The organism is Streptomyces sp. NPDC058579 (genome assembly GCF_042718575.1).
In the GTDB taxonomy this organism is placed as follows: domain Bacteria; phylum Actinomycetota; class Actinomycetes; order Streptomycetales; family Streptomycetaceae; genus Streptomyces.
Map to the genome: position 1 here is coordinate 446,888 of NZ_JBHXPI010000001.1, position 87,383 is coordinate 534,270.

The window sequence follows — 87,383 nt, forward strand, 5'->3', positions numbered from 1 at the left end:
GCCTGTTCCTTCTTCATTTGTGGTGGGGTGGGGGGTTGTGGCGCTTGTGGGGGGGGGGCGTCTGCGCCGGGGGGGGGGGGCCCCCCCCCCCCCCCCCGACTCCGCGTGCGCCCGCTCAGCGCCCCGAATCCCCGGGCGCCCACTCAGCGGGCCGCGTCCACCCCCGCCGCGTCGAGGGCGCGCAGGACGTCCGCGATCAGGTCCTCAGGGTCCTCCGCCCCCACGGAGAAGCGGATGAAGCCCTCCGGCACGGCGTCGCCACCCCACCTTCCGCGCCGCTCGGCCGTCGAGCGCACCCCGCCGAAGCTGGTCGCGTCGTCCACGATCCGCAGCCCGCCGAGGAACCGCTCGGCCCGGTCCTGATCGGGAAGCACGAAGGAGACCACGGGCCCGAAGCGCCGCATCTGCGCGGCCGCCACCGCGTGCGAAGGGTCGTCCGGCAGCCCGGGATACCGCAGCCCGGTGACCTCGTCCCGCTTGCCCAGGGCCTCGGCGAGCGCCAGCGCGGAGGCGCACTGGCGGTCGATGCGAAGCTGGAGCGTGGCGAGGGAGCGGTGGGCGAGCCAGGCCTCCATGGGGCCCGGGATCGCGCCGACGACCTTGCGCCAGCGCCGTACCTCCGCCGCGAGTCGTGGATCGCGGCAGCTGACATGGCCGAGGAGGATGTCGCCGTGTCCGGTCATCCCCTTGGTGTCGCTCGCGACGGAGAAGTCCGCGCCGAGTTCCAGGGGCCGCTGGCCGAGCGGGGTGGCGAGGGTGTTGTCGACGGCGACCAGCGCCCCGCCCTCGTGTGCCGCGCGCACTAGGCGGCGGATGTCGCAGACGTCGAGCCCGGGGTTGGAGGGCGTCTCGATCCACAGCAGCCGCGCTCCCTCCAGTACGGACAACTGGGCGTCGCCGCCGGTGGGCGCGGTGCGGACCTCGATCCCGTACGCCCTGAGCTGCTCGTGGAGCAGCGGCAGCGCCTGGTAGCCGTCCGCCGGCATGACGACCACGTCGCCGGTCTTCAACTGGGAGAAGAGGACGGCGGAGATGGCGGCCATGCCCGAGGCGAAGACGAGCGTCTCGACGCCCGGCTCCCCCGGCGCCTCCAGCTCGCCGATGGCGCGTTCCAGATGGGTCCAGGTGGGGTTCTCGTCCCGCCCGTACGTATAGGGGCCGGTGGGGTCGCCCGGCAGATGGAAGTGGGCGGCGAAGACCGGTCCCGGCAGGGTCGGTTCGTACTTCACCGGCTCGGGGAGCCCCGCCCGAACCACCCGTGTCCCGTCGCCGACGGCGCCGATGTCGCCCATGTCGCCGAGGTCCTCGGCGCCGTCATACGCGTCCGTGCTCATACCGCCCGCTCCTCCGCACTCTCCCGTACGGCGGCCAGCAGTCCTTCGCTCGCCGCCTCCACCATCTCCAGGCACTCCTCGAAGCCGTCCGTCCCGCCGTAGTACGGGTCCGGCACGTCGAGGTCGTCGGCCGCCGGGTCGTACGACCGCAGCAGCCGCACCTTCGCCGCGTCCTCGGGCGTCGGGGCGAGCCGCCGCAGTTCCCGCACATGCCCCTCGTCGAGGGCGATGACCAGGTCGAGCGCGGGGAACCACGAAGCGCGGAACTGGCGGGCGGTGTGCCCCGAGGCGTAGCCGTGGTCCTCCAGGACGGCGACGGTACGCGGGTCGGCGGCGTGGCCCTCGTGCCAGCCGCCGGTGCCCGCGCTGTCCACCTCGACGGTGTCCGCCAGGCCGGCCTCCTCCACGCGGGCGCGGAAGACGGACTCGGCCATCGGCGAGCGGCAGATGTTGCCCGTGCAGACAAAACAGACGCGGTAGGTCATCGTGCGCACTCAGTCCCCGTCGGGGAGCACGACGTTGAGCGCCCACGAGACGACGGAAATGATCAGGCCGCCGAGGACTGCGGTCCAGAAGCCGTCGACGTGGAAGTCCAGGCCGATCGTGTCGGCCAGCCAGGAGGTGAGCATCAGCATCAGCGCGTTGATGACCAGCGTGATCAGGCCGAGGGTGAGGATGAACAGCGGAAGCGAGATCAGCTTGACGATCGGCTTCACCAAGAAGTTCACCAGCCCGAAAACCAGGGCGACGAGTATCAGGGTCCAGGCCTTGTCGGGGGTGCTGTCACCGGTCAGGTCGATGTCCGGGACCAGCCAGACGGCCACTCCCAGGGCGCCCGCATTCGCGAGTGTCTTGACTACAAAATTCTTCATGTGTCTGATCGTGGCAGACATGATCGGGCCAATGGCAGGGGCGAACGCACGATGAAAGCATTCCGGCTGGACGAACTCGAGGCGGAGCGCGCCGCCAACGACGGCGCGTACCTCCAGTTCCTGCGCGAGCGGAACATGTCTGTCGGTCTGTACGCGCTCGACGCCGGCGCGCTCGACCCCCAACAGCCGCACAGTCAGGACGAGGTGTACTTCGTCGTGAGCGGGCGGGCCGCGATCACGGTGGGCATGGAGACGACGCAGGTCGCGCGGGGCAGTGTCGTCTACGTGCCGGCCGGGGTGGCCCACAAGTTCCACCACATCACCGAGGACCTGCGGGTCATGGTGGTCTTCTCGCCGCCGGAGGGCTGAATTCCCCCTAGGGGGTCGATCAGGGGAGAACAAGGGCTCCGAGGCCCCCGTGGCGCAGGTGCCGCACCTAGCATCGAAGGTGTCCGGCGCAGACTGCGCGGGACGGACTCTGCGGGAGATGAGGTAAGCACGATGGCGGTTCGAGAGATTCTCGCGGGGATGCCCTGGTGGGTGAAGTGGGTCGCCATACCCGTCATCGCCCTGTTCGTCTTCGGTGGCCTGATCATGAGCGTCGCGACGTTCGTGATCGGTCTGCTCTTCAAGGTGCTGGTCTTCGTCGCCCTGGTCGGTGGACTGATCTACGTCGTACGGAAGTTCATGTCCTCCTCGACCTCGCGCGAGGACTGGTAGCACGATCTACCTGCCGGTACGGGGCGTCGGCCGGGCGTTAGCCCGGCCGAGGGACGCGCCCCTGGAATCCGGGGTCAGGTCTTGGAGCTGCCATTAGGGTGGCAAATCTCTGCCGCCCCGGGGAAAACTGGCCAACTTCCGCGCTGATCCGCGGGTGTCCATGTGTCTCGGGCGGGTCCGTCACCGGACCCCACCGGTTCCCAGGCCGCGGCGGGCGCGCGGGGGCGGCCCCCGCGGGCGGGTGTACGGCACCCGTCGTCACGCCTGGGGGTGACCTTTGGCCACGGCTACGCAGTCCGCCGTTCCTACGCTGATCGGCTCGGTGCAGCGGGCGCTGAGACTCTTGGAGGCCGTGGGCTCCCACGAGGACGGGGCCCCTGCCAAGCAACTGGCGCGTGAGGCGGGACTCCCGCTGCCCACCGCGTACCACCTGCTCCGCACCCTGACGCACGAGGGCTATCTACGCCGCGAGAAGGGTGTGTTCGTCTTCGGCGACGCAGCAGGGCGTCTCGCCGGTGGCGGAGTTCTGCAGAATCGTCGCACCAAGATCGAAGACTCCCTCGCGCACTGGCGCGACGAGATCGGGGTCCCCATCTACTTCGCGATCTACCGCGAGGGCGAGATCGAGCTCGTCGCTGTCGCCGACACCCCCGCCGCGCCGGCCGTGGACGAGTGGGCCGACTTCCGCGAGACGGGGCACGCACACGCGATCGGGCAGTGCCTGCTCAGCCAACTGGATTTGAAGAGTCGTCAAGACCACCTCGACCGCCATCCGGTCGAAGCCATCACTCCGTACACGGTGCGTAACCAGAGTGCCCTTTTGGAGCGTTTGGGCGGTATGGGGCGAATGGAGCCCCTGGTGGAGCGTCAGGAATATGCGCTCGGCACAGTTTGTGCCGCGATCCCCATCACGGCGGGGTCCACGGCGGCCGCGATGGCCATTTCCCTCCCCCTTCACCAGGAAGAACGGTTGCTGCCCGCAGTCGATCGGCTACGCAATGAGATTGGAAGGCTCCTCAGTTCCTTCGCTTTCTCTATCAGTATCTGAAAAATCACTCCTTGTGATCTGCTAGCCCTTCCAGCACGATTGCGTCAAGAGGGCCATGGGGGATCATTCCTGGCCGTTTTGATAACAGCTTTCAGCAGCCGTGTTTACACAACTGCTCCATCGACTGCGGGGTACATGATGCGAGAGTCGGTCCAAGCCGAGGTCCTGATGAGCTTCCTCGTCTCCGAGGAGCTCTCCTTCAGGATCCCGGTGGAACTGCGGTACGAGACCCGGGATCCCTACGCGGTGCGGATGACGTTCCACCTTCCCGGAGACGCGCCCGTGACCTGGGCGTTCGGCCGGGAGCTGCTGCTCGACGGCATCAACCGACCGAGCGGCGACGGCGACGTGCACATCGCCCCGACCGACCCCGAGGCCCTTTCGGACGTCGCCATCAGGCTCCAGGTCGGCAGCGACCGGGCCCTGTTCCGGGCCAGCGCTCCGCCGCTCGTCGCCTTCCTCGACCGTACGGACAAGCTGGTCCCGCTCGGTCAGGAACGGACACTTGGCGACTTCGAGGACAACCTGGAGGCGGCGCTCGGCCGGATCCTCGCGGAGGAGAACGCCGGCTGACCGGTCACTTCGCGCGGCGGCGCCGCCCGCCCCTGGGGGGCTTGGATGAACGCTTCTCCAGCGAGCCCGGCGAGCCGGCGCCGCCCGTCCGGCCCGCCACGCCCGCCCCACCCGGCCGGTCCGCCGAGACCACGAGCGCGGCGAGAACGGTCGTGACCGGAACGGAGGCGACAAGACCGATCGAACCGACCAGCGTGCGGACGATCTCCTCCGCGACGAGTTCGCTGTTGGCCACTGTCCCCACGCTGCTCTGCGCGATGGAGAAGAGCAGCAGCAGGGGCAGGGCCGCGCCGGCGTACGCGAGGACCAGCGTGTTCACCACGGACGCGATGTGGTCGCGGCCGATCCTGATGCCCGCCCGGTAGAGACCGCGCGGGCCGAGACGGGGATCGGCCTGGTGCAGCTCCCACACCGCCGAGGTCTGCGTCACCGTCACATCGTCGAGGACACCGAGCGAACCGATGATGATGCCCGCGAGCAGCAGACCGGACATGTCGATGTCCGGGTAGAGGCCGTGGATCAGGCCGGTGTTGTCGTCCGTGTTGCCGCTCAGCGAGGCCCAGCTGATGAAGAACGAGCCGAGCAGTCCGATCAACAGCAGCGAGATCAGGGTCCCGAGCACCGCGACCGAGGTGCGGGCGGACAGGCCGTGGCACATGTAGAGCGCGATCAGCATGATCGCGCTCGATCCGACCACCGCCACCACCAGCGGATTCGAGCCCTGAAGGATCGCCGGCAGGATGAAGAAGGTCAGGATCATGAAGCTGATGGCGAGCGCGATCAGGGCCATCACCCCGCGCATCCGGCCGACCAGCACGACCGCCACGGCGAAGATCAGGCCGAGCACCGCCAGCGGGACCTTGCGGTTCACGTCCGTCACCGAGTACTGCAGGTCGCGCGGCGCGTCCGGCGCGTACGCCACCACCACGCCCTGCCCGTCGTCCAGTTGGCGCGGCGCGTCCGGCTGCACGATCTCGATGAACGTACGGCCCTTGTCCGGACCGCTCGTGACCTCGATCGTCGCCTTCTCGCACTGTCCCTGCTGGGCGTTGACCGCCTCGCGCCCCTCGGGGGTCGAGGTGTCGCCGGTCGGCGGGACCTGAGCGGCGTTCACGTCGCTGCAGTCGACCTGCTCCACCGAGACGACCTTGCCCTGGTACGTCTGCCGGTCGAAGCCGACACCGGTGCGCTCGTGTTCCGGTGCGCCGCCCGGCCACAGCACCACGAGCCCGACCACCACCGCCGTGGCGAACGGGATCAGGACAGCGGCGATGACCCTGCGCAGATGCCGGGAGACGGGTGCGGCCGGCCCATGGCTGTGCGAGTGGCCGTGCCCGTGGCCCGCGTCGCCAGGGGCGCCACGGCCGTCATGACCGTCGGGTTCTGGGGTCTGCTGCGAGGAAGTCACCGACCGATCATCGCAAGAACGGCGGGGGCCCACTGTTCAGCACGGCCGGATTGACGCTAGCGTGGTGACACCTTTGCACACGCGGGAGCTCGGAGCACCGGGCTGAGAGGGCGCTGATCACCGTACGCGCGTACTGGACGTACGTACGGGAGGAGGCTGCGCCGACCGCCGAACCTGTTACCGGGTAATGCCGGCGTAGGGAGATCGGTCTCATGACCATTCAGGATGCACGCACGCCTGCCACCAGCGAGAACGCCGGCCAGGACGAGCGCAAGCCGGGCTGGCACAAGGGGTACGTCGAGGGCTCGCGCCCCGACCTCCGGGTGCCCGTCCGGCAGGTGCACCTCACCAACGGCAAGGACGTGACGCTGTACGACACGTCCGGTCCGTACACCGACCCCACCATCGACACCGACGTACGGCGGGGCCTGCCGCCGCTGCGCGAGAACTGGATCATCGCGCGGGGTGACACCGAGGAGTACGCGGGCCGCCCGGTCCGTCCCGAGGACGACGGCATCAAGCACACCTCGCCGCGCGGCGGTGGGCTGAAGAACCTCGACGCCGTCTTCCCCGGCCGCCCGCGCCTGCCCCGCCGGGGTCGCGGCGGCGAGGCCGTGACTCAACTCGCGTACGCCCGCCGGGGCGAGATCACCCCGGAGATGGAGTACGTCGCGATCCGCGAGAACGTCTCTCCCGAGGTTGTACGGGAGGAGATCGCGGCGGGGCGTGCCGTACTCCCGGCCAACGTCAACCACCCGGAGATCGAGCCGATGATCATCGGCAAGCGGTTCCTGGTGAAGGTCAACGCCAACATCGGCAACTCCGCTGTCACCTCCTCCATCGAGGAGGAGGTGGACAAGATGACCTGGGCGACCAAGTGGGGCGCCGACACGGTCATGGACCTGTCCACCGGCCGCAACATCCACACCACGCGCGAGTGGGTGCTGCGCAACTCTCCCGTGCCGATCGGCACCGTGCCGCTCTACCAGGCCCTGGAGAAGGTCGACGGGAAGGCCGAGGAGCTGACCTGGGAGATCTACAAGGACACCGTCATCGAGCAGGCCGAGCAGGGCGTCGACTACATGACGGTCCACGCCGGCGTGCTGCTGCCGTACGTCCCGCTGACCGCCCGTCGCAAGACCGGTATCGTCTCGCGCGGCGGCTCGATCATGGCCGCCTGGTGCCTCGCGCACCACAAGGAGAACTTCCTCTACACGAACTTCGAGGAGCTCTGCGAGATCCTCGCGACGTACGACGTCACGTACTCGCTCGGCGACGGCCTGCGCCCGGGTTCGATCGCGGACGCCAACGACGAGGCGCAGTTCGCCGAGCTGCGCACGCTCGGCGAGCTGAACACGATCGCCAAGCGGCACAACGTGCAGACCATGATCGAGGGCCCCGGGCACGTCCCGATGCACAAGATCAAGGAGAACATCGACCTCCAGCAGGAGATCTGCGAGGAGGCGCCGTTCTACACGCTCGGCCCGCTGACCACGGACGTCGCGCCCGCGTACGACCACATCACCTCGGGCATCGGCGCCGCGATGATCGCCTGGTGGGGCACGGCGATGCTCTGCTACGTCACGCCCAAGGAGCACCTGGGCCTGCCGAACCGCGACGACGTGAAGACGGGCGTCATCACGTACAAGATCGCGGCGCACGCCGCGGACCTGGCCAAGGGGCACCCGGGGGCGCAGGAGTGGGACGACGCGCTGTCGGACGCGCGGTTCGAGTTCCGCTGGGAGGACCAGTTCAACCTGGCGCTCGACCCGGACACGGCCCGTGAGTTCCACGACGAGACGCTGCCGGCCGAGCCCGCGAAGACCGCGCACTTCTGCTCGATGTGCGGTCCGAAGTTCTGCTCGATGAAGATCTCGCAGGACATCCGCCGGGAGCACGGCGGCGACCTCAAGGCGGACGAGATCTCGGCCGGGATGGCGGAGAAGTCCAAGGAGTTCGCGGCGGCCGGCAACCGCGTCTACCTGCCGCTGGCGGAGCAGTAGCCGCAAGGGCCCGCGACCCACGGGGGGATCGCGGGCCCCTTCGCCCCGATCCGGGACTTCGTCCGTGTGAACCCGGTGGCCGTTCCCCTGCTCCGGCTCAGTCCGGTCGGCGTTCCGAAGGGCCGATCTCCGGGCCGGTGTAGTCGGGGCCGGTGAAGTCCGGGCTCGTGAAGTCGGGCCCGGTGAAGTTGGGGCTCGTGAAGGTGGGGCGCGTTCCGGACGCGCCTTCGTTCGGGCTGGAGAAGTCCGGTCCGCTGTAGCCGATCTTCGGTATGCGGTCGGTGCGCGGCGGCGGCACGGACGGTGGGTCGGGTGGTCCGGGGGCGGCCAGGGCCTCGCGCAGGAACGGCAGAATGCCCCGTTCCAGCAGGGCGCGGCGCCAGGCCTCCCTGGCCCGGGACAGCTCGTCGTCCGCTTCCGTACCGGGTGGGTCGCTCGCGGCCACTTCCGTGGAGCGGTTGCGCAGCGCCGTGACCAGCAGCCCGACGGCGGCGCAGAACAGGCCGGCGGCGGCGACGGCCCCGAAGAACCAGCCGGCCGTCAGCAGGGTGTCGGCGACGGTGAGCGTGGGTGCGAGCACCTTCAGCACGGCGCCGACCAGCAGGAATATCAGCGCGGCAGGTCCGGCGAGGACCGGCGCGAGGACGGTGACGATCGCGACGATGCCCGCTCCCGGGCCGCCGCTCGCCCCGTCGCCGTCCGCCGTCAGGACGGCGTCCATCACGCTCGTACCGCTCGGTGACCGGACCTCTTCGCGGACTTTCACGAAGTGGTCGTACTCGATCGCCGCCGCGGCGGTGATCAGGGCCGTCGCGCTCAGCGCCATCGTGCGCAGTTGGCCGGCCGTGAGCCGTTTCCCGATCTCGGCGAGATCTGGATGGTCGTACGCGTTGCGCAGTGCGTCGTCGAGGATGCGCTCGTACTCGGCACGGTCCTCGGTCAGCAGGTGCGGAGCCACGTTCATGTGCATCCCCCGATGCTCCGTAGGGCCGCGTTGACCGTGGGATTTACGGTCGGTTGGGCGGAAACGGAGGAGAGCCTGCTACGGATGATCCGATGGTATTGCGGTTATGGCACAGGGTGACAGGGGGTTTCCTGAAATCGACTTCCCCGGATGCGCAGCGTTATGCGTCAGCCATGCAGGGGGAGTTGGACGACCAGCAGCTTTCCGGCCATGGTCACACCGCCGTCCATGGCGATCGCCAGCCCGTCCGCGTACACGTGCGGACCGTCGACGCCTGGGCCCGAGCCGCCCTCGCCGTCCTCGGTGCCGACCTGGCCCAGGAGGTACGGGATGGGGCTGTGACCGTGCACGACGCGGCTGCCACCGTAGGTGGAGAGGAGCTCCTGGACGGCCTCGGGGCCGCCGTCGTCACGGAAGGCGAAGCGCTTGGTGAACTTGCGGAACAGGTCCCAGACCTCGTCCGCGTCGTTCCGGTTGATGGTCTCGTGGACGGTCTCGTTGACGTCCTCGATGGTGCTGCCGTAGTCCAGGTAGGCGGTGGTGTCGGAGTGCATGAGCAGATGCCCGTCCTCCTCCACCACGGCGTCGAGCCGGGACATCCACTGCATGTGGACGTCCTGGAGCCGGTCCATGTCGTGCTTCTGGCCGCCGTTGAGCAGCCAGGCGGCCTGGAAGGTGGCGGTGCCGGCACCGGAGTTGACGGGGGTGTCCCCGAAGCGCTTGGCGCCGATCAGCAGCAGCTCGTGGTTGCCCATCAGGGCCTTGCAGTAGCCACCGGCGGCGGCGGCCTCCGCGGACAGGCGCATGACGAGGTCGATGACGCCGATGCCGTCGGGACCGCGGTCGGTGAAGTCGCCGAGGAACCAGAGCCGGGCGTTGCCCGCGGACCAGGCGCCGGCCTCGTCGATGAGTCCCTGCTCGCGCAGGGCGGCGACGAGTTCGTCGAGGTAGCCGTGGACGTCGCCGACCACGTAGAGCGGGCCAGGGCCCTCGTCGGCGGCCGGGGCGGGCGCGGGGGACGGGACCGGGTCCACGCGGACCTGGACGGTGTCTCCCCGGTTGATCACCGGGAGGTCGCGCTCGGTGGGGGTGTAGCCCTCGGGGAACTCGTCGTCCGGGAAGGCGTTCCCGGGGTGGCCGGGAAGGGCCGCGGAGAGCGAGACCGGGGGCGTGAGGGGGGACCGGGCGGAGGTGCCGAGGCCGAGGTGGAGGGTGGGGTCGGCGACGGGCCGGACGATCTCGTCGGGTACGACGGGATGCCCCGCAGGGGGCTCCAGGCGTTGGCCCTGCACGGGCACGCGGGCGTACGGCGGTACGCGGAAGTCACGCAATGTCGCCGTGCGCACCACGGGTTCCTGCCCGGCCCCCTGAGTCATCGACCCCTCCACCACCGTCGCGATGCCCTGCACATCGCGGACCGGCCTGGTCGGGGTGGTCCACGATGTCGTGCGCCCATCATAGGAATGAGGGTCCGCCTGTGTGACGCACCAGGGGTGGTGAATCCGGGTCCACTCCGGGTTCACCGGTTGTTTCGCCCGAATTGAGAAGGTCTGGTCCAGGGTCGGAGCAGGGCCGGGCCGGAGTTTGTGCCCGGCACGGCCCCGGAGCCGACCCTCAGTCCTTCGCGGGAGACCGGGGCGGGCTGACCGTCGTTCGCGGCGAACGCCTCTGGGAGGACGTCCGGACGATGAGTTCGGTCGGTATCACCTGCTCGACCGGTCCGTCGATGTCGATCCCCTCGATGGCGTCGATGAGGAGTTGGACGACGGCCGTGCCGATCCGGCGGGGTTTGAGCGAGAGGGTCGTGATGGGCGGTTCGGTGTTGGCGTAGACGGTCGACTCGCTGCAGCAGACCAGCAGCAGATCGTCCGGTACGCGCAGTCCGTAGCGGCGGGCTGCCGCCAGCAGATCGGTTCCGTTCGGGTCGAAGAGTCCGTAGACGGCGTCGGGACGGTCGGGGCGGGCGAGCAGCCGGTCGGCCGCGACGGCGCCCGCGCACGGATCGTGCGCCGGATAGGCCTCGTAGACGGGGTCCTGGCCGACCCGCTCGCACCAGTTGAGGTACGCGGTGGTGGACAGGCGGGTGTAGGTGTCGGTGGTCGTGCCGGTGAGGAGGCCGATCCGGCGGGCGCCGGCGTCGGCGAGGTGGTCGAGGAGGTCGAGGACGGCGGCTTCGTGGTCGTTGTCGACCCAGGCGGTCACCGGGAGGGTGCCGGCGGGGCGTCCGTCGGAGACGACGGGCAGGCCCTGGCGGACGAGCTCGGTGACGACCGGGTCGTGGTCGGAGGGGTCGATGACGACGGTGCCGTCGAGGGCGACGTTCGACCAGACGTCATGGCGGGAGGTCGCGGGCAGGATGACCAGGGCGTAGCCCCGGGCGAGCGCGGCCGATGTGGCGGCTCTGGCCATCTCCGCGAAGTACGCGAATTCGGTGAAGGTGAAAGGTTCATCCCCGTATGTGGTCACGGTCAGGCCGATGAGGCCCGACTTGCCGGTGCGGAGCGTGCGGGCCGCCGCGGATGGGCGGTAGCCCAGCCGGTCTGCGACCTCGCGGACGTGGCGGCGGGTGGCGTCCGGGAGCCGGCCCTTGCCGTTGAGCGCGTCGGAGACAGTCGTGATGGAGACCCCGGCGGCGGCGGCCACATCCCGGATGCCCGCTCGCCCCTGCCGGCTTCCCCGGGTCTGTGCCCGGCTCACCTGGTGCTTCCCTGCTGCTGTCATGGCGAGCCGATAGTAGGGCGAGGGCGGGTGGTTGGGACGCTCGCATATTCACTCGTTGACAGGCACGTTTCTGCATGATCGAGAACCCTCAATTGCCTGCGAAGATAAGGGAGTTAAGGGGTCTCGCGTGTGATCTATGGTCGTCGACCCGTATGGGCCTACCAGGGGGTCCATGTCTCGAAGAGGTCTCAACTCACCTCTACGGGCGACGCGCGCCACGGCGCCCGCCACCAGCGCACGCCACCCGATCGCGCGCTCCCCCACTTGTCCACAGCTTCCGCCATCCGTTGTCCACAGCCCATTCGCAGCGGAGGCGAATCCTCATAAGGTGAGGAGTATTGGTGGTACGGACGGTCGAGGAGGACCACAGTGAGCGCAGTGAGCGACACCGCAGGAGTGGGCGGAGCCGGCGGTACGGGCGGGGCGGGCGAAGGCGGCCCGAAGCTGCGCTCCGTACTGGCCGGGATCCCCACCTACAAGCCGGGCAAGCCGGCCGCCGCGGGCGGTCCGGTCGCCTTCAAGCTGTCCTCCAACGAGAACCCCTATCCGCCCCTGCCGGGTGTGATGGAGAGCGCGGTGGCCGCTGCCGGTGCCTTCAACCGGTACCCGGACATGGCCTGCACCGGTCTGATGAACGAGCTCGCCGACCGCTTCGGGGTGCCGCTCACGCACCTGGCGACCGGCACGGGCTCGGTGGGCGTGGCCCAGTCGCTGATTCAGGCCACCTCGGGCCCGGGCGACGAGGTCATCTACGCCTGGCGGTCCTTCGAGGCGTACCCGATCATCACGCAGATCAGCGGGGCGACCTCGGTGCAGGTGCCGCTGACCGACGGCGAGGTGCACGACCTCGACGCGATGGCCGCGGCGATCACCGACCGCACCCGGCTGATCTTCGTGTGCAACCCGAACAACCCCACGGGCACCGCGGTCCGCAGGGCCGAGCTGGAGCGGTTCCTGGACCGGGTGCCCTCCGATGTCCTGGTGGTCATCGACGAGGCGTACCGCGAGTTCGTCCGTGACACGGAGATCCCGGACGGCATCGAGCTGTACCGCGACCGTCCGAACGTCGCGGTGCTGCGCACCTTCTCCAAGGCGTACGGCCTGGCGGGGCTGCGGGTCGGCTTCGCGATCGCCCATGAGCCGGTGGCGGCGGCGCTGCGCAAGACGGCGGTGCCGTTCGGCGTGAGTCAGCTGGCGCAGGACGCGGCGGTGGCCTCGCTGCGGGCCGAGGACGAACTGCTCGGACGGGTCGGCTCGTTGGTGGCCGAGCGCGCGCGGGTCCACGCGGGGCTCGTGGCCCAGGGCTGGACCGTGCCGGACACCCAGGCGAACTTCGTCTGGCTGCGGCTCGGCGAGCGGACGCTGGACTTCGCGGCGGAGTGCGAGCGGCACGGCGTGGTGGTGCGGCCGTTCGCGGGGGAGGGCGTGCGCGTCACGATCGGTGAGAGCGAGGCGAACGACCTGTTCCTGAAGACGGCGGAGGGCTTCCGCAGGGACGCCTGACCGCGGTCGGGGCGGAAGCGTGCCGGCTCGCGCCGGCCGGTCGGTGCGGTCAGGGCTCGGCGCGCTCGACGCGGATCGGGTCGCCGTCCCTGACGGTGGCCAGGACGCGGGGGTCGCCGTCGAGCGCGCCCAGCAGGTTGCACGGGCTCGCGAGCCGGCATTCGTCGCCCCGGGATATCGGGGTGGGGCCGTAGGGGAGCGCGAGGGCGTCGCCCTCGGTCCAGAAGGCGACCGTGCCCGGCTCCACCACCTGCCGCGCGCCGGCCTCGACGGCGGTGGAGACCGGAGTGTCGAAGTAGACCTCCTCGCCCCAGGTGTGGGCGGTGGAGACGATCGGGAGAGCCCCCGCGAGCGCCTTGCTCGTGGGGGTTTCTTGGAGGGTCGCCGTGGTGTGTCCGGCGGGCCAGGAGATGCGGATCCGAAGGGTCATGCCCCAGATTCAACAATATGTTGAAGGCCTGGGGAAGGGGTGACCCTCGAGTAGGGGTACCCCGGTCTTACGTACGGATTTCGTATGAGCCATAATGCTTGTGAATGTGAACGCGTTCACAAGCGTGTCTCTATTCCTCCCGTAATGGGTGGGATTAAAGGGGCAAACTGCCGTTGTGCCTACGGCGATGTAAGGAGAATGACGACGTGGACCTAGCTCTGGCGCCAGAGACTCTGGCGCGATGGCAGTTCGGCATCACCACCGTCTACCACTTTCTCTTCGTCCCCCTGACGATCTCTCTCGCCGCGCTCACCGCCGGTCTCCAGACCGCCTGGGTGCGGACGGAGAAGCAGAAGTACCTCAAGGCGACGAAGTTCTGGGGCAAGCTCTTCCTGATCAACATCGCGATGGGTGTCGTCACCGGCATCGTGCAGGAGTTCCAGTTCGGCATGAACTGGTCCGACTACTCGCGCTTCGTCGGAGACATCTTCGGTGCGCCGCTCGCCTTCGAGGCGCTGATCGCGTTCTTCTTCGAGTCCACGTTCATCGGCCTGTGGATCTTCGGCTGGGACAAGCTGCCGAAGAAGATCCACCTGGCCTGCATGTGGATGGTGTCGATCGGCACGATCCTCTCCGCGTACTTCATCCTCGCGGCCAACTCCTGGATGCAGCACCCGGTCGGCTACCGGATCAACGAGGAGCGCGGGCGGGCCGAGCTCACCGACTTCTGGCTGGTTCTGACGCAGAACACGGCGCTCACCCAGTTCTTCCACACCATGACGGCCGCGTTCCTGGTCGGTGGCGCGTTCATGGTGGGCATCTCCGCCTTCCACCTGGCCCGCAAGAAGCACGTCCCGGTCATGCGGACCTCGCTGCGGCTCGGCCTGATCACCCTGATCATCGCCGGACTCGGCACGGCCATCAGCGGCGACCTGCTCGGCAAGGTCATGTTCAAGCAGCAGCCGATGAAGATGGCCGCGGCTGAGGCGCTGTGGGACGGCGAAGCACCCGCTCCCTTCTCGATCTTCGCGTACGGCGATGTCGACAAGGGTCACAACACGGTGGCCATAGAGATTCCCGGGCTGCTGTCGTTCCTGGCGAACGACGACTTCACCTCGTACGTCCCGGGCATCAACGACATCAACAAGGCCGAGCAGGAGAAGTTCGGTCCCGGCGACTACCGGCCCAACATCCCCGTCGCGTACTGGGGCTTCCGCTGGATGATCGGCTTCGGCATGGCCTCGCTGGCCATCGGCCTGGTCGGCCTCTGGCTGACCAGGAAGAAGTTCATGCTGGCGCCGGGGATGCGGACCGGTGAGGACGAGGTGCCGAACCTCGTCCTGTTCAAGCGGAAGGCGCTTAGCCCGCGGTTCACCAAGTGGTACTGGATCGTCGCCCTCTGGACCATGGCCTTCCCGCTCATCGCCAACTCGTGGGGCTGGATCTTCACCGAGATGGGCCGACAGCCCTGGGTCGTCTACGGCGTGCTGCGCACCAGGGACGCCGTCTCCCCCGGTGTCTCGCAGGGCGAGGTCCTGACCTCCATGATCGTCTTCACCCTGCTCTACGCGGTGCTCGCCGTGATCGAGGTCAAGCTGTTGGTGAAGTACGTCAAGGCCGGACCGCCCGAGCTCACCGAGGCCGACCTCAACCCGCCCACCAAGATCGGCGGGGACCACCGTGACCCCGACCGGCCCATGGCCTTCTCGTACTGAGGCTCAGGAGATCGAGGCATGGAACTCCACAACGTCTGGTTCGTACTCATCGCCGTCCTCTGGATCGGCTACTTCTTCCTGGAGGGATTCGACTTCGGGGTCGGCGTCCTCACCAAGCTGCTCGCCCGCGGCCGCGCGGAGAAGCGGGTCCTGATCAACACCATCGGGCCCGTCTGGGACGGCAACGAGGTGTGGCTGCTGACCGCGGGCGGCGCGACCTTCGCCGCCTTCCCCGACTGGTACGCGACGCTCTTCTCCGGCTTCTACCTGCCGCTGCTGATCATCCTGGTCTGCCTGATCATCCGCGGTGTCGCCTTCGAGTACCGGGCGAAGCGTCCTGACGAGAACTGGCAGCGCAACTGGGAGGAGGCCATCTTCTGGACCTCCCTGATCCCCGCCGTGCTGTGGGGCGTCGCCTTCGCCAACATCGTGCGCGGCGTGAAGATCGACGCGGACATGGAGTACGTCGGCACCTTCGGGGACCTGCTCAACCCGTACGCGATCCTCGGCGGCCTGGTCACGCTCGCCCTCTTCACCTTCCACGGCACGGTCTTCGCCGCGCTCAAGACGGTGGGGGACATCCGGGTCCGGGCGCGGGCGCTCGCGCTGAAGCTGGGACTGGTCACGGCCGTCCTCGCGCTGGGCTTCCTGATCTGGACCCAGGTGGACAAGGGTGACGGCTGGAGCCTGGGTGTCATGCTCGTCGCCGTGGTGGCGCTGGTCGGCGCCATCGGGGCGATCAAGGTGGGGCGCGAGGGCTGGTCGTTCGCGCTCTCGGGCATCACGATCGCCGCGGCGGTGGCGATGCTCTTCTTCACCCTCTTTCCGAACGTCATGCCGTCTTCGCTCAACCCCGAGTGGAGTCTTACCGTGACGAACGCGTCGTCGAGCCCGTACACCCTGAAGATCATGACCTGGTGCGCCGCGATCGCCACCCCGCTGGTGCTGCTCTACCAGAGCTGGACGTACTGGGTGTTCCGCAAGCGGATCGGCACGCAGCACATCGCGCCTGACGCCGCTCACTAGTGGGGGATGTTTCACGTGAAACCGATCGATCCGCGTCTGCTCCGGTACGCCAGGGCCACCCGCTTCTTCCTCGGAGCGGTCGTGGCGCTCGGCCTGGCTGGGGCGGCGCTGGTCGTCGCCCAGGCGATGCTCATCGCCGAGGTGGTGGTGGGTGCCTTCCAGAAGGGCCTGTCGGTTTCCGACCTGACCACGCCTCTGCTGCTGCTCGCCGGAGTGGCGGCGGGGCGTGGTCTGGTCTCCTGGCTGACCGAGCTGGCCGCCCATCGGGCCAGCGCGGCGGTCAAGTCCGAACTGCGGGGCCGGCTGCTGGCCCGGGCGGCCGCGCTGGGGCCGGGATGGCTCAGCGGCCAGAAGGCCGGCTCGCTCGCCGCCCTCGCAACGCGCGGGGTCGACGCGCTCGACGACTACTTCTCGCGCTATCTCCCGCAGTTGGGGCTCGCGGTGGTCGTGCCCGTGGCGGTCCTGGCCCAGATCGTCACCGAGGACTGGATCTCGGCGGCGATCATCGTCGTCACCCTGCCGCTCATCCCGCTCTTCATGGTCCTCATCGGCTGGTACACCCAGGCCCGGATGGACCGGCAGTGGAAGCTGCTGTCACGCCTTTCGGGCCACTTCCTCGACGTGGTTGCCGGGCTCCCGACGCTCAAGGTGTTCGGCCGCGCCAAGGCGCAGGCCGAGTCGATCCGCGCCATCACGTCGGAGTACCGGCAGGCGACGATGAAGACGCTGCGCATCGCCTTCCTCTCCTCCTTCGCCCTGGAACTCCTCGCGACGCTCTCGGTGGCGCTGGTCGCGGTCACCATCGGCATGCGCCTAGTCCACGGTGAGCTGGACCTGTACACGGGACTGGTCATCCTGGTCCTGGCGCCCGAGGCATATCTGCCCATCCGCCAGGTGGGGGCGCAGTATCACGCGGCGGCGGAGGGGCTGGCCGCCGCCGAGGAGATCTTCGACGTACTGGAGGCCCCGGCGCCCGAGCACGGCACCGGCGCGGTGCCGTCCTCGACCCGTATCGAGCTGGAGAACGTGACTGTTCGTCACGCGGGACGCTCCGAGGCCTCGTTGGACCGGGCATCGCTGGTGGTGGAACCCGGTGAGACGGTCGCCCTCGTGGGGCCGAGCGGCGTCGGCAAGTCGACGCTCCTCGATGTGATGCTGGGCTTCGCCGCACCGGAGGCGGGCGGTTCGGTCCGTGTCGGGGGCGCGGAGCTCGGCTCGCTGGACGTGGAGGAGTGGCGGTCGCGGATCGCCTGGGTGCCGCAACGGCCGTATCTTTTCGCGGGCACCATCGCCGAGAACATCCGGCTGGCCCGCCCGGACGCCTCCGACGAGGCGGTACGGGAGGCCCTGCGGGACGCCGGTGCGGACGGGTTCGTCGGGTCTCTGCCGGAGGGCGTGGACACGCCGATCGGCGAGGACGGCGCGGGTCTCTCGGCCGGTCAGCGCCAACGCCTCGCTCTGGCCCGCGCGTTCCTGGCCGACCGGCCGTTGCTGCTCCTGGACGAGCCCACGGCGGCGCTGGACGGCGAGACCGAGGCGGCCGTGGTCGACGCGGTCCGCCGACTCGCGGCCGGCCGTACGGTCCTGCTGGTCGTACACCGCCCGGCGCTGCTCGCGGTCGCGGACCGGGTGGTCGAGCTTGGGTGGGTGGGGGGTCCGGACGAGGTGCTGGAGCCTGGCGGTGAGGGCGTGCCTGCTGCTGGTTCCGCCGGTCCCGCCGGTTCTGTCAGGTCTGTCGGTTCCGAAGTGTCCGTCGCAGGTGACCATGTCGACGGGGCGGGCGCGCGTTCGGTCTTTGGGCGGGTCCGCGCCATGGCCGGAGAGCTGCGCGGGCGGATGGGGCTCGCCCTGCTGCTCGCCAGTCTGGCGCTTGGCTCGGCCGTGGGGCTCATGGCGGTGTCCGGGTGGCTCATCTCCCGGGCCTCCGAACAGCCCCCGGTGCTCTATCTGATGATGGCCGTCACGGCGACGCGGGCGTTCGGCATCGGCAGGGCCGTGTTCCGGTACGCCGAGCGGATCGTGTCCCACGACGCCGTGCTGCGGATGCTCGCGGAGCTGCGGGTCGCCGTCTACCGGCGCCTGGAGCGCATCGCCCCCGCCGGGCTGCGCCGCAGCCGACGCGGTGACCTGCTGTCCCGGCTCGTCCAGGACGTCGACGCGCTCCAGGACTACTGGCTGCGCTGGCTGCTGCCCGCGGGCGCGGCCCTCGTCGTGGGTGTCGGTTCCGTCGGGTTCACCGCCTGGCTGCTGCCCGAGGCCGGGGCCGTCCTCGCCGTGGGTCTGCTCGCCGCCGGTGTGGCCGTACCGCTGCTGAGCGGGGCGATCGCCCGTCGCGCCGAGCGTCAGCTCGCCCCCGCCCGGGGCGCCCTCACCGTCACGGTCGTCGACCTGCTGCGCGGCTGCGCCGAACTGACGGTCGCCGGAGCGCTGAAGGGCCGTATCGACCGGGCCCGCGGGGCCGACCGTACGCTCACCTCCATCGCCTCCCGGCAGGCCGCCGCGACCGCGATCGGGGCCGGGCTCTCCGCGCTCGCCTGCGGTCTTACGGTGGCCGCTGCCGCGTTCGTCGGTGTCCAGGCGGTCCGCGAAGGCCGCCTCGACGGCGTGACGCTCGCCGTCGTCGTCCTGACCCCGCTCGCCGCCTTCGAAGCCGTCACCGGACTGCCGCTGGCCGTCCAGTACCGCCAGCGGGTCAAGCGCAGCGCCGAGCGGGTGTACGAGGTCCTGGATGCCCCCGTCCCCGTGCACGAGCCCGAGCGGCCCGCCGCAGCGCCGGCGAACCCCTTCCCGCTGGAGGTCAGCGGTCTCTCCGCGCGCCACGCGGGGCAGCGGACCGAGGCCCTCAGCGGCTTCGCCCTGACCCTGGAGGCCGGGCGGCGCGTCGCCGTCGTCGGGGCGTCCGGGTCGGGCAAGACCACGCTCGCGCAGGTGCTGCTCCGCTTCCTGGACGCCGAGTCGGGTTCGTACCGGATCGGCGGAGTGGAGGCGACCGAACTCGACGGGGACGACGTCCGCCGCCTCGTCGGTCTCTGCGCCCAGGACGCCCACATCTTCGACAGCTCCATCCGCGAGAACCTCCGGCTGGCCCGTACCGGCGCCAGCGATGAGGAGCTGCGCGGGGCCCTGGGCAGGGCGCGGCTCCTGGGCTGGGTGGAGGGCCTGCCGGACGGTCTCGACACGCTGGTCGGCGAGCACGGCTCGCGGCTCTCCGGCGGGCAGCGGCAGCGTCTCGCGCTCGCCCGCGCGCTCCTCGCCGACTTCCCGGTCCTCGTCCTGGACGAGCCGGCCGAGCACCTCGACCTGGCCACGGCGGACGCCCTCACCGACGACCTGTTGCGGGCCACCGAGGGCCGCACGACGGTCCTCATCACCCACCGGCTGCACGGCCTCGACGCGGTCGACGAGGTGGTCGTCCTGGACGAGGGCCGTACGGTGCAGCGCGGACCGTACGCGGAGTTGGCACGGGCCGAGGGGCCGCTGCGGCGGATGCTGGAGCAGGAGCGCGAGACGGACCTGCTGGTCGCGCCGGGAGGGCCGGTGGGACGGGCTCCGGGACAGACTCCGGGCCGGGCTTCGGGGGCTTTGGGACAGACGCCGGGGCAGGCGACGAGCGCGCCATCGGAGCGCCCGACTTTTCTCGCCAAATAGGACTTACTAGGCTCAAGCCCATGACCGCCGCCGTGCCTGATCTCCCGGACCCCCTGGAAGCCGCCACCCAGGCCACCCGCAGCCTCCAGGGGCTGTCCACAGAGCTCACCGCGCGCGTGCCGCAGCTCCTGGAGGCCATGCGCTCGGTCGGTACCGGGCTCGAACTGCACTCCACGCTCGACCGCATCTGCGAGACGGCGGCCGAACTCGCCGGCTCCCGCTACGCGGCGATCGGCGTCGTCGACGAGGAGGGCAAGGGCCTCTCCGACTTCGTCACCTTCGGTGTCGACGAGGAGGTCGCGCGCCGGATCGGGCGGCGCCCCGACGGGCACGCGGGGCTGCTGGGGGCGCTGATCCGTGACCCCCAGACGATCCGGCTCGCCGATCTGTCCACCGACCCCCGTTCCGCCGGGTTCCCGCCCGGCCACCCTCCGATGCGGACCTTCCTCGGGGTACCGATCCGGGTCCAGGGCGAGATCTTCGGCAATCTCTACCTGGCGGAGAAGACCGACGGCGGCGAGTTCAACGACTACGACGTCCACATGGTCCGGGTCCTGGCGACCGAGGCGGGCATCGCCATCGGCAACGCCCGGCTCTATGAGGCGGCACGGCAGCGCGAACGCTGGATCGACGGTTCCGTGGCCGTCACCACCGCCCTGCTCTCCGGCGGCGACGCGGACGACGCCCTGACGGTGGTCGCCGAGCAGGCCCGCAGGCTGGCGGACGCGGCGGCCGGGATCGTCCTGCTGCCGGCCGAGGACGGGGGCCTGGAGATCGTCGCCGTCTCCTCCGACGCGCCGACCAAGTCGTTGGGCGTGGTGATCCCGCCCGAGAGCGCCGTGGTGGACCGACTCCTGGAGGGCGAGGCGGTGTTCGTGGAGGACGCGTCCACCGACCCGCGCATGATCAGCCGCGTCGCCGCCGAGTACGGCCCCAGCATGCTGCTGCCCCTGCAGAGCGGCGGACGGGTGCTCGGCGCGCTCGCCACGCCACGCGCGCGTGGCGCCCGGCCGTTCACGGAGGCCGAGCGGACGCTCGGGACGCAGTTCGCCTCGCAGGCGGCGCTCGCCCTGATGATGGCCGAGGCCCAGCGCGACCGGGAGCGGCTCGCCGTCTACGAGGACCGCGACCGGATCGCCCGTGACCTGCACGATCTGGTCATCCAGCGGCTCTTCGCCACCGGGATGATGCTGGAGAGCGCCCAGCGGAAGTCGATCGTGCCCGCGGTGCGCGAGGGCGTCGGCAAGGCGGTCGACGAACTCGACGTGACCATCCAGGAGATCCGTACCGCCATCTTCGCCCTCCAGCAGGGCCCCGCCGAGGCGCCCTCCGGGCTGCGCACCCGCGTGCTGCGGGAGATCAACATGGCCGCCGTGCCGCTCGGCTTCAAGCCCGCGCACCGCTTCCTCGGCGTGATCGACTCGACGGTCGGCGAACTCACCGGCAAGAACCTCATCGCGGCCCTGCGCGAGGCCCTGTCCAACGCCTTCCGGCACGCGCAGGCCACCAGGATCGAGGTGGTGGTCGACTCGGGCGTCGAACTCCCGGACGGCACCGCCGGCGTCCGGCTCTCGGTCGCGGACGACGGCGTCGGCATCCCGGAGGGCGGGCGGCGCAGCGGACTGCGCAACCTGGCGCGGCGCGCGGAGTCGCTGGGAGGGTCGAGCTGGTGCGGACCGGGCCTCGGCGAGGACGGCGGCGGTACGACGGTGGTGTGGCAGGCGCCCCTGTAGGCGGCCGCTGAGCGGCTCTGGTGGCGGCTCCCGGGGCGGCCTCTGGTGGCGGCCTCTGTGGGTGCCGCTGTCAGAGGCCGCTGCTCGGCCGGGCAGGCCCCGCTCAGTCGTCGAGCGTGCCCGCGAGGATCCGCTCGATGACGGCGGCCACGCCGTCCTCGTTGTTGGCGACCGTACGGCCGGAGGCGGCTGCGATCACGTCCGGGTGCGCGTTGCCCATCGCGTACGAACGGCCCGCCCAGCTGAGCATCTCGATGTCGTTGGGCATGTCCCCGAAGGCGACGACCTCCTCGGCGGAGATGCCGCGCTCGGCGCAGCAGAGGGCCAGGGTGGAGGCCTTGGAGACGCCGGGGCCGCTGATCTCCAGGAGCGCCGTCGGGCTGGACCGGGTGAACGAGGCCAGCGTGCCCGCGGCCGCCCTGGCGGTGGCGAGGAAGACGTCGGGGTCGAGCTCCGGGTGCTGGGCGAGGAGCTTGATGACCGGGGCGGCGGCGCCCGGCTCCTCCTCGAAGAGCAGCTTCTCGGCGGAGGCGACGGAGGCACCCGGGTCGAGGAAGAACGGCGGGTACTGCGGCTCGTAGTGGATTCCGGTGGTCAGTTCGACGGCGAAGGAGGTGCCGGGGGCGGCGGCGCGCAGCGACGCCACGACGTCCAGCGCGATCTCCCGTGCCAGGGGGCGTACCTCCAGGAACGTGCCCCCTGAGTGCAGGTCGACGACGGCGGCGCCGTTGGCGCAGATCGCCATGCCGTGGCCGTGGACGTGGTCGCTGACGACGTCCATCCAGCGGGCCGGGCGCCCGGTGACGAAGAAGACCTCGATGCCGGCCCGCTCGGCGGCGGCGAGCGCGGCGATCGTGCGCTCCGACACGGACTTGTCGTCGCGCAGCAGCGTGCCGTCGAGATCGGTGGCGATGAGTCGGGGGGTCGGGGCGGCGCGGCGCGCGGAGTGGGGTGAGGTCACCGATCCATTGTTCCGCACTCTGTGCACGGGCGTGCGAAGGGGCGCACATCTGAGAGTGCCGGACCGGGCCCTCTCAGATGTGCGCAACGCGAGCGGCCGCTCGTCACACGAGTTGGGCGAGGGCCTCGGTGGCGATCTGCTCGAAGACGCGCTGGTCGGCGGCGAAGTCCGAGTCGGGGATCGGCCAGTGGACCACGATCTCGGTGACACCGAGCTCCTGGTGCCGTCCGGCGAAGTCCACGAAGGCGCCCAGGGACTCCAGCGGCCGGCCCCGGTCCGGGGTGAAGCCGGTGAGCAGGATCTTGTCCAGTTCGGCCACGTCCCGGCCGATCTCCGCGCACGCCTTGCCGAGCTTCTCGACCTGGCCCCGGACGGCCGCCACGGACTGCTCGGGCGTGCCCTCCGCGTACAGCTTCGGGTCACCGGTCGTCACCCAGGCCTGGCCGTACCGTGCGGCGAGCTTCAGGCCACGCGGCCCGGTCGCCGCGACGGCGAAGGGCAGGCGCGGGCGCTGGACGCAGCCGGGGATGTCACGGGCCTCGACGGCGGAGTAGTACTCGCCGCGCTCTGTCACGGCATCCTCGGTGAGCAGCCGGTCGAGCAGGGGCAGGAACTCGCCGAAGTGGTCGGCCCGCTCCTTCGGCGTCCACGCCTCCTGGCCGAGCACGGTCGCGTCGAATCCGTCGCCGCCGGCCCCGATGCCGAGTGTGACCCGGCCGTTCGAGATGTCGTCGAGGGAGATCAGCTCCTTGGCGAGCGTCACCGGGTGGCGGAAGTTGGGCGAGGTGACCAGGGTGCCGAGGCGGAGCCGCTCGGTGGCGGTCGCGGCGGCGGTGAGCGTGGGCAGGGCGCCGAACCAGGGGCCGTCGCGGAAGGTCCGCCAGGACAGGTGGTCGTAGGTGTAGCCGGCGTGGAAGCCGAGCTCCTCGGCACGCTGCCAGCGTTCGCGGCCGCCGTCGTGCCAGCGGTGGACGGGAAGGATCACGGTGCTCAGGCGCAAGGTCATGCCCACGAGCCTACGGCGGGGCCCGGGCACCGCGCAGGGCGGCGGAGGCGCTACCCGGGCGCCTAGGAGGCGGCGACGGAGGCGCGGCCTCGGCCCTCGGCCCCAGCCCCTCGTCAGCGGACCTGTCGACTCATCCAGGGGGTCAGCGTGCCGCGGAGGACGAGCTCCTTGTACGTCTCGTCGCCGGGGAGGGGCACGACCAGCCACCAGCCGGGCGGGAAGAACTTGCCCTTCACGTACGCGAGCCCGCGGTGGACGGAGCGTACGAAGGCGGGGACGGCGTCGCGGGGGACGTCCGCGAACTCCACGCCGTCGACATTGATCTTCGCGTCGTCCTCCGGGAAGAGCTGGACGGTCATCGCCGGGCTGCCGCCGAGCTCGACGAAGGCTTCGTGCGGGAGCGTGCCGTCCGCGTCGAGGACGGCGAAGGCGCCGGAGGAGATCCGGCGGGAGGTCTGGTCGGCACCGATGTCGTCGGTGACCGTCATCTCCAGGTTGAACTCGCGGGCGATCTCGCGGAGCGCGGTGACGGCCGATTCGGTGGTCGGCAGGTGCGGATGTGCCATGGGATCGATCATGCCCGAGGGGATCGCTTCCGGCTGAGTCGGCCGGGACGAGCCGGGGGTCGGCCGGGGAGCAGCCGGGGGTCGGCCGGGACCAGGCGGCGTCAGCCGGGATCAGCCGGGGGTCAGCCGGGGAAGCGGAGGAACTCCGGGGGTACGGCGTCGGTCAGCCAGACGCCGTTGGCGCTGACGTGGAAGACATGGCCGGCCCGGTGCATCGCGCCCGCGTCCACGCTGAGGACCACCGGGCGACCCCGGCGTGCCCCGACGCGGGTCGCGGTCTCCCGGTCGGGGGAGAGGTGGACGTGGTGGCGGGCCATGGGGCGCAGGCCCTGGGCTCGGATGGCGTCCAGACTGGCGGCGACCGTACCGTGGTAGAGGTACGCGGGCGGCTGCGCGGGCGGCAGGTCGAGGTCGACTTGGACGGTGTGGCCCTGGCTGGCCCTGATCCGGGTGCCGTCGATGGCGAAGCGCTTCTTGTCGTTGGCGGCGACGACGTGGTCCAGCTCGGCGCGGGTGATCGGGAAGCCGTGCTCGCGTGCCGCGTGCAGGAGGGCGTCGATCTCGGTCCAGCCGTTCGGATCGAGGACCAGGCCGATCCGTTCGGGTTGGTGCCGCAGGTGTTTCGAGAGGTACTTGGACACCTTCACGGTGCGTCTCTCGTCCATGGGTCCGTTCATGGCGCCAGCATGACGGAGCGCGGATCCGGCGACCATTGATTTCGGTTCGGATGATTTTGGCTCGGATGTTTGATCCACAGCCAACTTGAGTTATCCACAGGGGATTTGGCGATTCTGTGGACAACATCCTTGCGTTATCGGGTGACTTAGTCTATTTGGCTGACTTCAGAGTGATTTGACGCGAGAGCGTCCAATGTCCGAGTCTGTACCTCCCGTTCAGCAGCCGCGGCGACGAACGCCGCCACGTTCTCCGCGCCAACCAGCCGCTGCACGGCCCGAATCGTCCCGGACGGGAGCACCACCGGGCGGGGGTCGTCCTCGCGGAGAGGCGGGGGCTCGGGCGACAGGTGGTGCTGGAGGTGCCGGGTGGCGAACAGGCGCATCGCGCGCGCGAGTTCCGCGTCCACGGTCTGCTGGGCGAGCGGTCGAAGACGGCGCACCATCGCCGCCGCCTCGGAGGCATCGGCGTCCGTCGGCGGCCGGTGCTCCAGGTAGCGCGCGAAGACGTGCTCGGTCGTGAACTCCAGGAAGCGCGAGGCGATGTGCTCGACCTGGACGCGAAGTTCCCTCAGGTGCCCGGAGATCGCGGTCAGCGGGACACCCGCCTCGTACAACTCGGCGGCCACCGCGAGCTCTTGGGGGCTCGGCACCAGGAACTCGTCGTCCCGGTCCGGGATCCGCTCCAGGACGCCGAGCTCGATCGCCTCCCTGATCGCGTCCTCGTCGGGCTTGCCGCCGAACGTGGCGTCCAGCTCCGCGCGGGAGATCCGGTCGGCCTCCTCGTCCGTCCACGGCCCGTCGACCTCGGCGACCAGACCCAGGACGCCGCCGAGCCCGCGGCCCGCGTCCCAGGCCTCCAGCAGCTCCTTGATCGAAGCCAGGGTGTAGCCGCGGTCGAGCAGGTCGGCGATCTGCCGGAGCCGGGCCAGATGGGTGTCCCCGTACACATTGGACCTGCCCCGGCGCTCGGGGCGGGGGAGCAGACCGCGGTCCTGGTAGGCGCGGATCGTCCGGACCGTGGCCCCGCTGTGGTGGGCGAGGTCCTCGATCCGGTACTCCACCGGGGAGGCCTGCGCCGAAGGCGCCCCCTGTGCCGTCTGCTCCGTCACGCCCACGCCCACTCCCACCCGCTCGCTCCTGCCGCCCGATCGCGTTCTCGCACAGTCGGCCCCGCCGTCGTCACCCGGGGCCGCCCGCCAGGGATCGTACGGTCCCTACACCGCCCGTACGACCCTCACGCGGGCGGCTCGAGGCGGGCTATCGCGCGCAGGGCCCTGGGCGCGAGGCGGGACAGGACGTGGGCGCCACGTGCCTCGGGGGTGACGGGGACGACGGCCTCGTTACGCACCACCGCGCGCAGGATCGCGTCCGCGACCTTCTCCGGCGGGTAGTTGCGCAGCCCGTACAGCCGGGAGGCCTTCTTCTGGCGGCGGCTCTGCTCCTCCTCGCCGGCACCGGCGAACCGGGCCGTGGCCGTGATGTTGGTGTTCACGATCCCCGGGCAGATCGCCGAGACGCCGATGCCCTGGTCGGCCAGCTCGGCGCGCAGGCACTCGCTCAGCATGAGCACCGCCGCCTTGGACGTGCTGTACGCGGGCAGGGCGCGGGACGGCTGGAAGGCGGCGGCGGAGGCGGTGTTGACGATGTGGCCGCCCTGGCCGCGCTCGGCCATCTGACCGCCGAAGATCCGGCAGCCGTGGATGACGCCCCAGAGGTTGACGTCGAGGACCTTCTTCCAGTCCTCGCTGGTCGTCGCGAAGAACGAGCCCGAGAGGCCGATCCCCGCGTTGTTGACGAGGACGTCCACGATGCCGTACTCACTCGCGACCTTCGCCGCGAGCTTCTCCATGGCCTGCTCGTCGCTGACGTCGACGATCTCCCCCCAGGCCTCCGGGGCGCCGATCAGCCGGGCCATCTCGGCCGTGCGGGCCGCGCCCTCGCCGTCCCGGTCGACCGCGACGACCCGCGCGCCCGCCTCGGCGAAGGCGAAGGCGGTGGCCCGGCCGATGCCGCTTGCCGCTCCCGTGACCAGCACCAACTGGCCGCCGAACCGCTCGGCGTACACCGGGTCGGCCGTGCTCTTCGCGGCCGTGACAGGGGCCTTGGTCGCCGGGTCCTCGTTGGACCGGACGAACTCGCCGATCCAGGCGGCCAGCTGGTCGGGCCTGGTGCGCGGGACCCAGTGCTTGGCCGGCAGGGAGCGCCGGGTCAGCTCGGGGACCCAGGTGGCGAGGTCGTCGTAGAGCCGCTCGGACAGGAACGCGTCGCCGGTGGGCGTGATCAGCTGCACGGGCGCGTGGGCGTACGCGTCGGCGCGCGGCCGGCTCAGCCGCGGGCGGACGTTGTCCCGGTAGAGCCAGGCTCCGTGCGCGGCGTCGTTCGGCAGCGACGGCGTCGGATAGTCGCCGGCCGGGATCTTCTCGACCCGCTCCAGGAGCTTCGGCCACCGCTTGCCGAGCGGTCCGCGCCAGGCCAGCTCGGGCAGGACGGGGGTGTGCAGCATGTACACGTACCAGGACTTGGCGCCCTGGCCGAGGAGCTGGCCGACCCGGCGCGGGGTCGGCCTGGTCATGCGCTGCTTGATCCAGTGCCCGAAGTGGTCGAGGGAGGGGCCGGACATCGAGGTGAAGGAGGCGATGCGGCCCTCGGTGCGGGGGACGGTCACGAACTCCCAGGACTGCACCGAGCCCCAGTCGTGCCCGACCAGGTGCACCGGCCGGTCCGGGCTCACCGCGTCCGCGACGGCCAGGAAGTCGTCCGTCAGCTTCTCCAGCGTGAACCCGCCCCGCAGCGGCGTCGGCGCCGTGGACCGGCCGTGGCCCCGGACGTCGTACAGCACGACGTGGAAACGCTCCGCGAGCCGGTTGGCGACCTCGGACCAGACCTCCTTGGAGTCCGGGTACCCGTGCACGAGGAGGACCGTCGGCCGGTCGGCATCCCCCAGCTCGGCGACGCACAGCTCGATCCCGCCCGTACGGACCCAGCGCTCCCGCGCCCCCGTCAGTCCCGCGCTCATGCCGCCCCCTCCTCGTTCCAGCGCCGCACGTGCGGCAGGTCGTCGTCCAGCCAGAAAGCGCTCTGCTCCGGGTCCTTCGAGTCGGTGACCACGAGGATCTCCTCGAACTTCGCGCCCGTACCCCGGAACCCGAGGTGCGGCTCGACCGCCCAGAGCCCCGGCTGGGGCGGGTGGTCGGAGAACGTGTACGGCGACCAGAGCGGCGACCAGCCGTCGCGGTGGCCGTGGATCGCGTCGCTCGCCAGGCCCTTGAGCGACTGGGTGCCGAAGCCGAAGAGCGTGGGTGACCAGCGGCGCTCCTTGACCCGGTCGATCTTGTGGGCGATCACGCCGAAGGGATACGCGCGGTGCCGGTTGGCGTACCCCTGGCGGACCATGAGCCGGTCCACGTCCTCGTAGATCTCGCGCAGTGAGCGGCGCTCGCGGACCTCGGTCAGGATCAGCTCGCGGTGGGCCCGCAGATCGGAGAGCAGCTTGTCGTGGACCGGGTTGAGGCCCAGGCAGCCGGAGTAGCCGATGTCCGAGGTGTAGCCCTTGAAGACGGGCGCCATGTCGAGGATGAAGGGCATGCCCGCTTCGAGGCGCCGGTTCGTGGGGAAGAACTGCAGCGGGATCTTGAAGTCGACGAAGGCCGTGCGGTCGCCGAACCAGGCGAAGGGCCGGTGGAACCAGTCCCGCACACCCCGCTCGTACAGCCAGTCACGCTGCATCTTCGCGGCCTCGCGCTCGGTCACGCCCGGTCGCAACTGCGCCGCGACGGCTTCCGCGCACGCGTAGGAGAGGCGCTGCACTTCTCTGAACCCGCGCAGTTCCGCGGTCAGTTCGCTTGCCACTGCTGAGGTCATGCCACCCGTCCGTCCCGTGAACATCCGTGTGCGCTACGTGCCCGTAACGTGACACTGATGAATGTGACAATGCCTGGCGGCTGCGTCAAGGGGTGTGCATGGCCCCTGTGGAAAACTCGACGCACGGGGTCCGGCGAACAACTTTGGTCTCGACTCCCCTACGGGCTTGTACGTCTGGAGTCGGATACGGATCGAGCCGTTGGTCTGACGACTGCTGTGGCGCAGACCACTACCTTCGAACTGTGACTGTGATCGCTACCGAAAGCCTCAGCAAGCGGTTCCCCCGGGTGACCGCTCTTGACCGGCTCTCCCTGGACATCGGGCCCGGTGTGACCGGACTTGTGGGTGCCAACGGAGCCGGCAAGTCCACGATGATCAAGATCCTGCTCGGTCTGTCCCCCGCCACGGAGGGCCGCGCCGAGGTCCTGGGTCTCGACGTCGCCACGTCCGGCGCCCAGATCCGTGAGCGCGTCGGCTACATGCCCGAGCACGACTGCCTCCCGCCGGACGTCTCGGCCACCGAGTTCGTCGTCCACATGGCGCGGATGTCCGGCCTGCCCGCCGACGCCGCCCGCGAGCGGACCGCCGACACCCTGCGCCACGTCGGCCTGTACGAGGAGCGCTACCGCCCCATCGGCGGCTACTCGACGGGCATGAAGCAGCGGGTGAAGCTCGCCCAGGCGCTGGTCCACGACCCGCAGCTGGTCCTCCTCGACGAGCCGACCAACGGCCTCGACCCGGTGGGCCGCGACGAGATGCTCGGTCTGATCCGCCGGGTCTGGACCGACTTCGGCATCTCCGTCCTCGTCACCTCCCACCTCCTCGGCGAGCTGGAGCGGACCTGCGACCACGTCGTCGTCATCGACGGCGGGACCCTGCTGCGCTCCAGCTCCACCAGTGACTTCACGCAGATGACCACGACCCTGGCGGTCGAGGTCACCGACTCCGACACCCACCCCGACGGCACGGCCGCGCTCCGCACGGCCCTCGCCTCGGCGGGCGTCACGCTCCACGCGAGCGAGGAGGAGGGCCTGCCCGGTGCCGGCCACATCCTCCTTGTGGAGGCGGCCGGCGAGGAGACGTACGACCTGGTCCGGGACACCGTCGCCGACCTCGGCCTCGGTCTCGTCCGGATGGAACAGCGCCGCCACCACATCGCCGAGGTCTTCCGGCCCGACGCGCAGCCGCAGAAGCAGGAGGAGGTGTCGGCGCGATGAGCACCCCGGCCCCCGAGACCACACAGATCCACAACATCGGGTACCGCAACTACGACGGCCCCCGCTTCGGCCGCGCCTACGCGCGCCGGGCACTCTTCTCGCAGTCCCTGCGCGGCTCCTACGGCCTCGGCCGCAGCGCCAAGTCCAAGGTGCTGCCGATGATCCTCTTCACCGTGATGTGCGTCCCGGCGCTGATCATCGTCGCCGTCGCGGTCACCATGAAGGCCAAGGACCTGCCGGTCGACTACACCCGGTACGCGATCATCATGCAGGCGGTGATCGGGCTCTTCCTGGCCTCCCAGGCCCCCCAGTCCGTCTCCCGCGACCTGCGCTTCAAGACCGTCCCGCTGTACTTCTCGCGCCCCATCGAGCGCGTCGACTACGTCCTCGCCAAGTACGGCGCGATGGCCTCGGCGCTCTTCGTCCTGACCGCGATCCCGCTGCTGATCCTCTGGATCGGCTCCCTGCTCGCGAAGATGAACTTCGCCGATCAGACGGCGGAGTTCGGCCAGGGCCTTGTCTCCGTCGCCCTCCTCTCGGTGCTCTTCGGCGGCATCGGCCTGGTCATGGCCGCGCTCACCCCGCGCCGCGGCTTCGGCGTCGCCGCCGTCATCGCCACCCTCGTGATCTCCTACGGCGCGGTCTCGACCCTCCAGGGCATCGCGTACAGCACGGACAACGTCGACGCCATCCAGTGGCTGGGCCTGTTCTCCCCGATCACCCTGATCGACGGCGTGCAGACCGCGTTCCTCGGCGCCAGCACCGCCTTCCCCGGAGGGGAAGGAGTCGGACCGGGCGCCGGCGCCGGAGTCGTCTATCTGCTGGTCGTCCTCGCGCTCATCGCCGGCTCGTACGGAGTGCTGATGCGCCGCTACCGAAAGGTCGGGCTGTGACTGTCCTGAACATCGACCACACCTCTCGGTGGTTCGGCAACGTCGTCGCCGTCAACGACGTGACGATGACGATCGGCCCCGGCGTCACCGGACTCCTCGGCCCCAACGGCGCCGGAAAGTCCACCCTCATCAACATGATGGGCGGCTTCCTCGCCCCCTCCACGGGCACGGTCACCCTCGACGGGCAGCCGATCTGGAAGAACGAGTCCGTCTACACGCAGATCGGCGTCGTACCGGAGCGGGAAGCGATGTACGACTTCCTCACCGGCCGCGAATTCGTCATCGCCAACGCCGAGTTGCACGGCCTGGGCGCCAAGGAGGCCCAGCACGCGCTCGCCACGGTCGAGATGGAGTACGCGCAGGACCGGAAGATCTCCACGTACAGCAAGGGCATGCGGCAGCGCGTGAAGATGGCCTCGGCCCTCGTCCACGAGCCGTCCGTGCTGCTGCTCGACGAGCCGTTCAACGGCATGGACCCGCGCCAGCGCATGCAGCTGATGGATCTGCTGCGCCGGATGGGCTCGGCGGGACGCACGGTGCTGTTCTCCTCGCACATCCTGGAGGAGGTCGAGCAGCTGGCCTCGCACATCGAGGTGATCGTCGCCGGCCGGCACGCCGCCTCGGGTGACTTCCGCAAGATCCGCCGGCTGATGACGGACCGGCCGCACCGCTATCTCGTCCGCTCCAGCGACGACCGGGCGCTCGCGGCGGCCCTCATCGCCGACCCCTCCACGGCCGGCATCGAGGTCGACCTCGCCGAAGGCGCCCTGCGCGTCCAGGCGGTCGACTTCGGCCGGTTCACTGAGCTGCTGCCCCGGGTCGCCCGGGAGCAGGGCATCCGACTGCTGACGGTCTCGCCCTCGGACGAGTCCCTCGAGTCGGTCTTCTCGTACCTCGTAGCGGCGTGAAAGGAGCCTGACCGATGTACAACCCCACAGTCGCCCGGCTCACCTACCGGGCCCTCCTCGGCCGCCGGCGGGCGCTGATCCTCTTCGCGCTGCCCGCCCTGCTGCTGCTGATCGCCGCCGCGGTACGGCTGTTCAACGGAGCCGACGACCAGGTCGCGGCCGATGTCCTCGGCGGATTCGCGCTCGCCACGATGGTGCCGCTGATCGGTGTCATCGCCGGAACGGGCGCGATCGGACCGGAGATCGACGACGGTTCGATCGTCTATCTGCTGTCCAAGCCGGTGAAGCGGCCCTCGATCATCTTCACCAAGCTCATCGTGGCGATCGCCGTGACCATGGCCTTCTCGGCCGTGCCCACGTTCCTCGCCGGCATGATCCTCAACGGCAACGGCCAGCAGGTGGCGGTCGCGTACACGGTCGCGGCGCTGGTCGCCTCCATCGCGTACAGCGCGCTCTTCCTCCTGCTCGGCACCGTCAGCCGGCACGCGGTGGTCATCGGCCTTGTCTACGCGCTTGTCTGGGAGACCCTGTTCGGCTCCCTGATCGACGGGGCCAAGACGCTCAGCGTGCAGCAGTGGTCGCTCGCGGTCGCCCAGAAGGTCAGCGGCGAGGGGCTCGTCACCTCGGACGTCGGTCTTCCGCTGGCCGTGTCGCTCCTTGTCGGTGTGACGGTCCTGGCGACCTGGTACGCGGGCCAGAAGCTGCGGACGCTGAAGCTGGCGGGCGAGGAGTAGGAGCAGGAGCAGGGACGGTGGAGGGGCCTCGTGAAGGGGCCCCTCACGCCGTCACCCGGGGCTTCAGACCTTGCGGTCCCTGGCCGCGAGGAGCCCCACGCCCAGGGCCGCCGCGCAGACGCACAGCACCAGGACGATCGGCACCGTCCACGAACCGGTCGCCTGGTGGACCGCGCCGGCGGCCAGCGGTCCGGAGGCCGCCAGCAGGTAGCCGACGGTCTGGGCCATCCCCGAGAGCCGGGACGCGGTCACCGCGTCGCCCGCCCGGAGCACGATCAGAGTGAGGGCGAGGCCGACCGCCCCGCCCTGCCCGACGCCGAGGAGCGCGGACCACAGCCAGGCCCCCTGCACGGGCGCGGTGAGCAGGCCCGCGTACCCCGCCGCGACCAGCGTCGTGACGAGGACGACCAGCGGACGCTGGCTCCGCATCCGGCCGGCGAGCAGCGGCACCGCGAAGGCGCCTGCCACCTGGGTCAGGGTGTTGAAGGCGAAGATCACCCCGGCCGTCGAGCGGCTCATGCCGTGGTCCGTGAAGATCGTCGGCATCCAGGCGATCAGGACGTACGTCCAGAGGGACTGCATGCCCATGAAGAGGGTCACCTGCCAGGCCAGCGCCGACCGCCAGACGCTCCGCGTCCCGGGAGCCGACGGGACGGCGGAGGCCGGCCGAGCCGACGGCACGGCGGAGGCCCGCACCCCGTGTCCCGTACGACTCCCCTGTCGCGCACCGCCCTTGGCAAGCAGCACCTGCGGCAGCCAGGCCGTCGCCGCGAGCGCCGCGAGCAGCGACCAGAAGGCGAGCGACGCCTCCCAGCTCCCGCCGAACGCCTCCTCCAACGGCACCGAGGCCGCCGCGACGACCGTGGCGCCCGCGATCATCGCGCCCGTGTAGAGCGAGGTCATCGACGCGGCCCGGTCGGGGAAGTCCCGCTTGATCAGGCCCGGCATCAACACGTTGAGCAGGGCGATCGCCGTACCGACCAGGACACCGCCGCCGTACAGCGCGTACACCGACGGCAGGACCCGTACGAGGATGCCGGCGCCGAGCAGGACCAGCGCCCCCAGCAGCACCGCTTCGACGCCGAGGCGCCGCCCCAGCCACGGCGCGACGAGCGCGCCCGCGCCGAGGAAGAGGACCGGCACGGACGTCACCAGCGAACTCGCCGTCGACGACAGTCCGAACTCCGCCGCGATCTCCCCCACCAGGGGCGCCACGCTCGCCAGAGCCGCCCGCATGTTGAGCGAGGCCAGCACGATCGCGGCCATGAGCAGCAGCGGATGGGCGAACCACGCCCGCCGCCCGGCGGGCCGGGCCTCCGACGGGCGCACATCATCGAGGACCGGCGTGGGCTCGGTCCCAGGAGCAGCCCTCACCGCGACTCCCCCGTCAGTGCCGCCACCGTCTCCATCGGGACCCGCAGCAGCTCCCGCGCCCCCGCCTCCGCGGCCTCCGCGTCGCCCGACTCGATCGCCGCGACCAGCGCCTCGTGCGCGTCGATGTCGACCGGCGGCATCTCCCGGTCGCCGAGCGCGTCCACGAGCACCTCGTGCACCTGGGTGGAGAAGAAGCGGTACACCTCCATGAAGGCCGCGTTGTGCGTGGCGGAGACGACGGCCAGGTGGAAGGCGAGGTCGGCGTCCGCGTCCCGGTCGCCCTCCTCGCGCAGGGTGCTGAGCGCCGCTCGCAGCCGCAGCAGGTCGTGGGTGTCCCGCCGTACCGCCGCGAGCCGCGCCGCCTCCGCCTCCAGGGCCACCCGCAGCTCCAGGACGTCCCGCGCGCCCGCGTGGCGCATGCCGCGCAGCACGGCCGCGGGGTCGGCGGTCGACCGGACGAAGGTGCCGTTGCCCTGACGCGGCTCGAGAAGCCCCGCGTGCACCAGGACCCGGACCGCCTCGCGGACCGTGTTGCGGCCGACGCCCAGCTGCTCGGCGAGCTCGTGCTCGGTCGGGATGCGCTCGCCGACCGGCCACTCGCCCGCCGCGAGCTGCTCCCGCAGCTGCTCGACGACCGAGTCCACCAGCGAGGTCCGCCCCGCAGCCTTCAGCGCCGCCATCACCACTCCGTCCACTCATTCGCCCGATTGCCCGGTCATCCTACAACTGCCTGCAACTGACCCTCACCCGCCCCGCCTGCCTGTCCGCCTGCCCTCCCCGGTCCCCAGGGCCGCCCGAAGGGCGCCGGACTACTGTGGGCCCGTACGGGACACGAACACCCTCACCACCCTCGGGAGTCAGTCATGTCAGACCGCTTCGACGTCGTCGTACTCGGAGCTGGCCCCGGCGGCTACGTCGCCGCCATCCGCGCCGCCCAGCTGGGCAAGCGGGTCGCGGTCGTCGAAGAGAAGTACTGGGGCGGTGTCTGCCTGAACGTCGGCTGCATCCCCACCAAGGCGCTGCTGCGCAACGCCGAACTCGCCCACATCTTCAACCACGAGGCCAAGACCTTCGGCATCAAGGTCGACGGCACCGTCTCCTTCGACTACGGCGAGGCGTTCAACCGCAGCCGCACGGTCGCGGACGGCCGGGTCAAGGGCGTCCACTTCCTGATGAAGAAGAACAACATCACGGAGTTCGACGGCCGGGGCACCTTCCTCGACGCGAACACCCTGCAGGTGAACAAGGCCGACGGCACCGCGCAGACGATCACGTTCGACAACTGCATCATCGCCACCGGCGCCACTCCGCGTCTGCTGCCGGGCACCGCCCGCAGCGAGCGCGTGGTGACGTTCGAGGAGCAGATCCTCGCCGAGGACGTGCCGCAGTCGATCATCATCGCGGGCGCCGGCGCGATCGGCATCGAGTTCGCGTACGTGCTGCACAACTACGGCGTGAAGGTCACGATCGTCGAGTTCCTCGACCGGATCGCGCCGCTGGAGGACGCGGACGTCTCCAAGGAGCTGGCGAAGCAGTACCGCAAGCTCGGCATCGACGTCCTCACCTCGACCCGCGTCGAGGCGATCGACGAGTCCGGCCCGCAGGTCCGTGTCACGGTCACCGGCAAGGACGGCGCGCAGAAGGTCCTGGAGGCGGACAAGGTCCTGCAGGCCATCGGCTTTGCACCGAACGTCTCCGGCTACGGCCTGGAGAGCACCGGTGTGGCGCTCACCGAGCGCGGCGCCATCGAGGTCGACGGCCGCTGCCGCACCAACGTGCCGCACATCTACGCCATCGGTGACGTGACCGCGAAGCTGATGCTCGCGCACACCGCCGAGTCCATGGGTGTCGTCGCCGCCGAGACCATCGGGGACGCCGAGACCATGGAACTCGACTACCCGATGATCCCGCGCGCCACCTACTGCCAGCCGCAGATCGCCAGCTTCGGCTGGACCGAGGCGCAGGCGCGGGAGAAGGGGTACGACGTCAAGGTCGCCAAGTTCCCGTTCACCGCGAACGGCAAGGCGCACGGCCTGGGCGACTCGACCGGCTTCGTCAAGATCATCGCCGACGCGCAGTACGGCGAGATCATCGGCGCCCACCTGATCGGCCCCGATGTCACCGAGCTGCTGCCCGAGCTGACGCTGGCGCAGCAGTGGGACCTGACGGTCAACGAGGTAGCGCGGAACGTCCACGCGCACCCGACCCTGGGCGAGGCCGTGAAGGAAGCGATCCACGGTCTCGCGGGACACATGATCAACTTCTGATTGGTTTCTCCCAGCTCGGGGTGATAGGCACGGAATGTGCCGCGTGAACCCCTCCCCGCTGCCGTACCTGGTGGCGAGCCGGGTGGCGAACCGTCCCGACCGATCAGGTCGTGGGTGCGTTCGTCACCCGGTACGCATCTGTGGCTGCTCGTCATCGCGATCACCAGCCTGGTCATCGCGCTGTCCTCCGACGGCCTGGAGCACTACCTCCTCCACCGCAACAGCAGCAACCTCTACCAGCTCTCGCACCACCCGGTCCGGGCGCTGCTCGGCAGCGCGTTCTGGATCGCCGACCCGGCGGACTTCGCCCTGTACGCGGTGCTGTTCGAGGTCTTCCACGCGCCGGTCGAGCGCTGGCTCGGCACACTGCGCTGGTTCGTCGTGGTCGCCACCGCGCACATCGCGGCGACGCTCATCAGCCAGAAGGTCGTCCTGGAGGCGATCCAGGACCACGACGTGCCGCGCAGCATGGCGCACGTCGTCGACATCGGGGTCAGCTACGGGCTCGCGGCCTCGATCGGCATCCTGACGTACCGGATCCCGCGCCCCTGGCGGTGGCTCTACCTGGCGGGAGCGGTGGCCTTCTTCGCCGTACCGCTGTGCACGAGTCATACGTACACGGATCTCGGGCACGCGATCTCGCTGGCCATCGGTCTTGCCTTCTGGCCGCTGACGAGGGGCGTCGGCCCGCGCGGTAAATCATTGGCCTACGAAGCTCCGCCGCCCGCACACTAGTTGTGCGGGAGACACCCGCCACGAGACCGGGGAGGAGCACGACCATGACCGACACCAGTTCGAGCCGGAGTTCGAGTCCGTCGAGCTCCCTGCAGGGCGGCGCCCCCTAGCGCCGCCGGGGCGGCCGCTTCGAGCGCGCGGGTTCTCCGCGCGGGCCGCCCACCCGGAGGATTGGCCGAGTGGTAAGGCAGCGGCTTGCTAAGCCGTAGTCGGGGTCACCCCCGCGCGCGTTCGATCCGCGCATCCTCCGCGCAACCCTGAAGCCTGTACTAAGGATGGGCTCACCGCCCTACGCCGCGAGCAGGCGCTCCAGGACCACCGCGATGCCGTCGTCCTCGTTCGAGGTCGTCACCTCGTCGGCGACCGCCTTCAGTTCGTCGTGCGCGTTCGCCATCGCCACGCCCCGCGCCGCCCAGCCGAACATCGGGATGTCGTTGGGCATGTCGCCGAAGGCGATCGTGTCGGCCGCCTTCATGCCGAGACGGCGGGCGGCGAGCGAGAGGCCGGTGGCCTTGCTCAGACCCAGCGGGAGGATCTCCACGACGCCCGGGCCGGCCATGACCACGTCCACCAGGCTGCCGATCGTCCGCCGGGCGGCCCCCGCGAGCTCGTCGTCGGAGAGCGTGGGGTGCTGGATGTAGACCTTGTTCAGCGGGGCGGACCAGAGCTCCGCCGGGTCCTCGAACGGGACGTACGGCAGCGGCCCCTCCTGCACCCGGTACCCGGGGCTGACCAGCACCTCGCCGTCCAGGCCGTCGCGGCTCGCTGCCAGGGCCAGCGGGCCCACCTCGGCCTCGATCTTCGACAGCGCCAGGCCCGCCAGCTGCCGGTCCAGGGTCACCGAGGTCAGCAGCCGGTGCTCGCCCGCGTGGTAGACCTGCGCGCCCTGACCGCACACCGCGAGCCCCTCGTAGCCGAGGTCGTCGAGGATGTGCCGGGTCCAGGGGACGGACCGGCCGGTGACCACGATGTGCGCGGCCCCCGCCGCCACCACGGCGGCGAGGGCGTCACGCGTACGGTCCGAGACCGACTCGTCGGCGCGCAGCAGCGTGCCGTCGAGGTCCGTCGCGACGAGCTTGTACGGGAAGGGGCTCACTTGGAGATCGGCTCCAGGACCTCACGGCCGCCCAGGTACGGCCGGAGCACCTCCGGCACGCGCACGGAGCCGTCCGGGAGCTGGTGGTTCTCCAGGATCGCCACGATCGTGCGCGGTACGGCGCACAGGGTGCCGTTGAGCGTGGCCAGCGGCTGGACGACCTTCTTGCCGTTCCGCTCGTCGCGCATCCGCACGGACAGGCGGCGGGCCTGGAAGCCGTCGCAGTTCGACGCGGAGGTCAGCTCGCGGTACTTGCCCTGCGTGGGGATCCACGCCTCGCAGTCGAACTTGCGCGAGGCGGAGGAGCCGAGGTCGCCGGTGGCCACGTCGATGACCTGGAAGGGCAGTTCGAGGCTGGTCAGCCACTGCTTCTCCCAGTCCAGGAGCCGCTTGTGCTCGTTCTCGGCGTCCTCGGGAGCGACGTACGAGAACATCTCGACCTTGTCGAACTGGTGGACCCGGAAGATGCCCCGGGTGTCCTTGCCGTACGTGCCGGCCTCGCGGCGGAAGCACGGCGAGAAGCCGGCGTAGCGCAGCGGCAGCTTGTCGGCGTCGATGATCTCGTCCATGTGGTACGCCGCGAGGGGCACCTCGGACGTGCCGACGAGGTAGAAGTCGTCCTTCTCCAGGTGGTACACGTTCTCCGCGGCCTGGCCGAGGAAGCCGGTGCCCTCCATGGCGCGCGGGCGGACCAGCGCGGGGGTCAGCATGGGGATGAAGCCGGCCTCGGTCGCCTGCGCGATCGCCGCGTTGACGAGGGCCAGTTCCAGCAGGGCGCCGACGCCCGTGAGGTAGTAGAAGCGCGAGCCGGAGACCTTGGCGCCGCGCTCGACGTCGATGGCGCCCAGCGCCTCGCCCAGCTCCAGGTGGTCCTTGGGCTCGAAGCCCTCGGCCGCGAAGTCGCGGACGGTGCCGTGCGTCTCCAGGACGACGAAGTCCTCCTCGCCGCCGACCGGCACGTCCGTGTGGACGATGTTGCCGAGCTGGAGCAGGAGGGCGCGCGCGGTCTCGTCGGCCTCGTTCTGCTCGGCCTCTGCGGCCTTGACGTCGGTCTTGAGCTGCTCGGCCTTCTGCAGGAGCGCGGCGCGCTCCTCGGGGGAGGCCTTGGGGATCAGCTTGCCGAGCGCCTTCTGCTCGGAACGGAGTTCGTCGAAGCGGACGCCGGACGACCTGCGCCGCTCATCGGCGGAGAGCAGGGCGTCGACGAGTTCGACGTCCTCTCCACGGGCGCGCTGGGAGGCGCGAACACGGTCGGGGTCCTCACGGAGCAGGCGAAGGTCAATCACCCCACCAGGCTACCGGTGCGGGCTCGCGCCACCCCACCCGATATAGCCGCGCGTGTCACTTTGCCCGAATTGCCGGTATTGGGAAATGCTCGCCCTATTCGTCAATAAAGGGCACAAGGACCCCCGAAAAGGGGCGGATCGGTGTGCGTTCTTGACCGAACCGCCCTGTGGATCAAGGGACTTCTCTGGACTTCTCCACAGTGGGGGCGAGCCCCGTGAAGTTTTCCACAGGCTGTGCGGAACTTCTGTGGATGGTGAACGAATTCCTGGGCGTAATGATGATCAAACCTGCTGCGCACACTCGTCCGAGTGGGAATTCCTCGCTCTAAAGAGTTGATCAATGGAACGGGGGTGACGCGGGCTGATCTGCGCCCTGTGGGTGAACGGATGCCGACTGGGGCGATTTGTCGACCTTGGCGGAGCGCCGTATCGACTTGTCCCCAGGGCGGGCGAGGCGCCTGTGGATAACTCTGTGCGGGAGTCGAAAATATGCAGGTAGGACTAGCGGTCTGTGCCTGTGGACGACCGCCCCCGGCAGAGGGGGCGGTGGGGCACGATCGCTTCAGGCCCGACCGTCCTGGGCCCTCGCCAGCCAATCGGAGGCCGCCATGAACTCCGCGTCCGACGTCCCGCGCCGCAGCGCGGCCACATCGCCCCTCGCGACGCCCGCCCGCGGGTACGACCCGAGGAAGCGCACCTTCGGGCAGATCCGCTTGAGCCCCATCAGCGCCTCGCCCACGCGCCGGTCCGAGATATGGCCCTCGGCGTCCACGGCGAAGCAGTAGTTCCCGATGCCGGCGCCCGTCGGGCGGGACTGGATCAGCATCAGGTTCACCCCGCGCACCGCGAATTCCTGAAGCAGCTCGAGGAGGGCACCCGGATGGTCATCACCCAGCCACAGCACCACCGACGTCTTGTCCGCCCCGGTCGGCGCCGAGGGCCGGGCCGGCCGGCCCACCAGGACGAAGCGGGTCTCGGCGTTCTCCGCGTCGTGGATCTCCGTGACCAGGGCCTCGAGGCCGTAGGTCGTCGCCGCGAACTCGCCCGCGAAGGCCGCGTCGAACCGGCCCTCCTGCACCAGCCGGGCACCGTCCGCGTTCGAGGCCGCCGACTCCCACAGGGCCTCGGGCAGGTGGGCCCGCAGCCAGTTCCGTACCTGCGGCTGCGCCACCGGGTGACCGGTGACCGTCTTGATCTCGCCGAGCGTGGTCCCCGGCCGCACGAGCAGCGCGAAGGCGATCGGCAGGAGCACCTCGCGGTAGATCATCAGCGGTTCGCCCGAGGCCAGCTCGTCCAGGGTGGCGGTGACCCCGCCCTCCACCGAGTTCTCGATCGGTACGAGCGCGGCAGCAGCCTCTCCGTTGCGTACCGCGTCCAGGGCGGCCGGGACGGAGACCATGGGGACGAGTTCCCGGGTCGCGGCCTCGGGCAGCGTACGCAGCGCGGCCTCCGTGAACGTGCCTTCGGGGCCGAGATACGTATACCGGGTGGCTGACATACGGTCACCCTAATAGGCGCGGGCCCGCTCAGGACTCCAGAAGCCGCTGACCCACGTATTCGCCCTCGGCGGCCCCGCCCGGCACGGCGAACAGGCCGCTCGCCTCGTGCCGGACGAAGGGCGAGAGCGCGTCGCCCCGGTCGAGCTTGCGCTGCACGGGCACGAAGCCCCGGAGCGGATCGGCCTGCCAGCAGATGAAGAGCAGCCCCGCGTCGGGTGTGCCGTCCGTACCGATGCCGTCGTGGAAGGAGAAGGGACGCCGCAGCATGGCGGCTCCGCCGTTCTGTTCGGGGGCGGAGATCCGGGAGTGGGCGTTGTCCGGGATGACGAGCTTGCCGTCGGCGCCGGTCTTGTCGAGGTCGAGCTCGGTGGTCTCGGTCCCGCCGGTCAGGGGCGCGCCGTCGGACTTCCGCCGGCCGATCACCTTCTCCTGCTTGTCCAGCGGGAGCCGCTCCCAGTCGTCGAGCAGCATGCGGATCCGCCGGACGACGGCGTACGAGCCTCCGGCCATCCACTCCTGCGCCCCCGAGGCGCCCTGGGGGACGAAGATCCGCTGGTCGAAGTCGGGTTCGGAGGGCTTCGGGTTGCCGGTGCCGTCGACCTGGCCCATGAGGTTGCGGGCGGTCATCGGCTTGGCGGTGGCTCCCGCCGAGCGGTTGAAGCCGTTCATCTGCCAGCGGACCTTCGCGGCAGCGCCGGCGTCCTTCTGCAGGGCGCGCAGCGCGTGGAAGGCGACGAGGGCGTCGTCGGCGCCGATCTGCACCCAGAGATCGCCCTCGGACCGCTTCGGGTCGAGCGCGTCGGCGGAGAAGGCGGGCAGCGCGTCGAGCTGCTCGGGGCGGCGGGCCGTGAGTCCCGTACGTCCGAAGAAGGAGTAGCCGAAACCGAAGGTGACCGTGAGAGAGGAGGGACCGGCATCGAGGGCGATGCCGGTGTCGTCGGCCGAGGGCTCGCCCGCCATCAGGGCCTTGGCCGTCGTCGACCAGCGGCGCAGCAGCGCGGCGGCTTCCTTGCGGCCGGCGCCCGGCGCCAGGTCGAAGGCGATCAGATGACCGCGTGACTGGAGAGGAGTAGTGATCCCCGCCTGATGTTTCCCGTGAAACATCGCCTCCGTCGCACCGACCGCGGTCAGCGCGGTGGCACCGTGCGCGCCGGAGGCCGAGGAGCCGGAGTCGGCGGCGGCCGCGTACACCCCGGCGCCGCCTGCGGCGCCGAGCGCGAGACCGGCCGCGCCCGCCGCGCCGACCGTGCCGAGGAGCCGCCGTCGGGAGATCTCAAGGTTGTCGTCGTCGTTGCTCACGAAAGGTCAGCCGATCTTCACGTTCTTGTCGATGGTGGTCTGGTCGATGTCGGAGGTGCGCACCGTGACCTGGATCTGCCACTCGCCGGCCATCGGGATCTGCACCCCGCTGGCGCTCCAGTGACCGGCCTGGACGCGGTCGGGGACGACCGGCAGAGGACCGATGGCCTTCGCCTTCAGGGTGAAGGCGACCTTCAGCTCGGGAACGTCCAGCGGGCGGGAGTCGGGGCCGTCGACGAATACGTGCAGCGCGTTGGCGCCGGTCCGGCCCGGGTCGAGGCTGAGCCGTACGGTCCCCTTGCCGTTGACGCCCCCGGTGTCGAAGGGCAGCCGGATGTCCACGGGCCGCTCGGGCACGGCGGTCGAGCCCGAGGCGGACTGCGAGCGCCCGGCCTCTTCCTCCGTACGGCCGGGCTCGGTCGACGTCAGGACCGTGGTCACAGCGAGCAGGACCACGGCGACGACGGCCTCGGTCAGGACGGAGCGGCGCAGACCGGTCCGCTCGGGGTCGGCGTCGCGGTCCCGCTTGGTGCGCGCGGTGGCGACGGCGGCCCGCTGCCGGGCGAGCTGGGCCGCGCGTACGGGGTCGATGTCGTCGGGCCCGGTGGTGCCGGACGCCTGGTCCTTCTCGGAGTCCTTGCCTTCCCCGGACTCCTGGACGTCCTCGGCCGTCTCCTCGGCCCCGACCGTCTCCTCGGCCTCCGGCGATTCCTCCGCCTCGGCCGTCTCCTCCGTCCCCGCCTTCTGTGCCTCCGCCGGGGCTCCCAGGCGTTGGGTCCAGCGGCGGGATATCCAGGCGATGCCCAGCAGGACGGCCACGAGGCCGATCTTGACCAGGAGGAGCTGGCCGTACGCCGTGTCTGTCAGGGCGGACCAGGAGCCGACCTGTCGCCAGGACTGGTAGAGCCCGGTCGCCGCCAGGACGACGACCGAGCCGAAGGCGATCTTCGAGAAGCGCTCCACCGCGGCCCGCTCGATGCCGGGGGCCCGGTACAGCGCGACGAGCAGTGTGGTGAGGCCGCCCAGCCAAGCGGCCACCGCCAGCAGGTGCAGGAGGTCGACGGGCATCGCGATGCCCGGCTGGATGCCGGTGGAGGCGTGCTCGGCGAGGGCCCAGGTGCCCGCGATGCCGGCGGCCACCACGGTGCCGCCGATCGCGAGCCCGAAGGTGAGGTCCTTCTTCTCCTTCGGGTCCGTCCGCTTGGTGTACGCCCCGAAGAGCACGGCGACGAAGAGCGCGGCCGCCCCGAGCAGCATCAGCCGGGAGATGAGCGCGGCGCCGGTCTTCGTCTCCAGGACGGACTTGAGCCCGCCGAGGTCGAAGGCGTCGCCGAGCTCGCCGGAGCCGGTGTACGGGTTGCGCAGCAGCAGCATCACCAGGGTGGCCGCGGTGAGCGTGAGCCAGCCCCGGACGACCAGCCGCTGGATGGGCCGGACGCTCGCGCCGCGCGGCCAGCAGGCGAGGACGAAGGCGCTGCCGCCGACGAGGACGGTGAAGGCCGCGTACGAGAGATAGCGGGCGATGCCGTAGAGCGCGCCGACCGGTCCGCCGCCGACCGTCTGCTCGGGGAGGGCGACGGAGGTCTCGGAGGGGGCGCCGACGGAGAAGGTGAAGGCGCCGGCGACGGGGTGGCTGTCGGCGGAGACGGCCTGCCAGGCCACGGTGTAGGTGCCTTCGGGCAGCCCGGAGCGGAGGCCGACTCCGTACCGGATGATGTTGGCGCTGCACAGGTCGCGGATCTCTCCGGTGTCGACCCGGTTCCCGGCGGGATCGAGGACCCGGATCGAGTCGCCGCCCATGGCGACCTGCTCGGAGAAGGTGAGGTTGACGTCCTTGGGGGCGGTGGCGACCACCGCCCCGTCCTGCGGGTCGCTGCTGGTCAGCGCCGCGTGCGCGGACGCGGGGGCGGCGCCGGCGAGCAGCGCGCCGAGGAGCGCGGCCGCGACGAGCAGCAGCCGGGCCAGGGCGGTTCCGAGGCGCGGGGCGGTGGTGGTGGGCATGTGTGTGTCAGTCCCTCAAGTAGCTCAGTGCTGCTTCGGGTTGTGGGTGGCGGCCTCGACAGGCAGGTCGACCTTGATGGGTTCGGCCTTCTCGAAGTGCAGCTCGATGCTGACCTTCTCGCCCTGCTTCGGCTTGGTCTTCAGCCCCATGAACATGATGTGGTTGCCGCCACGTTCGAGGTCGAGTTCGCCGTTCGCGGGGATGTCGAAGGACTTCACCTGCTGCATCTTCTGGTTCTTCGTCTCGTGGATCTGGACGTCGTCCGAGATCGGGCTCGTGACGGAGGTGAGCTTGTCGGCGGTGCCGCTCTCGTTCTTGATGGTCAGGAAGCCGCCGGCCATGTCCATCACGGGCTGCGGCATGAACGCGCCGCTGACCTTCAGTTCCGGCTTGCCGTCGGCCCCGGCGGCGCCGTCGGCCGAGCTGTCGGAGGAACATCCCGACAGCGCGAGGGCGGCCGTCAGAGCGATGGCGGCGGAGGCGGACAGGACGGTGGTGCGGCGGTTCACGGGTTCTCCCCCTTGATGAGCTTCGGCAGATCCTTGGCGTAGTCGTCGACGGTCGTGTCCTCGCCGTACAGGACGTAGCCCTGGTCGGTCGTGGGCGAGAACGCGATCACCTGGGCTCCGTGCATGGAGACGACCGAGCCGTTCTTCTCCTTCTTCGCGGGGGAGATGCCGATGCCCATCTTCAGGGCGCCCGCCTGGATCGTGGAGAAGTCGCCGGTGAGGCCGACGAACGACGGGTCACCCGCGGCGGGCAGCCACTTGGCCAGCTCGGCCGAGGTGTCCCGCTCGGGGTCGGTGGTGACGAAGACGACCTGGAGCTTGTCCTGGTCGGCCTTGGGGAGCTGCTTCTTCGCGACGGCGATGTTGCTCATCGTCAGCGGGCAGACGTCGGGGCAGTGCGTGTAGCCGAAGTAGATCAGCGTCGGCTTGCCCTTGGTCCGCTCGCGGAGGTCGAACTTCTGGCCCGTGGTGTCCGTGAGGACGAGGTCGGGCTTGGTGAAGGGGCGGTCGAGGACGGTCGCCGCCTTGTCGCTGCCGCTGTCGCCTTCGGCGGAGACCTCGGCGACGGCTCCGTTCCCGGAACCGCCGGCCTTGTCGTCTCCGCCGCCGAGGCCGACCGCGACCGTCACCGCGAGGGCGGCGACGATCGCGACGGCGGCCGCGATCAGGGGTGCGCGGCGGCTTGGCCTGGCCCGCTCGTCGGTGGCCGGGTCGGCCGATTTCTGGACTGACATGGAATGTGCTCTCTCGGCTCTCTCGTGTCTCTTGTGACTCGCGTGTCCGGCTGGTCTCTCTGCGCTCTCAGGCCCAGGGTCAGGCCGAGCGGCGACGGCCGGCGAGCAGGCCGAAGGCGACGCCGGCGACGCCGACGAGGATGCCGACGACACCGAGCACGCGCGCGGTGGTGTCACTGCTGTCGGACGCGGAGGAGGCGGACTCGGTGTGGCCCTTCTCGTCCTTGGCCTTGGCGTCCGACTTGTGGTCGTGACCGGCCTTCTCGTCGGCCTTGGCGTCCGTCGCCGCGCCGCCGCCGTGGTGGTCGTCCTTGGCCGCGGAGAGCTTCAGGACGGGAGCGGGGTGCTCGGGCTCGGCGGCACCCTCCTTGGCCTCCTCGATCCAGCGGACGACCTCGTCGTTGTCGTAGGTCTGGATGGCCTTGATGACGAGCTGGTCGGCGTCCTCCGGCAGCTGGCCGAGGGAGAGCGGGAACTGCTGGAACTGGCCGGGGCCGATCTTCGCGCCGCCCTCGGCGGTCCAGGTGACCTTGGTGACGGCCTCGTTGATGGTCTTGCCGTGCAGCTCCAGCGGCTTGGCGAGCTTGGACTTGGTGACCTCGGCCTTCCAGCCGGGGACGGGCTGCGGCATCACGGAGGCGAGCGGGTGGTCGGCCGGGAAGTTGACCTCGACCTTGACGGTGGAGGCGTTGTCGCGCTCGTTGGGGACCTTGACGTTGACGGTCGCGTAGCCGCCCTTCGCGGCCTCGCCCTGCGGCTGCACGCCGACGTGCGCGAAGGCGGTACCGGAGAGCAGCACGACGGAGGAGAGGGCGATGCCGCCGGTGACGGCGATACGGGAAACGTTCATGGCAGAAGACACTCCAGCTCGGGAGAGGGGTCGGGGCTCCGGCACGCCGACGACCGGAGGCTTGCGATCCGGGTACGTGCGGGTGCTGGTGGTACGGGGGCCGGTCGTACGCGAACGGCGAGATCCGGGTACGGCGTACGAAGGGCAGCGGGCGGGTCCGCCCTCGATGAGCGGTCCGCGAGCGGTCCGCGTCAGGCCGCGAGGGCGAGGGCGGAGGCAGGCGGCCCGCGCCGGATGACCGTGTGCTGGAGTGCCTCGGCGCCGGACGGCGGTGAGGCGGCGTCGCCGGTCCTGGCGGGCCGGCGCGGCTCGGCCGCCGGAAGCCCCGGAAGGCCGGTGAGGAGTGCCCGTACGAGCGTCAGCGCGGCGCGCAGGGAGCGTACGAGGGCGCATTCGGCGAGCTCGGTCGCCCCGTGCGCGGAGAGCCGGGCGAGCCGGCGGAGGGCCAGGTCGCTGCGGCGCAGCAGCCAGCCGGTGGCGAGCGCGGCCAGCAAGTGGCCGAGCACCATCGGCAGGTTGGGCAGCAGGTCGCCGCTCTGAGCAGCTGCCCCGGTCGCCAGCTGGGCGGCGTGGCCGGGGTGCGCGTGGGTGGCGGCGGCGGTCGGGTCGAGACCCGCGTCGGCGAGGATCCGGCTGGCGTCGGCGGCGCTCATGGAGGTCGCGGCGGGGCCGCAGACGAGCTTCGCGGCCATCCGGATCAGCGCGTCGTCGGTGGCAGGACCCAGGGCCGAGACCGAGAGCGGCCGCTGCCCGAGTCCGAACAGGACGTGCAGTCCGAGCTGTCCGCCGGCCAGGGCCGCGACGATGACGGGCAGCGAGCGCTCCCGTCCGGCGAAGAGCACGGTGACGCCGAAGATCAAGAGGAATCCGGCGACCAGAGTCCACAGGGCGATCCCCGCGCAGGCGGCGATCGCGTGCCCGAGGCCGGACAGCACGACGCAGACCGCGGTGAACACCGCGGCCCTCAGCAGACGTGGCGCGAGCGCGGGGGCAGACATGGCGGGAGCCATCATCGCACCAGGCCCCGGCCCTCCATGCGGCAGGTCCGTAAGATCGCTTTTCAGCCTCTTCGGGCGTGACATACACCGGCGCACGGTGTGCGCACATCCGCTGAACGAGCGCTCTTCTGGCTCCCAGGGGCTTACGGACCCCTCGTCGTGGCAATAGGTAACGGTATGTCGCGCCGCAGCATGTCGAGCCGCAGCCAGGAGGCTGAAGCATGAGCATCTGGTGGTCCCTCCATCTGAGGCGCGAGGCCGCGAGCGTCCCGCTCGCCCGGCGGCTGCTGCTCGGCACGATGGAGACGGCCGGGGTCGACCCCGATGTCTCCTACGACCTGTCGGTGGCCCTGACCGAGGCGTGCGCGAACGCCGTGGAGCACGGCGGAGCCACCGGTTCCGGCCCGGCTTCGGAGGCGTACCGGGTCACGGCCTATCTGGACGGCGAGACCTGTCGTATCGAAGTGGCGGACGCGGGGCCGGGCTTCGCCGGCGTGGCGCCCCCCGCTGCCGCCGTCGCCATGGACGCGGAGAGCGGGCGCGGGCTGCGGCTGATCGAGGAGCTCGCCGACCATGTCCACTTCGGCCGGACGGGCCGGGGCGGGGCGCTGGTCAGCTTCGACAAGATCGTGAAGTGGCGCGCGGACGCGCCGTTGGCACTGACCTGAAGCAGCCGGCCTGAAGCACTGCCCCGTACTTACACATACGGGACGTTCGGGCTCAGCCCTTCAGGCCGGCCATCCACGCCTCGACCTCGCCGGAGCGGCGCGGCAGCGAGTCGGAGAGGTTCCGGTTGCCGTCCTCCGTGACGAGGATGTCGTCCTCGATCCGGATGCCGATGCCCCGGTACTCCTCCGGCACGCTCAGGTCGTCGGCCTGGAAGTAGAGCCCCGGCTCGACGGTCAGGCACATGCCCGGCTCGAGCGTGGTGTCGACGTACGCCTCGGTGCGCGCGGCGGCGCAGTCGTGGACGTCCATGCCGAGCATGTGGCCGGTGCCGTGCAGGGTCCAGCGGCGCTGGAGGCCGAGCTCCAGGACGCGGTCCGCGGGGCCCTCGACCAGGCCCCACTCGACGAGCTTCTCGGCGAGCACGCGCTGGGCGGCGTCGTGGAAGTCGCGGTAGGCGGCGCCCGGCTTGACCGCGGCGATGCCCGCCTCCTGCGCCTCGTACACGGCGTCGTAGATCTTGCGCTGGAGCTCGGTGTAGCGGCCGTTGATCGGCAGCGTGCGGGTCACGTCCGCGGTGTAGAGCTCGTTGGTCTCGACGCCGGCGTCGAGGAGCAGCAGGTCGCCGGAGCGGACCGGGCCGTTGTTGCGCACCCAGTGGAGGGTGGTGGCGTGCGGTCCCGCGGCGCAGATGGAGCCGTAGCCGACGTCGTTGCCCTCGACGCGGGCGCGCAGGAAGAACGTTCCCTCGATGTAGCGCTCGCTGGTCGCCTCCGCCTTGTCGAGGACCTTGACGACGTCCTCGAAGCCGCGGGCGGTCGAGTCGCAGGCCTTCTGGAGCTCGGCGATCTCGAACTCGTCCTTCACGAGACGGGCCTCGGAGAGGAAGACGCGCAGCTCTTCGTCGCGCTCGGCGGTGACCTTGTCGGTCAGCGCGGCCTCGATGCCGGCGTCGTGACCGCGCACGGCGCGGACCGGGCCGGTGGCCTCCTTGAGGGCGGCGGTCAGCTCGCGGACGTCCTTGGCCGGGATGCCGAGGAGCTGCTCGGCCTCGGTCAGGGAGTGGCGGCGGCCGACCCACAGCTCACCCTGGCCGTCGAGCCAGAACTCGCCGTTCTCGCGGTCGGAGCGGGGCAGCAGGTAGATCGTCGCCCGGTGGCCGGTCTTCGTCGGCTCCAGGACGAGGACGCCGTCCTCGGTCTGGTCGCCGGTCAGGTACGCGTACTCGGTGGAGGCGCGGAAGCTGTACTCGGTGTCGTTCGAGCGCGTCTTCAGGTTGCCGGCAGGGATCACCAGGCGCTCGCCGGGGAAGCGCGCGGACAGCGCGGCGCGCCGGGCGGCGGTGTGCGCGGCCTGGGCGATCGGCCGCAGGTCGTGCAGCTCGGTGTCGGCCCAGCCGGACTTCATGTTCTCGGCGAGCTCGTCGGACACGCCCTGGTACAGGCCGTTCTTGCGCTGCTTGATCGGCTCTTCGGTCTCGTCCGGGGTTTCCGGGGTGAGCTCGTCTGCCACGGGGGGTCTCCTTCGGTACGACGCTGAACCCACTCCATCGTACGGTCGTACGGAAGAAGGCCCAGGGCCGGAAGACCCGTCACCGCAGCGTCACGCGCCGCTCACTCGACGCGCCCGAATCGCCCTGATTCAGGCCCGCCCGATGTCATTCGAACCGGGCCGCGAGCAGGACCACGTCCTCGCCCTCGATGTCGTCGGCGGCAGCCTCGCCGCCCATCCCCTCGGGCAGCAGCGTGCGCAGGATGTGGTCGGCGATGGCTCCGGGGTCCGTACGGTCCGCCTTCGGGACGCTCGCGGCGGCGGCGTGCAGCCGGGCGAAGGCCCGGTCCATGGGGTCGCCGGTCCGGCGGAGCAGCCCGTCGGTGTAGAGCAGCACCGTTTCTCCGGGGGCCGGGGCGATCTCGACGCTGGGCGCTTCCCAGCAGGCGAGCATGCCGAGCGGTGCCGACAGCGAGGTCTCGACGAACTCGGTCCGGTGCTCGCCGATGATCAGCGGAGGGGTGTGGCCCGCTCCGGCGAGGACGAGTTTGCGCTGCTTGGGCTCGGAGTACGCGAAGAGCGCGGTGGCCGAGCGGGCGGGCTCGGTGAGCCGGAGCAGGAGTTCCAGGTCGGAGAGGACGGCGACCGGGTCCTCGCCCTCCATGACCGCGTACGCCCGCAGGGAGGCGCGCAGCCGGCCCATCGCGGCGAGCGCGCTCGGCCCGGTCCCGGAGACGGAGCCGACGGCGAGGCCCAGGGCGCCCTCGGGCAGCGGCAGGGCGTCGTACCAGTCGCCACCGCCCTGGGGGCCGGTGCGGTGGCGGGCGGCGAGCTGGACGCCGGGGACCCGGGGGAGGCGGCTGGGCAGCAACTCCTCGGCGATGGTGGCGACCTGGACGCGGGCGCGCTCGAGCTCCAGGAGGCGGGCGAGGTGCTCGGTGGCGTAGCGGCCGTAGAGACCGACGAGATCGCGCTGGCGCTCGACGGGTTCGGCGGGCTCGTCGTAGAGCCAGACGACGGCCCCGAGCTTGCCGGCGGCCTCGGTGGCGAGGGGGAGCGCGTAGCTGGCGGCGTATCCGAGCCGTGCGGCGACCTCGCGGTGCCGCGGGTCGAGCTTGGGCTCGCCGAGCAGGTCGGGGACGGCGATGGGGTCGGGGATGGCTGCGGTGCGGGGGCGCGACTCGGTGGGGCCGGGGCCCGGGGCGGCCAGGGGGTCGGCGGGGGCGGTCGGTGCTCTCGACCCCGCCGGTTCTGGGAGGCCGTCGAGGATGCGGCCGTAGGAGGTGGCGCTGCGCGGCACCGTCTCGATCGTGCCGAGCTCGGCGTGGGCGAGCCCGAGTCCGACGGTGGAAGCGGGGCCGCGGCCGTCGGCGGGCTCGAAGACCGCCATGCCGCGGCGCGCGCCGACGAGGGCGGCTCCGGCGCGCAGCACCTCGCGCAGCGCTTCGTCGAGCGAAGCGGTCTTGATCAGGCGTTCGGTGAGTTCATGGAGGGTGGTGAGGTCGGAGACCCAGCCGGCCAGCCGGTCCTGGATCAGTGCGCCGGGGATGCCCGGAAGGGCCGCCGCGGAGGGGTTTACGGGCGGGACGGGCGCGGTAGTGTGCGCGGGCGAGGGAACCGTGGAATCGATTCCAGCCACTTTCGGCAGGTGTGGGGCGCTCATGTCGGACGGCTTTCCGACGGGTGCGTTTCGCTCAATAGCATCGCAAACCCCCATGTCAATCTGCGCCGCTAGCAATGCATCCACATGTACACGCACAAGAGGAGCGATGTCCAGCATTGTCCCCACGGGACTTGTGGTGTCCGTGGGGTTTGGCAGAAGGGTTGAAGTGCAGGCCAAGTTGGCCGAAAATTGCCCCCTCGGTGCACCATTTGCGGTCGACTGGCGTCGTTTGAAAGCGCGTTGATTTGAACGTGATGGGTACGTAATCGGTGATGGCCAGGGGCAGTTGAAGCTGCTCCGGAACCTGGCAAGGTGCCTGGGCGTCCTCACCGCCGCAGGCCGCGCCCCTCCAGTGGACGACGAGCCTCAGCTCGGCCGCTCCCGCCCCACCGCACGGGGCGGTGACCCGCCGACCTTGTACGCGCTGCTACGCACGGTGAAGTGATCTGCACATGGTGTGATGTGGATTCGGCGTTCAACGGAAAGGAACGAGCGCTCATGCGCGAGATCCTCGGAAGGCGACGCAGGTTCCGGCTTCGGCGCAGGGAAAGGACCGTCCAGCTCGACGCGGCGCTCGTATGCGCCACCGAGTGGGGCTGGCCCGTTCTGCCCGGAGTCGGGCTGAAGGCGACGACCCGCACGTCCAGAGGGGCCGGCTGCGCCTGCCCCGACCCCGGGTGTGTCGTACCCGGCGCACACCCCTTCGACCCCGGACTGCTCGCGGCCACCACCGACGAGCGCATGATCCGCTGGTGGTGGACCCGGCGCCCGGACGCCCCGATCGTCCTGGCCACCGGAGGCGGCGCGCCCTGCGCGGTCAGCCTGCCGGCCGTCGCGGGAGCGCGCGCCCTGGCCGCCCTCGACACGATGGGCATGAGGCTCGGCCCGGTGGTGGCGACGCCCACGCGCTGGTCGCTGCTGGTCGCCCCGTACGGCCTCGAACAGCTCGGCGCTCTCCTGTACGCGAAGGACGACGTGCCCAGTTCGCTGCGGTTCCACGGCGAGGGCGGCTATCTGCTGCTCCCGCCGTCGGTCGCCGGGACGGGCCAGGTGCGCTGGGAGCGCGCCCCGCTGGAGGGCTCGGCGAGCCCCTGGCTGCCGGACGTGGAGGCGGTCGTGGACGCCCTGGTCGAGGCGAGCACGGGCGCGCCGGGGGGCGGCAGCAGACTCACGTACTGACGGGCGGGCCGGCCTGACGGGCGTACTGAGAGGCGTACGGAGAGACCTGCCGGACGGGCGTACGGAGAGACTGGCGGACGGGCGTACGGAGGCGGGGCCTCACCCATACGGGTGTGAGGCCGCCCGACTTGTACGGGAAATGGGCGCGCGGCGCGCGATGCGCCGCCGGTCCGCCGATATCTTCGGCGGACCGTTCACGAAGCGCCATAGCCAGCCGGGCAGGTGGGTCCCTTGAATCTCCGCATGATCGGGCTCGGGGCCGCCGTGGTGTGCGCCACGCTCCTGCCGCTCGTCGCCCTCGCCGGCCAGGCGTCGGGCCCGGGCTCCGACGGAGGCTCGGGCGGCGGTCTGCTCCCGGGTCTCGGCCTCGGCGGCGGGCAGAAGGCACCGTCGCCGCCCAAGCCCGAGCCCGAGCCCGCATCCATGCCCGCATCCACGCCACAGGACGGGCCCCAGGCCTCCCCGTCGGGCACACCGGCGGCTGCCCCACCCCGTAGCTCGCACTGTGGCCCGGAACTGACCTCCCCGGACGGGATCGAGGCGCAGACCTGTGTGCTCACGGAGGGCCCCGACACCTGGGGACGTACGTACTACCGCAACGCCGGCGGCCAGCGGCTCGACGCCGTACTCACCCTGATGGGGCCCGCCGGGCGGACCGTACAAGTGCGTTGTGCCGTCGTCGCGCGGGATGAACCGGGGGCGTGCGAGACGCCCAGGGAGCGTGCGCGGGGCGCTGTCTCGGCATATTCGGCCGTCGCGGAATTCGCCGGTGCGGGAGAGGGATCCAGTACGCCGCTGCTGCTGCGGGCCGGGAGCAACACGGCTGGTGCGGGCGGAAGTTGAGATTCCGGACGGTGCCGTGGCGATCCGTCCGGGCATGAGAAGACCCGATCGCTGGCGACGGGGGATGCACCAGCGACCGGGCTTCTAGAACGGTAACAAGAGATCTGCGGTTCGCAAATTCGATCTCGGTTATTCGGACAGGGATTTACCCGACCGCACGAGGAGTTGTGGCGGATGTCACCGACTGGTCGGTCTGTCAGTCCACACCGTCACCACACGCCTCCCGCGTATCAGCTGAGCGTGACCTGACGGTTGGTGAGACCGCCGCGTGCCCGGCGCTCCTCGGGGGTGAGCGGGGCGTCGGTGGCCAGCGCCGCGGCCAGCCGCTCGGCGAGCTCGGCGGCGGGCTTCTCGCAGTCCTCGGCGGTCATCGACGTCGGCAGGTCCCAGACCGGGACCATGAGGCCGTGGGCCCGGAAGGAGCCGACCAGACGGGTGTTGTCGCCGAGGGAGGACGTGCCGGCGGCGTGCAGCCGGGCGAGCGCGTCGAGCAGCTTCTCCTCGGGGTGCGGCATGACCCAGCGCAGGTGGTTCTTGTCCGGGGTCTCGCACCAGTACGAGGAGTCCACGCCGGTCAGCTTGACCGTGGGGATCGCGGCGGCGTTGGCGCGCTCCAGGGAGGCGGTGACCTCGGGGTTGGAGTTGTCGGCGGACTCCGGAATCCAGAATTCGAAGCCCGTGTGCACGACCGGCGCGAAATCGCTGTTCGGGTCGAGCAGATCCTGCAGGCGCGGGCCGTCGGCCGGCACGCGGCGCGGGGTGACCGGAGAGCCCGGCTCCGTCTCCAGGGCGCGCAGCAGGGTGTCGGCGAGGTCGCGGGCGAGGTCGCCGGAGGTGGAGTCGTTCTGGAGGGCGAGGAGGACGGAGCCGTCGTCGCGGCGGAGCGCGGGCCATGCCATGGGCAGCACGGTCGCGAGCGTCACGGACGGGACGCCCTCGGGGAGGCCGTCCTTCAGCGTGAGCGGGACGGTGGCGGCGGGCACCAGCTCGCGCAGCGCGACCCAGTCGCACTCGCCGGGCAGTCCCTCGAAGGGACGCTGGACCAGCTCGGTCACGGCGTGCGCGGCGGCCCGGCCGTGACACGCCTTGTAACGGCGGCCCGACCCGCAGGGGCACGGCTCGCGCGCACCGACGACCGGGATCTCCCCGTTCGTGACCTGTGCCTTGGCGGCCTTCGTCTGGGGGCGCTTCTTGGCCATGGTGTGGCTTCTCCCGATAGCGGCAGTGCTGTGGTGCAGGGCCGCACATGGTGCACGGCTCTGTGTCGGGCGAGCCTAGCCGTACGGGAGTGCCGAGGGGCTCAAGCGGGGACGTTCACTGCCCGGGGGAGGTCGAGGGCGTGTGGCCCGGCGGTCCTCCGGACCTGAGTACGCGTCGGTTCAGGCCGTCGTACGCGACCCTCGTCCCCGTTGCGGCAGTCCAAGTCGGCGTACGTGACCGCCGCACGCGTCGGGTCAATCCAGGTCGTCGTACGCGTCCAGGAACTCGAAGCTCGGGCCGCCGCCGACCCGCGCGGCGAAGTCCTCGCGGCGATGGCCCTCGGTGACCTGCACCCAGACCGTCACCTCGCCGGACGCGCTGTCCCGTACGCCCCAGTCCTGTGCCAGGGCGCTGATGATGTTCAGCCCGCGACCGCCGCGCGCGGTGACCGAGGGCGTCGACGGAACGGGCCGGGTCGGGCCACCGCCGTCCGTCACCTCGACCGTCAGCCCACCCGACGGATCGACGCGCCAGGCCGCACGGACATCCCCGTCGCCCACCTCTGCCGCCCGCCCCAGAGGCCTGCCGTGCCGGCAGGCATTGCTGAGCAGTTCGGAAAGGATCAGTACCGCGTCGTCGACGACCGATTCGGACATCCCGCCGCGGATCAACTGCTCCCGCATACGGTGTCTCGCTTCACCCACGCCCGCAGGGCCATGGGGTACGGCCATGCTCGACGACGTGGGCACCTCCTGTGCCACCACCAACGCCACCCCCGAGACCTCCTTTGCCCCACGCCACGGTGTGGATGCCCCAATGGCCTGGACCGGAAACCGCCCCATGAGCGTGCGGTGACGCACTCGTGACGATCGAGTACGGACCGAACGCGCCGGTGCACTCCCTGTAAGCCGAGAGACGGATGTGGCGGATGGGTCAGGAGAGACTCGGGATGGGGTCAAAGGCGGCCCAACTGGGACAGCACCTGCTGGGGCCGGTTGGTGATGATCGCGTCGACGCCGAGCCGCTCGCAGAGTTCGACGTCCTCCGGCTCGTCCACTGTCCATACATGGACCTGGTGTCCGGCCTTCTGGAGCCGCAGGATCACGGCGGGGTGGTGGCGGACGATCCGGATCGACGGTCCGGCGATCACCGCGCCCGCGGGCAGCCTGCCGTCGCGCAGCCGGGGGGTGACGAACTGCGAGAGCGAGACGGTGGGGAGGGTCGGCGCGGCGTCCGCGATCCGGTGCAGGGAACGCGCAGAGAAGCTCATGACCCGTACGGGAGACTCCTCGGGGGCGGCCGGCTCCGCGAGACCGAAGCGCTTGAGCAGGTGGAGGAGCCGTTCCTCGACCTGGCCCGCCCAGCGGGTGGGGTGCTTGGTCTCGATGGCCAGTTCGACGCGGCGCCCGGCGTCGGAGACCAGCTCCAGGAGGCGTTCCAGGGTGAGTACGGAGGTGAGTCCGGGGTCTTTCCAGTCCGGGCTCTCCCCCGCCTCCTCGCGCCCCTTCCAGTTACCGAAGTCGAGGGCGGCGAGGTCGGCGAGCTCCAGGGCGGAGACGGCGCCGCGGCCGTTGGAGGTGCGGTCGACGCGCCGGTCGTGGACGCAGACGAGGTGGCCGTCGGCGGTGAGCCGGACATCGCACTCGAGGGCGTCGGCGCCGTACTCGATGGCCTTCACATAGGCGGCGAGCGTGTGCTCGGGGGCTTCTTCGGAGGCTCCGCGGTGGGCGACCACCTGGACGGGGGTGGGGTTCGGGTGCGGCCGAGGGTGCTGCCGTGCGTGGGTCACCGCGTCATGGTGCCATTGGCGGAGCGGGCGCATGGAGGCGCGTCCGTTCTGTCCGTAAATAAAGAATGGGACGCAGACGCACAGCTCCGCCTTACAGTGGCCTGACGTCCCATGGGAAAAGCTGTTCGCAGCACTACCTGTGCGAGCCACCCACCCACGCAGTGAACCGCAGTGAACGAGGAGAGAGCCGTGAGCACCGAGAACGAGGGCACCGAGGTTCCGGCGGACCCGAGTGCCCCGTCCGTCCCTCCGACGCCTCCCGCCCCTCCTGCGCCGCCCGCGCCTCCGGCATCGGCGGATGACGTCCACCCGGAGCAGCAGCAGACGCAGGTGCAGCCCCAGGTGCACGCACCGGCACCGGCACACGCACCGGCACCGGCACACGCGCCGGCACCGGCACACGCACCAGCACACGCGCCGACACCGGCACACGCACCAGCACAGACACCCGCCCCGGAGCCGGCCACTGTCGCTGCCGGTGGCTGGCCTCCGCCGCCCCCGGCCGTACCGGCCTGGGGCGCGCCGGTCCCGCCCGTCCCTGAGGCGCCGCGGAAGCGGACCGGCGGCCTGGTGGCGGCGGTCCTCGTGGCGGCGCTGGTGGCCGGCGGTGTCGGCGGCGGCATCGGCTACTGGGCGGCCGAGCGCGGCGACGACGGGATCAGCTCGACGACGGTCTCCGTGGGCGACTCCCCGGCGTCCTTCAAGCGTGACCCGGGCACGGTCGCGGCGGTGGCGAACAAGGCGCTGCCGAGCGTGGTGACCATCCAGGCGAAGTCCGGTGGCGGTGGCGGCGGTGACAGTGAGGGCGAGGGCGGCACGGGCACCGGCTTCGTCTACGACAAGGAAGGCCACATCGTCACCAACAACCACGTGGTGGCGTCGGCGGCGGAGGGCGGCACGCTCTCGGCGACCTTCTCGAACGGCAAGACGTACGACGCGGAGGTCGTGGGCCGGGCGGAGGGCTACGACGTGGCCGTCCTGAAGCTGAAGAAGGCCCCGGACGGGCTGGCTCCGCTCCCGCTCGGCGACTCCGAGAAGGTGGCGGTGGGCGACTCGACGATCGCGATCGGCGCGCCCTTCGGCCTGTCCAACACGGTGACGACGGGCATCATCAGCGCCAAGAACCGCCCGGTCGCCTCGGGCGACGGCTCCGGCGGCAACAACTCGTACATGAGCGCCCTGCAGACGGACGCCTCGATCAACCCGGGCAACTCCGGCGGCCCGCTCCTCGACGCGAGCGGCGCGGTCATCGGCATCAACTCGGCGATCCAGTCGACCGGCAACGGCTTCGGCCAGTCCCAGGCGGGCTCGATCGGCCTCGGCTTCGCCATCCCGGTCAACCAGGCGAAGAACGTGGCCGAGGAGCTGATCAAGACGGGCAAGCCGGTCTACCCGGTGATCGGCGCGACGGTGAACATGACCGACAAGGGCGAGGGCGCCACCATCGCCCAGGAGGGCGCGGGCGGCACGCCGGCGATCACCCCGAACGGCCCGGCGGCCAAGGCGGGCCTGAAGCCGGGCGACGTGATCACCGCCCTCGGCGACCGCCAGATCGACAGCGGCCCGACGCTCATCAGCGAGATCTGGACCCACGAGTCGGGCGACACGATCAAGCTCACGTACGAACGCGACGGCAAGCCGACCACGACCACGGTCACCCTCGGCGAACGCACGGGCGACAACTGACCGGCTAGGCTGTCCCCCGCGCCACCCCGAACGGGACCCGGCGCGGGGTGGGTTGCCCGAGCGGCCTAAGGGAACGGTCTTGAAAACCGTCGTGGCGCGAGTCACCGTGGGTTCAAATCCCACACCCACCGCCAGTCGAAACGGCCCCTGACCAGCATCTTTGGTCAGGGGCCTTTCGCGTGGGCGGGATCCGGCCCGGCAGGGGTGTGAGTCACCGTGCGTTTTCGGTGTGCTGGGTCAGGCGGGCCGCCGACTGGATGGTCGTGCGGGCCTCGTGTTCGGTCAGGCCCGTGTGGACGGCCGCCGTGATGAGGGCTTCGGTGAGGGAGTCGCCGAGGCCGTTCTCGTAGGCGCGGCAGGCGGCCCAGAAGAGGCGTGTGTTGCGTTGGCCCTCGTGGGCCGTGCGGACGAAGTGGATCAGGCCTCGGCCGTGGGCCGGGGATGGGTCCGGGCGGGTGCGTGGGGGTGGTGTCGGGGGTGCGATCAGGGCCAGGAGGGGGCGCGGGCAGGGGGCCGGGTCGAGGTGGTCGCTGCCCGGGGCCAGTCGGTACGCGCCCTTGGCCGTGACCGAGCCCGGTCCCACCAGGTAGCCGCCGGTGCCGCGGATGTCGATGCCTGGGGCGAGGCGGCTCGCCGAGTTCGGGACGACGACGTCCGGCGGGCCGGTCAGCCACAGGTGCCGGCCGCCGCTCGGGGTGAGCACGGTGACCGTGGGCGGCAGCGTGAAGAGGTGTTCGAGCGCCAGGTGGCGCAGCTCGGCCGTGACGTCGGCGGGCGCGTCCGCGTGCTTGACGTCGAGGTCGACGCCGATCAGGTGGAACGGCGGGCGCCCGCAGGCGATGCCGTATCCGGTGGCCCAGGGTGCGGCCGCGAACAGCGCCCGTACCCCCGCGAGGTCGGTGGTCGCGTCGTGCACGCCGTGTCCTGGGCGGCCGCACTCCCCGTGGCAGCCGGACGGGTACGGGTCGTCCCGGTGCGGGGAGCGGATGGCGGGGAGCTTGGTGGCGGACAGGGGGATGACGGGGAGCCCGCGCTCTGCCGCTGACAGCGCGTGGGCGAGGGCCAGGGTGGCGGAGCGCCGGTCGGAGGTGGCCATGCGACCAGTCTCGTACGTATGTTCGAAGAAGGGAAGAGGGGGGAGACGGAGGGGGTCGGGAGGATTGGCTGAAAATCTGCCGGAACGCTTCGTCCCTTGCGGCGGCTCGCCGCCGGTGGCGTGAGGTCGTCGTCGGGCGGGTGAGCTGCGCCTTTGGGGGCGCGAAGGTGGTTTATCGACTTGTCCTCACGCTTGAGGGGGAATCAGCCGCTGAGGGGTGGTTCGCCGGGGATTGTGTGGGCAACTCTGGAGTCGCGACGTCGAGCACAACGACCGAGGCGGTCGGCCAACTGCCTTGGGATCAGCCGTACTTCAGTGCACACCACAGCACTGCACAGCTTCAGCTCAGCTCAGCTCACGGAGGAAATGACATGGCAAGCATCCGTACCGCCCGCGTTCTCGCCGCCGCCGCCGCGCTGCCCCTGGCCGCCGCGCTCTTCACCGGCGTTGCCCAGGCCGACAACGGCGGCTTCGCGGACGACGGATCGAACACGAGCGTCGCCTCCATCATCGGCAGCGGCGTGGGTGGCGACAACTACGGCAACTCGACCACCACGCAGCAGGTGGCCACCGGCTCCGGTGCCTCCAATCAGAACAACACCGCGAGCGTGAACGGCTCGGCCTTCACGAACATCGAGCAGTCGAACGCGACGGTCAACTTCTACCCCTGGTGGTTCTAGTTCCACAGCGGGGTCCGGCCCGACGGGGGGAATGACGGCGGGGTGAAAGGCGGCCCGCGCGACGGTGCTTCGGCATCGGCGCGCGGGCCGCTGCCGTGTGTACGCACGTGGGGGCCGCGTCCGTGACCTTGACAGCCTCCAGGTATCTGACGGACAGTCAGAAACCTTAGTCGTACCCCCGGGAGGCCGTCGCCGTGCACCTCGCCCCGACCGAGCGGCAGCTCCGGCTGCGCGCCGAACTCCGCGCGTACTTCCGTGACGTGATGCCCGACGGCCCACCACCCCCCGCCGACACCGCCGCGCAGCGCGCGCTGCTCCGGCGGATCGGCCGTGACGGCATGCTCGGGCTCGGCTGGCCGCAGGAGTACGGAGGCCAGGGCCGCGGCCCCGACGAGCAGTTCGTCTTCTTCGACGAGGCGTACCGCGCCGGTGCCCCCGTCTCCATGGTCACGCTCAACACCGTCGGCCCGACCCTGATGAAGTACGGGACCGAGGAGCAGAAGGCGTACTTCCTTCCCCGGATCCTGCGCGGCGAGACCGTCTTCGCCATCGGGTACAGCGAGCCGGAGGCCGGCACCGACCTGGCCTCGCTCCGTACCAAGGCCGTACGCGACGGGGACTCCTGGCTGATCGACGGGCAGAAGATCTTCACCTCGAACGCCCAGAACGCCGACTGGATCTGGCTCGCCTGCCGCACCGACCCCGAGGCCCCGCGGCACCGGGGCATCTCCATCGTCCTGGTCCCGACGGACGCCCCCGGCTTCTCGTGGACGCCGATCGAGACGGTCGGCGGGCTGACGACCACGGCGACGTACTACGACGGCATCCGCGTCCCCGTCGGGAACCTGGTCGGCGAGGAGAACGGCGGCTGGGGGCTGATCACCAACCAGCTCAACCACGAACGGGTCGCCCTCGCCGCGATCGGCATGCAGGCCGAGGACTTCTACGCGGCCGCGCTCGGCCGGGCACGCATCCCCGATCAGGTGACGGGGCGGCGCCGTGTTGACGAGCCGTGGATACGGATTCGAGCCGCCGAGGCGCATGCCCGGCTCGCGGCAACGCGCCTGCTCAACTGGCGTTTGGTGGGGGATGTGGGGGCGGGTCGGCTGGCCCCCGGAGACGCCAGCGGGGTGAAGTTCGTGGGAACCGAATCGGCGGTGGAGGTGTACCGAATATGTCAGGAGATCGCGGGCGGAGCGGGACTGGTGAGGGCGGGGTCGCCGGGGGAGTTCGACGGCGGTGAGCTCGAGCGGATGAACCGCGCCGCGCAGATCAACACCTTCGGGGGAGGGGTGAGCGAGGTGCAGCGCGAGATCGTCGCGACGATGCGACTCGGCATGAAGGGGAGGGGGCGGCGATGAGGGACGGACTGGGTGGACCGGATGGACTGCGTGGATCGGATGGATCGGATGGACTGGGTGGATTGGGCGGACTGTACGAGCGGCTGAAGGCGTACGAAGGGCAGGCCGCCGCCACCGCGGGTGCCGGCAAGGACCTGGTCAACGAGCCGATGATCAGGCACTGGTGCGAGGCCATGGGCGACACCGACCCCGCTTACCGGGGGCCGGACGCCGTCGCGCCGCCGACGATGCTCCAGGCGTGGACCATGGGCGGTCTGTCCGGCCACACCGACCGTTCCGGGGCCTACGACGAGCTGCTCACGCTCCTGGACGAGGCGGGGTGCACGTCCGTCGTCGCCACCGACTGCGAGCAGGAGTACGTGCGGCCGCTGCGGCCGGGCGACGCGATCACCTTCGACGCGGTCATCGAATCGGTCTCGGACCGCAAGACCACCAAGCTCGGCACGGGGCACTTCGTCACGACCCGCATGGACATCCACGCCGACGGCGAACTGGCCGGCACCCACCGCTTCCGGATCCTCAAGTACGCGCCGGCGGCGGCGAAGCCGCAGGGGAGCGGCGCGCCGCCCGCCGCCCGGCGGCCCCGGCCGGTGATCAACCGGGACAACGCCGGGTTCTGGGAGGGCGTGGCCGCGCACCGGCTGCTGATCCAGCGCTGCGCCGGTTGCGCGACGCTGCGCTTCCCCTGGCTCCCGGGGTGCAACGCCTGCGGGTCGCAGGAGTGGGACACGGTCGAGGCGAGCGGCGCCGGGACCGTCTTCTCGTACGTGGTGATGCACCACCCGCCCTTCCCGGCCTTCGACCCTCCCTACGCCGTCGGACTGATCGAACTGGCCGAAGGCGTACGGATGATCAGCAACGTGGTCGGAGTGCCGTACGACAAGGTCCGGATCGGGATGCCGGTCCGCCTTGAGTTCCTCCGCGTGGAAGAGGACCTTGAGCTGCCCGTGTTCCGGGCGCAGGACGGCGGGGAGGGCTGACATGGACTTCACGCCCACGGAGGAGCAGGGCGCGGCCCAGGAGCTGGCGGCCCGGATCTTCGGCGATCTCGCCACGCACGAGCGGCTCGCGGCGGCCGGCACGGGCACGGACGCCGAGCTGTGGAAGGCCCTGTGCGCGGCCGGGCTGCCCGGGGCGGTCGAGGAGATCGGGCTGCTCGGCCTGGTGCTGCTCGCCGAGGAGCAGGGGCGGGTGACGGCGCAGGTGCCGTTCGCCGCGAGCTGTGCCTTCGGCCTCCTCGCCGTCGCCCGGCACGGTACGGACGAGCAGCGGGAGCGGCTGCTGCCGGGCCTCCGGGACGGCACGGCGGTGGCGACCGGAGCCTTCCCGCCCACCGGACACGTACGGGCGGGAGCGGACGGCCTGCTCGCGGGGGCGGTGGAGTGGGTGCCCTGGCTCAGGGACGCCACACACGTCCTCGTACCGGACCAGGAGGGCGCGCTCTGGCTCGTGGCCACGGCGGACGCGTCGGCTTCGGTTGGCGGCTCGGTTTCCGTGGAGCCCGTCGAGCTCACGGCGCCGTGGGCCGCGGGCCGGCTCGTTCTCGACGGTGCGCGTGGAGAGCGCGTCGGGGGCGCGGATGCCCGCGCGGACGTCCTTGCGATGGCCCGGGTCGTGTTCGCGGGGCTCCAGGCCGGCGTCTGCGCCGGGTCTCTGGCCCGGGCCGTGGCGTACACCTCGGTACGGGAGCAGTTCGGCCGCCCCCTCTCCACCCACCAGGCCGTCCAGCTCCGGGCCGCCGACGCCCACATGGACACCGAGGCGATCCGGGTGACCGCCTACGAGGCCGCCTGGCGTCACGACGAGGGCCTGCCGGCCGCCGAGCACGCGCTGACGGCCGCCTGGTGGGCGTCGGAGGCGGGGAAGCGGGTCGTGCACGCGGGCCAGCATCTGCACGGCGGCATGGGCGCCGATCTGGACCACCCCGTCCACCGGCACTTCCTCTGGGGCCGACAGCTCGACGCGTATCTCGGCTGCGGCACCGAACTCCTCGCCGAACTGGGCGACCTGATCGCGAACGGAGAGGCCTCATGAAGCCGGTGAACCCTGTGACGCCTGGAAGGCCCGCGACGCCCGCAGCGCCTGCAGCGCCCGCGACGCCTGCAGAGTCCGTGACGCCTGCGGCACCCGCGACGCCCGTGACGCCCGGGTACGAGTTGGCTCCCCTGGTCGTCCCGATCACCCGCACGCTCATCGTCGCCGGGGCCGTCGCCTCCCGTGACTATCAAGATGTGCACCACGACGCGGAGTTGGCCAGGGCGAAGGGCTCCCCCGACATCTTCATGAACATCCTGACGACCAACGGCCTGGTGGGGCGGTACATCACCGGCCGGCTGGGCCCGGGCGCGGTGCTGCGCAAGGTGGCGATACGGCTCGGCGCGCCCAACTACCCCGGAGACACGATGACGTTGACGGGGACGGTCACCGAGGTCGACGGCGCCACCGCCCAGGTGCGGGTGGTCGGTGCCAACGGGCTCGGTCACCACGTCACCGGCACGGTGACGGTGACGCTGCCGGAGGTGGAGGCATGAGCATCCGGAGGGCCGACCTGCTCGGGGGGCGCGCCGCCGTCGCCGGGATCGGCGCGACCGAGTTCTCCAAGGACTCGGGCCGCAGCGAGCTCAAGCTTGCCGTGGAGGCGGTGGGTGCCGCCCTCGACGACGCCGGGCTGACCCCGGCGGACGTCGACGGCATGGTCACCTTCACCATGGACACCAATCCGGAGATCACCGTCGCCCAGGCGGCCGGCATCGGCGAGCTGTCCTTCTTCTCCCGCGTCCACTACGGAGGCGGGGCCGCCTGCGCCACGGTCCAGCAGGCAGCCCTCGCCGTCGCCACCGGGGTCGCCGAAGTCGTGGTCTGCTACCGGGCGTTCAACGAACGCTCGGGGCGCCGCTTCGGCTCGGGCGTCCAGCAGCGCGAGCCCTCCGCCGAGGGCGCCGCGCTCGGCTGGCAGCTCCCCTTCGGGCTGCTCACACCGGCCTCCTGGGTCGCGATGATCGCCCAGCGGTATCTCCACACGTACGGTCTGACACCGGACGCCTTCGGGCACGTCGCCGTCACCGACCGCCGGTGGGCGGCCACCAACCCCGCCGCGTACTTCCACGGCAAACCGATCACCCTGGCCGAGCACGCCGCCTCACGCTGGATCGTCGAGCCGCTCCGGCTCCTCGACTGCTGCCAGGAGACCGACGGCGGCCAGGCGATCGTCGTCACCTCCGCCGAGCGCGCCCGCGACCTGCGCCACCCGCCCGCCGTGATCGTCGCCGCCGCGCAGGGCGCCGGCCGCGCGCAGGAGGCGATGACCAGCTTCTACCGCGACGACCTGACCGGCCTGCCCGAGATGGGCGTGGTGGCGAGACAGCTGTGGCAGACCTCGGGGCTCGCGCCGGGCGACATCGACGTCGGCATCCTCTACGACCACTTCACCCCGTTCGTGCTCATGCAACTGGAGGAGTTCGGATTCTGCGGACCGGGGGAGGCGGCCGAGTTCGTCGCGGCGGACGCGCTTCCGCTGAACACGCACGGCGGGCAGCTGGGGGAGGCGTACCTCCACGGGATGAACGGCATCGCGGAGGCCGTTCGGCAGGTGCGGGGCACGTCCGTGAACCAGATACCCGGCGCGGCCAGGACGCTGGTCACAGCGGGTACCGGAGTCCCGACGTCCGGTCTGATCCTGGCGGCGGACGACTGACGCGCGGGGGTGAACCGGGGCGAGCGGACCCCTACTCGGGCGTTGTCCGCCCTCCACCTTCAGGAGGTCCAGCTATCCCCACCCCTACAACCTGAGGGGGAGTGCGGTTCGGGACCTGGGGCCGATCCGCCGCCAGGTGCCCGCTCCTAGCGTGGAGTCATGACTCCGCCACCTTCCGGCCCCGTCTGCGTCGGCGCCTCCACGGCCGCCGCCGGCTACCCGTCGTTCTCGTCCTACGTACGGGCTCGGGGGCCCGTGCTGCTGCGTACCGCCCGCTCGCTGACCGCGAACCCGGCGGACGCGGAGGACCTGCTGCAGACCGCGCTGACCAAGACGTTCGTCGCCTGGGAGCGGATCGAGGACCACCGCGCCCTGGACGGCTACGTCCGGCGTGCGCTGGTGAACACCCGTACGTCCCAGTGGCGCAAGCGCAAGGTCGACGAGTTCGCGTGCGAGGAGCTGCCGGAGCCGGCCGGGCTGCCCGAGCCGGACCCGGCCGAGCGGCAGGTGCTGCACGACGCCATGTGGCGTGCGGTGATGAAGCTCCCCGACCGCCAGCGGGCGATGGTCGTCCTGCGGTACTACGAGGACCTCAGCGAGGCGCAGACGGCCGAGGTGCTCGGCGTCTCGATCGGCACGGTCAAGAGCGCGGTGTCGCGGGCGCTCGGCAAACTCCGCGAGGACCCGGAGCTGGCGCCGGTGCGGTGAGGGTGCGGTGAGAGTGGCCCCTGCCAGTGATCACTGGCAATTTCCGTACTCCCGGGTAGTGACATACCGCGTGGTACGTGCGCAGAATCTGGACACCCCTACCACTGCCACGTAGCGCCCACCGGGAGGACGCCGTGCTGAGCACCATGCAGGACGTACAGCTGACTGTGAGCCGCATCCTGAACCACGGGATGACGATCCACGGAAAGTCCGTCATCACCACCTGGACCGGGGAGCCAGAGCCGCACCGCCAGACCTTCGCGGAGACGGGCGCCCGCGCGACCCAGCTGGCGAACGCCCTGCGTGACGAGCTCGGAGTCACCGGCGACCAGCGCGTCGCAACCCTCATGTGGAACAACGCGCCGCACGTCGAGGCGTACTTCGCGATCCCCTCCATGGGCGCGGTGCTGCACACCCTCAACCTGCGGCTGCCCCCTGAGCAGCTGGTCTTCATCGTCAACCACGCCGTCGACCGGGTCGTCATCGTCAACGGCACGCTGCTCCCGCTCCTCGCCCCGCTCCTCCCGCACCTGCCGACCATCGAGCACATCGTGGTCGCGGGCCCCGGCGACCGCTCCGTCCTCGACGGCGTGACGCCCCGCGTGCACGACTACGAGGAGCTGATCGCGGGCCGCCCCACCACCTTCGACTGGCCCGAGCTCGACGAGCGTTCGGCCGCCGCCATGTGCTACACCTCCGGGACGACGGGCGACCCCAAGGGGGTCGTCTACTCCCACCGTTCGATCTACCTGCACTCCATGCAGGTCAACATGGCCGAGTCGATGGGCCTGACGGACCGCGACACGACCCTCGTCGTCGTCCCGCAGTTCCACGTCAATGCCTGGGGCCTGCCGCACGCCACGTTCATGACCGGCATCAACATGCTCATGCCGGACCGATTCCTCCAGCCCGCCCCGCTCGCCGACATGATCGAGCGCGAGAAGCCGAGCCACGCCGCCGCCGTCCCCACCATCTGGCAGGGCCTGCTCGCCGAGGTCACCGCCAACCCGCGCGACCTCAGCTCCATGCGGCAGGTCACCATCGGCGGCGCCGCCTGCCCGCCCGCCCTCATGGCGGCGTACGACCGGCTCGGCGTCCGCCTCTTCCACGCCTGGGGCATGACGGAGACCTCCCCGCTCGGCACCATGGCCCACCCGCCGGCCGGTCTGTCCGACGACGAGCAGTGGCCGTACCGCATCACCCAGGGCCGTTTCCCGGCGGGCGTCGAGGCACGCCTCGTCGGCCCCGGCGGCGACCGGCTGCCCTGGGACGGCGAGTCGGCCGGCGAGCTGGAGGTACGCGGCACCTGGATCGCGGGCGCGTACTTCGGCGGGATCGACGGCGAGCCGGACCGCCCGGCCGACAAGTTCAGCGAGGACGGCTGGCTGAAGACCGGCGACGTCGGCGTGATCAGCCCGGACGGCTACCTCACCCTCACCGACCGCGCCAAGGACGTCATCAAGTCCGGCGGCGAGTGGATCTCGTCGGTCGAGCTGGAGAACGCGATCATGGCGCACCCGGAGGTCGCCGAGGCGGCCGTCGTCGCCGTCCCGGACGAGAAGTGGGGCGAGCGCCCGCTGGCGACCGTCGTCCTCAAGGAGGGTTCGACGGCCGACTACGTGACGCTGAGGGACTTCCTCGCCGAGTCGATCGCCAAGTGGCAGCTGCCCGAGCGCTGGGCGATCATCGCAGCCGTGCCGAAGACGAGCGTCGGCAAGTTCGACAAGAAGGTGATCCGCAGGCAGTACGCGGACGGTGAACTGGACGTCACCCAGCTGTAGTAGTTCGTACGGAAGGTTCGTACGGAAGTGAGGAGGGGGAGCGGTCCAACGGACCGCTCCCCCTCTCTCAGTCGGTGCTGCTCAGTTGGTGCCGATCTTCGCCAGCAGGTCGACGATGCGCGACTGGACCTCCGTGCTCGTCGACCGCTCGGCCAGGAAGAGGACCGTCTCGCCCGACGCCAGCGTCGGCAGCTCCTCCTCGTCGAGCCCGGCGGAGGTGTAGACGACGAGCGGGGTGCGGTTCAGCTGCCCGTTCGCGCGCAGCCAGTCGATGATCCCGGCCCGGCGGCGGCGCACCTGCATCAGGTCCATGACCACCAGGTTCGGCCGGATCTGGGTGGCCAGCGTGACCGCGTCGGTGTCCGCCGAGGCCCGCGCCACCTGCATCCCGCGCCGCTCCAGGGTCGCGGCGAGCGCCTGCGCGATGTCCTCGTTCTCCTCGATGAGCAGCACGCGCGACGGGTGCTGCTCGCTGTCGCGGGGCGCCAGCGCCTTGAGGAGTACGGCGGGATCGGCGCCGTACGCCGCCTCCCGGGTCGCCTGCCCGAGCCCCGCCGCGAGCAGCACGGGCACCTCGGCGGCGACGGCGGCCTGGCGGAGCGACTGGAGGGCGGTACGGGTGATCGGCCCGGTCAGCGGGTCGACGAAGAGCGCGGCCGGGAAGGCGGCGATCTGGGCGTCGACCTCCTCGCGGGAGTGGACGATCACCGGACGGTAGCCCCGGTCGCTCAGCGCCTGCTGGGTGGAGACGTCCGGCGCGGGCCAGACGAGGAGCCGGCGCGGGTTGTCCAGGGGCTCGGGGGGCAGTTCGTCGTCGACGGGCCGGGGCGGCGGCTGGTTGGAGACCTCGACCGCGCCGCCGGGACCGTCGAGCGGCTCGGGGCCTTCGGCGGAGCCCTCGGCGGGGGCTCCTATCGCGTACGCGCGCCCTTCGGGGGCCGCGGGGGCCCGCTTGGGCTGCGGGTGCGGCTTGGCGGCGGGCTCGGGGGAGGGGGCCTCGGTCACGGCGGCGGTCGCTGCCGCAGCCGCTGCCGTACGGTCGCCCTCGGGCGGGGTGGAGAGCTTGCGCCGACGGCCGGACCCGTTGCTGCCGTTGGACCCGTTGGACCCGTTGGACCCGTTGGACCCGTTGGATCCATTGGTGCTGTTGGTCGCGCCTGCCTGCTGGGCGAAGGGCACCCCCTGCCCGAGCGTCCGCACGCTGAACGCCCGCCCGCCCAGCGACCCGTCCTTCGGCGCGGCGGGCGCGGCGGGCGCGGTGGGTGCCGACGGCACGGCGGGTGCGGGGGGCGCGGCGAGCGCGGGCATCTCCGGTGGCAGGGGTACGGATCCGGTACCCGTACCGCTACTGGTCTCCTGCGGCCCGCCCGGGTTCCGGCGGCGGCCGGTCGGCTCGGGCAGCGGGTGGGGCTGCGGCGGCGTGTGGTCGGCGTCCGGCGCGGACCGTACGGCGTCGTGGCGCCCCTCGTCGTCCCCGTCCACGGACATCGGCATCGGCGTCGGCATGGGCGCCGACATCGGCATGGGTGCCGACGCGGGCATCGGCAAAGGCATCGCCATCGGCGTCGGCATGGGAGCCGGCATCGGCGTGGCTGCCTGGGGCTCCGGGGCGCGGTCGGCCTCGGCCGGGGGCAGCGCGAACGGCGTACGCGGTCCGGCCTCGGCGGCCTCGTTCCGGTCCTGCGCCGCCAGCGCGCGACGGGCCCGCCGCCCGGTGGGCTGCTGCGCCGCGTCCTCGCCGCTCGGCGCGGCGGGCAGGGCCCGGGCGAGGGCGGGAGCATCGACGGGGGCGCCCTGGGCGGGTACCGGTACTCCCTGCGGGGGCACGGTGTCGCCGAGCGCGGCCCGGCCCTGCGCGCCCTCGGCGGCGGTCACCACGGCGCCCTCGGCGGGCCGCCCGCGCCGACGCCCGGTCGGTTCGAGGGCGGCGGGAGAGCCGGAGGCACCAGGGGCGGAGCCACCAGGGGCGGAGGCGGGGGCGACCGGCCCGGCGTTCTGGGCCGGGATCAGTTCGGCGGGGCCGGCGGGGGCCTCGTCCGTACGCCCACGGCGCCGCCCGGTCGGCTCGACGGCCGCACCGGAGGCAGACGCAGAATCCGTACCCGTACCCGTACCCGCGCCCCCGCCCATCGGGCTGTCCAGGAAGGCGTCGGTGGAGGCCCGTCGGGCGCGGCGCCGACCGCCGCCGTTGGTGTCCGAGGCCTGCGCGGGCAGCGCGAGCGCGGCGCTCTCGGCGGCGGGCGGGGCGGGCGGGGCCGGCGGAGGTGTGACCGTGCCCCTACCGGCGCCGATCGGCACCTCAAGGACGTACGCGCTGCCGCTCATCCCCGGTACCTCGTGCGTCTGCACGACACCGTCGTGCGCGCTCACGATGCCGCGGACGATGGGCTGGTGCACCGGGTCGCCACCGGCGTACGGCCCCCGGACCTCGATGCGTACGACGTCACCGCGCTGCGCGGCGGCGACGACGATCGTCGAGTCGGTGTACCCGGCGCCCGGTACGACCCGGGCCTTGCCGGTCGAGTCGACCCCCGCGACGTCCGCGACGAGATGCGCGAGCGCGGTCGCGAGGCGACCCGCGTCCACCTCGGCCTCGATCGGCGGGGCGTGCACGGCGAACTGGGCCCGGCCGGGCCCGATGAGCTCCACGGCCCCGTCGACGCCCGCCGTGACGACCCCGTCGAGCAGGACGACGGACTTGGCGAGAGCATCGGCGCCGGCGTTCAGCCGCTGGTAGCCGAGGACGTTGTCGACGAGGGTGGTCATCCGGGCGTAGCCGGCGGCCAGGTGGTGCAGGAGCTGGTTGGCCTCGGGCCAGAGCTGCCCGGCGTCGTCGGCGGCGAGCGAGGAGAGCTCCGTACGCAGCTCCTCCAGCGGCCCGCGCAGCGACTCGCCGAGGACGGCCGTCAGCTGCTCGTGCCGGGCGGCGAGCGCTTCGTACCGCTCCTTCTCGCCCTTCGCCCGCTCTTCCTGGCTCCGCTTCAGCTCGGCGAGTTCGGCGGCGTGCTTCTCGGTGAGGGTGCTGACCTCGGTGGTGTGCTCGTCGGTGAGCTGCTCGTACGGCCGGCGGTCGGTGAAGGTCATCACCGCGCCGACGAGCTGGTCCCCGTCCCGTACCGGAGCGGTGGTGAGGTCGACCGGCACCTGGGAGCCGTTCTTCGCCCACAGCACCTGGCCGCGGACCCGGTGCTTGCGCCCCGACTTGAGGGTGTCGGCGAGCGGGGAGCCCTCGTACGGGAACGGCTCGCCGTCCGCGCGCGAGTGCAGGATCAGCGGGTGCAGCTCCTTGCCGCCGAGGTCGCTGGCGCGGTAGCCGAGGATCTGCGCGGCGGCGGGGTTGACGAGGACGACCCGCCCGTCGGTGTCCGTACCGACGACGCCCTCGGCGGCCGCGCGCAGGATCATCTCGGTCTGGCGCTGGGAGCGGGCGAGTTCGGCCTCGGTGTCGAGCGTGCCGGTGAGGTCGCGGACGACGAGCATGAGCAGCTCGTCGCCGGTGTAGGAGGTGTACGAGTCGTAGGCCTCGCGGCCGTCCTCCAGGCTGGCGCTGGTCACCTCGACGGCGAACTCGCTGCCGTCGGTCCGGCGGGCGATCATCCGGGTGGGCTTCGTACGGCCGTGTTCGTCGGTGCCCTCGGGGCGGCGCATGGAGCCGGGGATCAGGCGCGAGTCGAACCCGGGGAGCAGGTCGAGCAGCCCGCGCCCGACGAGCGCGGTGCCGGGGGTCTCGAACATGCCGAGGGCGATGGTGTTGGCGTTGACGACCGTGCCGTTGCAGTTGACGAGCACGAGGCCGTCGGGGAGGGCGTCAAGTATGGCTGCGAGGCGAGCAGCGCCTCGGGATGGCCTGCTGCTCACGACGACGCTTCCTCCCTGACCCACTGCACCTTGCCCACTGCGCCTTGCCCGGCTGGCCGACCCGCCCCATCTTGCCCGTCGGGCCGGAGCCTGTCACTGAGGGGAGTCTAAAGGCAGGCTCGGCGGGCGTGGGGTGAGGTCGCGTGCCGGTGGCAACATCCGACCGGCATCCTCACCTCATCCCCGCACGTGGGACAGGTGGGGCAGCACGGGCGCGAGGTTGTCCCAGCGGTCGATCTCGCAGCCGTTGGCCCGGGAGAAACGGGCGTCGACGGTACGTCCCCGCCACTCGCCGGTGATGTGCGCGACGGCCGGGCCGCCGTGCTGGAGGGAGCAGATCCGGTCCTTCGCGACGGGCGCGAACGGGTCGGTCCCCGCCTTGGCGTGCTCGGCGAGCCGCGAGCAGGCAGCCGTGGCGGCGGGATGGTCCCCACCCGCCTTCTCTGCACACTCCAACCGGAATGTCCCGTCAGCGCTCCGATGCCCGCTCTCGGAGACGGTCACGGTGAGCGCGTCGGGCGAGGAGAGCAGCGGCAGGGGCAGGGGCGGCAACGGCCCGAGCGCACCGAGGCCGGCGGCGGAGGTGACGAGGGAGGCGAGGACGAGACGTCGCAGCATGGGAACTCCAGGGGGCAGAGGGTAGGCCGGGTCCCGGGGCCGGGCCCCGCCCCTCTAACGCTCCGTACCGCCGTTCGTTGCGCAAGCGGGGTGCGCCGACGGGCTTTGCTCTCCGCCCCGGAGGACTAGTACGGTGAGAAGCGATTGGTGACAGCAGGCTTGTCTATGTCATCATCTGCACGCACCACTCGCGCCCGCGCGACGGTGCGGATGGAGGCGTCGCCTAGTCCGGTCTATGGCGCCGCACTGCTAATGCGGTTTGGGCCTTAAAGCCCATCGAGGGTTCAAATCCCTCCGCCTCCGCACCACCCCCGAAGCCCCGGCCCACACGGCCGGGGCTTCGGCCGTTCCGGCCCCGGCTTCCCGCCCGGACCCACCCGCCGAGGGCCGTCGACGCGCCGACGCCCGGGATCTTTCCGGAAGGCCCAGGAAGGCATTTCCGCAGGTCAGAAGGGGTCTGGCTAATGGATTTCGCGCTACGCCGCAGGTCATGTAATGTTGTCCACGCAACGCCGACCGGCAAGAAAACAGCCGAGAAGCACAAGCACTCGTAGCTTAACGGATAGAGCATCTGACTACGGATCAGAAGGTTGCAGGTTCGAATCCTGCCGAGTGCACAGCAGGTGAGAGGCCCGGACGAGAGTCCGGGCCTCTTGCGTTTCCGGGGCGCAGTACAGGCAGGAGGCCGCTGACATCAGCGGTGACATCAACGGCACCGACGTTCGGACCGTGGGGCTCAGTTCAGAAGCCGGTGCAGGTGGCAGCCGCCGATGGGCCTGAGGCTGTGGACGTCGTGGGTGTGTCGTTGTCCACGGTCACCGAGCACGTGGCTGTGCCTCCCGACCCGCTGAGGCTGATGAGCAGGGATCCGCCCTTCGCGAAGCCCTTCGTTTCCAGGGTCTTCCGCCATGGCAGGGACGGTACGGTTTCGGACTTTGTCGAGATGCCGTCGTCGTTCCAGACGGAGTACGTGATGCTCACGTCTCTTGCGTCGCCGGTGACCGCGTACTCCACCGTCACCGTCTTCGACACTTCGCGGGAGACGCTCGCGAAGAGGGCTACGCACCCGCCTGCCGCAAGTAGGACGAGGACGAGCAGCACCCATGGCCACCTTCGCCGTCGTCTGGGCGGTGGCGCCGCTCCGTAGGGAGGGGACTGCCAGGCCGGCCCGGAGCCCTGGCCCCACGCCTGCCGGTGAGGCTCTGGTCCGGGCTCCTGTCCCCATGGGTGTTCGCTCATGCAGTCAGGGTCCGACAGTGGCCTCAGGTCCGCGACTCAGCTGTGCACCGCGGGCGTCACCGGTCCCCGATGCCGTCCGCGCCTACCCCCCCGGCTGCCACGGCGTGGCTTTGAATGAAGTCCCCTGGGCTTCTTTTGGGTGAACGTCCTCCCATTTCATGACAGTTGAATATGCCATCGGCCTAGCGTCCCTGGTGGAGGTGGTGCTCGATGGACGACGAGCAGAGGTACGTGGACGCGGACGCGATCGACATCGGCGACTTCGTGCTCGCCGCGACCGGTGCGCGGGTGCGGAGGCTGACGATGCCGGACGGGACGCACTGGTTCCCCGCCGCCGACGCCGCCGGGCAGCTGGGGTACGTCAACACCCGGCAGGCGGTGCTCGTCCATGTGGCGGCGGCGCGGCAGCGGGTGCTCGGCGAGTTGGTGCGCGGGGTCTGCGGGGAGGAGGTCGCGCGCGTGCTCGCGGGGAGCGGGCTGCGCAAGTCGATGAAGATGCTCGACCTCCAGGGGCTCGTCCAGCTCGTCATCGCCGGCACCAAGCCCGCCTGCGCGCCCTTCAAGGCCTGGGTCTCCGAGGTCGTCGCCGGCATCCAGCGCGACGGTTCGTACGGCCTCGAACCCTCGACCGCCCACTGGGGGTACGTCATGCCTCCCCAGCTCGTCGACATCGTCGTACGGGCCGAGACGGACGCCGGGTTCCTCAACGTTCCCGTTCAGCGCTCACGCCACTCCGTCTCGCCCCAGGAACTCCTCGACTCCTGGCAGGCCGACCATCGCGCGGTCACGGGTGACGTGCACGCCGTCGCCGCCTGCCTCGCCCCCGCCCTCGTGCGCGGCGGCGCCCGGTACCGCCTGGAGGACATCGCCCGGCGCACCGGGCTCGCCGTCGAGCGCGTACGGGACTGCGTCGGGCTGCTCGTCGAGCGCGGCTGCGTCCGGGAGAGCGCCGTCGCCGACGACGGGGCGCGGATCTACCTCCTGCCGTAGCGCGGATCCAGCTTCTGTCGTAGCGCGGATCCACCTGCTGTCGTGGCGCGGATCTGCCTCCCGCCGGGGGGCGGGCACCCTTCCTCCGGGACCGCCACCACCCGGAGTCGAGGAGACTGGGGCATCTCGCGAGACTAGGACCTAGAACGGAGGCGGCGCGTGGTGTGGCGGTGTGCCGGGATGCGGTGGGGTGGTGGCGTGCCCGGACTGCGGTGGGAAGGCGGGCGCGTGTCCCCGCTCGCGTACGGGCAGGCCCTCGCCTTCCGTGCCGTCGGGCCCCGGCTCTGCCCCGGCGCCCGTGCGAACCCCTGCCCACTCGCCGCGACCGTCCCCGCCCGCGCCACCGGCGGCCAGTGCCCCGAGTGCGCCCGCCTCGACCGGGCCCACTCCGTCGCCGCCGACACCATCGCCGACGACCCCCGGCCGTACCGCGTGTACCTCGCCTGGTTCGGGCCCGGCATGACCAAGGTCGGGATCACCGCCGAGGAGCGCGGCGACGCCCGCCTCCTGGAGCAGGGCGCCGTCGCCTTCAGCTGGCTCGGGCGCGGGCCGCTCATGGCCGCCCGCCGGACCGAGGAACTGCTGCGGCACGCCCTGAAGGTGCCGGACCGGATTCCGTACGCCCGTAAGCGCGCCGTACGGCACGACCTGCCCGGCCCCGACGCGCGCCGACGCGAGATCGAGGAGCTGTACGGGCGGGCCACCGCCCTCGCCGACTGGACCGAGACCCTGGAACCGCTGGAATTCCGGGCGTACGACCACGGCGAGGCCTTCGGGCTCGCCGGCCTGCCCCCGCTCTCCGGCACCGTCACCGAACTCGTCGACGGCGGAGTCGTCGCCGGCCGCCTCCTCGCCGCCGCCGGGCCCGACCTGCACCTCCTCGACGATCGCGACGGGCGCGACGGCCGCGACGGGCGCTGCCTCGCCCTCGACACCCGGCTCGTGCGGGGGTGGGCGCTCGTGAGTCCGACCGTCGAGGCGGCCTCCTTCACTGTGCCTGTGAGGAGCGTCGACCTCGACTTCCAGGACAGTCTCTTTCCTTCCTGACCGACCGGAGTAAAGAGCCGGAGTAAAGACTTGGATCCCTTCCAGCGGCCCTTATGGACACGCCCACCCCGCCCGGCGGAGGGTGATCCACATGACCCCGAGCCTGGTGGCGGGCCTCGAACCGCCCTACTACACCGCTGTCTTCACCTCGATCCGTCCCGACGGCCCCGAGCCCGAGGGGTACGCCGAGACCGGCGCCCGCATGCAGCAGCTCGTCGGCGACCTGCCCGGATTCCTCGGGTACGAGTCCGCCCGTACCCCCGGCGGCATCGACATCACCGTCGCGTACTTCCGCGACCTGCCCTCCCTCGACGCCTGGCGGGACAACGCCGAGCACCAGGCCGCGAAGCGGCGCGGCCGGGAGCAGTGGTACGAGAGCTACAGCGTCCATATCGGCAAGGTCGAGCGGAGCTACGGCTTTGAGCGCTGAGACGCCAGCTGAGACGCCACGGGAGGGCGAGACACCGCGGGACTTCGCCTCGCGCCTCGGTATCCCCGGGTTCATCGACGTCCACACCCACTTCATGCCCCAGAACGTCCTCGACAAGGTCTGGGCCTACTTCGACGCCGTCGGCCCCCTGACCGGCGTCGAGTGGCCGATCACCTACCGAGAGGAGGAGGACCGCCGGGTCGCGCTGCTCCGGGAGTTCGGGGTGCTCGCCTTCACCTCGATGCTCTATCCGCACAAGGCCGGCATGGCCGAGTGGCTCAACAGCTGGGCCGCCGACTTCGCCGCCCGTACGCCCGACTGCCTCCACACCGCCACCCTCTACGCCGAACCCGGCGCGACCGCCTACGTCGCCCGGGCGCTCGACTCCGGTGCCCGGGTCTTCAAGGTGCACCTCCAGGTGGGGGGCTTCGATCCCAACGAGGCCTCTCTCGACGCGAGTTGGGGGCTGCTCGCCGACGCCCGCGTACCCGTCGTCGTCCACTGCGGCTCCGGGCCCGTCCCCGGCAAGTTCACCGGGCCCGGGCCCATGGGGCAGCTCCTCGCCCGGCACCCCCGGCTGCGGGTGGTCGTCGCGCACATGGGGATGCCCGAGTACGCCGACTTCCTCGACCTCGCTGAGCGGTACGACGGCGTCCACCTGGACACCACCATGGCCTTCACCGACTTCAGCGAACGCCTCGCGCCCTTCCCGGTCGCCGAGCTTCCCCGGCTGCGCGAACTGCGCGACCGCATCCTCCTCGGCACCGACTTTCCCAACATCCCCTACCCGTACGTCCACCAGCTCCACGCCCTCGAACGCCTCGGGCTCGGTGACGACTGGCTGCGGAGTGTCCTTCACGGGAACGGGGCCGCGCTCTTCCCCGTGAGCTGAAGCCGACAGCTTTCTCAGGGAATTCACAGGGAACGGAAAGGGAGATCTCAGTACGCCCCTCCAACGTGGTCCCATGACACCCGCGACCAAGCCCCAGGGGCGTACCGACATGCTCCGGCCCGACGGTTCCGCCGTCCGTGTCCTCGTCGTGGACGACGAGGCCTCGCTCGCCGAGCTGCTCTCGATGGCCCTGCGCTACGAGGGCTGGCAGGTCGACAGCGCGGGCGACGGTGCCTCGGCGCTGCGCGTGGCCCGGGCGTTCCGGCCCGACGCCGTGGTCCTCGACGTCATGCTCCCCGACATGGACGGGCTCTCCCTCCTCGGCAGGCTCCGGCGTGACCTGCCCGAGGTGCCGGTGCTCTTCCTGACCGCCAAGGACGCCGTGGAGGACCGGATCGCCGGGCTCACGGCCGGCGGCGACGACTACGTCACCAAGCCGTTCAGCCTGGAGGAGGTCGTAGCGCGGCTGCGCGGACTGATCCGGCGGTCCGGCGCCGCCCAGGCGCGCGCCGAGTCGGTGCTCGTCGTCGGTGACCTGACCCTGGACGAGGACAGCCACGAGGTCACGCGCGGTGGCGAATCGATCCACCTCACGGCGACCGAGTTCGAGCTGCTCCGCTACCTGATGCGCAATCCGCGCCGGGTGCTCAGCAAGGCGCAGATCCTCGACCGGGTGTGGTCGTACGACTTCGGCGGCCAGGCGAATGTGGTGGAGCTGTACATCTCGTACCTCCGGCGGAAGCTCGACGCCGGGCGTGCCCCGATGATCCACACCCGGCGCGGTGCGGGCTATCTGATCAAGCCGGGGGAGTAGTACGCCCGATGTTCCGGTCGCCCCGGTCGTGGTCGCTCCGTACGCGGCTCGTCGTCTCCGCCGTCACCCTCATCGCGATCGTCGCCGCCGTCATCGGGACGGTCACGACGATCGCGTTCCGCTCGTACCTGTACGACCAGGCCGACGACCAGCTGCGGAACGTCGCGAACCGCGCCCAGGGCCCGCCGCCCTCGATGCGCGTCTCCGGGGACCCGGACCGCGACCCGCTCGCCTTCGTCCTCGGGCCCGGTGCCCCGCTCGGCACGGTCGGCGCGGTCGTCGGGGAGGGCGGCACGCTGGGCGCGGCCGACCGTTCCGTCGAGATAGAGCAGGCCGGTTACGGGCCGAAGGCCACCATGAACCCGCTCGACGAGGCGCAGCGCTCCGCGCTCGCCGGCGCGTCCCGTGACGGGCGGCCGCACACCGTCGAGCTGCCGGGGCTCGGCGACTACCGCGTCTCGTACGTCTCCGGGCGCGACGCCGACGTCCTCGTCGGGCTGCCGCTCGACGAGCTCCAGGGCTCACTCTCCACCCTCATCCTCGTCGAGGTGAGCGTCACGGGCGCCGGTCTCGTCGCCGCCTCGCTCGCCGGGAGCGCCGTCGTCGGGATCGCGCTGCGCCCGCTCCGGAGGGTCGCCGCGACCGCCACCCAGGTCTCCGAACTCCGCCTCCACAGCGGCGAACCCGCACTCCACCACCGCGTCCCCGAGGCCGATCCGCGGACCGAGGTCGGGCAGGTCGGCGCCGCCATCAACCGGATGCTCGACCATGTCCACTCGGCGCTCCACGCGCGCCAGCAGAGCGAGACGCGGGTACGGCAGTTCGTCGCCGACGCCAGTCACGAGCTGCGCACCCCGCTCGCCTCGATCCGCGGCTACGCGGAGCTGACCCGGCGCGGCCGCGAGGAGTGCGGGCCCGACACCCGGCACGCCCTCGGGCGCATCGAGTCCGAGGCGACCCGGATGACCGGGCTCGTGGAGGACCTGCTGCTCCTCGCCCGACTCGACGCCGGACGCCCGCTCTCGTACGAGAGCACTGATCTCGCGCCGCTGGTCGTGGACGCGCTCTCCGACGCCCGCGCGGCCGGCCAGGCCCACAAGTGGCGGCTCGAACTGCCCGATGGTGGTGAGGAGAGCTCCGTCGTGACCGTGCGCGGGGACGGCGCCCGGATCCATCAGGTGTTGCTCAACCTCCTCGGGAACGCCCGTACCCACACCCCACCCGGCACGACCGTCACCGCCCGCGTACGCGCCGAGGGCGGCTCGGCGCTCGTCGAGGTCGAGGACGACGGGCCCGGCATCCCGGCCGAGCTGCTGCCCTCCGTCTTCGAACGGTTCGCCCGCGGCGACGCCGCCCGGACCCGCCGTAGCGAGGGCATGAGCAGCACCGGACTCGGCCTCGCCATCGTCCGCGCGGTGGCGGTGGCGCACGGCGGGGACGTCGAGGTCAGCAGCCGGCCGGGGCGGACGGTCTTCGTCGTACGGCTGCCCCGAGAGGCGTAGTTCGGGCGGGTCCGGCCAGGTCCCGCCCGAGTCCGGCGGCCAGGTCCCGCCAGGTCCCGCCGGGTCCGGCGGCCAGGTCCGGCAGCCAGGTCCCGCCAGGTCCGGCCCCGACTCACAGGCTGACCACAGGCTCATCACACAGCCGTGACAGCCGCCCTGGCGAGGGTCTGTGCCATGCGAACCCAAACGATCGCGGGCCCCGACTCCGGTATGAGTGCCCTCCCCGCCAGGGAGCACCTCCCAGCCCGGGAGCACCTCCCCGCCCGGGAGCCGCTCCATGTCGGAGCGGCAGGCGGCGGCACGACCGGCGGGCGGCCCGTCCTCGACGTGGTCATCCCCGTCTACAACGAGGAGAAGGACCTGGAGCCGTGCGTCCTGCGGCTCCACGACCACCTCACCCGCACCTTCCCGTACGGCTTCCGCGTCACGATCGCCGACAACGCCTCCACCGACCGGACCCCCGAGGTCGCGGCCGCCCTCGCGGAGAAGCTGCCGGAGGTGCGGTCCGTACGGCTCGATCAGAAGGGGCGCGGCCGGGCGCTGCGTACGGTCTGGTCGCAGTCGGACGCGCCCGTCCTCGCGTACATGGACGTGGACCTGTCCACCGACCTCAACGCGCTCCTCCCGCTCGTCGCGCCGCTCATCTCCGGCCACTCCGATCTCGCGATCGGCTCCCGGCTCGCACGCTCCTCGCGGGTGGTGCGCGGGCCGAAGCGGGAGTTCATCTCGCGCGCCTACAACCTGATCCTGCGCGGCTCGCTCGCCGCCCGGTTCTCCGACGCGCAGTGCGGGTTCAAGGCGATAAGGGGCGAGGTCGCCGAGCGGCTGCTGCCGATGGTCGAGGACACCGGCTGGTTCTTCGACACCGAGATGCTGGTCCTCGCCGAACGCGCCGGGCTCCGCATCCACGAGGTGCCCGTCGACTGGGTCGACGACCCCGACTCGACCGTCCACATCGTGAAGACCGCGACCGACGACCTGAAGGGCGTCTGGCGGGTCGGCCGGGCGCTCGCGACCGGGTCCCTGCCGCTCGACCGGCTCGCCCGCCCCTTCGGCGACGACCCGCGCGACCGCCAACTGACGGGCGTACCGGGCGGACTGGCCCGGCAACTCGTCGGCTTCTGCGTCGTCGGCGCGCTGTCCACCCTCTTCTACCTCGCCCTGTACTCCGCCTTCCGGCTCGGGATGGGGTCCCAACTCGCCAATGCCGCCGCTCTGTTGGTGTCCGCAGTCGCCAATACGGCCGCCAACCGCCGTCTCACCTTCGGCGTACGGGGCCGGGACCGGGCCGTACGCCACCAGGCGCAGGGGCTCGTCGTCTTCGGCATCGGCCTCGCCCTGACGAGCGGCTCGCTCGCCGCGCTCGGCGCGGCCACCGGCGACCCGGCGCACTCCACCGAACTCGCCGTCCTGATCGTCGCCAACCTCGCCGCGACCGTCCTCCGCTTCCTCCTCTTCCGGCTCTGGGTGTTCCCGGACGCCTTCCTCTCATCCTCATCAAGGAACACCCGATGACGACGACCACGACCTCGGTCGCGCACACCGCCGGTGCGCACGCCGCGCCGCCCCGCAGCCGCCTCGCCCGCCTCTGGCGCGGCCGGACCGGCGACGCGCCCTGGGTACGCCCCGCGTTCCTGGCCCTCCTCGCCGTCACCACCGCGCTCTACGTCTGGAACCTGAGCGCCTCCGGCTACGCCAACTCCTTCTACTCCGCCGCCGTCCAGGCCGGCAGCGAGAGCTGGAAGGCCTTCTTCTTCGGCTCGCTCGACGCGGCCAACGCCATCACCGTCGACAAGCCGCCGGCCGCGCTCTGGCCGATAGCCCTGTCCGTGCGCCTCTTCGGGCTCGGCTCCTGGCAGATCCTGCTGCCGGAGGTCCTGATGGGGGTGGCGACGGTCGCCGTCCTGTACGCGGCGGTACGGCGCCGGTTCGGCGCGGGCGCCGGGCTGATCGCGGGCGCGGTCCTCGCGCTCACCCCGGTCGCGGCGCTGATGTTCCGCTTCAACAACCCGGACGCGGTGCTGGCGCTGCTGATGACCGTCGCCGTGTACTGCGTACTTCGGGCTCTGGAGGATGCGAAGAGCGGCGCGAAGTGGCTGGTGTGGGCCGGGGTCGCGTTCGGCCTCGCGTTTCTCGCCAAGACGCTCCAGGCGTTCCTGATCCTGCCGCCGCTCGCGGTCGTGTACGCGGTGTGCGCACCGGCCGGGTTCGGCCGCCGGATGGGCCAACTGGCGCTCGGCGGGCTCGCGATGATCGTCTCGGCCGGCTGGTGGGTGGCGCTCGTCGAGCTCTGGCCGACCGGCTCGCGCCCGTACATCGGGGGCTCCCAGAACAACAGCTTCCTGGAGCTCACCTTCGGCTACAACGGGCTCGGCCGGATCAACGGCAACGAGACCGGCAGTGTGGGTGGCGGCGGGGGCGGTGGCGGCGGTGGTGGCCGCGGGGGCGGTGGCTGGGGTGAGACCGGCATCGGGCGGATGTTCAACGACGCCGTCGGCGGCCAGATCTCCTGGCTGCTGCCCGCCGCGCTGATCCTGCTCGCGGCCGGTCTGGTGATCACCTGGCGCTCGTCCCGTACGGACACGGCCCGGTCCGCGTTCCTGGTCTGGGGCGGTTCGCTGCTGATCACGCTGGCCGTGTTCAGCTTCATGGCCGGCATCTTCCACGAGTACTACACGGTGGCCCTGGCCCCGTACGTCGCCGCCCTCGTCGGCATGGGCGCGAGCGTGCTGTGGGAGGAACGGGGCCGGTTCCTCGCCTCGGCGGCCCTCGCGGTGACGGTCGCGGCGACGGCGGTCTGGGCGTACGTCCTGCTCGGCCGGACGCCCGACTGGCTGCCGTGGCTGCGCTGGACGGTCCTGGTCGCGGGTTCGCTCGCCGCGCTCGGACTGCTGCTCGCCGGGCGGCTCGACCGGCGCATCGGGCTCGGGATCGCGGGCCTCGGCCTGGCGGCGGGGCTCGCGGGGCCGTTCGCGTACACCTTGGAGACGCTGAGCACCGGCCACCAGGGCTCGATCGTGACCGCCGGGCCTGCGGGCGGGCGGGGGATGGGCGGGCCGGGTGGCGGCATGGGCGGCGGTCGGCCGACGGGTGGCGACGGCGGCGAGGGCGGCATGCGGATGGACGGCGGGCGAGGGATGGGCCAGGGCCAGGGGCAGACGCCTGGCGGCACCCCGCCGCAGGGGCAGGGGCAGGGGCAGGGCCAGGGCCAGATGCCTGCTGGTCAGGGCCAGGGGCAGGGTCAGGGTCAGGGCCAAGGTCAGATGCCCGGCGGCACCCCGCCTCAGGGCGCCATGGAGCGCGGCGGCGGTGGCGGAGGCGGCGTGGGCGGTCTCCTGAACGGCGCCTCCGTCGGCTCGAAGGCCAAGGCGGCACTCCTCGCCGACGCCGACGCCTACACCTGGGTCGCGGCCGCGATCGGCGCGCAGAACGCCGCCAGTTACCAGCTCGCCACCGAGAAGCCGGTGATGGCGATCGGCGGCTTCAACGGCAGCGACCCGTCCCCGACCCTGGCCCAGTTCAAGCAGTACGTGGCCCAGGGCAAGATCCACTACTTCATCGGCGGAGGCGGCGGCGGAGGCGAAGGCGGCGGTATGGGCGGAGGAATGGGCGGCGGCTCGGAGATCTCCAGCTGGGTCTCGTCCACCTTCGAGGAGGTCACCGTCGACGGCGCCACCCTCTACGACCTGACGGCCCCGAAGAAGTAGCCCAAGAAGTAGCCCAAGAGGCAGCCCAAGAAGTAATCGCTATACAGCGTACGAGACACCCTTGTACGGTGTACGAGACCAAGCCCCGTACACCGTACAAGGAGTGCTGCCCATGACGGCGACGACCGCCGAGTCCTCACCCCCCGCCGCCACCGGCGGCCACCCCCAGCGCTGGCTGATCCTCGGCGTCATCTGCCTGGCCCAGCTCACCGTGCTGCTCGACAACACCGTCCTCGGCGTCGCCATCCCCTCGCTGACCTCGGAGCTCCACGCCTCCACCAGCGACATCCAGTGGATGATCAACGCCTACTCGCTCGTCCAGTCCGGCCTGCTGCTCACCGCCGGCAACGCCGCCGACCGCTACGGCCGCAAGAAGCTCCTCGCCCTCGGCCTCGCGCTCTTCGGCCTCGGCTCGCTCGCCGCCGGACTCGCCGAGTCCACCGCCCAGCTGATCGCCGCCCGGGCCGGCATGGGTGTCGGCGGCGCGCTGCTCATGACCACCACGCTCGCCGTCGTCATGCAGATCTTCGACGACTCCGAGCGGGTCAAGGCCATCGCCCTCTGGTCCACCGTCAGCTCGCTCGGCTTCGCCGCCGGACCGCTGATCGGCGGCGTCATCCTCAACCACTACTGGTGGGGAATGATCTTCCTCATCAACATCCCGGTCGCACTCATCGGGCTCGTCGCCGTACTCAAGCTCGTACCGGAGTCGAAGAACCCGCAGGGCGACCGCCCCGACCTGCTCGGCGCGCTGCTCTCCACCATCGGCATGGTGGCGGTCGTGTACGCGATCATCACCGGCCCCGAGCACGGCTGGACCTCGGCGGAGGTGCTGGTCCCGGCCGCCGTCGGTGTCCTCGTCCTCGGCGCCTTCGCGCTGTGGGAGCTCCGCATCCCGTACCCGATGCTCGACATGCACTTCTTCCGGAACCAGAAGTTCATCGGTGCCATCGGCGGTTCGCTGCTCGTCGTCTTCGGCATGGGCGGCTCGCTCTTCCTCCTCACACAGCACCTGCAGTTCGTCCTCGGCTACGAGCCGCTGGAGGCCGGTCTGCGGATGGCCCCGCTCGCTCTGACGATCGTCGCCCTCAACCTGACGGGCCTCGGCCCGCGGCTCGTGATGAAGATCGGTACGCCTCCGGCCGTCCTGCTCGGCATGACGCTGGTCTCCGGCGGTCTGCTGTCGATCGCCGTGCTCGGCGGCGGTACGGATGGAAGTTACTGGGGCATGCTGCTCGGCCTCGTCCTGATGGGCGCGGGCATCGCGGTCTCCTCCCCGGCCATGGCCAACGCGATCATGAGCGCCATCCCGCCGGAGAAGGCGGGCGTGGGCGCCGGAATCAACGGCACCCTCGCCGAGTTCGGCAACGGCCTGGGCGTCGCCGTCCTCGGCGCCGTACTCAACGCCCGGTTCGCGGCGCTCGTCGCCGTCACCGCGACCTCGCTGCCGGCCGCGCTCGCGGCGGCGGGGAGCGACGCCGAGCGGGCGGCGATCTCGGACGCGTTCGCCTCCGGGCTCCAGACCAGCCAGCTGGTCGGCGCGATCTCCGTCTTCGCCGGCGGTCTGCTGGCCGCGGCGCTGCTCAAGAGGGCCGAGCGCTCGGAGGAGAAGACGAAGGAGAAGACGACTGAGCGGTCGAAGGAGAAGGCGGTGGCTGAATAGCATGGTGACGGTGAAGGACCGCTGAACGTGAGCACACGGAGGAACGCGATGGTCAAGGCCGCCGACCGGGCCAAGAACCCGGCGCGTTCCAGCGTGTGGCTGGAGCAGCGCACCCCGCGCAACGGAGGCGGCCCGGCCGGCCTCGACCGCGAACGGATCGTGACGACCGCGATCCGGATGCTGGACGAGGAGGGCCTGGCCGGCCTCTCCATGCGCAAGCTGGCGACCGAACTGGGTGTCACGGCCATGTCCCTCTACTGGTACGTGGACACCAAGGACGACATCATCGAGTTCGCCGTCGACTCCGTGTACGGCGAGATCGACCTCGACGCGGTCGACGCCGCCGGGGACTGGCAGAACCGGATCCGCGTACTCGCCCTGGACTACCGGCGGATGCTGGTGCGCCACCCGTGGATGTCGCCGATCGCCGGCCAGTACCTGAACATCGGCCCGCACGCCATCGCCGTCGGCGCCAAGATCCAGGAGGCGATCCGGGACACCGGCCTGCCGGTCAGCCGGCAGCCGAGCGCCATGTCGTCCGTCTTCCAGTTCGTGTACGGGTACGGGACGATGGAGTCCCAGTTCGGGCGACGGGCGGCCGAGGTCGGCATGTCGCAGGACGACTTCTACGGCGAGGCGATCAGGGCCTTCCGCGAGGATCCGGACTTCGTCGAAGCGCTCGAACCGATGGCGGAGCTCCTCGACGAGCGTGCCTCGCACGGCAGCGTCAGCGAGATCTGGGACCGGGACTTCGACTACGCCCTGGACGTGTTGGTCGCGGGGATCGAGGTCATGGTGGCGCGGGAGTCCGGATCCTCGCACGAGGCCGGATCTTCCTGAGGCGTAGGAGGAAATGACGGAGCGGCGGGCCGTCCCCTGCCCGCCGCTCCGTACTCGACCCGGCCGCGCCTCCGCTCGGAGCGCGGCCGGGAGTCTTTGTCAGCCCTTGTCGGAACTGGGGCTGGTGCTGTTGCTCTTCAGCGCGACCTCCTTGATGAAGAGCGTCACCACGAAGGCGAGCAGCGCGAACGGCGCCGAGTAGAGGAAGACGTCCGCGACACCGTGTCCGTACGCGCTCTCCATGACCGTACGGATCGGAGCCGGCAGCTTGTCCATGTCCGGGATCGCGCCGGAGCCCGCCCCGCCGCCCTGGCCCATCGCCGCGGCGGCCTTCGGGCCGAGTTCGGCCATGCCGTCCTTGACGTAGTCGGTGACCCGGTGGGCCATGACCGCGCCGAGCGCCGAGACGCCGACCGCACCGCCGAGGGAGCGGAAGAAGGTGACGACGGAGGAGGCGACGCCGAGGTCGGCCGGGGCGACCTGGTTCTGCGTGCAGAGCACCAGGTTCTGCATCATCATGCCGAGGCCGAGGCCGAGGACCGCCATGAAGAGCGCGATGTGCCAGTACTCCGTGTCGTAGCGGATGGTGCCGAGCATCCCGAGACCACCGGCGGCCAGCGCGCCGCCGCTGACCAGCCAGGCCTTCCAGCGGCCGGTCTTGGTGATGACCATGCCGGAGACGGTCGAGGAGACGAACAGACCGGCGATCATCGGGATGGTCAGGACGCCGGACATCGTCGGCGACTCGTTCCGCGCCAGCTGGAAGTACTGGCTGAAGAAGACCGTGCCCGCGAACATCGCGACACCCACGAAGAGCGAGGCGAGCGAGGCGAGGGTGATGGTCCGGTTGCGGAAGAGGCGGAGCGGGATGATCGGCTCGCTGGCCTTGGACTCGATGAGCAGGAAGAGCGCGCCGAGGACGAGCGAACCGCCGACCATCGCGGCCGTCTGCCAGGACATCCAGTCGTACTTGTCACCCGCGAAGGTCACCCAGATGAGGAGCAGCGACACGGCGGCGCTGATCATGAACGCGCCCGCCCAGTCGACCTTGACCTTGCGCTTCACGACCGGGAGCTTCAGCGTCTTCTGGAGGACGAGGAGCGCGATCAGGGCGAAAGGCACGCCGACGTAGAAGCACCAGCGCCAGCCGAGCCAGTCGGTGTCGGTGATGACGCCGCCGAGCAGCGGTCCGCCGACGGTGGCGACGGCGAAGGTGGCGCCGAGGTAGCCGCTGTACCGGCCGCGCTCACGCGGGGCGATCATCGCGGCCAGGATGATCTGGGAGAGCGCGGTCAGGCCGCCGACGCCGATGCCCTGGACGACACGGCAGGCGATGAGCATGCCGGTGTTCTGGGAGAGACCGGCGACGACCGAGCCGGCGACGTAGATGACCAGGGCTATCTGGACCAGCAGCTTCTTGGAGACGAGGTCCGCGAGCTTGCCCCAGAGGGGGGTGGTCGCGGTCATCGAGAGAAGCGCGGCGGTGACGACCCAGGTGTACGCGGACTGGCCGCCGCCGAGGTCCTTGATGATCTCCGGCAGGGCGTTGGAGACGATCGTGGAGGACAGGATGGCGACGAACATGCCGAGCAGCAGCCCGGAGAGCGCCTCCATGATCTGACGGTGCGACATGGGTGCCGCACCGTCGGAGGGGTGGCCGCCCGCCTGCGTTGGCGGGGCGGGTGTGGTCGTGGCCATGAACGTCCTTTGCTGTTACGCGTGGTGGGCCCGGCAGTCGCCGAAGGAATCGCGGAGACGGGCGAGGAGGTGGGTGAGGAGTTCGACGTCGTCGTCGGACCAGTCAGCGAGGTTGCGGGCGAGCATCGCGGTCAGCCTGCGGTCGAGTTCGTCGAGCTTCTCCCTGCCCTCGGCGGTGAGGTGCAGGATGCGGGAGCGTCTGTCGGCGGGGTCGGGAAGCCGCTCGACCCAGCCGCGCTCGACGGTGTGGGCGACGTGCCGGCTGCTGACGGACATGTCGACGGCCATCCGCTCCGAGATCCGGCTCATCCGCATGTCCCCGTCGTGCTTGAGGAGGGCGAGGACGATGGCGGATCCACCGGGGCAGTCGGCGGGCAGGGACCGTGCCATGCCGCGCTTGACCGCGCCGATGGCGCTCACCTGGCGGGCGAGGTTCTCGTACCGGTTCGGTTTGATCGGCTTGCTCGGCTTGTCCACCGCGGATCCCATCTTGTTGCTTAGGGCAACCATAGAGATGGATGGTTGCTCCAGGCAAACTAAATCGGTCAAACCGCGCTAAAGAATCGGCAAAGCCGGGGGAGGGTGTGGGGGAGGAGCCGCGGGAGGGTGTGGGGGAGGAGAGGGAGACGTGCCGGACGGGTGCTGGACGGGTGCCGGACCGGTGCTGGAAGGGACGTGATGGAGGCCGGGGCTTGGGGCCGGGAGCCGGGGTTCGCTAGGGTCCAGGCTCATGGCACACAACCCCCAAGCACCGTACGGCCAGGGCCCCGGCCCCGAGGGCAACTACGACCCGGCCGGCAGCACCCAGATGTTCCGCGCCTTCGTCGACGAGGGCCCGCAGAGTGGCGGCGGCGGCCGTCAGGCCGCGGCGCCCCAGTCCTCCGGCCCCCGCGTGGGCCTCATCGTCGGCGTGATCGCCGCGATCGTGGTCCTGGCGGCCGTGGGCTGGCTGGCGCTGGCCTGACGAAGACGTGGCGGCGGGGGGGGGGGGGGGGCCCCCCCCCCCCCCCCCCCGGGGGGGGGGGGGGGGGGGGTAAAAAAAAACAACCCACCCCAACCACAAACAAAACAGGAAGGG

At 71.1% G+C, this 87,383-nt stretch carries 75 protein-coding genes, 4 tRNA genes and 1 riboswitch; of the genes, 42 read left to right on the forward strand and 37 right to left on the reverse strand.

Annotation, left to right across the window (positions count from 1 at the left end):
• Positions 1–143 precede the first annotated feature (143 nt).
• Genes ACFWRO_RS02115 through ACFWRO_RS02125 form a run of 3 tightly spaced genes read right to left on the reverse strand, consistent with a single transcriptional unit; the run spans position 144 to position 2,206 of the window.
• Positions 144–1,292 carry a cystathionine gamma-lyase gene (locus ACFWRO_RS02115; protein ID WP_384503721.1) on the reverse strand — a complete coding sequence of 383 codons (1,149 nt, stop codon included), beginning with the start codon at positions 1,290–1,292 and terminating at the stop codon, positions 144–146.
• 38 nt (positions 1,293–1,330) lie between these two features.
• Positions 1,331–1,819, reverse strand: a complete 489-nt coding sequence (locus ACFWRO_RS02120) for a low molecular weight protein-tyrosine-phosphatase (RefSeq protein WP_384503723.1) — start codon at positions 1,817–1,819, stop codon at positions 1,331–1,333.
• A gap of 9 nt (positions 1,820–1,828) precedes the next feature.
• The gene (locus tag ACFWRO_RS02125) at positions 1,829–2,206 is read right to left on the reverse strand and encodes a phage holin family protein (protein WP_384503413.1); all 378 of its coding nucleotides are present in this window, start codon (positions 2,204–2,206) and stop codon (positions 1,829–1,831) included.
• Between the two features lie 51 nt (positions 2,207–2,257).
• Here ACFWRO_RS02125 and ACFWRO_RS02130 point away from each other — a divergent pair, with 51 nt between their 5' ends.
• From ACFWRO_RS02130 to ACFWRO_RS02145, 4 genes are all read left to right on the forward strand, one after another.
• Complete coding sequence (locus tag ACFWRO_RS02130; protein WP_384503415.1) at positions 2,258–2,575, forward strand: cupin domain-containing protein; 318 nt, start codon at positions 2,258–2,260, stop codon at positions 2,573–2,575.
• A gap of 132 nt (positions 2,576–2,707) precedes the next feature.
• Entirely contained in the window at positions 2,708–2,926 is a 219-nt protein-coding gene (locus ACFWRO_RS02135) for a DUF5326 family protein (protein ID WP_384503417.1), read from the forward strand.
• 277 nt (positions 2,927–3,203) lie between these two features.
• The gene (locus ACFWRO_RS02140; RefSeq protein ID WP_384503419.1) at positions 3,204–3,974 is read left to right on the forward strand and encodes an IclR family transcriptional regulator; all 771 of its coding nucleotides are present in this window, start codon (positions 3,204–3,206) and stop codon (positions 3,972–3,974) included.
• Positions 3,975–4,112: 138 nt separating this feature from the next.
• Positions 4,113–4,547 carry an SsgA family sporulation/cell division regulator gene (locus ACFWRO_RS02145; protein WP_384503725.1) on the forward strand — a complete coding sequence of 145 codons (435 nt, stop codon included), beginning with the start codon at positions 4,113–4,115 and terminating at the stop codon, positions 4,545–4,547.
• A 4-nt stretch (positions 4,548–4,551) separates the two neighbouring features.
• Here ACFWRO_RS02145 and ACFWRO_RS02150 read toward each other — a convergent pair whose 3' ends face one another.
• Positions 4,552–5,955 carry a YibE/F family protein gene (locus tag ACFWRO_RS02150; RefSeq protein WP_384503420.1) on the reverse strand — a complete coding sequence of 468 codons (1,404 nt, stop codon included), beginning with the start codon at positions 5,953–5,955 and terminating at the stop codon, positions 4,552–4,554.
• Between the two features lie 71 nt (positions 5,956–6,026).
• Positions 6,027–6,174, forward strand: a riboswitch (TPP riboswitch).
• Between ACFWRO_RS02150 and thiC the strand changes: the two genes are divergently transcribed.
• The gene (thiC, locus tag ACFWRO_RS02155) at positions 6,168–7,958 is read left to right on the forward strand and encodes a phosphomethylpyrimidine synthase ThiC (protein ID WP_384503422.1); all 1,791 of its coding nucleotides are present in this window, start codon (positions 6,168–6,170) and stop codon (positions 7,956–7,958) included. (Overlaps the previous riboswitch by 7 nt.)
• A gap of 97 nt (positions 7,959–8,055) precedes the next feature.
• Here the strand turns inward: thiC and ACFWRO_RS02160 are convergent, their stop codons facing one another.
• From ACFWRO_RS02160 to ACFWRO_RS02170, 3 genes are all read right to left on the reverse strand, one after another.
• On the reverse strand, positions 8,056–8,928 hold the full coding sequence (locus ACFWRO_RS02160; RefSeq protein WP_384503424.1) for a hypothetical protein: 873 nt from the start codon (positions 8,926–8,928) through the stop codon (positions 8,056–8,058).
• A gap of 161 nt (positions 8,929–9,089) precedes the next feature.
• Entirely contained in the window at positions 9,090–10,313 is a 1,224-nt protein-coding gene (locus ACFWRO_RS02165) for a metallophosphoesterase (RefSeq protein ID WP_384503727.1), read from the reverse strand.
• A gap of 223 nt (positions 10,314–10,536) precedes the next feature.
• On the reverse strand, positions 10,537–11,643 hold the full coding sequence (locus ACFWRO_RS02170; protein WP_384503426.1) for a LacI family DNA-binding transcriptional regulator: 1,107 nt from the start codon (positions 11,641–11,643) through the stop codon (positions 10,537–10,539).
• A 396-nt stretch (positions 11,644–12,039) separates the two neighbouring features.
• On the opposite strand from ACFWRO_RS02170, the gene hisC reads away from it, so the two are divergent.
• Entirely contained in the window at positions 12,040–13,146 is a 1,107-nt protein-coding gene (gene hisC / locus ACFWRO_RS02175; protein WP_384503729.1) for a histidinol-phosphate transaminase, read from the forward strand.
• Positions 13,147–13,195: 49 nt separating this feature from the next.
• On the opposite strand, the gene ACFWRO_RS02180 is transcribed toward hisC, so the two are convergent.
• The gene (locus ACFWRO_RS02180) at positions 13,196–13,576 is read right to left on the reverse strand and encodes a cyclophilin-like fold protein (protein ID WP_384503428.1); all 381 of its coding nucleotides are present in this window, start codon (positions 13,574–13,576) and stop codon (positions 13,196–13,198) included.
• 206 nt (positions 13,577–13,782) lie between these two features.
• Here ACFWRO_RS02180 and ACFWRO_RS02185 point away from each other — a divergent pair, with 206 nt between their 5' ends.
• From ACFWRO_RS02185 to ACFWRO_RS02200, 4 genes are read left to right on the forward strand one after another with little or no spacing between them, the layout of a single operon-like run.
• The gene (locus ACFWRO_RS02185; protein ID WP_384503430.1) at positions 13,783–15,291 is read left to right on the forward strand and encodes a cytochrome ubiquinol oxidase subunit I; all 1,509 of its coding nucleotides are present in this window, start codon (positions 13,783–13,785) and stop codon (positions 15,289–15,291) included.
• 18 nt (positions 15,292–15,309) lie between these two features.
• Positions 15,310–16,317, forward strand: a complete 1,008-nt coding sequence (gene cydB, locus ACFWRO_RS02190) for a cytochrome d ubiquinol oxidase subunit II (RefSeq protein WP_384503433.1) — start codon at positions 15,310–15,312, stop codon at positions 16,315–16,317.
• A 6-nt stretch (positions 16,318–16,323) separates the two neighbouring features.
• Positions 16,324–19,965: a thiol reductant ABC exporter subunit CydD gene (cydD, locus tag ACFWRO_RS02195; RefSeq protein ID WP_384503435.1), complete on the forward strand. Its 3,642-nt coding sequence runs from the start codon at positions 16,324–16,326 to the stop codon at positions 19,963–19,965.
• 20 nt (positions 19,966–19,985) lie between these two features.
• Positions 19,986–21,698: a GAF domain-containing protein gene (locus tag ACFWRO_RS02200; protein ID WP_384503437.1), complete on the forward strand. Its 1,713-nt coding sequence runs from the start codon at positions 19,986–19,988 to the stop codon at positions 21,696–21,698.
• Between the two features lie 103 nt (positions 21,699–21,801).
• Here the strand turns inward: ACFWRO_RS02200 and ACFWRO_RS02205 are convergent, their stop codons facing one another.
• From ACFWRO_RS02205 to ACFWRO_RS02235, 7 genes are all read right to left on the reverse strand, one after another.
• The gene (locus ACFWRO_RS02205) at positions 21,802–22,659 is read right to left on the reverse strand and encodes a Cof-type HAD-IIB family hydrolase (RefSeq protein ID WP_384503438.1); all 858 of its coding nucleotides are present in this window, start codon (positions 22,657–22,659) and stop codon (positions 21,802–21,804) included.
• A gap of 103 nt (positions 22,660–22,762) precedes the next feature.
• Entirely contained in the window at positions 22,763–23,665 is a 903-nt protein-coding gene (locus ACFWRO_RS02210; protein WP_384503440.1) for an LLM class flavin-dependent oxidoreductase, read from the reverse strand.
• 113 nt (positions 23,666–23,778) lie between these two features.
• A complete protein-coding gene (locus ACFWRO_RS02215; protein WP_384503442.1) occupies positions 23,779–24,231 on the reverse strand; it encodes a hypothetical protein in 453 nt (150 codons plus the stop codon).
• A 122-nt stretch (positions 24,232–24,353) separates the two neighbouring features.
• Entirely contained in the window at positions 24,354–24,896 is a 543-nt protein-coding gene (locus ACFWRO_RS02220) for an RNA 2'-phosphotransferase (protein ID WP_384503731.1), read from the reverse strand.
• A gap of 158 nt (positions 24,897–25,054) precedes the next feature.
• Entirely contained in the window at positions 25,055–26,017 is a 963-nt protein-coding gene (locus ACFWRO_RS02225; RefSeq protein WP_384503444.1) for a MerR family transcriptional regulator, read from the reverse strand.
• Positions 26,018–26,142: 125 nt separating this feature from the next.
• Complete coding sequence (locus ACFWRO_RS02230; RefSeq protein ID WP_384503446.1) at positions 26,143–27,924, reverse strand: SDR family oxidoreductase; 1,782 nt, start codon at positions 27,922–27,924, stop codon at positions 26,143–26,145.
• Entirely contained in the window at positions 27,921–28,769 is an 849-nt protein-coding gene (locus ACFWRO_RS02235; protein WP_384503448.1) for a M24 family metallopeptidase, read from the reverse strand. Before ACFWRO_RS02235 ends, ACFWRO_RS02230 begins: the two co-directional genes overlap by 4 nt.
• 248 nt (positions 28,770–29,017) lie before the next feature.
• Between ACFWRO_RS02235 and ACFWRO_RS02240 the strand changes: the two genes are divergently transcribed.
• From ACFWRO_RS02240 to ACFWRO_RS02255, 4 genes are read left to right on the forward strand one after another with little or no spacing between them, the layout of a single operon-like run.
• Entirely contained in the window at positions 29,018–29,986 is a 969-nt protein-coding gene (locus ACFWRO_RS02240) for an ABC transporter ATP-binding protein (protein ID WP_384503733.1), read from the forward strand.
• Positions 29,983–30,879: an ABC transporter permease gene (locus ACFWRO_RS02245; RefSeq protein WP_384503450.1), complete on the forward strand. Its 897-nt coding sequence runs from the start codon at positions 29,983–29,985 to the stop codon at positions 30,877–30,879. The genes ACFWRO_RS02240 and ACFWRO_RS02245 overlap by 4 nt, the downstream gene beginning before the upstream one ends.
• Positions 30,876–31,787: an ABC transporter ATP-binding protein gene (locus tag ACFWRO_RS02250; RefSeq protein ID WP_384503452.1), complete on the forward strand. Its 912-nt coding sequence runs from the start codon at positions 30,876–30,878 to the stop codon at positions 31,785–31,787. Before ACFWRO_RS02245 ends, ACFWRO_RS02250 begins: the two co-directional genes overlap by 4 nt.
• 14 nt (positions 31,788–31,801) lie before the next feature.
• Positions 31,802–32,521 (forward strand): ABC transporter permease, encoded by a 720-nt coding sequence (locus tag ACFWRO_RS02255; protein WP_362005236.1) that lies wholly within the window; start codon positions 31,802–31,804, stop codon positions 32,519–32,521.
• A gap of 63 nt (positions 32,522–32,584) precedes the next feature.
• On the opposite strand, the gene ACFWRO_RS02260 is transcribed toward ACFWRO_RS02255, so the two are convergent.
• Together ACFWRO_RS02260 and ACFWRO_RS02265 are read right to left on the reverse strand one after the other, a co-directional pair.
• On the reverse strand, positions 32,585–33,895 hold the full coding sequence (locus tag ACFWRO_RS02260) for a CynX/NimT family MFS transporter (RefSeq protein WP_384503454.1): 1,311 nt from the start codon (positions 33,893–33,895) through the stop codon (positions 32,585–32,587).
• On the reverse strand, positions 33,892–34,575 hold the full coding sequence (locus ACFWRO_RS02265) for a FadR/GntR family transcriptional regulator (RefSeq protein ID WP_384503456.1): 684 nt from the start codon (positions 34,573–34,575) through the stop codon (positions 33,892–33,894). Before ACFWRO_RS02265 ends, ACFWRO_RS02260 begins: the two co-directional genes overlap by 4 nt.
• 183 nt (positions 34,576–34,758) lie before the next feature.
• Between ACFWRO_RS02265 and lpdA the strand changes: the two genes are divergently transcribed.
• The 3 genes from lpdA (at position 34,759) to ACFWRO_RS02280 (ending at position 37,147) form a co-directional block, all read left to right on the forward strand.
• On the forward strand, positions 34,759–36,162 hold the full coding sequence (gene lpdA / locus ACFWRO_RS02270) for a dihydrolipoyl dehydrogenase (RefSeq protein WP_384503458.1): 1,404 nt from the start codon (positions 34,759–34,761) through the stop codon (positions 36,160–36,162).
• 114 nt (positions 36,163–36,276) lie between these two features.
• Positions 36,277–36,897 (forward strand): rhomboid-like protein, encoded by a 621-nt coding sequence (locus tag ACFWRO_RS02275; protein ID WP_384503460.1) that lies wholly within the window; start codon positions 36,277–36,279, stop codon positions 36,895–36,897.
• 165 nt (positions 36,898–37,062) lie between these two features.
• A tRNA-Ser gene (locus ACFWRO_RS02280) sits at positions 37,063–37,147 on the forward strand.
• Between the two features lie 39 nt (positions 37,148–37,186).
• Here the strand turns inward: ACFWRO_RS02280 and ACFWRO_RS02285 are convergent.
• The 9 genes from ACFWRO_RS02285 to ACFWRO_RS02325 all read right to left on the reverse strand — a co-directional run bounded on the left by ACFWRO_RS02285 (position 37,187) and on the right by ACFWRO_RS02325 (position 47,170).
• Positions 37,187–37,993 (reverse strand): HAD family hydrolase, encoded by an 807-nt coding sequence (locus ACFWRO_RS02285; protein ID WP_384503462.1) that lies wholly within the window; start codon positions 37,991–37,993, stop codon positions 37,187–37,189.
• On the reverse strand, positions 37,990–39,279 hold the full coding sequence (serS, locus tag ACFWRO_RS02290) for a serine--tRNA ligase (protein ID WP_384503464.1): 1,290 nt from the start codon (positions 39,277–39,279) through the stop codon (positions 37,990–37,992). Before serS ends, ACFWRO_RS02285 begins: the two co-directional genes overlap by 4 nt.
• A 562-nt stretch (positions 39,280–39,841) precedes the next feature.
• Positions 39,842–40,777 (reverse strand): prephenate dehydratase, encoded by a 936-nt coding sequence (gene pheA, locus ACFWRO_RS02295; protein ID WP_384503466.1) that lies wholly within the window; start codon positions 40,775–40,777, stop codon positions 39,842–39,844.
• A 28-nt stretch (positions 40,778–40,805) separates the two neighbouring features.
• Positions 40,806–42,077, reverse strand: coding sequence for an iron uptake transporter deferrochelatase/peroxidase subunit (gene efeB, locus ACFWRO_RS02300; RefSeq protein WP_384503468.1), 1,272 nt, complete (start codon positions 42,075–42,077; stop codon positions 40,806–40,808).
• A gap of 6 nt (positions 42,078–42,083) precedes the next feature.
• Entirely contained in the window at positions 42,084–44,078 is a 1,995-nt protein-coding gene (locus tag ACFWRO_RS02305; RefSeq protein WP_384503470.1) for a copper resistance CopC/CopD family protein, read from the reverse strand.
• A gap of 24 nt (positions 44,079–44,102) precedes the next feature.
• Positions 44,103–44,588 carry a copper chaperone PCu(A)C gene (locus ACFWRO_RS02310; protein ID WP_384503471.1) on the reverse strand — a complete coding sequence of 162 codons (486 nt, stop codon included), beginning with the start codon at positions 44,586–44,588 and terminating at the stop codon, positions 44,103–44,105.
• Positions 44,585–45,322, reverse strand: a complete 738-nt coding sequence (locus ACFWRO_RS02315; RefSeq protein ID WP_384503473.1) for an SCO family protein — start codon at positions 45,320–45,322, stop codon at positions 44,585–44,587. Before ACFWRO_RS02315 ends, ACFWRO_RS02310 begins: the two co-directional genes overlap by 4 nt.
• Before the next feature lie 79 nt (positions 45,323–45,401).
• Entirely contained in the window at positions 45,402–46,172 is a 771-nt protein-coding gene (locus ACFWRO_RS02320) for a YcnI family protein (RefSeq protein WP_384503475.1), read from the reverse strand.
• 191 nt (positions 46,173–46,363) lie between these two features.
• On the reverse strand, positions 46,364–47,170 hold the full coding sequence (locus tag ACFWRO_RS02325) for a hypothetical protein (RefSeq protein ID WP_384503476.1): 807 nt from the start codon (positions 47,168–47,170) through the stop codon (positions 46,364–46,366).
• 221 nt (positions 47,171–47,391) lie between these two features.
• Between ACFWRO_RS02325 and ACFWRO_RS02330 the strand changes: the two genes are divergently transcribed.
• Positions 47,392–47,838 carry an ATP-binding protein gene (locus tag ACFWRO_RS02330; protein WP_384503478.1) on the forward strand — a complete coding sequence of 149 codons (447 nt, stop codon included), beginning with the start codon at positions 47,392–47,394 and terminating at the stop codon, positions 47,836–47,838.
• 52 nt (positions 47,839–47,890) lie between these two features.
• On the opposite strand, the gene ACFWRO_RS02335 is transcribed toward ACFWRO_RS02330, so the two are convergent.
• Positions 47,891–49,348: an aminopeptidase P family protein gene (locus ACFWRO_RS02335; RefSeq protein WP_384503480.1), complete on the reverse strand. Its 1,458-nt coding sequence runs from the start codon at positions 49,346–49,348 to the stop codon at positions 47,891–47,893.
• Positions 49,349–49,493: 145 nt separating this feature from the next.
• Entirely contained in the window at positions 49,494–51,107 is a 1,614-nt protein-coding gene (locus ACFWRO_RS02340) for a PP2C family protein-serine/threonine phosphatase (protein ID WP_384503735.1), read from the reverse strand.
• Positions 51,108–51,488: 381 nt separating this feature from the next.
• On the opposite strand from ACFWRO_RS02340, the gene ACFWRO_RS02345 reads away from it, so the two are divergent.
• Positions 51,489–52,169 (forward strand): bifunctional DNA primase/polymerase, encoded by a 681-nt coding sequence (locus ACFWRO_RS02345; protein ID WP_384503482.1) that lies wholly within the window; start codon positions 51,489–51,491, stop codon positions 52,167–52,169.
• A gap of 1,073 nt (positions 52,170–53,242) precedes the next feature.
• On the opposite strand, the gene ACFWRO_RS02350 is transcribed toward ACFWRO_RS02345, so the two are convergent.
• The 3 genes from ACFWRO_RS02350 to ACFWRO_RS02360 all read right to left on the reverse strand — a co-directional run bounded on the left by ACFWRO_RS02350 (position 53,243) and on the right by ACFWRO_RS02360 (position 56,001).
• On the reverse strand, positions 53,243–54,211 hold the full coding sequence (locus ACFWRO_RS02350) for a DUF5926 family protein (RefSeq protein ID WP_384503484.1): 969 nt from the start codon (positions 54,209–54,211) through the stop codon (positions 53,243–53,245).
• 255 nt (positions 54,212–54,466) lie between these two features.
• The gene (locus ACFWRO_RS02355; RefSeq protein WP_384503486.1) at positions 54,467–55,072 is read right to left on the reverse strand and encodes an ATP-binding protein; all 606 of its coding nucleotides are present in this window, start codon (positions 55,070–55,072) and stop codon (positions 54,467–54,469) included.
• A gap of 95 nt (positions 55,073–55,167) precedes the next feature.
• The gene (locus ACFWRO_RS02360; protein WP_384503488.1) at positions 55,168–56,001 is read right to left on the reverse strand and encodes a glycerophosphodiester phosphodiesterase; all 834 of its coding nucleotides are present in this window, start codon (positions 55,999–56,001) and stop codon (positions 55,168–55,170) included.
• 189 nt (positions 56,002–56,190) lie between these two features.
• Here ACFWRO_RS02360 and ACFWRO_RS02365 point away from each other — a divergent pair, with 189 nt between their 5' ends.
• The gene (locus tag ACFWRO_RS02365) at positions 56,191–57,687 is read left to right on the forward strand and encodes a S1C family serine protease (RefSeq protein WP_384503489.1); all 1,497 of its coding nucleotides are present in this window, start codon (positions 56,191–56,193) and stop codon (positions 57,685–57,687) included.
• Positions 57,688–57,733: 46 nt separating this feature from the next.
• Positions 57,734–57,821, forward strand: a tRNA-Ser gene (locus ACFWRO_RS02370).
• Positions 57,822–57,898: 77 nt separating this feature from the next.
• Here the strand turns inward: ACFWRO_RS02370 and ACFWRO_RS02375 are convergent.
• Complete coding sequence (locus ACFWRO_RS02375; protein WP_384503491.1) at positions 57,899–58,783, reverse strand: bifunctional DNA primase/polymerase; 885 nt, start codon at positions 58,781–58,783, stop codon at positions 57,899–57,901.
• Positions 58,784–59,154: 371 nt separating this feature from the next.
• Between ACFWRO_RS02375 and ACFWRO_RS02380 the strand changes: the two genes are divergently transcribed.
• From ACFWRO_RS02380 to ACFWRO_RS02415, 8 genes are all read left to right on the forward strand, one after another.
• A complete protein-coding gene (locus ACFWRO_RS02380; RefSeq protein ID WP_361957779.1) occupies positions 59,155–59,463 on the forward strand; it encodes a hypothetical protein in 309 nt (102 codons plus the stop codon).
• A 194-nt stretch (positions 59,464–59,657) separates the two neighbouring features.
• Positions 59,658–60,824: an acyl-CoA dehydrogenase family protein gene (locus ACFWRO_RS02385; protein ID WP_384503493.1), complete on the forward strand. Its 1,167-nt coding sequence runs from the start codon at positions 59,658–59,660 to the stop codon at positions 60,822–60,824.
• Positions 60,825–60,886: 62 nt separating this feature from the next.
• Positions 60,887–61,804 carry a bifunctional MaoC family dehydratase N-terminal/OB-fold nucleic acid binding domain-containing protein gene (locus tag ACFWRO_RS02390; protein ID WP_384503495.1) on the forward strand — a complete coding sequence of 306 codons (918 nt, stop codon included), beginning with the start codon at positions 60,887–60,889 and terminating at the stop codon, positions 61,802–61,804.
• A gap of 1 nt (position 61,805) precedes the next feature.
• Positions 61,806–62,858 carry an acyl-CoA dehydrogenase family protein gene (locus tag ACFWRO_RS02395; protein ID WP_384503497.1) on the forward strand — a complete coding sequence of 351 codons (1,053 nt, stop codon included), beginning with the start codon at positions 61,806–61,808 and terminating at the stop codon, positions 62,856–62,858.
• Between the two features lie 104 nt (positions 62,859–62,962).
• Positions 62,963–63,355, forward strand: a complete 393-nt coding sequence (locus ACFWRO_RS02400) for an acyl dehydratase (RefSeq protein WP_384503737.1) — start codon at positions 62,963–62,965, stop codon at positions 63,353–63,355.
• Entirely contained in the window at positions 63,352–64,518 is a 1,167-nt protein-coding gene (locus ACFWRO_RS02405) for a lipid-transfer protein (RefSeq protein ID WP_384503499.1), read from the forward strand. The genes ACFWRO_RS02400 and ACFWRO_RS02405 overlap by 4 nt, the downstream gene beginning before the upstream one ends.
• A gap of 159 nt (positions 64,519–64,677) precedes the next feature.
• The gene (locus tag ACFWRO_RS02410; RefSeq protein ID WP_362005166.1) at positions 64,678–65,226 is read left to right on the forward strand and encodes a SigE family RNA polymerase sigma factor; all 549 of its coding nucleotides are present in this window, start codon (positions 64,678–64,680) and stop codon (positions 65,224–65,226) included.
• Between the two features lie 134 nt (positions 65,227–65,360).
• Positions 65,361–67,007 (forward strand): long-chain fatty acid--CoA ligase, encoded by a 1,647-nt coding sequence (locus ACFWRO_RS02415; protein ID WP_384503502.1) that lies wholly within the window; start codon positions 65,361–65,363, stop codon positions 67,005–67,007.
• A gap of 81 nt (positions 67,008–67,088) precedes the next feature.
• On the opposite strand, the gene ACFWRO_RS02420 is transcribed toward ACFWRO_RS02415, so the two are convergent.
• Both ACFWRO_RS02420 and ACFWRO_RS02425 read right to left on the reverse strand, forming a co-directional pair.
• Positions 67,089–70,865, reverse strand: coding sequence for a PAS domain-containing protein (locus ACFWRO_RS02420; protein WP_384503504.1), 3,777 nt, complete (start codon positions 70,863–70,865; stop codon positions 67,089–67,091).
• Between the two features lie 177 nt (positions 70,866–71,042).
• On the reverse strand, positions 71,043–71,483 hold the full coding sequence (locus ACFWRO_RS02425; protein ID WP_384503506.1) for an SSI family serine proteinase inhibitor: 441 nt from the start codon (positions 71,481–71,483) through the stop codon (positions 71,043–71,045).
• Positions 71,484–71,695: 212 nt separating this feature from the next.
• Between ACFWRO_RS02425 and ACFWRO_RS02430 the strand changes: the two genes are divergently transcribed.
• Both ACFWRO_RS02430 and ACFWRO_RS02435 read left to right on the forward strand, forming a co-directional pair.
• Positions 71,696–71,786, forward strand: a tRNA-Ser gene (locus ACFWRO_RS02430).
• 241 nt (positions 71,787–72,027) lie between these two features.
• Positions 72,028–72,100: transfer RNA gene (locus ACFWRO_RS02435), tRNA-Arg, on the forward strand.
• A gap of 124 nt (positions 72,101–72,224) precedes the next feature.
• On the opposite strand, the gene ACFWRO_RS02440 is transcribed toward ACFWRO_RS02435, so the two are convergent.
• Positions 72,225–72,584: a hypothetical protein gene (locus ACFWRO_RS02440; RefSeq protein ID WP_384503508.1), complete on the reverse strand. Its 360-nt coding sequence runs from the start codon at positions 72,582–72,584 to the stop codon at positions 72,225–72,227.
• Positions 72,585–72,932: 348 nt separating this feature from the next.
• Here ACFWRO_RS02440 and ACFWRO_RS02445 point away from each other — a divergent pair, with 348 nt between their 5' ends.
• From ACFWRO_RS02445 to ACFWRO_RS02490, 10 genes are all read left to right on the forward strand, one after another.
• Positions 72,933–73,712 (forward strand): Bro-N domain-containing protein, encoded by a 780-nt coding sequence (locus tag ACFWRO_RS02445; RefSeq protein ID WP_384503510.1) that lies wholly within the window; start codon positions 72,933–72,935, stop codon positions 73,710–73,712.
• 180 nt (positions 73,713–73,892) lie between these two features.
• Positions 73,893–74,759, forward strand: a complete 867-nt coding sequence (locus tag ACFWRO_RS02450; protein ID WP_384503738.1) for a DUF2797 domain-containing protein — start codon at positions 73,893–73,895, stop codon at positions 74,757–74,759.
• A gap of 91 nt (positions 74,760–74,850) precedes the next feature.
• Complete coding sequence (locus ACFWRO_RS02455) at positions 74,851–75,189, forward strand: antibiotic biosynthesis monooxygenase family protein (protein WP_384503512.1); 339 nt, start codon at positions 74,851–74,853, stop codon at positions 75,187–75,189.
• Positions 75,179–76,081 carry an amidohydrolase family protein gene (locus tag ACFWRO_RS02460; protein WP_384503514.1) on the forward strand — a complete coding sequence of 301 codons (903 nt, stop codon included), beginning with the start codon at positions 75,179–75,181 and terminating at the stop codon, positions 76,079–76,081. Before ACFWRO_RS02455 ends, ACFWRO_RS02460 begins: the two co-directional genes overlap by 11 nt.
• A gap of 73 nt (positions 76,082–76,154) precedes the next feature.
• Positions 76,155–76,895 carry a response regulator transcription factor gene (locus ACFWRO_RS02465; protein ID WP_384503516.1) on the forward strand — a complete coding sequence of 247 codons (741 nt, stop codon included), beginning with the start codon at positions 76,155–76,157 and terminating at the stop codon, positions 76,893–76,895.
• An 8-nt stretch (positions 76,896–76,903) separates the two neighbouring features.
• Positions 76,904–78,397 (forward strand): sensor histidine kinase, encoded by a 1,494-nt coding sequence (locus tag ACFWRO_RS02470; protein WP_384503518.1) that lies wholly within the window; start codon positions 76,904–76,906, stop codon positions 78,395–78,397.
• A 210-nt stretch (positions 78,398–78,607) separates the two neighbouring features.
• Complete coding sequence (locus tag ACFWRO_RS02475; protein ID WP_384503740.1) at positions 78,608–79,912, forward strand: glycosyltransferase; 1,305 nt, start codon at positions 78,608–78,610, stop codon at positions 79,910–79,912.
• Positions 79,909–82,104, forward strand: a complete 2,196-nt coding sequence (locus ACFWRO_RS02480; RefSeq protein ID WP_384503520.1) for an ArnT family glycosyltransferase — start codon at positions 79,909–79,911, stop codon at positions 82,102–82,104. The genes ACFWRO_RS02475 and ACFWRO_RS02480 overlap by 4 nt, the downstream gene beginning before the upstream one ends.
• A gap of 112 nt (positions 82,105–82,216) precedes the next feature.
• Positions 82,217–83,767, forward strand: a complete 1,551-nt coding sequence (locus tag ACFWRO_RS02485; protein ID WP_384503522.1) for an MFS transporter — start codon at positions 82,217–82,219, stop codon at positions 83,765–83,767.
• A gap of 48 nt (positions 83,768–83,815) precedes the next feature.
• A complete protein-coding gene (locus ACFWRO_RS02490) occupies positions 83,816–84,607 on the forward strand; it encodes a TetR/AcrR family transcriptional regulator (RefSeq protein WP_384503742.1) in 792 nt (263 codons plus the stop codon).
• A 99-nt stretch (positions 84,608–84,706) separates the two neighbouring features.
• Here ACFWRO_RS02490 and ACFWRO_RS02495 read toward each other — a convergent pair whose 3' ends face one another.
• Positions 84,707–86,305: an MFS transporter gene (locus ACFWRO_RS02495; RefSeq protein WP_384503523.1), complete on the reverse strand. Its 1,599-nt coding sequence runs from the start codon at positions 86,303–86,305 to the stop codon at positions 84,707–84,709.
• Positions 86,306–86,320: 15 nt separating this feature from the next.
• Entirely contained in the window at positions 86,321–86,794 is a 474-nt protein-coding gene (locus ACFWRO_RS02500) for a MarR family winged helix-turn-helix transcriptional regulator (RefSeq protein ID WP_384503525.1), read from the reverse strand.
• Between the two features lie 241 nt (positions 86,795–87,035).
• Between ACFWRO_RS02500 and ACFWRO_RS02505 the strand changes: the two genes are divergently transcribed.
• Positions 87,036–87,269, forward strand: coding sequence for a hypothetical protein (locus tag ACFWRO_RS02505; RefSeq protein ID WP_384503527.1), 234 nt, complete (start codon positions 87,036–87,038; stop codon positions 87,267–87,269).
• Positions 87,270–87,383 lie beyond the last annotated feature (114 nt).

Coding starts and splice junctions, on each gene's coding strand:
- ACFWRO_RS02115 (WP_384503721.1), bottom strand. CDS start 1,292: ATGGGCGACATCGGCGCCGTCGGCGACGGGACACGGGTGGTTCGGGCG.
- ACFWRO_RS02120 (WP_384503723.1), bottom strand. CDS start 1,819: ATGACCTACCGCGTCTGTTTTGTCTGCACGGGCAACATCTGCCGCTCG.
- ACFWRO_RS02125 (WP_384503413.1), bottom strand. CDS start 2,206: ATGAAGAATTTTGTAGTCAAGACACTCGCGAATGCGGGCGCCCTGGGA.
- ACFWRO_RS02130 (WP_384503415.1), top strand. CDS start 2,258: ATGAAAGCATTCCGGCTGGACGAACTCGAGGCGGAGCGCGCCGCCAAC.
- ACFWRO_RS02135 (WP_384503417.1), top strand. CDS start 2,708: ATGGCGGTTCGAGAGATTCTCGCGGGGATGCCCTGGTGGGTGAAGTGG.
- ACFWRO_RS02145 (WP_384503725.1), top strand. CDS start 4,113: ATGCGAGAGTCGGTCCAAGCCGAGGTCCTGATGAGCTTCCTCGTCTCC.
- thiC (WP_384503422.1), top strand. CDS start 6,168: ATGACCATTCAGGATGCACGCACGCCTGCCACCAGCGAGAACGCCGGC.
- ACFWRO_RS02160 (WP_384503424.1), bottom strand. CDS start 8,928: ATGCACATGAACGTGGCTCCGCACCTGCTGACCGAGGACCGTGCCGAG.
- ACFWRO_RS02170 (WP_384503426.1), bottom strand. CDS start 11,643: ATGACAGCAGCAGGGAAGCACCAGGTGAGCCGGGCACAGACCCGGGGA.
- ACFWRO_RS02180 (WP_384503428.1), bottom strand. CDS start 13,576: ATGACCCTTCGGATCCGCATCTCCTGGCCCGCCGGACACACCACGGCG.
- cydB (WP_384503433.1), top strand. CDS start 15,310: ATGGAACTCCACAACGTCTGGTTCGTACTCATCGCCGTCCTCTGGATC.
- cydD (WP_384503435.1), top strand. CDS start 16,324: ATGTTTCACGTGAAACCGATCGATCCGCGTCTGCTCCGGTACGCCAGG.
- ACFWRO_RS02200 (WP_384503437.1), top strand. CDS start 19,986: ATGACCGCCGCCGTGCCTGATCTCCCGGACCCCCTGGAAGCCGCCACC.
- ACFWRO_RS02210 (WP_384503440.1), bottom strand. CDS start 23,665: ATGACCTTGCGCCTGAGCACCGTGATCCTTCCCGTCCACCGCTGGCAC.
- ACFWRO_RS02215 (WP_384503442.1), bottom strand. CDS start 24,231: ATGGCACATCCGCACCTGCCGACCACCGAATCGGCCGTCACCGCGCTC.
- ACFWRO_RS02220 (WP_384503731.1), bottom strand. CDS start 24,896: ATGGACGAGAGACGCACCGTGAAGGTGTCCAAGTACCTCTCGAAACAC.
- ACFWRO_RS02230 (WP_384503446.1), bottom strand. CDS start 27,924: ATGAGCGCGGGACTGACGGGGGCGCGGGAGCGCTGGGTCCGTACGGGC.
- ACFWRO_RS02235 (WP_384503448.1), bottom strand. CDS start 28,769: ATGACCTCAGCAGTGGCAAGCGAACTGACCGCGGAACTGCGCGGGTTC.
- ACFWRO_RS02245 (WP_384503450.1), top strand. CDS start 29,983: ATGAGCACCCCGGCCCCCGAGACCACACAGATCCACAACATCGGGTAC.
- ACFWRO_RS02255 (WP_362005236.1), top strand. CDS start 31,802: ATGTACAACCCCACAGTCGCCCGGCTCACCTACCGGGCCCTCCTCGGC.
- ACFWRO_RS02265 (WP_384503456.1), bottom strand. CDS start 34,575: ATGGCGGCGCTGAAGGCTGCGGGGCGGACCTCGCTGGTGGACTCGGTC.
- lpdA (WP_384503458.1), top strand. CDS start 34,759: ATGTCAGACCGCTTCGACGTCGTCGTACTCGGAGCTGGCCCCGGCGGC.
- pheA (WP_384503466.1), bottom strand. CDS start 40,777: ATGTCAGCCACCCGGTATACGTATCTCGGCCCCGAAGGCACGTTCACG.
- ACFWRO_RS02305 (WP_384503470.1), bottom strand. CDS start 44,078: ATGCCCACCACCACCGCCCCGCGCCTCGGAACCGCCCTGGCCCGGCTG.
- ACFWRO_RS02315 (WP_384503473.1), bottom strand. CDS start 45,322: ATGTCAGTCCAGAAATCGGCCGACCCGGCCACCGACGAGCGGGCCAGG.
- ACFWRO_RS02320 (WP_384503475.1), bottom strand. CDS start 46,172: ATGAACGTTTCCCGTATCGCCGTCACCGGCGGCATCGCCCTCTCCTCC.
- ACFWRO_RS02325 (WP_384503476.1), bottom strand. CDS start 47,170: ATGTCTGCCCCCGCGCTCGCGCCACGTCTGCTGAGGGCCGCGGTGTTC.
- ACFWRO_RS02330 (WP_384503478.1), top strand. CDS start 47,392: ATGAGCATCTGGTGGTCCCTCCATCTGAGGCGCGAGGCCGCGAGCGTC.
- ACFWRO_RS02340 (WP_384503735.1), bottom strand. CDS start 51,107: ATGCTGGACATCGCTCCTCTTGTGCGTGTACATGTGGATGCATTGCTA.
- ACFWRO_RS02345 (WP_384503482.1), top strand. CDS start 51,489: ATGCGCGAGATCCTCGGAAGGCGACGCAGGTTCCGGCTTCGGCGCAGG.
- ACFWRO_RS02350 (WP_384503484.1), bottom strand. CDS start 54,211: ATGGCCAAGAAGCGCCCCCAGACGAAGGCCGCCAAGGCACAGGTCACG.
- ACFWRO_RS02375 (WP_384503491.1), bottom strand. CDS start 58,783: ATGGCCACCTCCGACCGGCGCTCCGCCACCCTGGCCCTCGCCCACGCG.
- ACFWRO_RS02380 (WP_361957779.1), top strand. CDS start 59,155: ATGGCAAGCATCCGTACCGCCCGCGTTCTCGCCGCCGCCGCCGCGCTG.
- ACFWRO_RS02395 (WP_384503497.1), top strand. CDS start 61,806: ATGGACTTCACGCCCACGGAGGAGCAGGGCGCGGCCCAGGAGCTGGCG.
- ACFWRO_RS02405 (WP_384503499.1), top strand. CDS start 63,352: ATGAGCATCCGGAGGGCCGACCTGCTCGGGGGGCGCGCCGCCGTCGCC.
- ACFWRO_RS02410 (WP_362005166.1), top strand. CDS start 64,678: ATGACTCCGCCACCTTCCGGCCCCGTCTGCGTCGGCGCCTCCACGGCC.
- ACFWRO_RS02425 (WP_384503506.1), bottom strand. CDS start 71,483: ATGCTGCGACGTCTCGTCCTCGCCTCCCTCGTCACCTCCGCCGCCGGC.
- ACFWRO_RS02445 (WP_384503510.1), top strand. CDS start 72,933: ATGGACGACGAGCAGAGGTACGTGGACGCGGACGCGATCGACATCGGC.
- ACFWRO_RS02450 (WP_384503738.1), top strand. CDS start 73,893: ATGCGGTGGGGTGGTGGCGTGCCCGGACTGCGGTGGGAAGGCGGGCGC.
- ACFWRO_RS02455 (WP_384503512.1), top strand. CDS start 74,851: ATGACCCCGAGCCTGGTGGCGGGCCTCGAACCGCCCTACTACACCGCT.
- ACFWRO_RS02465 (WP_384503516.1), top strand. CDS start 76,155: ATGACACCCGCGACCAAGCCCCAGGGGCGTACCGACATGCTCCGGCCC.
- ACFWRO_RS02470 (WP_384503518.1), top strand. CDS start 76,904: ATGTTCCGGTCGCCCCGGTCGTGGTCGCTCCGTACGCGGCTCGTCGTC.
- ACFWRO_RS02475 (WP_384503740.1), top strand. CDS start 78,608: ATGAGTGCCCTCCCCGCCAGGGAGCACCTCCCAGCCCGGGAGCACCTC.
- ACFWRO_RS02480 (WP_384503520.1), top strand. CDS start 79,909: ATGACGACGACCACGACCTCGGTCGCGCACACCGCCGGTGCGCACGCC.
- ACFWRO_RS02485 (WP_384503522.1), top strand. CDS start 82,217: ATGACGGCGACGACCGCCGAGTCCTCACCCCCCGCCGCCACCGGCGGC.
- ACFWRO_RS02490 (WP_384503742.1), top strand. CDS start 83,816: ATGGTCAAGGCCGCCGACCGGGCCAAGAACCCGGCGCGTTCCAGCGTG.
- ACFWRO_RS02495 (WP_384503523.1), bottom strand. CDS start 86,305: ATGGCCACGACCACACCCGCCCCGCCAACGCAGGCGGGCGGCCACCCC.
- ACFWRO_RS02500 (WP_384503525.1), bottom strand. CDS start 86,794: ATGGGATCCGCGGTGGACAAGCCGAGCAAGCCGATCAAACCGAACCGG.
- ACFWRO_RS02505 (WP_384503527.1), top strand. CDS start 87,036: ATGGCACACAACCCCCAAGCACCGTACGGCCAGGGCCCCGGCCCCGAG.